This is a genomic window from Alteromonas gracilis (assembly GCF_002993325.1).
GTDB lineage: Bacteria > Pseudomonadota > Gammaproteobacteria > Enterobacterales > Alteromonadaceae > Alteromonas > Alteromonas gracilis.
On the sequence record NZ_PVNO01000028.1, the window covers coordinates 1 to 115,343 of the forward strand.

Here is a 115,343-nt window from a genome sequence, read left to right on the forward strand (position 1 = left end):
AGAAGTCGAAAGACGTACTTTTTACTCTACTTGACTGAATTGCTTGTTATCAATTTATTGATAGCAAGGCAATTCTTCCGATTAGCTTGTCATTCATGCGACATAACTTAGACAGAAGTCAAAAGGCTGTTTGGGGTTGTATGGTTAAGTGACGAAGCGTATACGGTGGATGCCTTGGCAGTTAGAGGCGATGAAGGACGTGTAAGTCTGCGAAAAGCTGTGGTGAGCCGACAAAATGCATTTGAGCCACAGATGTCCGAATGGGGAAACCCACCTGTTTACAGGTATCGTTACGTGAATACATAGCGTAACGAGGCGAACGAGGGGAACTGAAACATCTAAGTACCCTTAGGAAAAGAAATCAATTGAGATTCCCCTAGTAGCGGCGAGCGAACGGGGAACAGCCCTTAAGCTGTATTGAATGTAGTGGAATCCTTTGGGAAGAGGAGCGATACAAGGTGATAGCCCTGTACACGACGCAATCTTTACAGTGAAATCGAGTAGGTCGGGACACGTGTTATCTTGACTGAATATGGGGGGACCATCCTCCAAGGCTAAATACTCCTAACTGACCGATAGTGAACCAGTACCGTGAGGGAAAGGCGAAAAGAACCCCTGTGAGGGGAGTGAAATAGAACCTGAAACCGTATACGTACAAGCAGTGGGAGCACCTTCGTGGTGTGACTGCGTACCTTTTGTATAATGGGTCAGCGACTTATATTTAGTAGCGAGGTTAAGTGAATAACGGAGCCGTAGCGAAAGCGAGTGTTAACTGCGCGTTTAGTTGCTAGGTATAGACCCGAAACCCGGTGATCTAGCCATGGGCAGGTTGAAGGTTGAGTAACATCAACTGGAGGACCGAACCCACTAACGTTGAAAAGTTAGGGGATGACCTGTGGCTGGGGGTGAAAGGCCAATCAAACCGGGAGATAGCTGGTTCTCCCCGAAATCTATTTAGGTAGAGCCTCGGACGAATTCCATTGGGGGTAGAGCACTGTTAAGGCTAGGGGGTCATCCCGACTTACCAACCCTTTGCAAACTCCGAATACCAATGAGAACTATCCGGGAGACACACGGCGGGTGCTAACGTCCGTCGTGGAGAGGGAAACAACCCAGACCGCCAGCTAAGGTCCCAAAATATTGCTAAGTGGGAAACGATGTGGGAAGGCACAGACAGCTAGGAGGTTGGCTTAGAAGCAGCCACCCTTTAAAGAAAGCGTAATAGCTCACTAGTCGAGTCGGCCTGCGCGGAAGATGTAACGGGGCTAAGCAATATACCGAAGCTGCGGCAGCAAGTTTACTTGCTGGGTAGGGGAGCGTTGTGTAAGTGGATGAAGGTGAGTTGTAAAGCTTGCTGGACATATCACAAGTGCGAATGCTGACATGAGTAACGATAATGGGAGTGAAAAACTCCCACGCCGGAAGACCAAGGTTTCCTGTCCCATGCTAATCAGGGCAGGGTAAGTCGGCCCCTAAGGCGAGGCAGAAATGCGTAGTCGATGGGAAACGGATTAATATTTCCGTACTTATATAATCAGTGATGGAGGGACGGAGAAGGCTAGGCAAGCTTGGCGTTGGTTGTCCAAGTGAAAGCGAGTAGGCCGAGAATTTAGGTAAATCCGGATTCTTAAAGCTGAGACGCGAGACGAGCTCCCAAGGGAGTGAAGTTGTTGATGCCCTGCTTCCAGGAAAAGCTTCTAAACTTATGATTATATGAACCGTACCCCAAACCGACACAGGTGGTCAGGTAGAGAATACTAAGGCGCTTGAGAGAACTCGGGTGAAGGAACTCGGCAAAATTGTACCGTAACTTCGGGAGAAGGTACGCCCCTGTTTGTGAACACTTCGCGTGGTAAGCAAATGGGGGCCGCAGTGACCAGGTGGCTGGGACTGTTTATTAAAAACACAGCACTCTGCAAACTCGTAAGAGGACGTATAGGGTGTGACACCTGCCCGGTGCCGGAAGGTTAATTGATGGGGTTAGTTTTCGGACGAAGCTCTTGATCGAAGCCCCGGTAAACGGCGGCCGTAACTATAACGGTCCTAAGGTAGCGAAATTCCTTGTCGGGTAAGTTCCGACCTGCACGAATGGTGTAACCATGGCCACGCTGTCTCCACCCGAGACTCAGTGAAATTGAAATCGCAGTGAAGATGCTGTGTACCCGCACCTAGACGGAAAGACCCCGTGAACCTTTACTACAGCTTGGCACTGAACATTGAACCTACATGTGTAGGATAGGTGGGAGGCTTTGAAGCACAGTCGCTAGATTGTGTGGAGCCGTCCTTGAAATACCACCCTTGTATGTTTGATGTTCTAACATTGGTCCCTTATCGGGATTGTGGACAGTGTCTGGTGGGTAGTTTGACTGGGGCGGTCTCCTCCCAAATAGTAACGGAGGAGCACGAAGGTTAGCTAATCACGGTCGGACATCGTGAGGTTAGTGCAATGGCATAAGCTAGCTTAACTGCGAGACAGACACGTCGAGCAGGTACGAAAGTAGGTCATAGTGATCCGGTGGTTCTGTATGGAAGGGCCATCGCTCAACGGATAAAAGGTACTCCGGGGATAACAGGCTGATACCGCCCAAGAGTTCATATCGACGGCGGTGTTTGGCACCTCGATGTCGGCTCATCACATCCTGGGGCTGAAGTCGGTCCCAAGGGTATGGCTGTTCGCCATTTAAAGTGGTACGCGAGCTGGGTTTAGAACGTCGTGAGACAGTTCGGTCCCTATCTGGTGTGGGCGTTGGATGATTGATGGGAGCTGCTCCTAGTACGAGAGGACCGGAGTGGACGAACCGCTGGTGTTCGGGTTGTCATGCCAATGGCATTGCCCGGTAGCTATGTTCGGAACGGATAACCGCTGAAAGCATCTAAGCGGGAAGCCGGCCCAAAGATGAGTCATCCCTGACCTTTAAGGTCTGGAAGGGTTGTTATAGACGATGACGTTGATAGGCAGGGTGTGGAAGCGTTGTAAGGCGTTAAGCTAACCTGTACTAATTGCCCGAGAGGCTTAACCATACAACGCCCAAGAAGCTTTAGGCTTTTGAAGTGTTGTAGACAAGCTAAAGTAAGCAAGTAAGAGTAAAAAGTAGTTACTCACTGATTGAATTAATATTATCTTTCCCAAATTGTTATCAGTTTTTCCTGGCAGCCATAGCGATACGGTACCACCTGACTCCATTCCGAACTCAGAAGTGAAACGTATTAGCGCCGATGGTAGTGTGGGGTCTCCCCATGTGAGAGTAGGACACTGCCAGGTCCCATTAAAAGAAACCCGCCTAACGGCGGGTTTTTTGCTTTCTGCACCAGAAAAAATAATGGGGTCAGAGTACATTAATTCCCCGGCCATGCTCCAGCGAACATCAAAATGGGGTCAGAGTACTTTATTTCATTAGCTGCCACTTTATTACTCTAGTAAGCGTCGACTGTCTTAGCGTCTTAATGGCAACGCAGAAATGTACTCTGACCCCAATATTTGTTGTGGATTACGTTTCGGATTGTAGGGCTTGCTTCTTCAGTGCTTCTATCATGTATTGGCGCATTTTAAATTTTTGAAGCTTACCTGTTACTGTCATAGGATATTCTTTTACAACACTGATGTATTTGGGCACTTTAAAGTAAGCAAGCTTAGACTTAAGGTAGTGGCGTATTTGCTCTTCATCTATGTGTCGGTTCTCCTTTGATTTAATCCATAGGCAAACCTGCTCTCCATACTTATCATCAGGAATGCCGAATACAGCGGCGTCAGACACATCCGCGTGTTGGTATAAGACTTCTTCTATCTCTCGTGGATAAATGTTTTCACCACCGCGAATAATCATATCTTTTATTCTTCCGACAATAGTCACATAGCCTTCATCGTCCATTTCTCCTAAGTCGCCAGAGTGAAGCCAACCTTCTTGGTCTATTGTTGCTTTTGTTTTAGTCTCGTCCCCCCAATAACCCTTCATCACACAGTAACCTCTGGCACATATTTCACCTGGCTCTCCAATTGCCACGGTATTACCTTGCGTATCAATAATTTTCACTTCTGTATGAGGCATAGCGCGGCCTACGGTTTTAACTTGTTTTTCAAAAGGCGAGTCTATGTCGGTAATGTGATTGATAGGGCTACACTCTGTTTGACCATAACCTATCACTACTTCTGTCATATGAAATTCGCTGTGCACTTTACGCATGAGTTCTTCTGGGCAAGTGCTTCCCGCCATCACACCAGTTCTTAAAGAAGATAAGTCAAAGCTCTTGAACGTAGGAAGTTCAAGCTCCGCGATAAACATGGTTGGAACACCGTGCAATGCCGTGCACTTTTCTTCTTCCACAGTACGGAGGGTTGTCTCGGGGTCGAAAGACTCGCCTGGAAATACAGCACAGGCACCAGATGCGACACAAACCAAGTTTCCTAAAACCATTCCAAAACAATGATAAAGAGGGACAGGAATACACAGTTTGTCTTTGTGGGTGAAGCGCATAGCTTGTGCTACAAGTAAGCCGTTGTTAAGGATATTTCGATGCGTTAAAGTCGCGCCTTTAGGATTACCTGTAGTACCTGAGGTAAATTGAATATTGATGTTATCGTTGGCGCTTAACGTGTTTTCGATTTCAGTTAACTGCCTTTTTAATGTATCTGTAGGCGTGATTTGCAACGTGGAAAAAGGTTTTAATCCGACTACTGGCTCGTTGCCTATTGTATAAACCTGTTTAAGTGAGGGTAGCTTTGAACATACGAAAGCGTTGCCTTCTTCCATATTTCTTAGTTCTGGAGCAAGCTCTTGTAACATAGAGACATAATCGGATTGTTTAAATGATCGTGCCATGATGAGGTACTTAACTTCCACATTGTTCACTGCAAAAGCCAATTCGTCAGGCCGATAGGCAGGGTTTAAGCACACCATAATTGCGCCAATGCGAGCGGTGGCCATTTGAACGAGTGACCACTCTATATTGTTGGGTGACCAAATACCTACGCGATCACCGGGTTTTACACCATCACTGAGTAACCCACAAGCGACGCTTTCTACTTGTTCCCAATATTCTCGATATGACCATCTAACATTTTGGTGTCTCACAACGATAGCTAAATTATTTGAATAATTGTCGACAATACGTTTTAAGTATTGCCCAATGGTCAACGATGTTAGTTCTGTGTTGGTAGGGCCATTGTACTCACTTTTTATTAAAGGAAATGAAGTTTCTAGCAGGGTTGTTGAATCCGTCATAACGTGTCTCCATATGCTTTCGCATCTACTTTTTAATTACATGAATATCGCTAGTTCACGCGATTTGTGTTCAAGGCGTTGGCTACAAATAGATGTTTACCTTGCGTGAAAAATGGTGGTGTAAACAACTATTTCAAACTTTATTAACAATAGGTTTGCAAAGTGATTTTGTCGACAAGATGTTAGTCGTATATGGTGTTATGTACCGATGAATTTCGATGATTCGTCTCAGTCAGTAAAAGATACTGAGAAAGTGGGAAGCATATTTGACAGGATTTTGATACTTATACGAAAAGGCTTCGCAATGTAGCGAAGCCTTGAATAAAACCAGAGTATCGGACTTATATTGACCTATTCCGCATCAAGGTTTTTATAATAAGTTCTATACTCCATACGTGTAATGTACTTATCATCGTTTTCGTCCATAGACTCGAAGTCACCCTCTAGCTTGGCGGCTTCTAGTTCGGTTTTGCTAATTTTACCGTCACTGTCCATGTCTATTTTTGTGAATTTGTCATCTGCGCTTGCTGACATTTCAGTGCGCAATTCCTTATTCTTCTCGGAGATCATTTCGCCGTCATCTTTCGAGAATAGTTCAGGGTTACCTTTTTCTCTTAACATTGCATCATTAGTGCCTTCGGTCTGGACCTGTGTAATTATTTCGTCACTGAACATTGAAGGCTTTTCGTCAACAAATGCATTAAACTCAGCGCGACTTACCATACTGTCGCCGTCTGTATCCATTTTAGACACTAATTCACTATTCATAACACCAGACGACTCTGAGCCGACGATGTAACCATTACTATCCTTGTCTAGGGCATCAAAGCCCATTGAAATTTTTTCTTCGTGATGTCCTGCAAAAGCCGAGGCAGAAAGTGTGGCAGTAATAACTGCACTGGTAATCAAACTAAATTTTGTGATCTTCATAATCAAATTCCTTCTGTTTTTTCATTGCGAACGCGGGCTCTCAATTGCCCTAACCACTAAATGGAACGCATGTTGATGAAGTTGTGACTTCACTCAAACCGATTTAGTTACTCATAGTGTCTTATTCACTTGTTGTGCCAAAGGATTAAGTTTATGAAAAGTAAGGATAAGAAGATTTTATTAGCTTCAGGGAACAACGTGTTTTTGTTAATTTGTCACATCTTCTGAAAGATGTTCATACAAAATATTTACGTTTAAAACAAAGATAACTGGTCGTTAGCGATGTGTTCAAAGCTTGCACCGATGAGCGGTAAGATACTGTCTGCTATAGGTTGAATTTGCTTTTCGATGTAGTGATCATAGTGTAATGGTGCAGACACCGTCTCTATCGTTTGCGGGCCTTGAACCGTAATAACATAGGCGATTGTGGTATTCGATTTATACCGTAAGGGCAAGCCCTGCTCCTTGAATAGCTCATCGGCACGTCTCGCTGCTTTCACATGAGGTGGAAGGGACTTGGTGTAGGATGATAAAGGCTTTCGCAAACGTTTTTTGTAAACCAATTCATCGTCCATTTGCCCTGATTTGACCGCATTTAGCGTGTCGCTAATATACTTTTCTATTGGCTGGCCTGAAAATACTTTCTTATACAACTGATATTGAAAAGACTTTGCTAAGGTAGTCCAGTCAGAACGCACATTTTCTAAGCCTTTAAAAATGAGTTCGTCACCCCTCATTCCCGCGTAGCGTTTTTTACTCCCTTCCGTTGAGCCTCTGATTGTAGGCATAAAAAACGTAGAAAAATGCGATTCAAACTCAATTTCCAAATGACAATCTATATCGAAACGCTCCCTTAGCAATGCCGTCCATTTCTCATTGATAATTTCAGCAAGCTTTATTCCTGTCGTTTCTGGTGAACCTAAAGTGTCATTTCCTTCCACGTGGACAAAGGTTGAGTCGGTATCGCCGTAAATAACTTGGTAACCTAACTCTTCAATCCATCCGGCAGTAGTCTGCATGATCTCATGACCACGAAGGGTAATTGAACTGGCGAGTCGTGGGTCGTAAAAAGGGCAGCCGCCGCTGCCTAACACACCATAAAATGAGTTCATTAATATCTTTATGGCTTGTGAGCGCGGAGAATCCTTTTGTTTTTTTGCCTCGTCACGCTGAAGCCAGAGATTTTCGATAATTGCTGGAAGAAAGTGGGTGGTTCGACTAAATACTGCACCTTTGAAGCCCTCAATTGCGTTCTCCGGTGACTTCAATCCTTCTGCCAGTCCCACAGGATCTATTTTAAATGTTCGTATGATAGACGGGTAAAGGCTCTTAAAATCGAGAACTAAGACATCTTCATAAAGGCCAGGCTGAGAACGCATAACGTATCCCCCTGGGCTCGCCAGCCCTCCATTTTCTGGCCTAACACCAGCGACATAGGCACGGCGATGGAGTTTGGGAAGGTAAACATTGAGAAACGCCGCCACTGATCCGCCCGGCCTGCTCATATCGAGGCCGGTTAACGTGCTTCGTAAAGCGAGGAAGTCGATAAACTGCGTTTTTTCCTGAATACGATTTACCAGTTCGGTGTCTTTGAAGTTATAGTTCGCTAATGCAATAGGATCTTCATAATATAGGCGCTTTATAGCAGCAAGTTTGTCGCTTTCTTGAATAAGCTTGTTTTCACCCAGTAATGCTTCTGAAACGTGATCAAGTGAATAAGACTCGAACTGATAAGTCATGGTTTTCAGTGCTTCAATACCATCGATAACGCAGCGCCCGGGTACATCGACCAGTGTCTGGTCCTCCCATTGTCGCACTGAAGCCTCCCGCGAGCGGCGTCCAATCGCGAATTTTAAGTTATTCGCTACCGTTCTACGAGCAAGCACAGCCATATCAAACTGCTTAACATTCCACCCTAAGATAATGTCAGGGTCGAATGTTGTTATATGCGTGAAAAATACATTAAGAAGCTCTCGTTCAGATTCGACAACGATAAGTTGATAGGGATTTTCCTTCGCCGCGTTGAGCTGGTGTTCAGAAGTACCAGGAGGACGAACAAGTATTACAATATTTAATCCGTCACCGGACAAAGCAATGCTGAACAGTTCTTCGTTTTCGTTACATTCAATATCTATGCTGAGGGATGAAAATGTCGTTCTATACTCGCAAGGTCTTATTTGTACATTTTCGATGGTATCAATAAGCAGTTCATTATTTTCACTCTCAGAATTAAGCGCAGGAGCAACGAATTCAACGGCGCCATAAACAAAGCGCTCCATTAGATAACGGTCGGCCACCCTAATATCAGCTTCATATAACGTAATGTCTTTTTCCCGCGCCAATTGACGCAACTGATGCATTTGCGATTCCGTTTTGGTCTTGACAGTCGCTACTTTGGTTTGTTCTAGGGTGTAAAAACCATCGTCGGAAACGAAGAGTTTAAGCGAGATATGATCTGCTAGCTCTCTTAGTAACGGCTCCTGCTCTTCTGCTACAAAACAAGTGGGGTTTTGGGGGGCCGAGATGAGCTTTACAATTTGCTTTGCAGTTTTTACCCACAGTTCTACATACACTTTGCCCCGTACTGTGAACGTGCTTTTATTGAGTATGAAACCTTGATGTATTGAAGTGCTTGGCATGATTCCGTTTAGAAAAAGCGACATTTTATAAGATGAGATACTGATGACTCTTGTATTCGTCAACAAGCCACCACTCTTGAGTATACCGTTTGTTATCACCAACTCCTATAGTTCTCTATTCGACAGATATGTTTGTCTTTACGTAGGGAGCGAGGTAGAAACGTAGTACTTTGAGCGGTTTTCTCTGGTGATAACATTTAATGTTACTCAGATGAAGAACCGAAACGTTGGCTAAAAACTTCAGTGAGGGCGGTATGGAATATCTATATGACAAGCAGGTAGAGCCTGGCGAGTTTATAGAGATTGCGGAAGGAGTACTATGGCTAACCATGCCTTTACCTTTCGATCTAGACCATATTAACCTTTACTTGTTAAAAGGCGAAGGCGGCTGGGTGGTGCTTGACACTGGCATAGGGACCTCCACAACGAAATCACTGTGGCTGCGTATTTTTGAACAGTTAAGCGCACCCATCGTCGGTGTGATTGTGACGCATCTACATCCTGACCATGTCGGGTTAGCGGGTTGGATTGCTGACACGTACAACGTCCCGTTTTATATGACGCAAACCGAGTACTTCACGGCCAGAGCTTTTTCTGCCGGTAGAAACGGCGCAACAAACGAAAGAGACATAATCTATTATCAGCGTGCAGGTCTCGATGATGCCTTAATTGAAAAACTGACTGCAGGGGATGGGAATGGCTACAGTAGCGTAGTGTCTCCCTTGCCAATCAGCTACATACGACTTAAAGATGGTATGACGTTGTCTCTAGGAAAGGATGAATGGAGAGTAATTATCGGCCGTGGTCACTCTCCAGAGCACGCATGTCTTTTTAACGAAAGGAAGAATATTTTAATTTCAGGCGATCACATCCTACCTATTATTACCCCTAACATTGGTGCCTATTCCACAGAGCCGGATGCAAATACCTTAGATGATTATTTGAGTACCTTGCCTCAATTTAAATTGCTGCCAAAAGACGTTACTGTACTACCAGCTCACAAGTTACCATTTGTCGGTCTACATGAAAGGGTCGATACGCTTATAGAGCATCACCAAGAACATTTAAGGGCATTACTTGAAGCTTGTGAGCGCCCTCAAACGGTGGTAGCACTGCTGCCCGTTATGTTTAAACGAAAGTTATCAAGCCGAAATATGTTCTTTGCGGTAGCAGAATGCCTGTCTCATTTAAATTATTTATATAATAAGGGAATGCTTTCTCGCGATGTTAACGATAAAGGTCACTACGAGTTTACCGCAATAGAAACAAAACTACTTGCCTCTTAATCGGGCTGTTCATACTTCTTCCTGCACAATGTCAGATGGCTCAATGACGCTTTCTGGGCTATTAACCTTCGAGTGAGAAGGTTGTTTAGGAATAGAGATTTCGACCACCGTCCCTTTTGCTTCCTTACTGCTTATTGATATTTTGCCTTGATGTTGTTCTATCGCTGTATAAGCGACAGATAAGCCCAAGCCTTGCCCTTGTCCCTCTGGCTTTGTGGTGAAAAAAGGCTCGAAAACACGCTTCAAATGTTGGGCTGGAATACCACATCCTGAATCAAGTATTTTAATGATAACGCGATCGCCTGACTCTTGAACGCTGAGTTTTATAACGCCTTTGGTGTCTATGGCCTGCGCGGCATTGATCATCACATTCATTAACGCTTGCTTTAACGGGCCGGGGTTACCCATAACTTCAACTTTTTCTAACTCACAGTCGAATTTATATTGAGGTGTGCTGTATTGAGCCGAAATTAGAGTAATGAGCTGATTACATACGGTACAAATATCAACGGTTTGAACACCTTCTGAATTTTCTAATGAAAAGTTCTTTAGGTTCTCCACTATGTCTTTAACTCGCGTTAGCCCGTCCGTAGATTCTTCGATTAATTCGGTAATATCCTCTTTCAATAGCTCGTAGTGGTTCGATTGATAGAGCGCCTCTATTTGCTCGTTTAGCTCGTCGTTGAAGTTTTCAATATGTGAGTAGACACCATCGCATATAGAAATGAGATGAGAGGCGTATTGCCCAAGTGTGTTGAGATTGGCATTCACAAATCCGATAGGGTTATTGATTTCGTGAGCGATACCCGCAGCAAGCTGACCAGTAGACGCCATTTTCTCTGCTTGAATAAGCTGACTTTGTGCGGTGTCGAGTTTTCTGATCAGCTTTCTTTGCGCTTCATGTTCTTTTTTTAGTGCTTCTGATAGTTTTTGTTGTGCTCTGAAATAACTTGCTTGTGCTGTCACATCTTGAAGAAAAATACATGCGTATCTCTGGCCCGTCACTTTATCTTTGACGGGCAGAATTTCCATATTTTGATACATTTGAGTTTCTTCACCCGTTATTGGGCGAGAACTTTTAAATGGAAATATGTGAGGACGCTGTTCCCAATAGCTAAAACTGGGATGCTGTAATACAAAGACCGACTTAAGTCTGCGTTTTAAAAACTTGCCTTGGCCGTGGAATAAGTCAGTAACCGGCGTCTCTTTATAATTTTTGCGCAATTCATGGGGCAGTCTGTCTAAAAAAAAATCATTCAAATAAACAACATTGAAGCTCTCGTCAACAATACCTATCCCGACCGGTAATTTACCTACCAGCTGTTCAAACATTATGCGAGCAACTCATCCAATGTAGCTTTCATTCGCGCAAGAGACTCGTCGTCTAAACAGAAAACTACCCGCATGCTGAACGATGAAATTGCAATGACAAATTGCACTTCCATAACTAGGCTGTGCTGCCATTTAAGGTCATCGAAATTGCTTTTATCTGGCTGAAATAAGGTTGGCATGTTTAGGTTAGTCGTCAGTTCCAGCTGATCGGAGAGGCCTGCCAGACAGGCGCCTGCCAAAATATTACAAAGTTCTAGAATAATCTCTTGAATGTCTTCTTTGCTCAACGGGTCGTCGTAGTCCATTAACGCGGCCACTTCCGTCAAGCCAGCCCTAGAGAGCACAGACATTACTTCGCCATGTACATCTCCTAAAAAAGACTGTCGAGTATAGAAGGAATCTTCTGTTTCAAATAAAAGGCTATAGAGCTGAGTAGGGGTAACTGCTGAAATCTTTGGAATAGAAATATCAATTTTGGTTTCTATCAGTTGCGCAAGAGAATTGGCGGCTTGCCCCATAGAAATATTTAACAATTCCTGAAGCGCATCTCTTTGCTCTTCATCTAGTGGTAGTACGATACTCATAGATACCCCAGCTCAAATAATGCCATTGCTAACTCTTCTTTATCTAGAGGCTTGCGAAGAAAACGCTTAGCTCCTAGAGACATAACAATTTTCTGCTTTTCCGGCTGAAAATCAGCACTTATCACAATAACGTTTGGTGCATCGGGCCTCTCATGCAAGAATTCCAACACGCCCACCCCATCCACTTCCGGCATGGTAAGGTCTAATAGAACAAGTGCAAAACTCCTCTCTGATAGCTCATTAATAGCTTCTTGGCCGTTCGTTGCTTCGGTAATATCGTATTCAAGGTCCTGGGGGAGTGCTCGAATAACACTGCGCCTCGATAACTTTGAATCATCAGCAACTAATACAGAAAGTGACATTTACAGCCTCCTAAAGCGGCATTTAGAGGAATATCTTTTAATAAAGTATGAGCAGTTTTAGCATTACCGCAATAAACTCGTTAAAAAAATTGCTCGAGTGTTTTCGCAATAACGATTTTTATAAAGTATATGGCAGAAGTGACTTTTATGCGTATTAGACTTTTAGTTGAAATGAGAGGATGTTAGCTGATGATGAGTAGGCGTATACGAGTGTTCAGTACACGCCGTTCTGAGCTAGCTATTTTGTAAAGCGTACATCTTTTCTAGCGCCTTAGGCATCGAATCAACGTAACGTTTTACATCTGCAATTCTTCCCATGCTTACGCGAGACCAATTAGTGTAGGTACGATAAATTCCTCGTATCAGCACGTCCTCTTCGGCCATGACTTGACGGAAATATTCAGCGTTGCCGTCACCCAAATTAACAAAGACAAAGTTAGTACTCGACGGCAGAGCTGTCAAACCGTTTGCTTTGACAGCATCCATAACCATTGCTTTACCCTCGTATATTTTCTCTTTCGAGAACGTCAGAAAAGCCTCATCATTGTAGCTAGCAATGGCGGCAGCAAGGCCAGCTTGATTCAAGGTATAGCCACCCATACCATAGCGGTTAATCCAATCCGTATTTTCCTCTGATGCTATGAGGTAGCCAACTCGCATGCCGGCTAAGCCATAAATTTTAGAAAAAGTACGAGCAACAACCACGTTGTGTCCTGCTTTAACAAGCGGGATCATCGTGTGTTTTGGTGGTTCATCAATCAGTTCATTGTAAGCTTCATCAACCAATACAAGTGTTTTTTTAGAGGCCTTAATGCAAAAGTCTCGTAACTTCTCTGGGGCGAGTATTTTACCTGTTGGGTTATTTGGGTTACAGATATGAACCATGCCAGTGGAATCATCAATTGCTGCGTACATGGCGTCAAGGTCAATGTCGAGTTCTGCTGTATTAGGAATTCTTACTATTTCGGGCGCGCCTTGTTTTTCCGGTGCTTTTGATGTGGTATCCCAAAAGAGATCTGGCCCAAGAATTTTTCCTTTTTTACTGGCTGCGAGCGCAGTATAAGAGAGAATAGGGCTAGAGCCTGCGCTTAAAGAAATGTTCTTACGTGAAATACCGTGGCGTTCTGCAATCATATCTAAAAGTGTCATGGCGGCAGGGTACGCATAATAAGCGCCACCTTCAGCGGAGGCCTTAGTAATTGCTTCCAATGCTTTAGCGCTTGGGCCAAATGGGTTTTCATTAGCATTGAGTTTTGCTACACCCGGTGAGGGGCCATATGTCACAGCGGGAATGGGACTGGCAATGGCTCCCGCTGTTTGTGCAGCAGTAAATGTACTAAATCCGCTTACTCCGAATGCTGACGCTGCTACCGAACCTCCGATAAATAAGCGTCTTGAACGGCTATAGCTCATGATTCTCTCCTTTTAGACATGTTATATGGCTTTATAGAACATGGCGCTTGATACAATGACGAGATAAATACCGAAAAGGCGTTTTAGTTTCTTTTCACTGAAGTTATGTGCCATTTTTGCTCCAATAGGCGCAGTGAATATGGCGCCTATACTAATTGCGATAAGTGCAGGTATATTGATGTAGCCAATAGTGCCAACGGGAAGGGAGGCAGTATCAGGGTGTTTCATAAACAAAAATCCGATAGCACCAGGAAGTCCTATTAAAAAGCCTACGCCAGCTGCGGTTGCCACAGCCTGTTGGATAGTGCGCTGACACATTACCATTGTGATAACCGTTGGCGTGCCGCCGCCTATACCAAGAAGTGCTGAGAATCCACCGAGAACAAATGCCAATACTGCTTTACCAATACCTTTAGGCATGTCGAAAACCAGGCCAGGTCTTACGACAAATTCGGGAAATAAAAAATACACCGAATAGAGTAAAACACCTGCCGCGAAAACCACGGTAAGCCCGTTGGCGCTTGTGTTGTTAGCGATAAGCAGACCACCGCCAACCCCTAGAACGAGCCAGATACTCCAAGACCGCAGAATATCGAAATCTACGGCCCCCTTGGCTCGATGAGCCATGACAGAGCGAGCGCTGGAAACCACAATGGAGGCTAATGATGTTCCTATAGCAACTTTTACGAGCGCTTCTGACGGAGGAGTAAAAAAAGGAAAAACGGCGAGCAGGGCTGGAACAACAACAAACCCTCCACCATTGCCAAAAAGGCCTGCGGTGATACCAGCTATGGCACCGGTTATACACAAGGTAACTACAAACCACAGTAGTTCTAGTTCCATTTGCATTCTACTCCACACAATACTGCTTTAAACATTGAAGAACCTTTCTTTAGGATTTACTTATATACAGTTATATAAAACGCAAACACCGGCGTGAGCCGGTGTTTTTTGTACCTCATTAAAAGCGGGCAGCTAGGCGGGTGTAGTAGTACCCACCTTGCCAGTCAACTATTGAGCCTGAGTCGTATAGTTCGCCACAACAAGCGTCGCCATTTGTACTCAAATCTGGATAGTTGTCGAACAGGTTTCTGATACCTACCGATAACGTGAAGTTCTCATTGATAAGATAAGAGCCTTCAATATCAAACATAAACTCGTCACCAAAAGTCTGAATGCTTTCAGCATTGACACTAACGCCGTTATCACTTCCTGCGTTTTCGTACTCGCCGTAGTAGCTTAGGCGAGCAACTGCAGACCATACGTCATAACTGTGAGTGACAGAGAACACCCCACGCATTTCAGGCGTACCATTCTCAAAGTCGAATTGATCTTCAGGGTCGAGATACTCACTAGGGTCCGAATCAAACTCGGTTTTGTTGTAGTTTATTGAGCCGGTTAAAATGGTTGCGCCGTATTTAGATTCCATCTTGTATGTTGCAACAACGTCTAAACCTTCCGTTACCGTATCGAATGCGTTTTGGAAGAAGAAAACGCCACCAATAGACTCTGCGCCAGATACATTTGCTCCAGCAAGCGCCAAGTAGTTTTGGTAAGCATCGTAACCGCTTGCATCTGGGTCGGTTACGACCGTTGTGGATACATCACGTGTAGATACGGAGTAGAGGCGGTCCTCTAACTTGATATTGTAATAATCTACAGTGAGCGTTAAATCACCGTAGTTAGCCGTCATACCTAGAGTGAAGTTAGTAGACTTCTCAGGCGAGAGCTCTTCTGCACCAAGTGCCTGTGCAACTTCACCGCCAGCTGGGAACAAACCAGTCGCAACTGGGAAACCATTAGGCAAGCGAGTGGATACGTTCGTCGTACCTTGCTGACCTGGTGTTGGCGCTCTAAAGCCTGTACCAAATGAAGACCTAAAGCCTACGTCATCATTTAGCTGGTAAAATGCCGCAACTTTGTATACGAGTTCAGAGCCAAAATCTGAATAGTCTTCATAGCGCAATGCGGCTTGTGCGAACAACTCATCAGTAATGTCGCCTGAAATGTCGGTATAAAGCGCATACGAATCACGTTCGTATGAGCCTGAATAGTCAGGTGAATAACCTGGGAAACCGTTAGAGCCAACGCCAACCACGGTATAAACCGCGTCATCAGGGTCTGCACAGTTTAGTGATGAACCGTTTGCGATAACGGCTAAACCTTCGCTGGTGGCTGATGTTCCGTCACAAAAACCATAGGGGTCGGACGTGGCGTAAGGTCCAGCAAAGTATGAGCTTACTTCTCCTTCAGAAATTTCATAAGACTCATCTAGATAACTTGCTCCAAAAGCTAGTATGTACTCACTCATGTCGTAAGTGAAGTCTGCTTGAATTTGGGCTTCTTCGTTAGTGAGATCGCCTGGTTGAAATGACGTGGGTGATTCGTTACCCAGAGAAGGGTTAATAGTATTCGCTAACGTGTAAGAGATTTCGTCATTGCCGTAGCGGCCGCTGATATCATAGGTAAGGTCGCCAGACATACCTTTTATCCCGCCTACGAAAGAGTAGTCGGTAACGTCACCAAAAAATCGAGGGGTGAAGCCTCCAGGGAAAAATTCGGTCGGATTCCAAATAGAACCGTCTTCCAAGCGAATGTCTTCAATAGTGCCGTTACCCGGATAACGATAATAGAAAGAACCGTCACCTTCACTTTCAGAATAGTTACCAAAAGCGTATAGCTCTGCTTCTGCCGATAAGGTATAGCCAGAATTGAAAAATATGCGTTTACCGCTAGTATTAGGTTGCCCCCAAGGCTGGACTACGTCTGAATCATGGACGCTATTTGCCATGGCAGTGGCATCAGCAATATATTGCTCAGATTGCTCATCAACACAGAACCAAGGTTCACAATATTGTTCGCCCCTAAATGTTGCTTCACTGTCTGAGTATTCGGCTGAGATACTGAAAAAGCCGTCGTCGCCTAAAGCGAAGCCCTTGTTACCTGTAACGGTAACCTGATCCCCGTCACCTTCATAATAGGTTCCGTAGTCAATGGTAAAAGACCCGCCTTCCGTATTGTCTTTTAACTGAAAATTGATAACGCCTGCGATGGCGTCTGAGCCGTATTGTGCAGCTGCGCCGTCACGAAGAACTTCTACTGTTTTAATCGCTGCGGTTGGAATGGTAGCGATATCTGGCCCTTGAGTGCCTGAGCCTCCAATTGAAACAAGTGCTGCTCTGTGACGGCGCTTAGAATTTACTAATACCAACGTTTTATCAGTAGGCATGCCGCGAAGTGTCGCAGGTCGAATAAATGTACCGCCATCAGAAATGGGTTGGCGGCCCACTGAGTAAGAGGGGACCAATGTCATTAAAACATTGTTCATGTCAGTAAACGCAACCGCCTCTACATCTTCAGCGGTTAAAACATCAACGGGCACTGGCGAACTTGTTACTGAGCGAGGCGCTCCTCGCGCCCCTACAACGGCAATGCGCTCTAAATCTTTTGCTTCAGTTGTTTCTTCTGCCGCGTCTTGTGCTTGAACAAGCATAGACGTAGTAAAAAAAGTTATTCCAGTAAGTGCGTAACGAACTGCGGTGTGGAGTTTCTTCTGTTTCATCAGCGTTCCCAATCGTGCTTATTGCTACTTAATTTATGAATGTGGATTGTCTTAATCTGCACTCTTTTTAGGCACGCACGAGCACTACATTGATGCAGGTTGCATCTTGTTATTTTTATTCTGTAACTCGTGTACAGGTACTAGGCTAAGAACTCTTCAGCACTGGTGGAAGAAAGAAGAATATTCAAGGGTATAAGAAAAGTATTGAGCATGGACGCAACCCCCATTTTGCGTGGCTTAATACTTAAGTATTACGTTATATGATTTTTTGTCGGGTTCTATTTTCCCTCATAAATTTACAATTTTGCTGCATATAACCTAATGGAATGGCATATAGCTTGCCTTTTATACGTTGTATCCGCTGATATACATCGATAGTTCATCGCTTATCTGTAGGTTAGTTTTTAGGGGAAGTCAGTGCATTCTAAACAGCTGCGTTATTTTATAACTACAGTGCAAAAGGGGAGTATTGCTGGTGCCGCAAGAGCTCTCGATATCGCTCAACCGGCGATAAGTCAACAACTCGCGAGCTTAGAACGGGAGGTAAAAACAACGTTACTTGAAAGGAGCTTTGCTGGGGTTAATTTAACGCCTGCTGGTGAGGTTTTTTATTCACATGCAGAGAAGATATTAAGCGAAATTGAAAATGTGAAAGCAGTAATGGAAGGTTTTACCGTGGGGCAGGGTAAAAAAATTAAAATAGGCATGCTTCCGTCTATTGGTAATGTGCTTTCACTGCCGCTGTTGACTGAAATAACGAAACATCATAAAGATCTTAAGGTCGAGATCAGTACAGGCCCGTCTTACACAATTAACGATTGGCTATCGTCAAAACAAATCGACGTTGCGCTCACCTATCAGCAGGCCATCGACCTGAAGTTCATGAGCGTTACCCCCTTAATCCAAGAAGAGCTACATCTTGTGTTTACAGCATCAGATGCCCATTCTGAATACGCTCACTTGAGGGAAAAATCGATGATTAAATTCTGGGAAATCAGTGAACTACCGCTCTTATCTCCCGGCAACAAAGATGCACTAGGGCAGCTTATTACCGATTATGAAAAGGCGACCGGCGTTAGCCTTAAACACGATTTAGCCTACTCAGGGCAATTAATGACGGGACTTAGGCAAGTCATGCAAGGGGAAGGTGTAATGATTTTGCCTACTTCAGCTATCTTTCATTTAAAAGAGTCAGGGCTTGTGTCTACACTCAAAATTGTCCAACCAGAAATGCACCGTACTGTGCTCGCGGCTACAAATAAGAGAGCAAAATCAGGTAAAGACCTTTTACGGGTTGTAGACATCATCAGGAAAGTCGTTGCAATAGAAAATGCGTTAAACCATTGGAGTGGAACCTTGGAATTTGCAACGTCATCGTTTATTTCTCAGTCAGCTTGAGGAGAACCTTTAGTTGCTAGGTTCTCTTCGAACGCTGCATTACTCCGCGCATTCAGGAAGCTCTATATCAACAAGTACTGGCAAGTGATCGGAAAATACACGGGTCTTTGCATTCTTTAATTTTCGACAGGCTTTTACCCTAATATCATCAGAAACCCATACACGGTCGAGAGAAAATACAGGGAAATGACTGGGAAAAGTAGCTCCTATTTTTTGTTGATTGAGAAGACCGTTTAAAGCATGAAATGCTCTTGAAAAGAACTGCCACTCATTAAAGTCTCCTGCCAAAAAGAGAGGCGTTTTATGTTGCTTTAGCCTTGACGATAAATGCTCATGGAGCAGTGAAAACTGTGAGCGTCGCTCCAGTTTTTTGAGCCCCTTATGGGTATTGACGACAGTCAGCGGCGTTTTCTCCGTTTGTAGCTCAACAATCTGAACATTTCTAGGTTGTCTTCCCATTTGACTCACATCGACAGTATCGTGAGAAATAACATCAAAACGGGTAAGTATGGCATTGCCATACCAACCGTCAGCTTCTCTTATTGCCGGTGAGGGAATGAGTTTGAACGTGTTTTCAGCACATATATCCTTCACATCTTGCGCTGTGTCTCGATGTGGCGGGCGGGTATCCATTTCTTGTAGCAGCACAACGTCCGCCCCACTATTTGCTAGAAATTGCCCTATGCGCTTGTAATCATGCTTTTTATCTCTGCCAACGCCGCTATGAATGTTGTAAGTCACTATGCGGCACATTTATCTGCCTCATTTTTACTACGGCTATCATCATTTATTTCATCAGTGTCAGATTCTTTACGAGCTTGATAATAACGGGCGAATTTTTGTGAACCCCAAATCATAAGCCCCCACAGTACGATGCCGCCCACTAAATAGCTGATGGTCTTAGGAGACGGGTTTTGCCATATCTGAGCAATAGAGTCTCCCACGAGACCTTTCGCAATCATAGGAGGAAACATGCCCAAAAACGTACCGACCAAGAATTGGAAAATACCTATCGATGAAATTCCGGCCACAAGGTTGACTAAACTGAAAGGTGCGATAGGCAGCATACGAATAGCGGCCACACCTACGATGCCACTGCGTTTAAGCTTTTCATCAACCGCCGCTACTTTAGGGCCGCCTAGCTTTTTAAGCCCAGCATTTCCCGAAAGTTTGCCTATACCAAACATGATGGCTGAACTCATGAGCGCGCCCATCATACCGTAGATAGGCCCCCAGATAGGGCCAAAAATTGCAGCTACCGCAAGGGATAAAACCGTGACGGGAAAAAATAAAATACCGCCCACAACATACACCAAAAGAACGGTAGGTAGCGCAAAGTAGGTGCCTCTACTTTTCTCTAAGAAAGCATTAATACTGTCTGAACTTAACCATGGAATTGATTGGCTTGCCCAAAACATTAAACCGCCTAAAACCGCTATGATCACCAAACCCATTAGGATCATGATGCTCCGACGTTTCGGGTTGCGAGCAGGCAAAGCCGCACCATCGAAAGTAGGGACGGAAATTAGAGGTTCTTCAGGATCTGATAGCGCGCGGAACATGTTTGTTCCAGAAAGCTCAGTAAAAATCTCATCGCGTACTTCTGTAAGAACATATCCATGGGCTATTTGGCCATGCATCAATGCTTCAACAGGCAAGTCTTCATTAAATATTGCCGGCATTGCTTCAATGTTTCTGCCCGTGTGCTCAGCAAGCAAATCGTTTCTTACTTGCTCTATACAGGCTTGATTTTCCTTGTTGTTGCCAAACAGTACTGTGTCAATTTCAGTATCTAACGTCATTGAGCGGTTACTGATGTTTGAAGAGCCGATAACAAGGTATTTATTATCGATCGTCATAACCTTTGAATGAATGCGTTTGTAAGCGCGACGCCCCTGCATATCTTCGATAGAAGAGTAGGTAAGCTTCACGCGCTTCGGGTCAATTCCCTTTTCTAAAATTGCTTTAAATTCAATTCGGCTCGCCCAGAAGGCTTCACATTCAAACTTACCTTTAGGCTCATAAGAACTCACTATAATTACCGAAAGGTTAGGCTTTAATTTCAGCTGTCGATTTAACGCTTCAGCAATTTCTTGTCTGGTTGTAAATTGATTTTCTATGTAAATGACAGATTCAGCTTCACCTATCAGGTCAAGCAGCATATGCCGAACTTCTTGGGCAGGCTCCACCTCATCCATGAAGGGAATGGTTCTCGCTAGCGCACACTCAACGTTTTCAAAGAGCGGCGGATAATCGTCGGGCCACGTTTCAGGCACAGGTGCGTCTTCATCGATAAGTGCATCTTCCCTAATGTCGATAGGCGTATTTTCTGCAACGCGCTGCCATCTCCATCTTACCAGTTTTGCGAAGTCAGCTACGACTGGGCCGCTTGATACCATTTGAACATCGTGTAGTGGACCGTACTCTCCGTCAGGACCGTTACGTTCCTCTGACACCACCGGGTGGTCACGAGTGTCCCAGCGATTGGTGGAAACATCCATTCCACCGGAAAACACTAGCTCATCGTCAATAACAACAATCTTTTGGTGCTGACTACCTCCCATTGGGATCGTGTCATCTAACTCTGTTTGCACGTTGTCCGGCGTTTTTTCTTCCCAGACCTCTTTTGCCCACATCTCGCGCTGGGCGAAGAAGGCAAGTGAGGAATCCCATCGCAGTAAGTAAATATTAATTTCAGGGTTTTGCTCAGCTTTCCATTTCAAAAGGTCGCTTATTACGCTTGGGGCTTCACTGTTGGCTTCATCATCGCCTCTGAGCAACCGAATTCGACTATCAATGTCCCATCCCACAATAAATATGCTGTGCTTGGCTTTTACTATGGAGCTATGTAACGCTTTGTAGTAATTACCGCAATCAATGAGTGGCGTCGAGAAGCGGGCTTTACTTTTTACCCAACAGTTTTGACCTGGTTGAAATACACTCTTACCTGATTGCATGTCTCTATACCTGTTTTTCACTTTTATTAATTAGTGAATGAAATTGCAGAATTCGTACCTGATATAAGCTTCTCAGTGAATTTTGTAAGTTACTGATATTTAATATTAAGAGTTTTCTGCTATCTGCTGACGCAAAAAATGAGGGCGGGGTTTGTGTAATATTTTCACGTTTTATCCGTTTTAGTCTCCATAAGTGGAAAAAACATAGGAACTCATCTATATACTTTGCAGTTGTGTGAACTAAAGGCAAAGCAATGAATTTCTTTTCGCGCGAAAATGCGGCAGAACAGGCACTTTCCCAGTCTATCCTCGCGGTTGTGACGATAGATGAAAAAAATAATATCACGTTTTACAACAATGCTGCCCAGCGCTTATGGGGGTATGCGCCAAGTGAGGTGCTTGGTAAAAATATCAGAATGCTCGTCCCTCAAGAGCATCAAGCTAATCATGACAGCTATGTAAATACCCATAGAGAGACCAACGTAAACAAAATAGTTGGAAGCGCCCGAGAAGTAGAGCTAGAAACTAAAAGCGGAGAGCGAATTTGGGTTCAGCTTGCGCTGTCTCAGGTTGTTGTCGGCGGTAAAAAGCACTACACCGCGTTTGTTCGAGATGTAACCGAAGAAAGAGAGGCTCGGGAAATTGTTGAGCAAACGCTTGAACAGGCGTTAGATGCGGTAGTTTGTATTGATGAAAACAATAATGTAACCCTGTTTAATGCTTCTGCGGAAAAGCTTTGGGGGTACCGGAGAGAGGAAGTGATTGGGTGCAACGTTAAGATGTTGGTACCTCAAGAAATACAATCAAACCACGACAATTATGTTAATGCCAACCGAGAAACAGGTCAGGATAAAATTGTAGGGACAAGTCGCGAAGTAAAAGTCGAGCGAAAAGACGGTAAAAGCTTGTGGGGAAGGCTTTCGCTATCGAAAGTACGGCTGGCAGACAGAACACTTTATACGGCGTTTATAAGGGATGTTACTCAAGAAGTGGAGCAACGGGAGCTACAGCGCATGCTGTCTCTTGTCGCTAATGAGACCGACAATGCGGTTATTATTTCTGACGCAGATGGGCTTATTGAATATGTAAACAATGGATTTTATCGACTGACTGGTTGGCAACTCGACGAAGTAAAAGGTAAAAAACCAGGGTCTTTCCTACAAGGTGAAGAAACAGACCAGCGAACAGTAAGCGTTATTCGACAGAAATTAAAAAATAGAGAAGCCTTTTACGATGAGGTGCTTAACTATAGAAAAGATGGTGCGCCTTATTGGACGTCACTTTCCATTAACCCTGTTTTTAAAGATGGCAATCTAGTCAATTTCATCGCAGTTCAAGCAGACATAACTCGCGTAAAACAAATGGCGTTAGACTTTACCAATAAACTCAAGGCAATTGGCAGTGCTTTGGCTCTCCTTGAAATGGAACCAAATGGTGAAGTTATAGAAGCGAACAAGCTACTTCGCGACAATTTAAATGGCGTGATTGGTACTAAGGAGTTTGCTAATGAAGTGATGGGCAAGCTATCGCCAGAAGACAAATCGGCGTTAGAGACCTCCGGCTTTGTTTCTAAAATTATAGAACTTGAGAAAGACGGAAACTATTTGGCATTTGACGCACGGATTAGTGCCCTTAAAAACTTTAACGGGCAAATCACCCGGTTTGTCTTTTTTGCGATCAATATCACGACTCGAAAACAAGCGGTTAACGATACTCAAGATGCGATGAAGGATCTTCTTGTTACCAGTCAAACAATTAGCAATATTGTCGGCACAATTAACTCCATTTCAGAACAAACGAATCTATTAGCGTTAAACGCGGCAATTGAGGCAGCAAGAGCCGGTGAAATGGGAAGAGGCTTCGCAGTCGTAGCGGATGAAGTAAGGACGCTAGCAGGTAATTCTCAGTCATCTTCAAATGAAATTGACAACCTTGTTAAGGCGACGGTTTCAAAAATTGAGGAGTTGGCACAACTTATTCAGCGCATTGACGGTTAGTTGCTTAGATGTACTAGCTTAGAAAAAGCCTTCGCCACTGGGCGAAGGCCTTCTATTCAAATTTGACTATGTTTTAATATAGCTTCGGCTAGCAATTAAAAGCGATACTCAACACCAATGCTGGCTTGTTTTAGATCGGTTTCAAAATCGGTATCGTCGATATCGTCAAATGCTTCGTCTGCGTCCAATTCTGTATCATATACAGTATATTCAGCATTAATCAGGAAGTTACTTGTAATCGCATAGCTTAGACCTGCGCCAACGAAAAGGCTCTCATCGTCGTTATCTCGCGATATACCTGCAAAATTATATTCAGTTTCAGACCAAAGCTGACCCGCCTTAGCATAAAGTGAGAAGCGTTCGGTTAATGGCAAAATACCTTTAATTGCCGCGGTATAGCCATCAGTTTCAGCGCCTGCAATATCATTACCATAATCGCCAAAGTCAATGTAGCCACCTTCAATCGCTACCCACTCATTGAATTTGTAACCCACTAGGCCTTGCCATACGTCTTTGTCATCATCAAAGTCATCTTCACCTTCAACGCGAAGGTAGCCGTAATTACCACCTACGTAAAAACCGCTGTCTTTCGCTTCAATTTGATTAGATTGAGCGTTTGCGCCAAACGAAGCCATTGCACTAATTGATGCAACCGCAGCTAGTCCAGTAAGTGTTTTAAGTGTGTTTTTCATAAGTTCGTCCTCATTACTTCTATAACATTCCATCGACTTCTTATTGAAGTTAATGTGTGATTGATTCCTACAACATCCCTTCAACAGTTGTGCCATGGTAGAAATTTCAAATTATCGTTCAAAGCAAAGAAATTTTTTCAAAGATGACTCTTTTTTCGTACGATTATTAAACACTTATCAGTTTTAGGAGGCGTCACACAAAATAGAGCGAGCAAAATTTTCCTACTCTCGTGAAATAGATTCTCAAACCATGATTAGTCTTTTAAATATTTCATGTAGTTATTTGCAAGAGGTGCAGTAATTAGAACCGATGACGTTTTAATCTTTTGAATTTTAAGGATAATTCATTTGATTGGTTTTTCTAATCGTGTAAATCCATTTTATCGACTGTAAAAAGTTGGCAACACTGTCTATCTTCTATCAGGCAAACAAGTAAATAAGATGTTAATGATAACCGGCGTCTTACGCATCGGTACCAGTAGCAAAATTTAATCGAGACGGGAAAAACCATGACTATCAATAGGTTTAAAAGAACCACACTGTCAGCATTAGTTGCACTTTCACTTAGCGCGACATGTGCAGTTGCTAATGATCAAATCAGCAAGCCTGCCGGTGCAAAAGGCACAGGCATGGCAAAAGCTTTCCAAGCTAAAACCAATCAATTTTGGTGGCCAGATCAACTAGACTTAGCGCCACTTAGAGATCATGACAATCGTTCTAATCCTTTGGGGAACGACTTTAGTTATGCTAAGGCATTTTCCAAGCTTGACCTTGACCAAGTTAAAAGTGATATCAATGAATTGCTAACGACATCGCAAGATTGGTGGCCAGCAGATTTCGGTAACTATGGTCCTTTCTTTATTCGTCTCTCGTGGCACAGTGCAGGGACGTACCGCACGCTAGATGGCCGTGGAGGCGGTGATGGTGGTCAAATGCGCTTTGATCCACTTAATAGTTGGCCAGATAACGGAAACCTAGATAAAGCGCGACGTCTATTGTGGCCGATTAAGCAAAAGTACGGTGAGAGCCTTTCATGGGGCGACTTAATGATTCTTGCAGGCACCGTAGGTATGGAAAACATGGGCTTTGATACCTATGGCTTCGCGGGCGGTCGTACCGACGACTGGGAGCCTGATATGGTGTATTGGGGTCCAGAGGTTGAAATGCTAGCGAGCGACCGTGAAGAGCGCGATGGCAAGCTTCAGCGCCCACTTGGCGCTACGCATATGGGCCTTATTTACGTGAACCCAGAGGGACCTAAAGGTGTGCCTGATCCGATGGGCTCAGCAAAAAATATTCGTACAGCCTTTGGCCGTATGGCAATGAACGATGAAGAGACGGTAGCGCTAATTGCTGGTGGTCACACTTTCGGTAAAATGCATGGTGCACACAAACCTGCGGATTGTTTAGAAGCAGAGCCAGGTGGTGCTGGTCTTGAAGAGCAGGGCTTAGGATGGAAAAATAATTGTGGTAAAGGTAATGCAGAAGACACAGTAACCAGTGGTCTTGAAGGGGCTTGGACACAACTACCTACCAAATGGACAAGCTTGTACCTGCAGAACTTGCTAGGTTTTGAGTGGAAGCAAACCCGCAGTCCGGCTGGTGCTATTCAGTGGATCCCTACCGATGAGTCACTGCATACGTCAGTACCAGATGCACACGTTGAAGGTAAGAAAAACCCACCGGTGATGACGACGGCTGACCTTGCGCTTAAATATGATCCTGAATATCGCAAAATTGCTGAACGCTTTTTGGCTGATCCAAAAGAGTATCAAACAGCGTTCGCAAAAGCGTGGTTTAAGCTTACACACCGTGACATGGGACCTAAGTCTCGCTATCTAGGTAACGATATCCCAGAAGAAAACTTCATCTGGCAAGATCCGGTACCAAAGGCAGACTATAAAACCATTTCTGATAAAGACGTTAAGAAGTTAAAAGCGGATATTTTGGAGAGCGGTCTAACCGTTCAGCAGTTAGTAAAAACTGCATGGGCAGCGGCTTCTAGTTTCCGTGCTTCTGACTTGCGTGGTGGTGCAAATGGCGCACGAATAGCGTTAGAGCCTCAAATGAGTTGGGAAGCAAACGAGCCTGAAACAGTTAAAGCAGTAGTAGCGAAACTTAAGGAACTACAGGAAGAGTACAACTCTCGTATGTTCTCTAAGAAAAAGGTATCGCTAGCTGACTTGATAGTCATTGGCGGCGCTGCTGCTATCGAAAAAGCGGCTAAAGATGCTGGTGTTGATATCACGGTTCCGGTCGTTCTAGGGCGTACAGATGCGACACAAGAGCAAACAGATGTTAACTCTTTTGCGCTTCTTGAGCCGACGGCTGATGCATTTAGAAATTATTACAACGCCGAAGCAAGCTACCGTTCGCCAACAGATATGCTGGTAGATAAAGCTGATCAGCTAAATCTGACAGTGCCTGAAATGACCGTGCTATTAGGTGGTCTACGTTCATTGGGCGCAAATGTAGGCGGCTCTACACACGGTGTATTTACCGACAATGTGGGCACGCTTAACAATGATTTCTTCGTAACGCTGCTTGATATGGGCGTTAAATGGAGAAAAACTGACGATCCATCTGTTTACGAAGGGTTTAACAGAAAAACTGGCGAAGTAATGTATACAGGAACGCCAGTAGACTTGGTATTTGGTTCAAACAGTGAGTTACGCGCTGTTGCCGAAGTGTACGCTTACGACAATGCAAAAACTCGCTTTGTTGAAGACTTTGTCGATGCGTGGACAAAGGTTATGACGCTTGACCGTTTTGACTTACGTCACGACTTAAATGCTAAGTTGGAAAAATAAGCGAGAACTCGGAATTCGTTAAAGTACTACAAAAAAGTACCACAAATAACAAGGGCGCTTCGGCGCCCTTTTTCTTGAAATTTCATATCTTAGAAGTCTTATCTATGCGGACTGGCATAATCCAAAGAGTGGAATGAAATCGACTAGTAGTAGGATAAACTAATCATTTGTTGATTAAGTATGTGTTATCTCGCTTTGAATCCGATAGTTTGCTTCGCAAACTTGGCTCGATTTCGATACACTAAATGTTATTTTTCGCTTCTACGAACACCATCGAAATGGCAAGCATCCAACGTTCTTTAGTTAATTTAGAAATGCTAAGTGACGATATTACTTCGCTCTCTTTTGAGGCACGCAATACTGCGGCTCACATTCGTCTTCTAAACGAAGTATTGAAAGAACTGAAAGGTTTGAACGCGTTAGTGCCTAATGAAACAGAATCAAGTTTTCATAACGCAATAACAGGCTCAATATTTGAGAATATTTTCGAGCGAAAACGGATGGTGGCAGTTTATATTAAGCTCATAGGGTATGTATTGACTGCTTGGGAGGCGACCAGTAAAGCCAACGCAATTCTTCTGGATAACTTCGACGCTAGTGCAGATAAGCGACTTGAGCTGCTTCAGGTGAAAGCAATCAAGGCTAAATCTCAGCTTAAAACAGTCGCAACTGCGATGGGGCAAAGCGATTACGAAAAGTTTACCCGTACACTTGGGCTTGAAACGCAAGAGTGGCAATGGGATACCCTTCGCGCACGGTTTTAGCCAAGCGCGAAGGTGAAGTAAGGCTGTTTAGGGGGTTGTGTTTCTAATTCCAATGCCTTGTTCGTTGATCACGCGAACTTCGCGCTGAGGGAATGGAATTTCAATATCATGTTCGCGTAACGTTTCAAAAACAGTGAGTAAAAGATCTCCGCCGACACGATTTTTTCCGTCGTCTATTCCTTCCATCCAAAACTCTACAAACATATTTACCCCTGAATCGCCAAAGCTATCAATCTCGCAGTCAGGCAATTCTTCAAAAGGAATATCGTCACCGCTTATTACTTGTGGATGCTCTGAGACTGCTTCCTTGATAATTTCTACCATAGCGCGGATGTCAGTCTTATAGGCAACAGAAAAATCGATACGATAGCGCTGCTTTTGATTCTTATGAGTCCAATTAATGAGTAAAGAGCTGATGAATTTTTCGTTAGGTACGAGTACATCTTTGCCATCATAAGTTTCTAGCACGGCATAGCGCATTTTAAACTCTCTAACGATGCCTTTTTGGCCATCTTCAAGCTCAACATAGTCACCTACGGTGAGGGACTTATCCAGTAAGATAATAATACCTGAGATAAAGTTTGAAGCTATAGACTGAAGTCCTAAACCAAGACCTACGCCCAAAGCGCCGCCGAAAACAGCAAGTGCAGTTAAATTGATGCCCATAACATTAAGCAACAGTAAAAAAACTACACAGAAAAGCGCTACCTCGAAGAGCTTTGCAAAAACTTCCTTTGTCGATACATCGAGAGACTTGTGGTTTCTAATAATATCTTGGCCAATTGCATTTGAGCTGCGACCCAACCAAAACAATAGGCCGCCAAACAGCAACACTCGAGTCACGCCATAAGCTGAAATTTGGACATTGCCAACAGAGATAGCCATAGACTCTAAAGCTGACGTAATAAGCGGAAGTACACCTACTAGGTGTAAGAACAAAATGGGTAAACCGACCCAACGCATGCAAGCCGCGATCATTTTGTTTTCGACAAAACCTGTTATTAGCGAATTAACAAACAGCATTAGCGCAACAACAACAGCGATTTCCAACAGCCAAGCATCGAACTGGAATTGTGCGCCGAGCACAGTGGTCAGCTTTAACATGCTTATCGTAATAAGCGGAAAAAGCGCTTCACCGAGATTGTATAAAAAACCGTGCATTGTATGTGCACCTTTCTCTGGCTTCTCCCGCGTGAACCTAAAGGGCTTTTTCACTTGTCTGGCGAGTAAGAAGGCAACACAATAAATGACGGCGATGGTAACTAGCTGTATAAAAAAACTATCAGACGTAACTGATGTTTTTATTAGCGCCATTTTTTCTTCAAATTGCTGGGTTAAGCTTTCAACATTCATACTTTTTTTCACTTGTTCACCTCATCATTAAATTTAGATGTGGTTAGTGCGTGGATTAATTGCGCGTTTTTTAACTGTTATATCAAATCTGGTAAAGCTTTTTTTATCGTTGTTTCAGTAAATCATCGCTTCTGGTATCTCAACTATGCCCCAAAAAAGGCTATTAGTCTTTATATCTACTACCTCTGCATGTCTATGACGTAGCAAATAGAGGATGCACGAGTTGTGATACGGTACATGTGGTTTGTGGTCATTTATCTGGGCCTTTTAAGTTAACTTGCAATAAATAACACGTTTGCCGGTGGGGCCTTTGAGTTTTGAAGCCGAAGTGGATTGCAGGTAAACAATGAAATCTGATAGCAGAAGCGCGCTCGAAAGCGTAGTGTTCAATGAAGGCGCATTAAGAAACGCTTAAATAGGCCGGCAAATATGCCGGTTTTTCTGACTAAAGTAGGTATTGGTGATTTTGCGAACGCGAACTATCATATAGGTGAGGTGAACTGTTCAATCTCGTTGAGGTTGAAATTTCACTAATTCGCAACCTAAAAGTTGATGCAATGACCAATTTTAAATTACTGATAGCCTTAACGGCCGCAGCGGCTATGGTTTTGTCCTCCCAAGCCGCTGGGGAGACAGACAAGCTTGAGCTTTCGGGCTTCGCAAGAGTAGTTGGTGGCTTTGTCGATACAGACAAGGCAACGTATGAAGGCTACGATGATAACGTTAGCTTTTCTGAAAAATCTCTGATTGCTGTTCAAGCGGATTATAACTTTTCTTCGACGCTATCTGCTTCCGTCCAGCTTTTACTTCACACCGATGAAGATCGTGAGTCGGGCGTAGAATGGTTATATCTTACTTACACCCCTACTGAAGAAATTCAATTTAACGTGGGCCGTTTGCGTACGCCATTTCTTAAATATTCTGACGTTATCGATGTCGGCTTTGCTTATCCTTGGGTAAATGCTCCGCAACAGCTTTACAGTAGCTATATGTTTTCTCAGTACGAAGGTGCAAATGCACGCTACAGAGCAAACATTGGTGATTTTATTGTCGATTTTGAGGCTTATTATGGCCGATATGAAGACAGCCTTGTTTCAAGCGGTATTGACGTTGAGGTTGAGCTAGACCAGCTATTCGGCGGTGTTATAGAAGTGAATTACGGTGGCCTTCAGCTAAGAACCGCTACTATTAATGGCCCCAAAGTTGAGACGACAATCGACGAAATTGCGCCTTTTTTGCAAGGTTTAAGGGCTGCCGGGTTTGAGCAACTTGCAGAAAAGTTCGAAATTAACGACAGCGCCAGAGCGTTTTTGCTTGGGGCAAGTTACGACACGTTAAATTGGTATATGAGCGGCGAATGGATGAAGGTATCGTCCGATATCGACGTGCTGGCAAACCTCGAGAGCTTTTATATCTCTTATGGCTATTACTACGACAGCGTGCTCTTTCATCTAACTTATGCATCTTCAAATCAGTCGCTGAATACTATTGAAAACACAATTCCCCCAGGCATTTCTCCAGAACTTGATGAACTTCGTTTTGGTGTTGATATACTTAACAGCTTCTTCCCAACAGATGACCTAGACACGTGGACACTTGGTGCTAGGTGGGACGTAAAGACAAACGTTGCGCTAAAAGCAGAGGTTTCACTTTTAGATGGAAAGCAAGGTAAAACGTCTTTCTTTGATATCCAAGACGAGACTTTTGATAGAAACGCGATGCTTTACCAACTAGCGTTAGAGTGGGTATTTTGATGCTGAAGTACACGCTAATATTGTTGTCTTTGCTAAGTTTTTCTCCTGCGTTTGGGCAAGATAATATTTGGGTAGTGGCCAATGTTTCCGATAGTAACATTGCGCTTTCAAAAGCCGAGGTTAGGACGTTGTTTATGAACAACAGCACCTCGAGCTCGTCGGTGCTTGAGCCAGTATCTATGATGCCCGGTCACAGGGCCCGGTCTATTTTCAACGCAAAAGTCATTGCGCTGCCTGAGTCAAGAATTCAGTCCTACTGGGCGCAAATGCGTTTCAGTGGTCGAATGACAGCGCCAAAAGAAATGGACTCACTGCAGGCCATGCTGCAATATTTAGACGAAAATGAAGGCGCTGTAGGCTACGTGCCAGCAGGAACAGAACTACCTTCTCATTTAACCGTGGTCTACGCCAGCCTATAATTAATGGAGATGTGAGGCCTTCGTTCGGCCTCATACTCTCTGAAAACCGTTTATCTCGCCAAACTGCTAGCTATGATGTTTTTAAGTGGAGCTGGCCTACTGTACAGGAAGCCTTGAAGAACATGACAGCCGTTCTGCTTTAAAAAACGTGCTTGTTCATGGGTTTCCACACCTTCAGCACAGACGGAAAAGTTTAAGCTTTTTGCCATTTCAATTATTGTCTTAGTGATTAATTCTGATTGCTTTGAACTTCCAATATCATTTACAAAGCTGCGATCGATTTTCAACGTATCAATATCGAATTTTGTTAAGTAGCCTAACGAAGAATAACCCGTTCCGAAATCATCTAACGCCAACCGACAGCCATGCTTTTTGATAGCGGTAAAAAAGCTATTAGCGACGTTGAAATTGTTCATGTATGCGGTTTCAGTGATTTCAAATTCAAGGTTTTTTGATGGTAGCCTGTCAGTATCCATTTCGCTGATTATAAATTGAGTAAGCTTGTTGCTATTTAAATCCATCGGGCTAAGGTTTATTGAAATGACAATATGTTGACCGAATGACTCAATTAACTGAGGGGCTTCGATACCAACACGTTTTATAACCCACATACTGATTAGCGACACCTTTTCCGTTTGTTCTGCTATAGGAATAAACTCCGCTGGCGATACTTCTCCTAATACATCATCATGCCAGCGAAGCAAGGCTTCAAAGCCGATTACGTTTTCGTCCGAATCAACTTTTGCTTGATAACTAAGGTAAAAAGCGTCGCCTTCTAGCGCTTGTGAGAGCCTCGTTGATATAAGAACCTTGCGCTGAGTATTAGCAAGCATCGCTTCGCTAAACCATGTATACCTAGCCTTACCGTCGTCTTTCGCTTTATACATGGCTACATCGGCATTAGTGACAAGGTTGGACAACTCGTATCCACATTCACTTGCAAGAGCAAGCCCCACACTCGCGCTAGAATCAAAACGAAATGAGCTAAAAATATGTGTACGATTCACCGCGTCTACAAGCTTATTGGCAGTATCCTCTAGTGCCTGTTTACTTGGCAAATTGGGTACTATCACAATAAATTCATCTCCACCTAGACGCCCTAAAGTATGGTCTTTACTAAGAATGTTCGTCATAGCCGCACTAATATGGATCAAAAACTTATCGCCGATATCATGCCCAAAAGAGTCATTAATTGATTTAAAACCGTCGATATCAACAAAAAGCAAACCAAGCTCGCTATGATTCATGCGAGATTTGGCAAGCTCTCTTGTGAGAAGGTGCATTAAAAACTGTCTGTTGGGCAAACCAGTTAACGCATCAAAATTAGCAAGCTTTTCCATCTGCGATTGCTGTTTTTGTAAAAGCGCATTTTTTTCTGCATTTGCTTCAGATTGCGCTTTAATATTGGACATCATGTTATTAAAGGCGCGAGACAGAGAAAGGGTCTCCTCTCTATCGATTTCCTCTACTTTTACGTCGTAGTTTTTGTCGTCAACCACGCTATCCATCGTTTTTATTAGCGTATTAAGAGGCTGAAATACCTTTCGTTGTGCTCTTACTGAAATTAGAAGTGCAAGTATTATAAGAAAGGCGACTGATGGTGTTACAAGCGTAATGTATCGCTTGCGACTATCTCTTAATGCGTCTTGAAGGTTGAAGACTAAAATGAACTTACCAAGTGGAAATGTTGACTCACCGATGGTTTTTACCACCACAACTTTATTTTGGATTTGATGAAGGCCAAGTGCAAGTGAAGCAATAGATTTGTCAACATGTGAAAAAGAAGAAAGGTTTTCAGGCAAAACGCCGTTAGAGACTTTGCCATCCCGCTCTTCTTTAGAAGGGCCTAGTGGGGTTTTCTCTCCGTTTATTCCAGCTGGGCCAATATACATATTTAACACGTTTCCATCGTTATTTAATATGTAGGCGGTTTCTGCGTAGTCATATTCACCGAGTCTGAGTAATACTTCGGTTTGGTAAAAGCTACCGGCTGGGTCGTCAATAAAATCTATCAAATCAACCGCGATATTCTCACCTATCGCGTTCACTTCTGCTGAAACAAACTCAACATAGAGTTTTTCATAAACATAAATGGATAAACCAATGATAAGCGTACTTATCACTGCGATTGAGGTGACGGTATTAAAAGAGATTTGTGAACGTAGACTTTTCAAGGTAACACTCTAATTATTTTTAACAGTGAAATGAGTGAACATAGAGAGTGGAAACACCTAGTAAAATTGCGATAGCTTCAGCGCTATTTGAGTATAGACGTTTTATCTTTTTTTGAATTGAATTACATCAGCAATTAGTAGTAGGGAAACCTAAATACGTAAGGTTTTATATATCGAATTCAAATAACGCCTTAAAGAACATTATGAATAGCTGGATTGACAATCACTTAACAAAATTCGTAAGGCAGCATTCAGTCAAGATATGAGTGCGAGCCTTGTTGGACAAAAAATGCGCTGGTGACCGCGTTCGATTAATGGTAAACTCCGCCCGCACTTTGTAAGAGTAAATACATCCGTTCTTTTCTTGATTTCAAACACCAATAAGCCAAGTCGGCAATGGCGTATCTCTTTAGGTTTTCCCAGTAATCTATAACCCCCATGGTTAGCAATTAAGCACTAGCGCTTATACCTTTGCGGTATGCACCTTTTTTAAAATACCTATGACAGGAGTTTATTAATGTCATTTACCCATTTAGGGCTCGCTGAACCTTTATTGAAAGCTATCGAAAAACGTGGGTTTAGCACACCATCACCTATTCAAGAGAAAGCCATTCCTGAAATATTACAAGGCAGAGATGTATTGGCCGCTGCACAAACGGGAACCGGAAAAACGGCGGGCTTTGGTCTTCCTATCTTACAAAGGCTAATGTCGGGACAGCCGGTATCGGGCAACAATATTAGAGCGCTTATTTTGACGCCTACCCGCGAGTTGGCCGCCCAGGTCGAAGAAAGTATTCAGGCATTTAGCGAATTTTTACCGCTTAAAACGGCCGTCGTTTTCGGTGGCGTCGGTATCAATCCTCAAATGATGAAGCTTCGTAAAGGGGTTGACGTATTAATTGCAACACCTGGCAGATTACTCGATCTTTATCAGCAAAACGCAGTGAAATTTTCTGAGCTAGAGGTCTTGGTTCTTGACGAAGCTGACAGAATGCTAGACATGGGCTTTATTCACGATATTAAAAGAGTGCTCAAACTATTACCTAAAGATCGTCAAAGTTTACTTTTCTCTGCAACCTTCTCAGAAGAGATAACGGCACTAGCGAGAACAATTACCCGTGATCCGGTAAGCATTTCTACTGCACCTGCAAATACGACAGTGGATGCCGTAGAACAGCATTTGGTTACTATCGATAAGTCTAAAAAAACCACCGCACTTATCTGCTTGATAAAACAGCAGAAGTGGGAGCAAGTATTGGTGTTTAGTCGCACTAAACATGGCGCAAACCGAATTGCCGAAAAGCTCACTCGTTCAAAAATTCCAAGCGCTGCAATTCACGGAAACAAGAGCCAAGGCGCCAGAACGAAAGCGCTCGCTGACTTCAAAAGTGGTGAAATTAAGGTTTTGGTTGCTACTGATATTGCTGCCCGTGGTATCGACATCAGTGAGTTACCGATAGTGGTAAACTTAGACTTACCGAATACAGCCGCTGACTATGTGCATAGAATTGGACGTACAGGACGTGCAGGAGCAAGCGGTCAGGCATGGTCGTTTGTGAGTGTCGATGAACTGCAGAACCTTAAAGATATTGAAACGCTGATTCAAAAGCTGCTTCCTAGAGAAACCTTAGAAGGTTTTGAGCCTCAGCAAGCCGTTCCACCAACCACGTTGTCTAAGCCAAAGAAGCCTAAGAAACCAAAGGCTGCTAAGACGTTGATGGACGATGAGAATAACCAAGGTGAAAAAAAATCTCGAAGCAGAAGAAGTGGGCAAAGCCAGAACAATAAGGCAGGGAATAGCAGTAATCGCTCGGGTAATTCGAGTGGAAGGTCAAGTGCGGGTGATAAACCTGCGAGACGCAGAAGCGCTGGAGCTGAAGGTAGTGGCGCGCATCGCTCGGCAAATCGTCGAAATAATTATTCTTCAAGCCAGAGCAGTGCTTCAAGCACTAACTAGCCAACAGCTCGTTTAGCTCATTTGTAATTAGATACTTTAAAGTAAGGGACGTTAGGTCTGTTTGAACGTCCCTTCTGCTCCTAATATCATATATGGTATTAGCTATTTGAAGAGCAGTAAAAATCAGTTCTGCTCCCAAGAAAAAGGGTTATAGTGTCTAAGCGCCGGTTTCGTGTTGACGCCATTATCACCCTTTTCACCCAACGTTAGCTCTGCGCGTTTAACCAAGGTTTTTTGAAGCTCTGTACGATAGGTTTTAGCTTCTTTCCAAAGTGCATTTAAACCTTCTGGTGTATTTCCATTGAGATCCTCAACAAGCAATGGACCTAACTTATCGTAGGCACGTTGAAGCCTTGCCGCTTGCTCTTTGTTGTAAGCGACTTCCTCGTTTGTTGGTTTCCAACTAATTAACTGCGCCTTTTGCATTTCTGTCATTGCTGGATAGCGAGAGAAGTAAGCAAGGTAATCGTCTAAATGAATGCTGTCAGCATTCCCCCAGATATCCATAGATGTTCTGTTCAATAGCGCGCCTGAACTAGGTTCAACAACCATTACCGTTGGCGTCGCGTAATAGTTGGGATAGGCGAACCGCTCTGTAATTTTTCTTCTGTCTTCAAGGGTTCCAACGTCAACAAATACGGTTTCATAGTGAGCCCGTAAAATAAGGTCCATTTCCTGAGTTGAAAAACGCTCTGCGAGGCCAGTGCTGTCATGACACCATTGTGCACCGAGCACAACGAGCAACAGTTTTCCTTGTTCTAAGGCCCTTTCCTGAGCACGCACAACATCTTGAAAAGGGTTAGGGGAGGGAGTGTAAGCGTAAGGGCTAGGTTCTTTGGTACTCACACAACCCCCAAGTAACGCAATTAAGGTGATAGTCCACATCATTAACAATCGAGGCTTAATATAGCGAACAAGGCGGGTGTAAAACGAAGCGTTAATCTGAAAAATATACATACGGTTGTCAAAAAGTCTGTGAAATCAATGACAATGTAGCACAAGTAACCAAGAAAAAGTCGGTTATTAAGCGTGACAAATTACCGCTCTATCCAAGACCCGTTTGAAGAGCGATGGGAATTAGCTTCATGTGGTGGTACTGCTCAATTCAATCCAACTCATTGTCTTGGGATGGATAGGCAGATATTGGTCCCTGAAGATGAACTGCTTTCGATATAAATGCTACCGTTTATTAGCTTGGCTCGCTCCTTCATTGATAATAAGCCGAGGGAAGCAGCATTGTCCGGGCGGTCGGTAGGGAAGGCAAAATGTGATGAAGATACGCCTGTTATGTGAGCGGGAATACCTTTCCCGTTATCGCTCACGCAAAACGTTGTGTTCGCTTCTGTATAGCTAATATTAATACCAAGACGTGATGCATTAGCGTACTTAACACTGTTCGATACCGCTTCTTGTATAATTCTGTAAATATGAATTTTTTGTTCTGCGGTAAAAGCAAAAGGTGAGCCTTTCACTTCAAATGTATACTCAATATTTGATTTTTTTAGCGTGGACACAATAGCAGAGCCTTGAATGACCGCCTCAATAGGAAGTGTGTCGATGCCCGAGGGACGCAGGCTTCCCAAACTTTTTTTCATAGCTTGGTACAATGCATCTATCTTGTTGAGAAGTGTCTCTTTGTCGGCAAGGGCTTTATTGAGTGTTAGCTGTAATTTAAGGTCGACAATGCGATGGCCAAAATCGTCATGAAGATCTCGAGATAGTCGTTTTCTCTCATCTTCTTGTAGGCTTACTAATTTCGACGAAAGGGCTTGGGCTCTATTCACGGCCCTTTCCAGTGCCTCATTTTTATGACTCAGTACCCTGTTCATTTCTAGAGACTGACTAATTGATGCGCCTAGAATTAAGCAGCTAACGCATAGAGCAATAATATAAAACTGATGTTCCAGTGGAGGAAGATTGCTTTGGCTCGCTACTACAAAAGCCGTTAGGCCTATTAATAGACAAGACAGTGCGCTGCCAAGTACAGCATAGCGAAAGGATAAAAATAGTGCGGGGAACACCGCGAGGTATTTAACCTGATAGCTAATATTTGTACCACTGTTATACACATAAACACTTAACAACAGAAAGAGAAGCCATGCACCGACAATGGCGAACAGCATGTTTTTCTCCCTGTACTTGGTCTCTTTTGATAGCAATGCAAATAATATAGGGCAGAGCACAATGATACCGACAAAATCGCCCAACAAAAAATCAAACAGAATGGGTAAAAAAACTGAAATGTCGGTTTGGAGTTCGAGTGCCCTTCTACCGAGAAAGGTGGCACCGAGTAGTGCACTAATTAGTATGCAAAAAGCCAGTGTGGCAAGTGTGCTATTCACACTATCGATATATGGCGCTCTTACCTTCCGTCTAAATAGGTAAACGCTTATACATAGTAAGGCGGGTGAAATGACTAAATGAACTAAATACCATCCAAAGCTACCGCTTAAAAATGCGGTATTGTCGAGAATTCCGCCAGGGTGAAACAAAGCTAAGTGGGTGAGTTTTTCTGCCAAAACCAGCATCGGCCAGCTTCGTAACGGAAGCATTAAAAAAGCAGCTAACCGAACGCCAGCTGGCAAATACCAGCTAACCGTACCGGAAATAATTTCAAACTGCGTACTGAAAAGCCAGACACTATGAAATAGAGTGGTATACGCCAATCCGATAGCTAAAAATTTAACGCTGATAAAGTCCTTTAATTTCATTAGTTTTCTTTGATCAGCACATCATCATTAATCACATCAGAGACGTCAAGAAAGCCTGTTTCAAGTGCAATTCTTAGCAGGCCAAACTGAGAAGTTACGTTGAGTTTTTTATAGATATTGGTTCTATGAACCATCACAGTTTTAGGGGCAGTATCAATATGATAGGCAATTTGTTTAGGTTGAAATCCCTTCGCGAGAAGTAAGAAAACTTCTTTTTCTCGTTCCGTAAGAATTGAGGTTAAACACTTATCGCCGAAAGCTAACTTTTTACTTAAATCAGAACTTAGATAGTTTTCGTCTTTCTCTAGTGATTCCAATGCGTCGATTAACTCTTTGGTTGCCGCATTCTTTGTAACGTAACCGTCAGCACCGAGTTCAAGTGCTTTACTGATATAGCCTACGTGCTCATACATACTCAACATCAGGCATTTTACGTAGGGAGCCTGCTGTTTAATTTTTACCAGAGTATCAAAGCCGCTTCCATTTACTAAGGATATATCCAAGATGGCAACATCAATTTCTTCGAACGTAGCGTAAGAAGGTAGCTCTTCTAAAGAGCTAACTGCATAAGATACATGCCACCCGTACTCTTGCTCAATGAGTGTTTTAATTCCGTCTCTAACAATTTCATGGTCATCAATGATAAGCAGGTGCATAAAAATATGGCGTTGTACTAAATACCTTGAGTGTACGTCGAATTTGGCTTACTGGGAATAAGCCAATGGATTAGAGGGTGCTTTGTATAACGGCCATAAAAAAGCCGGCCTATCCTTGGCCGGCAATTGCTTAACTTTTAAAATTAACTCTGTATAGAGTTAAACTCTGATAAAACGTTAATTTTATAGGGTCTGCTACAGGTTAACTGTTACAGGCGCTGAGCAAGCTGATGTCTCATCACATACCATATAGGTATATTCACCAGGTTGAACACCACGGCTTCTGTCGCGGTAACGTCCAGTGTTGCTCACTTCTTCAAGCAGTTCACCGTTGCGATAAATCATAACAGTATCGGCCATAGAGCCGCTGTACGAGAGATCAACGCGAAGCGAACCGAAGCGAGAGAGCATGGCGCGGTCAATTTCTGCAACAATATTGCTATCTGAAACGGATACTGTTTCTGTTGAAACGTCAGTCTGGCCTTCCGAGTCAGTAACCGTAAGGGTCACATCATAAGCTCCAGTGCTTGCGTAAATATGAGTTGGGTTTACTTCCGTTGATGTCGAACCATCGCCAAAGTCCCAGCTATAGCTGACAATGTCGTCATTTACATCGTTACTATTGTTGGTGAAGCTAACTGATAAACCAGAAGCGTCATAGGTAAACGCAGAGTTAGGCGGTGTTGGGCCTACTTCGCCAATACCTGTGACTACGATACTCCAAGTGTTCACAGTACCGTTGTCACCGTTAAAAGTGTCAAGTACGTTCAAAGTCCAATCGCCAGTAGCTACTTCACCGTTAAAGGCATCTGTGTTATAGCTTTCAACAATATCATCTGTGCTGCCACCTTGATTCTGGCGCAGAACGGTAGTGGTACCCTGAGGAGAGGTAAGTGATAACACTAGGTCACCGCTGTAGGTATGAGTAATGTCTACTGATGCCTGCATGCCAAAGACCGTCAAATCATCTGGCACATTGATGACAAGGTTTACACCTACGTCATCTGGGTCTTCTTCGTTAGGCAGTGTTGGAACTGCATCGCCGGTATATGCGTATGGGAAGTCATTCAAGCCCTGCGGGTAGACATAAAGATTTGCCGACTTGGATTTTTCAATCTCACCGCTCACCCCATTAACGGTAAAGCTATAAGCACCCCATGGCGTATCTTCAGATGTCTCTACTGTCAATGTCACCGTATCTCCGGGCATTGCCGAGCTTGCACTTAAAGAAGCTAAATCACTTGGCTCAGCAAGTGACAACTGAACTTCCTCTTCATAGCCAGCAATTGAACCAACTTCAATAGTGAAGGTATAGGTCTCACCAGCTTCAATTTCAGCTGAACCTGGTGTAATACCTAGTTTGAAGCCAGGTGTTGGGTCGGCCTCTTCAAGTGCATTTAACACATTTAATCGATTGCCAGATACAGTGCGGCCGTCAGCCCATAGACTGGTTTCACCAGTAGACATCAACAGCTCTTTCATTTCAGATGGCGTAAGCTCAGGGTTTAGCGACCATACTAGTGCTGCAGCTCCTGCAACATGCGGCGTTGCCATTGATGTACCTGAATACGCCGCATAGCTGTTGCCCGGTATTGTAGATAAAATTGCGGTGCCTGGCGCGGCAATATCCACCGTTTCTATACCGTAAGAGTAGCCGCTGTCTCCGTCAGTTCGGGTATGACTGGCGACGGCCATAACGCTATTAGTGGTGGTGACGTAGTTAGATGGATAATTATCTACATTGTCGTTATTAGAGCCGGAGTTCCCCGCTGCTGCAACAAATAAGATACCTGCTTGGCCAGCAACTTCGATAGCGGTTTCTAACGCTTCACTGTAGCCGCCGCCACCCCAACTATTATTGGTCGCTTTAATATTAATGCCGCGGTTTTCTTTAAGATCAGTAAAGTAGTCAATACATTCGATAGCGCCTGCAGTTGAACCTGTACCGTCCGCACCTAAGAATTTACATGCAGCGATAGACACATCGTGATTTACACCAACCACACCAATACCGTTGCCACCTACAGCGCCAATCGTGCCCGCTACGTGGGTACCGTGAGAGTCGTCGTCCATCGGATCGGTATCGCCATTCGCGGTATCAATACCGTAAACGTCATCAATATAACCGTTGCCATCATCATCAACACCGTTACCGGCAATTTCGCCTGGGTTAACCCATGCATTATCCGCAAGGTCTTCATGATTGTAATCAACACCGGTATCAATGACACCGATCACTACATCACTGTCACCGGTTGTGATATCCCAAGCTTCTGGCGCATCAATGTCGACGTCAGCGACACCGCCAGCTTGGCCGGTGTTGTTCAAGCCCCATAGGTCACCGTAAGATGGGTCGTTTACTACCAATGCTTTACGATATAAAAAATTTGGCTCTGCAATCTTGACTGACGGATTCTTTTTCAAAATCTCAATGGCATCTTTGACAGACTTACCGCGAAGTTGAAGTTTGGCTATGCGACCATCTAAAAGATTGGCAAAACGGTCATCCACTTCATCGCGGTTTGCATCGCTTATGCGTGCGCCCACTGACGAACGTGCACGCATTTTTTCTGTTTTACTTACGTTTTCTTTGTACACAACGATAACGCTGTCGTCGAAAATTTCGGCTTTTGCTGCGTGTGCGTGGCTAGATGCCATTAGCGGTAATAGGGCTAATGACAATGCTGAAAGGCCTGTTTTAAAAGGCTTTGTTTTCATAATTAGATTCCATAATTAGCAATTGTGCTTCAATCACGAAATCTTCTCATTCGGTCTGATATAACTAACGGTTAAAACTTATAACGCAAATTTCAAAACCTGCCACTCCAAAAATGCAAATAGCTTTAAAAATACTACTTAACCACTAGAGAAAAACGGTTAATGCTTGTCAAACTAGTACTTAATTATTAGGGCCTGCTTACTTGTCAACGACTTCTTATGTCGACGTTCGTGTAATTTGAATACTTAAGATATTTATTCTGTTGAGGCGTGGTCTTACCATCTCCAACTTTGATGTTTATTTTCTGAGAAAACTAGTACTAAGGTATTACCTTAAAACGTTGGATTGCGAGCTGAAGCGGTGATGCCGATATTTAATCTGTAATAAATACAACTTAAAGGTGATGGATTCTCAAAGCCTAAAGGCGTTTTATAGAGAGGTCACCTTTGTTGTTATTCAAGGAAGCCGTCGTTCTCATGGACAAGATGTTAAAGGTTAAAAAGCACCAACTCGTTAGAAACCTAAAAGCTATAAAAGCGGCTGGGTTGTTAGCTAAAACGGTATGCACTCTCCTAACCGTAAATACTCCTGTCTTTGCGCAACAGTCCGACTTATCAACAAGCTCCGACATGGTGGAATCTTCTCTTTCAATGAGTCTGAATGCTCAAGCTATTACGATAGACGATGAAACGGTCTTCATTGCTGTCAGTCAGTTTGGGCTTAATAACATAACTAACATTATCCAAAGCGGCAACGGCGCCAACCTATCTAATGTTGTTCAAAACGGCAGCAATAACGAAGCAATCATCACGCAATTAGGTGAAGGCAACGTTGTAAATTTGCTGCAGCAAAACAACAACAATTATTTCGAAATTATCCAAGATGGGTTCGACAATGTTGCCAATGTCAATCAATTAGGTGAACAGTCTTTTACTGTTTATCAGATAGGGAACGAAATGGTGATTAACATCACACAATATCAAGAATGATGTGATTGCCATAGGGAGACAAATGTGAAAATGAAAAGAACAAAAATAGCGAGTGCATTACTTTTAGTCGCAGCGACAGGATGGGCATCCGCGCAAGAAATTCCAGCGAGTAAATCAGTAGATTTCAACGCTTCTGCAGATTTTGTTTCAGCAGCAGAGGGTAATGAAATTACGCTAACCCAAACGGCACCAGAGGGAAATGAAGTAGGCAATGAATCTGTTTTGAGTCAAGAAGGTGATTTAAACGCAATAGTCGTAGAGGTAACGGGTGATGCTAACGAAGTACTCGCATCGCAAATGCAGTCGGGCAATACGTTCTTCGCGAGTGTTACGGGTGACGGCAACTTTCTAGAGTCTGAGCAAGACAGTATAGACAGTGTTGCGGACGTTCTTGTTGAGGGAGACGATAATACGGTTTCGCTTGTTCAGCTAGGTGACGGCGGTCCGTTCGGATTTATCTTCAATCGTTCGATAAACAGTATTTCGGGCAGCGGCAATACGCTGTCAGTGTATCAAGGAGACGGTGGAAACTGGGCTAACAATGCTATTTCTGGTAACGACAACACAATCTTTGTTGATCAAAGCGGTGACTGGCACGAATCCTATGTTCGCGAACTAAGCGGCGATGCTAACGTAATTGACGTTATTCAAGATGGTTACTACAACATTTCAGATTTAACTGTAATTGGTTCTGATAATGAAGTTGAAATTGATCAGGATGGCGATCAGAACGTTATCGGTTGGACTATGATTGGCGACGGTAACGTGCTTGAATTTGAACAAGACGGTGACGGCAATGAAGTCGCCACAGGTGTGTTCGAAGGCTCGGGTAACGAAGTGAATATAGACCAAATTGGTGACGTTAATTTAGCTACGGTTGAAACAATTGGCGGACAGGCGAATACGTTCGAAATTAACCAAGTTGGCGAAGGAAACATTGCTTATGCTGGCGTTATTGGTTTATTTAACGAGTTCGATTTAACTCAGGTGGGGGATGCCAACGAAATCAGTGCTGTAAACTTTGATGGCTTTTTCAACACAATTGAAATTGAGCAAGACGGTGACGCGAACTTAGCATTAGCCCAAGCCGGTATTGGAGAGGCAACTTATTTTGCAGATGCAAACGTAATTGAAATGTCTCAAGAAGGTAATGAAAATATAGCGTCAGTAGAATTAGCACGTGACATTGCATCAAACGGTAATGAAATCATGGTTGCTCAAACAGGTGATCTTAACTTGCTAGATTTGCTTGTTAATGGCAACGATAACGTCATCAGCGTTATGCAAGAAGGCGTTGGAAACTGGGTAACGGACGAAACCGGTGGCCAGTTTGTTATTTCAGGTGACATGAACACTTTTGAAGTCACGCAAATGGGTAACGACAACTTAGTTACAGGCAGTATAACCGGCAATGGCGGCACAGTGAGTGTTACGCAAGTTGGCGACTACAACGTAGCTACTGTTGTTCAGATGTAAACTTATAGATGTAAAAGTGAATAGCCGGGCGTTTGCCCGGCTGTATTCCGCATAATGAAGTATTCATATTGTTTCTTTCTTACCGCACTGTTTTTCAGTGTGTTTATTTCTCCGGTTCACGCAGAAGAAATTCGGTTAGGGGGGCTGTTGCTCGATAACAGTATAAGCCGCCAAGGCCATGAATTTGCCTCGCGAATTAGTCAGTACTGGCGGGAGGTTCCCGACAGTTCGGGCAAAAACCTGGTAGTTAAAGAAATCATAGTGCCTCAAGCAGGTACGCTACTTTCTGTAATTTATGACAATAAAGTGGTTTACCAAACATACATGGGACGTAGGCAAGTTCCGATTGATGAGAAAGTACAGCAAGCTATCATGTTGGTTTTAGATGCGGTGGCAAATGCGAGTATAGACAGTAGAAGCCCAGATTTAGCAGGGGACGAATGGTAATGTCAAAAAGGATAACAATTACTTTGTTAGCAGCGACCGCGCTGTTAACGTCGGTCACAACACTAGCCACTGAGTTAGTTTATGAGCCAATAAACCCGTCTTTTGGTGGCAACCCGCTCAATGGCTCGTTTTTATTAAGTAAGGCAAACTCACAGAATGCGCATAGTGCACCACTTAGTGAGCGTTCTTACGATGAGCGACTACAAGAGTCATTAGAAAGGGCCTATATAAACCGTATTGTTCGTGAAATTACAGATATAGCTTTTGGTGAACAGGAGTATGATGAAGACGGGAATCCAATAGACAGTATTTTTAACCAAGACAGTATATTTGTAAGTGGAGACTTTCAGGTAGAGCTTATCACGAGCAACCCTGACAGCATCATCGTTAACATTACAAACCTTTTGACAGGGGAAGTCACTGTCGTAGAAATTCCACGGTTTGGGTAGGGAAACACATGAGAAGTACCGTTTTTATTTTCCTCGCATTAGCCCTTACGGGTTGTCAGTCCATCACTAATACTCTGCCGCCTGACACCACAGCTGCCGATGTTATTAGAGACAGCGCCACGCTGTCAGAAGTGAAAAGTTTACCAGCGCCCATGGGGCAAATTCCGGTATCGGTGTATGCGTTCAGAGATCAAACTGGACAATACAAGCCGAGTTCAGGTGCCAGTTCGTTTTCTACTGCGGTCACCCAAGGTGCCACATCTATTCTTGTTCAAACCCTAAGCGAAACATCGTGGTTTTTGCCAGTAGAGCGTGAAGGGCTTCAAAACATTCTTACTGAACGCAAGATAATTCGTGCTGACGAAAATAGCGGTGGGGATTTGCCACCATTGACCACCGCCAGAATTATTATTGAAGGCGGTATTATTAGCTACGATACAAACATTCGTACCGGAGGAGCTGGTGTAGAGTATTTTGGCATCGGTGCTAGTGAACTGTTTAGAGAAGATCAAATTTCTATCTATATGCGTGCTGTTGATGTGAGAACAGGGCAAGTACTAGTGTCGGTTTCAACCTCTAAAAAGGTGTTAAGCCAAGAAGTTAGAGCTGGGCTATTTAGATATGTGTCACTAAAGCGTCTGCTTGAAGCAGAAACAGGGTACACAACAAATGAACCTATGTTTGAGTGTGTAAAGCAAAGCATAGAAAAAGCGGTCACTGAATTAGTGCTACAAGGAATGGAAAAAGGAGTATGGCGCGCTAAAGAATAGGCGCCATAATCCTGCCGATGCGCTAGTGATTTACTTGCTGGGGCTGGCTGCACTGATAATCAAACCACTTAATTAACTCGACACGATTTCTACATTCTGTCTTTCTAAATATACTGTATACGTGAGTTTTCACGGTATTAACGCTTATATGAAAGCAGTCTGCAATTTCTTGATTCTGTGCGCCGTCAGCAATTTTGCGTGTGATTGCCAGTTCTCTCTTTGTTAATACGGTCGTCGATGACTGAAGCGTGGCAATGGTTTTTGTCTTAGGTACGAGATTAGCATCGATGTAACGACTCATAACCTCACGGCTAAACCACTTATTACCTGCCTGTACTTGCTGCACACCGCGAACCAACAATTCAAGATTATCTTCAATGTGGAAAATACCGTTTATACCATGCTGAATAGCGGCATAGTGAAAATCGAGGTCAGATTCAGATACGTTGAAGATTACCTTATTTAAATCTGGATAATTGTTGATAACGGGGAGGCTCAGCATAGACTTTTGGTCGCAATATCTCGCGTCAACAAAGAACGTGCAAGTGTCATTTAATATACTTTTGGGCGGTGCGACTGCTCCGCTGGTTACCTGAAATCCGCATGAGGGTAAAATACTGAGAAATCGTTCGTAAGCCTCATCCTTTATTTTACTCTCACCAAAATTATTTCTTGTAAGTACGAATGCTTGATGTGACATGAAAACTCCTTTTCGCGTTATTCAACCTTACGAACTATATAGAGGCTTTACAATACTGCTCTGGTCTTATGTGAAGTAACAAAGCGTAACAAAATGTAACGATAAGATGTTTTTGGTGAAATCAACCTGAAAACAATGGTTTAGTTTATTTTTTTCGAAAGGGTCTTACCTTGTTTTTTTGAGCAAAAGCTACGCTGGCTGAATTTGTAAAAGCAGTTGCTAAATGAAAACGTTAACCTCAATCAAGGCTAATGTTGAATGTTGGAAGCAAGACTAAAGAGACTATTAAAAAACGTTACAAAGGCAATTTAAACCAATAATTACCGAATTAAATATAAGTAAATTTTCTCTAGAAAAAACGTTTGCCCCCTTTGTTAAAAATGGCGTTAGTGTATAGTTCATCACCAAGTCAATTCTTCCATCCTTTAACACAGAGAGAGCCATGACCGTAAACGTTGACACACAGTCTTTGATCACATCTATGCGAGATGTAGTGGGGCAAGCCTATTTGTTAACTGATAAAGCTAAAAAGCAGCCTTATACCAAAGGGTTTCGATTTGGCGCTGGTGAAGCACTTGCAGTAGTGCGTCCCGGAACATTGGTTGAAATTTGGCGAGTGCTCAAATTATGTGTTGAGGCTGATGTTGCGGTAATTATGCAAGCTGCAAACACTGGTCTTACAGGTGGTTCCACACCAGATGGTAAAGATTACGATAGACCATTAGTTATTATCAGCACTATGCGGATTGATGATATCCAACTCGTAGACAGTGGTAAGCAGATAGTTGGTCTAGCGGGTAGCACCCTTTTCGGGTTGGAAGAGACCTTGGCGCCGTACGGAAGGGAGCCTCATTCAGTAATTGGTTCATCGTGTATTGGCGCCTCGATTGTTGGCGGAATTTGTAATAACTCAGGTGGTGCTTTGGTTAAACGAGGCCCTGCTTATACAGAGCTGGCGCTTTTTGCGCAAATCGATGCGAACGGCAATTTGTCGCTAGTAAATAACTTAGGCATAAATTTAGGCAGCGAACCTGAAGAAATCCTAAGTAACCTTGAAAATAAACGTTACAAAGATACCGATGTAATGCACCCTGATGCCCGGGCGTCTGATAATGAATATGACGAGCGAGTACGGGATGTAGATTCTGATACTCCGTCCCGTTTTAACAATGACGGAAGAAGACTACACGATGCCTCTGGGTGTGCCGGTAAACTTGCTGTGTTTGCAGTAAGGCTAGACACGTTCCCTATTCCTGAAAAGAAACAAGTATTCTATGTTGGCTCTAACGATGCCGCCGTATTTACAAAAGTACGTCGCGACATTCTTTCAACATTTAAGAACTTGCCAGACTCTGGTGAATATCTTCACCGCGATTGCTACGACGTATCAAAGAAGTACGGTAAAGATATGTTTATCGTCATTAGCAAACTTGGCGCAAAGTTCATTCCTAGGCTTTTTGCGTTTAAGCGCAAGTTCGATGCATTTACCGATAAGTTAGGTTTTTTACCCAACAAGATGTCAGACCGCGTTATGCAGTACATGAGCTATGTATTCCCTAACCACTTGCCAAAGCGCATGGAAGAGTACAGAGATAAGTACCAGCACCACTGGATTTTGGAAATGAGTAACGATGGGGTGGACGAAGCCAAAGCCTACCTCGATGAGTTCTTCAAAACTAACGAAGGTGGATATTTTGAGTGTACAGAGGAAGAGGCAGACAAAGCCATTTTACACCGATTTGTTGCTGGTGGTGCAATAGGTCGCTACCACGTAATGCACAGTAAAGAAGTGGGAGCCATGATGACGATTGACGTTGCGCTGCGCCGCAACGATCCAGATTGGTTTGAGGTGCTTCCCAAAGAAATTGACGATCAAATCGATACTAAACTGTACTACGGTCACCTTTTTTGCCACGTCATGCACCAGAACTACGTCCTGAAAAAAGGCGCTGATGCCAAGCAACTGAAAGGCAAAATATTAGAAACCTTTGATGCAAGAAGCGCTGAGTATCCTGCAGAACATAATGTGGGACATGAATACTTTGCCAAAGATGCACTTAAGAACTTCTATCGTGAGCTTGACCCAACCAATAGCTTTAACCCGGGCATAGGTAAAACTACCAAGCTTAAAAATTGGGCTGAGCATGAAGGTGGTTGCTGCAACGGTCACTAGGTAAGCTTTTCAAATACTACCTCGTTTACGTGTCGAAATTGAAGGCCATAAAATTAGAGCAAGGTTTTATGGCTCTTTGTTTGTTGTTAGTTTTCAAGGCTGTGAGTCAAGCGAGCCGAGACTAAGATCACGGATTGACTTTGCTCCACACAAAGTCATTGCAACATGCATCTCCTGTTTATACAGGTCTAGCAAATTTTCTACCCCACGCTGGCCGTCTGCTGCAAGAGCATAAATAAACGAACGCCCCAGCAGTGTACAATCTGCGCCAAGTGCAATCATTCTTACCACGTCTAAGCCATTACGTATCCCTGAATCAACAAAAATGCTTAACTTATCTTTTACCGCGTTGGCTATAGCGGGAAGTGCTCTAGCCGTTGATAATACCCCGTCTAGCTGCCTACCGCCGTGGTTTGATACCACAATGCCTTCAGCGCCGAAGCTTAATGCGTCTCTAGCATCTTGTTCATTTAATATGCCCTTGATAATCATTGGGCCGTCCCAAAACTCTCTAATCCATTCTAAGTCTTTCCAGCTGATAGATGGGTCGAAGTTTGCTCCTAACCAGCCAATGTAGTCTTCTAACTTAGTCGGTTCGCCGCGATAGGCTGAAATATTACCAAGGTCATGTGGCTTACCAAAAACGCCCACATCAAATGCCCAGCGAGGATGAGTCATGGCTTGCAATACCCGTCGACTTGCCGCAAAGGGGCCGCTCATACCAGAGTGTTTATCGCGGTAGCGTGCACCTGGTACAGGCATATCAACGGTAAACACCAAGGTTTTTACACCCGATGCTTTGGCACGCTCCAGAACATTTTTCATAAAGCCTCGATCGCGAAGTACATACAGTTGAAACCACATGGGGCGCTTAATTTCTGGCGCAACCTCTTCAATTGGGCATACCGACACCGTCGACATTGTAAACGGGATGCCCTTATTTTCTGCTGCTTTAGCGGCTTGCACTTCCCCTCGTCGTGCGTACATACCCGTTAAACCTACGGGAGCAAGGGCGATAGGTAACGCTAGCTTTTCACCAAACACCCTTGTTGAAAGGTCAAGAGACGACATGTTTCTAAGCACACATTGCTTTAATGCGATATCAGCTAGGTCTGCTTCATTACGTTTGAGCGTTTGCTCGCGATAAGCGCCGCCATCTATATAGTGGAATAAGAACGGAGGAAGCCGTTTCTGCGCTGCGCGTCGATAGTCAGTTGGTGATGAAATAATCATGCTGATAAATTAAAGAAACAAAGTGGGTAAAAATATAGCGTTTCTCTCTACTGACATATATGGCAAATAGAAAATTTATTTTCCGTATTGATGTGTTAATCGCAAAATCAGAGCGCGTAAATCATCATAAACAAGCAAACCTGAACCGAACCAATTTATCTAGAGTAACTAAATTAATCTTAATATTTATTAGCGCTAAACGTACTTATTAGTGAAAAGGGATTTGCTATGAAAGGCCAAGTAAATAACTCAACCATTCTTCTTCCTGTGTTTATTCCCGCCGTTGCTATTATTCTGCTACTGGTTATCGGAACGATTAGTAACCCCGAACTTGCCGGAAAGGCCTTCGACAGTACGTTGGCATGGATAACGGAAAGTTTTGGCTGGTTCTATATGTTATCGGTAGCGATCTTCTTGGTTTTCATCGTGTCGGTGGCGTCTTCAAGTTGGGGTAATATAAAGTTAGGGCCAGACCATGCAGAGCCTCAATATAGCTTTCCCGAGTGGTTTTCCATGTTATTTTCGGCAGGATACGGTGTGGCACTGCTCTATTTCGGCGTGGCTGAACCCGTGCTCCACTATTCATCGCCGCCTGCTGGGGCTGCTGAAACTGTTGATGCGGCAAAGCAGGCAATGCAAATTGCGTTTTTTCACTGGGGTTTTCATATTTGGGCCATCTATGGCTTAGTGGGCTTAGTCCTTGCCTATTTCGCATTCCGACACGGTCTTCCGTTATCCATTCGCTCAGCTCTATATCCGCTCATCGGAGATAAAATATATGGTCCCATTGGTCACGCTGTAGATGTTTTCGCGATTTTAGGTACCTTATTTGGCATCGCCACCACGCTTGGCCTGTCTGTTACCCAAATTAATGCTGGGCTTAACTATCTTTCCGGTGACATCCCCATCGACATTATGGTGCAGGTAGGCACTATCGCTATTGTAACCTTAGCGGCAACCATATCGGTGATTGCAGGTATGGACAAAGGCATCAAGCGCCTTTCTATTCTGAACATGCTTTTAGCGGTATCGCTGATGGGCACAGTCTTTATCATGGGAGAAACCGTACATATCTTGGAGACCTTCCTGCAGAACACGGGAAGCTATGTTAACGGTATTATCGAGCGCACGTTCAACCTTCAGGCGTACAGTCGTAGTGACTGGATTGGTAACTGGACGCTATTTATTTTTGGTTGGACTATCGCATGGGCACCGTTTGTGGGCATGTTTATCGCCAAGATAAGTCGGGGCAGAACTATCAGACAATTCGTGTTTGGTGTGATGCTGGTGCCGACAATGTTCACTTTCCTTTGGTTCTCAGTATTTGGTGATACAGCCTTAAATGCCATTATGAACCAAGGCGTTTCGACGCTTATCAATGATGTTCAGGAAAACGAAGCCGTTGCGTTATTTAAGCTTTACGACCTTCTACCGGGCGCATCAATCATGTCAGGCTTGACTGTGTTACTGATCATAACGTTCTTTGTGACCTCATCAGATTCGGGGTCGCTGGTTATCGATTCTCTTGCTTCCGGTGGTAAAGAAGAAAGCCCAGTGTGGCAGCGCATATTTTGGGCATGTTTAGAAGGCACGGTTGCCGCGGTACTTCTAATCGCGGGTGGACTCAATGCCCTTCAAACCATGACGATTGCCAGCGCCTTACCTTTCGCCTTCATTATGCTAGCGTCTGCAGTGGGCCTATGGCGCGCGCTCGTCATTGAAGGCTATCGAAATAATAGTTTGACGGCGAATACACTGAATCGAAACCACGGTCGCTCTGCAAGCCTAAAAGGGCGACTTGCTGCAATGGTCGATTATCCGAGTCGCAGCGAGGTGCATGAGTTTATTGATAAAACAGTGATTACAGCGATGGAAGACGTGCAGGCTGCACTGAAAGCACGAGAGTGGGAAGCGTTCGTTAAGCTGGATGAGGAAACGGGAAGGGCCACCTTTACCGTAGAGCGTCATGATCATATGGACTTTATCTACGATATTCGCATGACTGAGTACCTTGTACCTGGCTTTAGTTACGCAGAATTACGTTCAGAAGATGATGAATCGGAAAAGTACTTTCGCGCCGAAGTGTTTCTTCGCCGCGGCGGTCAGGCCTACGATATTTATGGGTACGACAAGGAGAGTATTGCCAAAGATATCTTAGATCAGTTCGAAAGTTACTTGCACTTCCTTGATACCAGTCCAGGGGAACTTCCTTGGGAGATGGATGCTTACGATGACATGCTAACGCAGCCTAAGAAATAATTGGTGGAGTTTGTAAGCGTACAGATTGAAGGGGGAGTAAAAGCTCTTCCCCCATTATAAATAAAAAAAGAGCGAGTAAAAAATTTTACTCGCTCAGTAAACGGGCCACCTCTTCTGAGGGAAAGTGGCCCTTGGAGAAATGGTGGGTGGTTATCTTATGCCAGTCGATTAATAATCGAAGAAAAGTCCATCCCGGCGTGACCATCTTCACAGTGCATTTCAAACCATTTTGCAGCAAGTTCACCCATAGGTACTTGCGCATTCACGCCTTTCGCGCCCTGCATCGCAAGACCTAAGTCTTTCAGCATAAGCGCAGAGGCGAAACCGCCTGCAAAATCGTTATCAGCTGGGCTTTGAGGCCCTACACCTTTCACAGGACAGTAAGTGGTCATTGACCATGTCTGGCCTGACGCATTCGACGCTATATCGAAGAATACTTGTGGATCTAGGCCTAGCTTTTGGGCCAGCTGAAAGCTTTCGCAGGTGGCTATCATGGTTGCTCCGAGCAGCATGTTATTGCAGATTTTTGCGGCTTGTCCTGCACCATGACCGCCCGCATGAACAATTTTTTTGCCCATAGCGCCAAGTACGCCTTGGGCCTTTTCGAACGCGTCAGCGTCGCCACCCACCATAAAGGTAAGTGTGCCGCCTGCAGCAGCTGCAACACCACCAGAGACTGGTGCATCGAGCATTTTAAGGCCTTTTTTCTCAGCCAGTTCCGATACATTTTTCGCTGTTTCAACGTCAATAGTAGAGCAGTCAATAAGCAAGGTGCCTTCGCGTACAGAAGCCAGGATCTGATTTGAATAGATATCCTGAACGTGCTTGCCTGCTGGCAGCATAGTAATAACGATGTCAGCTTCAGCGGCAGCTTGCTCAGTACTTTGTACAATAGTGCAGCCTGCTTCTTTGGCTTTGGCCAGCGCCGCTTCGCTTAAGTCAAAAGCCAATACGTTGTAATCGTTCTTAACCAGGTTATCTGCCATTCCTGAACCCATATTACCCAGGCCGATAAATGCAACAGTGGTCATAATAATCTCCTCGCTTAGCCCATGGTTGGAATAACAAAAGCGTTGTCGTTGGTATCTGAACCATCAGGCCAGCGCTGAGTAATCGTTTTAACCTTGGTCCAAAATTTCACCCCTTCCATACCGTGCTGGTTGGTATCACCAAATGCAGAGCGCTTCCAGCCCCCAAAAGTGTGGTAGGCAACAGGTACAGGAATAGGCACGTTAATTCCTACCATACCCACGTTTACACGCTGGGCAAATTCGCGCGCTGCATGGCCGTTACGGGTGTACATAGCCACACCATTACCGTATTGATGGTCACTTGCTAAGCTAACGGCTTCGTTGAAATCTTTGGCGCGAACCATTTGCAGTACTGGGCCGAAAATCTCTTCTTGGTACGAGCGCATGTCTTTGGTCACGTGATCGAAGAATGTTGGGCCGATAAAGAAACCCTGGCTGTCGCTCGGAATTTGGTTGGTTCTACCGTCGTAAACAAGCTCAGCACCTTCTTCTATGCAAAGGTCGATATAGCCCTCAACGCGCTCTTTGTGAGCCGAGGTAACCACAGGGCCGTAATGGGCGTTAGGGTCTTCACTATGACTTACCATAATGTCTTTGATAGCCGGAATAAGTTTGGCTTTCAGTTTTTCAGCAGTATCATCGCCCACAGGAACGACAACCGGTAGCGCCATACAGCGTTCTCCGGCACTGCCATACGCAGCACCTACTAGGTCGGTTACCACCTGGTCTAAATCTGCATCAGGCATCACGATGCCGTGGTTTTTCGCGCCACCCATGGCTTGAACGCGCTTACCAGCACGCGCGCCACGCTCATATACATAGTTGGCTATATCAGAAGAGCCTACAAAGCTCACCGCCTTGATAGTTTGATGATCTAAAATACCATCAACCACTTCTTTATTGCCGTGTACAACGTTAAGTACGCCAGCAGGAAGGCCCGCTTCAATCATAAGCTTTGCTAATTCAACAGGTACAGACGGATCGCGCTCCGATGGTTTCAGAATAAACGCGTTACCACAGGCAATTGCCACACCGAACATCCACATAGGGATCATGGCCGGGAAGTTAAACGGCGTAATACCTGCCACTACACCGAGTGCTTGGCGCATGGAATATACATCGATACCTGGGCCTGCGCCTTCGGTATACTCACCTTTTTGCGCATGAGGAATGCCGCAGGCAAATTCGATTACTTCAAGACCACGCTGAATGTCGCCCTGTGCATCAACCAACACTTTTCCGTGCTCGCTAGATAGCAGTGCGGCTAGTCGGTCGCGGTTTGCTTCAACTAGCTCTTTAAACTTGAACATAACACGAGCGCGTCGTTGAGGGTTTGTCGCTGCCCACTCAACCTGTGCAGCTTGGGCTGTTTCAATCGCATAGGCTAACGTTGAAGTGTTAGCTAAGCTTACTTCAGCCTGCACTTCGCCAGTGTTAGGCGCAAATACCGACGCGGTATTTTCGCTGCTATCCTCAAAATCTTTACCTGCAATAAAGTGAACAATCTTTCTCATGACATAGCTCCTGTAATTTTTAACAATATTGAAACCTTGTGTTTGCAAAGGCAATACATATACTTGCAGTATGGTGCTGTAAAAATGCAGGTGTTTAAGTGAATTGGGATGACATGCGTTTATTTCTTGGTTTGGCAAGAAATGGTCGTGTAGCTATTGCAGCTAAAGGTTTAAAGGTAGACCCTACGACGTTAATTCGTCGTGTAAAAAAACTGGAAGACTCATTAAATTGTAAATTGTTCGAGCTAACAAAAAAGGGATACGTGCTTACCACTCATGGCAGTGAGCTAGTCACGTATATTGAAAAGGCAGAGCATTACTTTCTAGAGGCCCAAAACGAATTAGGTGATGAACGTTCGCATTTGGCAGGTACGATAAGGGTGAGTGTTTCGGAAGGTTTCGGTAGCTGGTTTTTGGCGCCATTGCTTCCCAATTTTAAAAAGCAGTATCCGGGAATAAGTATTGAGTTAGTTGCAACTAGTGGCTTTTTAAATCTGAATAAACGAGAAGCCGATATGGCTATCTTGCTAGAAAAGCCCAGTAGAGGCCTACTGGTTACACAGAAACTGACGGACTATAACCTTTATCTTTACACCCATCGGTCTCTTATTGATGAGAATAAACCAGAAACACTGCACGATCTCACTGCATTCAATTTAGTGAGCTATGTGCCGGATTTGGTGTACGCTCCGCAGTTAAAGTTTATAGAAGAAACCGCACTGTCACAGTTAAGTGCCCTTCGCAGCACTAGTATAAATGCGCAGTATCAAATGCTTATCAATGGCGCTGGGGTAGGTATTTTGCCTAAGTTCATGGCTGAGAAACAACCTGGCTTAGTTCGCCTCATTGAAAATGAGATCCACATTAAGCGCACGTTTTGGTTGGCGACGCATAAAGAAACCCATTCTCAAGCTCGCTTCCAAGTGTTCACGCAATGGCTCCAAGAAAATGTCGAGCGGTACCAGTCTCGATTTATCGATTAACCCATCGTAGCGATAACATTACGTGGGGCCTTTATCTTACCCGTTCTCTTAAGAAAACTATGTTCTCGCCCCTAGAACTTGTTTAAATTCGTTTACGAAGCAGCCCTAGCGGGGGGGGAGAGAAAGGGGGGCGCTGTTGTAGCCGATGATTTCCGCCAGATAGCATCACGCACCTTTAAATCGACCACATTTACTAACACTTAGCCAGTACCCGTCCAGTCGTGAAACGGCGTTGACTTTATCCTACCTTGGTAGGATGAATTCGCCCCTATTGCAGGATGTGCTTTTGAGCGCATGCTGTATAGCATAAACCTGTAATAAAAGGCTTGCAGGGGCGCATATGTCGGGTTTTACAAAAATATCTACAGCTATAGTAGCCGTATTCATTGGCTGCTTTTTGATGTTTAGCTATCTGGTTTACTTCCACATTCAAGATAATATTGAGGAAGAGATGACGGGCGCGCTCAATCAAGTGCGAGAAATGGTAAACCTCAATATCCCTGTCGCTGATATCGAAGCAATTGTAGAGCCTAGCCCTCACTTATCTGCCCACTATTTCACGGGCCGTCTTCAGGCAGAACAGCCTTCAGCAATGTCTACGACTGAACGCAATGCACTGGCACCCGTTATCATCCCAATTCAGGAAAATCAGTATCTTATCGTTACGCCTTTCGATACTACTGAACTCACCCAGAATCTTACTTTTTTTGCCTTAGTAGCGGGGCTGTTTTTTGCGACCTTTGTTCTGCTTCTATTCACATTAAATGTAGCGGTTAAACAAAGGTTAGTGCCACTTAATCAGCTTGCAGAAGCATTGTCTGAGTTAAGAGAGGGAAAAGACTCTCAGCCCTTGCCACACTCTGATATCACCGAAATGAATAGGGTGATAGACCAATTTAAGCACCTGCAAAATGCGCTTAAATCAAAAGAGAAGCAGCTCATTAAAATAGATAAGCAGTTAGCGCTTCTTCAAGAGCAAGAGCGTAATTATCTTGCCAGAGAACTTCACGATAACGTTGGGCAGTTGCTGACAACGATAAAAGCCCACGCTTATATACTGGTCAACGCAAAAGAGCGCGCTGTGGTAGAACTTTCTGCACAAAAAGTTCAGGTGATGTCACATCAAATAAGCGATGCTATTAGAAAGCTCACAGCGCACCTTCACCCCCTGATATTGGACAAAGTACCTTTACAGTCGTCGCTAGAACGTCTGGTTTACGAACAAGAAATAGCACAGCCTGATACGCAATGGGACGTGTCAATTAACCTAAAGCGCTATGAAGAAGACCGTGAACGAGATATTCACCTTTATCGTTTTGCACAAGAAGCCATTAATAATGTGATTAAGCATGCAAAAGCTACGAAAGTTAGTATTCAAATTTATGGTGATACTCATTGTGTTTCAATAGAAGTGAAGGACAACGGCAGGGGGCTGGGCAACCACATTGTAGAAAACATTGGAATGTCTTCAATGCGCAGCCGCGCGCGATGCATAGGCGCATCCTGTAGCGTGGTATCGACAACGGGCGGCGGTGTTACTGTATCATTGCAGCTACCGCTTACGCAGCCATCGCCAGAGTTAGGAATAAATGCAGCATGAATATTCTTATCGTTGACGACCACGCTGTGGTGCGTGAAGGTTACAAAGCATTACTCAATGCTATGATGCCTGACTGCCGTATTTTTGATGCTGAAAACGGTGCGCAAACCCATCGCTTACTGGCAAACAGTGACATTAATATCCTAATCCTCGACATAAATCTCTCAAATGAAAGTGGCCTCGTTCTGGCTAAGATATTTTTAAAGCACTATCCAGATTTAAAAATTATCTTTTTTAGTATGTTTGAAGACAGTGTCATTCTGCATCGTGCTATGCAAACCGGTGCCATGGGGTATATCAGTAAAAGCAGTTCGCCTGAAATACTTATATCAGCCATTAAGGTAGTCTCAAAAGGGCAGAAGTATATCGAACGTGGTTTGGCGGTAAATTTAGCCAACCAGCTTCTTGATACTAACGTTGATATTGCTATGAAATTAACAAAACGGGAGTTTGAAATATTTATTGCGATAGCGATGAATAAATCTCGTTTCGACATCGCTGAAGAGCTAGGGGTATCGGCAAAAACTGTGTCTAACGCGCTTACCGTCATTAAGCGAAAGCTTGATGCCGTGCCTTCCCAGTTTACAGCCATTGCGGCTAAACACGGTTACATCGGTGAGACAGATCTTTCAGCGTCTCAATCGGTGTCTTTTGTCGAGAAAAGTGGCAAATAGCCATAGGTTTCCCCTCCTAAAGTAGGAGTCAAATCGGTCTATCGCATCATGGTAGGTAAAGCATAAAAGTACCATTATCAAATAACACAACAAAGCAAGTTACAGCGCGTGGTACGCGCAACGTTATCAAAGGGTATTTCTTATGATTTATGCAAAGCCAGGTAGTGAAGGTTCGGTCGTAAGCTTCAAAGAAAGCTACGGTAATTTTATCAACGGCGAATGGGTTGCACCGGTTAAAGGTGAGTACTTCACCGCAACATCTCCGGTTGACGGCAGCGACATCGCACAAATCCCACGTTCAACATCTGAAGACATAGAGCTTGCGCTGGATGCCGCTCACGCTGCGAAAAAAGGCTGGGCAGATACGTCAGTTGCGGAACGCTCTAATATTCTTCTTAAAATTGCTGACCGCATTGAAGAAAACCTAGAGCTACTTGCTGTTGCAGAAACATGGGATAACGGAAAAGCCGTTCGCGAAACGCTTAATGCAGACATCCCGCTTTGCGCTGACCACTTTCGCTACTACGCTGGTTGTATTCGCAGCCAAGAAGGTACAATTGGTGAAATTGACAAAAACACGGTGGCGTATCACTTCCACGAACCTTATGGCGTAGTTGGGCAAATCATCCCTTGGAACTTCCCGCTACTTATGGCGGCATGGAAACTGGCGCCAGCACTTGTTACCGGTAACGTAGTGGTGCTGAAGCCTGCAGAACAAACACCAGTATCAATCTTGTTGTTCGCAGAGCTAATCCAAGATTTACTGCCACCAGGCGTTCTTAATATTGTTAATGGATTTGGTGCAGAAGCAGGACAAGCCCTGGCAACGAGCACTCGAATTGCAAAAATCGCGTTTACTGGCTCTACTCCTGTTGGCGGACATATCCTTCGCTGTGCGGCTGAAAATCTGATCCCATCAACGGTAGAACTTGGCGGTAAATCGCCAAACTTATTCTTCGCAGACATTATGGATCACGAGCCAGAGTTTATTGATAAGTGTGCCGAAGGTTTAGTTCTTGGTTACTTCAATCAAGGCGAAGTATGTACATGTCCCTCACGTGCGATCATCCAAGAAGACATTTACGATGCCTTCATGGAAAAGGTCTTGGAGAAAATTCAGAAGATCAAACGCGGTAACCCACTAGACACAGACACCATGGTAGGTGCACAGGCATCTAACGAGCAGTTCGAAAAGATCCTTAAATATATCGATATTGGTAAGTCAGAAGGTGCTCAGGTCGTCACTGGTGGTGAGAAAGAGCAGCTGCCTGGCTTTGATGGAGGCTACTACATTCAGCCGACTATCTTGAAGGGTGAAAACCACATGCGTGTGTTCCAGGAAGAGATTTTTGGTCCGGTAATCGCTGTCCAAACCTTCAAAACCGAAGAAGAGGCGATTGAGATTGCCAATAACACAAGCTTCGGGCTAGGCGCAGGAGTATGGAGCCGCGATGCGAATGTAGCATTCCGCGTAGGTCGAGCGATTGAAGCAGGTCGCGTATGGACGAACTGTTATCACTTGTATCCAGCTCACGCTGCGTTTGGCGGCTACAAGAAATCGGGCATTGGCCGCGAAACCCACAAGATGATGCTAGATCACTACCAGCAGACAAAAAATCTATTGGTAAGCTACGACATCAACCCACTTGGTTTCTTCTAAGTAAACCTGAGGGCGGCGCCTACCGCCGCCCGCTACTTTTATGCGCATCGCATTTTCCTTAATCATTTTCTTGCTGTTTCTCAGCACCAATGTGTTGGCGCAGTCTGACGCGACAGACATTCCAGAAGACATTTACAAAATATTTCCCAATGCTACACGCGTGGGGGAAATGCACACTGACATCAAGGTAACCCCGGTCTATCAGCTTCAGCAACTACTCGGATATGTTTTTGAGTCGAATGACTTTGTCGACTTCATTGGCTTTTCAGGTAAACCCGTTAACGTAGTGATAGGGTTAGACCCCCAAGGTAACTTCATTGATCTTTTCGTCAAGCAGCACAGCGAACCCATTTTTCTGCACGGGCTTGGCGAGAAATCCATGTTCGATTTCGTTGCCCAATATCAAGGGCACAGTATCAAAGAGCGTTTTATCATTGGTGGAAAAAGCAAAGTAGGTAAAGACGCTACCTACTTTGACGGGGTTACGAAAGCCACCGTATCAGTGCTGGTCATCAACGACACTATCGTGACATCTGCATTAGCGGTTGCCAGAGCCAAGCTCGATGGGTTTGTTGCGCCTAGCAACAATATTATCAATCCAGATTTTTACGAGCCTCTCTCTTTTAGCGAGCTGGTGGATAAGGGCTACATTCAAAAGCACCAGATTACTCGACAAAATACCGAAGGCCTCTCAAAAGAAGTGGTTCGGGCGGTTGACGATATTCAAAGCGAGTTTACTCTTGACGATGACATCATCGCTGAACACTACTATGCGTTTTTAAGTCTTCCTATTGTGGGGAAAAACCTGCTAGATGAAGAGGAATTTGCTCGGTTACAGGAAAATCTAAATCCGGGTGAAATGGCACTGATGGTGCTGAATACGAAAGGTTTCAGTTTTATCAGTGATGAGTTTATTCCCCAAACCACACCGGAGCATTTACGGGTATCACAAGGCGGCTTTCCCACAGCTATCCGCGATATCGATTTTTATAGCTTCTATGACCCCGCATTTTCACAAGCATTGCCCGACTACAACGAGGTCAAAGTACTTCGAGTAAAATCGAAAGGTGGGCTGTCACTTGATCAAGAAATGGAAGTAGCGATTAGTGTGCCGTTTAAGCCAAGTTTCTTTGAGCAAGATGAGCATTTGTTCTCTATGAAAGTGACACTGCCTAGCGAGTTATTTATGGAAAACCCAGAGGCTCAGTTAGCGAAGCCCATTCCGTTGTGGCAGAAAATTTGGAGTGACAGAACCTTAGTGATAAGCATAACGGCTGCTTATCTTGTGGCGCTGTCGTTGTTTTTTGCATTTCAGCAAAGGCTCACGCCTTACACGAAGTTTGTGCACACAGTACGAGCATTATCCCTTGTGTTCGTGCTGTTTTTTATTGGTTTTTACGCCCAAGGGCAACTGTCGGTTGTCAACATATACACGCTGCTACTGGATATTGTCGATGGGTTCTCGTTAGAAGTATATCTTCTCGATCCGGTTATTTTTATTTTGTGGAGCTTTGTATTTGTCTCGTTATTTATCGTAGGTCGGGGACTCTTTTGTGGCTGGCTTTGCCCCTTCGGAGCACTCCAGGAAATGATGGGAATACTGGCTGAAAAGCTCAGGATAAAACAAATCAGAATTAAGCCTCAGCACCACAAATGGGCGCAAAAAATTAAATATGTGTTGCTTATAGGACTAGTCGCGTGCTCATTCTATTCACTCAACCTTGCGGAGAAGCTCGCTGAGATAGAGCCGTTTAAAACGTCCATAACCCTACACTTTGTTCGATATTGGCCTTTTGTGCTGTATTCGGTTTTATTGCTGCTACTTAGCTTAAAAATTCATAAAGTGTACTGCCGCTATTTATGCCCTTTGGGAGCGGGGCTTGCCATTCTGGGTCGTTTCCCTTTAGTTAAGTTGCTCACACGTAAAGACGCCTGTGGTAATCCGTGTCAGCTGTGCAAACAAAAGAAATGTGGTATTGATGCTATAGAACAAGACGGCAGCATTGACTATGCTGAGTGTATTCAGTGCCTTGAGTGTGTGGTTACGTTAGATAACCCTAACTTGTGCAAAATCGATAAATATAAAAAGAAAAAGGTACCAACGCGTGTCAAAAACCTCAATCCTGTCCGCACTTAGTCAACCTGCAAATAGCAAGGTTATCAATGACAACCAAGCTTGTTTATACGGTGCAAAAGAAGCCTGCCGCGATGTGGCCAATGAGATTTTAGCTAACGTTAAGTGCGATGAAATAGAGCTATTACTCTTTCATACCAGCACGCTGTTTGACTTAGATACCGTAGCACAGGAAATCACCGCACGTTTTCCACACGTGAACATTGTTGGCTGCACCAGTGCTGGAGAATTTAATAAAAATGGCTACGGAACAGAAAAACTTTTGGCCGTCGCGTTTTTGAAAAACGAGTTTTCCATCGCCACTGCGATGGTGCCTAATTTGGGTGAGGTGAATTTCGATGAAGCCCATGATATTGCCAGCGGTTTGCGCAGAGCGTTGAAAGGACGAGAACGCCGTTACGATAATGAACAGCACTTCGTTATTTCTGTGCTAGATGGACTTACCCGCCATGAAGAACATTTTCTAGAAACCTTTGCTACTGCATTTGGCAACATTCCGCACTTAGGCGGGAGTGCCGGCGACGACTTAAAACTTGAAGCTACTTATGTGTTTTACAACGGCGCATTTCACCGAGACGCTGCAGTAATGCTGCTCGTTGGCACAGGAAAACCTTTTACCGTTTTTTCTATTGATCACATAAATTCTCCGGTATCGAAGCTAGTGGTCACCCACGCCGATCCTGAGTCGAGAACCGTTTATGAAATCAACGGTGAACCTGCGGCCCAATATTACGCAAGCTTGTTGGGAATGAAAGCTGAAGACTTAACGCCAGACGTGTTTTCGCTTTTCCCTTTAGCAGTATTGGTGGGAGGAAAATACTTTATTCGCTCAATTCAAAAAGTAGATTTGGCGACTAACGCCATTACGTTTTATTGCGCGGTTGATATTGGCATTATTCTTACGTTTATTCAGCTAGGCGATTGTATTGAAGCACTAGAAAACAAGTTGGATAAATTGCGAACCGAGCTTGGCGAGCCCGAGTTTGTTTATGCTTGTGACTGTTTCTTACGAAGGCTCGAGATTCAGCAAGGTAAAAATGACCACGAGATAAAACGCTTACAGCAAAAATACAAGGTTGCAGGCTTTAATGCGTATGGTGAGCATATTCACTCAATCCATTTAAATCAAACGTTTACGGGGGTGTACTTTGCAGCCCAGTAATCGCTTTACCGATGTAGAGGCGCTCCAAAAAGCCCTGCATGAACAAAAACGTGAAAACGAAAAGCTTGAGAAGATAAACGCTGCGCTGATGTATCGCATGGAAGAGGGCGGTTTTAATCATCATAGCTACCGCGCCTTCGAGCACTCGGTTCAACTTTCTGAAAAAGTGAGCCAGAAAACAGAAGAACTTCAATCTGTACTGCAAAAGCTCGAGCAGTCAAACGCTGAGCTGGTGCGTGCTCACGAAGAAACCCATCAGTTTAAGCAGCGTTTGCACGATGCCATTGAAAGTACCAATCAGGCGATGGTGTTGCTAGATAGACTTGGCGGGATCATTTTCTTTAATCGGCACTTTGAAACCGTTTGGGATGACCTTTCCATTACCCCTAAAATTGGCGATAACTATTACGATATTACCCAAGCTGCTAAGCATTCCGGGGTTATTCGCCGTGCTCTGCCCGCTGATATTGAGGGCAGGATGATTTACCAGTTGTCGAACAAACGATGGTATCAGCTGACTAATCGACCCACGCAAGAAGGCGGGAACGTTATTCTGTTTAACGACATCACGGAAGTAAAACTGCTTGAGTCGAATCGCTACGAGCAAGTCATTAAAGAGAAAAACAAGCTGTTGCAAAGCCTAATCGATAATATTGATGTGGGAATATTGCTTATTGATAAAGAAGGTGGCATTGCGTTTTGGAATAACACGTTTTTGACTCAATCAAACGTGCCCCAGCACGTACTGGTAAACAGTAAGAATATTTATGCCCTTCAAAATAACCGTCACTGGAGCGGGCTCAACTTAAACCCGGTGGGGCCAAGTACCCAGATTATCCATGAGCAACTGGTGGTTGAACGCAACATCACTACACTGCCCGATGGCAATACGCTGTGCACGTTTACCAATGTTACATCTCAGCATCACTACGCGGAAACGCTGAAGCAAAACGAAAGCTGGATCCGCATGATAACCGATAATGTACCGGCGCTTATTGCTTATATTGGTACCGATAAAAAGTTTCAATACACCAATAAAGGTTATCGCGATTGGTATGGCGTTAGTGAGCAAGACATTAATGATATGCCTATGGATCGAAGCCATCTGAAAGAGGTTTACCCCAATCTTATTCAGTACTTGCGCCGTGTTAGCCAAGGCGAAGTGGTGAGCTTTCAAAGCAAAGAAAAAAATGCTCATGGAGACGTTGGTTTTTTACAAAAAGTCTATTTGCCTCATTTTAATGAGTCTGGCGATATTGCAGGGCATTTTGTGTTGGCCACAGACGTGTCGCAACAGGTAAAAAGCCAGCTGCAGCTTAAAGCGGCTAAAGATCAGTTAGAATCGAACGTAGAAAAGCGTACACGTGAGCTCAATCACGCCAACATCGCCCTTCAAGAAGCCATTGATTCAAAAAGCAAATTTTTGGCTGCTATTAGTCATGATCTGATGCAGCCTCTCAGCGCGGCTATCTTGTTTAACGAAACGTTGAAAGATCAGGTAGACAGTTCATCCAGCCCTATTGTTAATGCCCTCGATAATTCTCTGTCTGATTTACACGGTCTCATTCGCACGTTAATTGAAACGTCCAAACTAGACGCTGGGGTATTACAGCCTGACAAACAGCAAGAAAATATATTGCCTTTACTTATGCAGCTTGCTGAGGAATTTACGCATATCAGTAAAGACTATAACGTTGATTTTCGCTACCGCTTGAAGGAAGCTTTCGTGGAAACAGATGTGAATTTACTTTCACGAATATTGCGAAATTTACTGATAAACGCAATGAAGTACGGTGCCAACGGTAAGGTACTGCTGACCGCAAGAATGGTGAATCAAACTCTGGAAATTAGTATCTATGATCAAGGAGTAGGAATAAGCGAAGACGATCAGAAAGTTATTTTTAAAGAGTTTTCTAGGTTAGAAAACGATTTTAACTATTCCTACAGTTTGGGGCTTGGCTTATATATTGTTGATAAAATGAGTAAGCTGCTAGAGCACGATATTCGGGTTCGCTCGAAAGAGGGGGTAGGTGCGTGCTTCACCATTACCATTCCTGTTGCAGAAGTGTGTGATACCCACCAAGAACAAGATTATCTTTATAACTTAGCGCCTTCATTACCAGACTACGTTTTAGATAAGCACATATGGCATATTGATAACGATGCCAATATGCGTATAGCCATGCAAACCTTGTTCGCAAACTGGGATATGGAGGTAGACACTTTTTCTGGTTTCGATCAGTGCAGTGCCGTTAACAATGGCAGCTTTGATGAGTGCGATATGCTTATTGTCGATTACCACTTGGATGAAGAAGAAACTGGTTTAGACATTGCGAAACGCGTAAGAAAAATCGCGCCTTCAATGCCCATTATGATTTGCACCGCTAATCATTCAAAAGCGTTGGCAAATGAACTGGAAGGCACTGACATTCAGCTGTTGCACAAACCCGTTAATTCAGCGGTGCTCAAGGCGGCACTCGTCTCGAGCTTGAATGGCTAAAACTAACAGTTCTTAATTAAATACGTATTGATTGAAATCGATATTCGCGGCACTGGCCACCACTTTCACTCGGTTGCTCGCGCCCAACTTTTTAAGAATAGACGAGACATGAGATTTTACCGTGGTTTCAGAAATATTAAGCTCGTAGGCAATCACTTTATTAGCTAACCCTTGCGTTAAATATTTCAATACGGTCAGCTCTTTTCGCGTTAATGAACGAATTTGTTCTGGTGAAATACCGTTGTCGTTGGTCACGCGGGTTCTGGTAGATGGCGTTCTCAATATCTCTGATGGTAAACACACGTTCCCTTCAAAAATACTTTCGATAGATGTGGCAATTTCTTCAATCTTGCTGCTTTTTGAAATAAAGCCAACGGCACCATAAGAAATGGTTTGCAGAATGTTTTGCTTTTCTGTCTCTGCGGAAATGATAACCACAGGAATGTTGGGATGTTGGTTTCGAACTTCTAACAGCCCGTTAAGTCCGCAGGTTTCCGGCATATTTAAATCGAGCATAATCAAGTCGAATTTGTCATCTTGCTCAAGTAGCGTTAATGCTTCAGAAATTGAATTGGCTTCTAGGGTTTCCGACTCGGGAAACTTTTTCCCTAAAATAGTAATCATTGCGTGACGAAAAATAGGGTGATCGTCAATTATCAGGATACGGTGCATGGTCTTTCCCTAAGCTAAAAAAGCGAGATGATTCGCTAGCTCTCTACCAAATAAAGGCTATTGGAGTATAAACATAACTGCCGAATACAAAGCCTTCTTTTAGCGTAATAGAGGCGGTTTGACGCGCCTTTGTCATAGAAGCTATTCAGTAACTTCATGTTGCGTTAATGTTAACATTAAAATAACATTAAATCAGGCCTAATAAGACCAATGGCTTATAATAAAAAAGCACGTAAGACCAGTGCTGGCGGGACTTTCGTTCTATAACTCGTTTAGTAACTGCCTTCTTTTTTCGGCATATTCTGTTTCGCTAATTAGGTTCGCCTTTTTTAGTGCGTCTAACCGTTTAAAACGGGCTACGATATCGATTTCTGCTGGTAAGGGGGCTGAGCCAGCTACGTTTTTCTTACTGGGTGTGTTTTCCCTATTCGACGGGGAAAGTGTTTCCTCTTCTACCGATGCCTCAAGCGTGAGTTGTGTAGGCGCAACTACCCAGTCGAAGCGATTTTTCGCTTTCAATTTTAAACCATGAGCGGAAAAGGAAAGGGGAGTGTTAAATGAAAATTTTGCTTGTTCTCGTTGCCCAAAATTAAAGTCGTACTTTACCAAGCCTTGAGAGGTGGGGTCATAAGCCATTTCATAGGCCTTATTGGCGACTTTGTCGAATTCGCCAATAAGAATATTGAGCTTGCTGTCTGCAACGAAAAAACTGCCTGCAACGTAATAAGTTTGGGTTTTAAGACCTGCCAAATAGCGCTTCTCTTTACTAAGCGCAAAAACGATGTCTTGTTGAGCCGTTGCTTTACGTAATGCCTGCGGCAAGTAAGCTGCAAGTAAAGCAACCTGTTCGCTTGTAAAAAGCGGTGTTGATGTATTTCTATTTTTAACTACCTGTATTGCGCTGAGTATGGCGGTAATATCCTGCTCGTGCAGCGTAAACGGGTGTTGATTGGCACGCTTGCCACTGCCTGTTTCATCTGACTTTTCAACAAGGGCAATGAAATTGTTTTTGTCCTCTTGAAATATCGTTTGTGCGTCAGCGTTTCGTACTGATGGTATTAAAACCATGAATAAAAAAAACAGTCGACTTAGATTTAAAAAAAATAGAGACGTGCTTTTCATGGGCTTTCTCCTTCAAGAGAAAAAGCGAGAACGTATCCCGCTTTTTCATTTTAAATTTAAAAATTCACTTTAATTCCAACCTTTACAATTAAATTAATTCAATATTTATTGAATTTAAAACATCACGATTGGATAGGTATAAAATCTCAGCGAAATTAAATGTATGTTCATATATTATAAATATGCGTTGTTTTTAAAATCACGCTTAAAAGAATACCGTGCCGCCTAGCTGAATTAGGGTTAAATCTTCTGCGCTGTTATAGATGCCCTGTGCAGCCTGTGAACCTTCGATATCCAAACTAAGGTTTTCGTATTTTGCGTATAACAAGAAGCGAGAACCAAAGTATTGTTCCGCCGCAACACCCCACTGACTAAGTTCTGAGCCGGTAACGCCATCTAAATGCGCCATGCCATATTGGTCGTTGTAGCTTGCATACTCTGCATAAAAGGCAGAGTCACCAAAGCGATTGAACTGTTTTCTAATACCCGCTTTAAAATAGTAAGCATCTGTATCATCACCCGAGCCAACAATCGCGTCGTCAGCTTCTTCCATCTGATAAGTGGCTACCCCAAATACTCCTGATTCAAGATGCATGACGCCAGCTTGCAGTTGCAGCGTAGTTGAACTGTTGCCTCCAACATTACTGCCGCCATCTTTGTTCACCGAGTAACCTGCGTGAAGATTGGTTTTGAATCCTTCGTGTTCAGCTGCATATTTCACCGCAATATCGTAAATTTCGTCGTTTGCATAACCAACTGCAATACTCACATTGCCCATTTGGGGAAGATCGTAGCGTACGCCATTACGGTAAATCCCATTACAATCTAGCCCTATACCCAAACCAGGTGTTGCCAGACACTGAGCAAATTGACCCCACGCGACATTGGTTGAACCTTCTTCTACGCCTCGAATAAAGAAACCATTAGCTCTAAATAATGGAGAAATTCCCGACCAGATTGTGCCAGAAGGATCGGCTAGAACGGCAATGTTATCGGTGGGAAGGCTTTGTAAACCGATGGTGATTTTACCCCAGTCGCCGCCAAAGTAGAGGCTACTGCCCAACAGGCCTATGTCGCCGCCATTGAAGGTGTCTAAGTTGTCCTGGTTTGCAAATAAAAGTGGCGTTTGATGGCCTCCTCCGGCGAAGTTTGGTGCGCCTGAAAGAGGTTCAATGATGACCTCAAAGCCCACGTCCATGCCTTGTTCTTCCAGTTTATAGTTTCCTGAAAGCGTAATACGGCTGCCTAGCGTTGTACCGTTGTCTGAAAGTTGTGCCACATCACTACCCACACCGTCGTCGTAATAGGTTAAGCCTTCATTTATCCATCCAGAGATATTCCATGAATAGGGCTCGTCTTGTGCAAAGCTATGGCAACTGACTGTGCTTAAAATGGCAATAGATAAACAGGTTTTTGTAAATGCGTTCTTTTTCATTTTACTGTCCCATTATTGGTAGTGTTGATTAATTACAGTGGCTTTTTGTTTTTATTTTCGACTGGTTTTAATGCTTTCGGTGTCCAGTAAATTGATAATAGGTTTTATTGAATTTTGAACCATTGGCCGTAAGGCGTGTTAATCTCCTTCTTTAGTAGCGGGAAAATTAAATGTATAAATGATAAAAAACGCGACTACTGTGAAAAAGTAAGTCGCGTTTTTTGATTTTTATTCAGCTTTTATGTCGATAAAAGTGCGTGTGGTAACAACTGCTATCTGATTAAAATCTCGCTTTTAGATTCACACTGACCATTCGCGGTTGTGCGGGACCTACGAACTCTGCGCCTTCTACGTCGGGATAAATGTCTTCTAACACCTCATCCGCCTCGCCATAAGTGCCGAAGGTTTCATAGTCTTTGTCAAACAGGTTGTTCAATCGTAGTGATGCGGTAAATGTGTCGTTGAAACGATACGATGCAAAAATGTTTGCAATAACGTATCCGTCAATCTTTTCATTTTCGTTCGCCTCATCGCCTCTAAAGTACTGACTCGATGCTGAAATAACTTCTGCCCCTAAACGCGCTTTATCCGTTAAGGCGTAATCTGCGTATAGCTTGACTAAATGTTCTGGCTGGCCAGGAATCTTGTCACCTGGCGTTACGACCCGGTCCGGACCCTGAGGGTTAAAGGGGCTAAATGAGGTGAATGATGATTCATAGGTTGCGTTAAGATAGTTGTAGTTTAACCGGTAGGTTAGTTTTTCCCACGTTGAGCCTACGCTGAACTCAACGCCCTGACGCTTGGTTTCATCAACATTAATAAAGTATCCGCGAGAGGCAACAGAGCCAGCTTGTTGGAAGATAATGTCGTCCTTACTTCTACTGTGAAAAACATTTAGCATCAGGTCGATGTTATCAATGCGTGTGGTGTAGTTCGCTTCAATAGTTTGGGTGACCACCTGATCAAGAGGAGGATCGGCCACAAAACCGTTCGGTAAGCGGCACGGGTCGTCTTCATCTGCACAGCTTAACTCTGCTGGGCTTGGCGTTCTTGAAGACTGGCTGATTGCAAGATTCAACTGGCTTTGCTCATCAATAGTAATGTCTACACCTACCGCTGGGTTAAATTGGGTAAAACGGTGATCGCCATCTAATGAACCTTCACCGTCATCAATAGGGTCTTCCATAACAATATGGTCTCGGTTAAAACGTCCACCAAGATTAAGTGATACGGCTGAAGAAAGCTGTGTGCTATTCATGAAAAATAGCGACCAAGCAGTGGTGTCTACATCTAATCTTACTCTTGCTTCTTGTGCCATAAGCCCGTCTATGGGTAAAACGGTGCGTGAGTCTTGTGCAGATTCGTTTTCCAAAATACCAAATGTAGTATCAGCGGCGTAGTTAACATCTCCTTTGGTGTAGCTGGCACCAACAATTAACTCTGAACTAAAGCCACTTAAGGCATATTGTTTCGCTAGCTGAAAAGATAAACCAGTCGCTTTTGCGTCTGTGCGGCCCGTATTGTAAGTGCCATCAAGTTCATCTGCGTCCACATCTGAAATTTCGGCAAGCGCGGTGTCGTCATCAAAGCCAATAAATTCAACCGCCTCTACATCATCGCTTTCGCCCACTACAGGCAAATCGTCATTGTCGTCGTCATCATCATCGTCATCTTCAAATTCGCATAGTGTTACGCGCCCATCTGCGAACTGGCAGGCACCAAAATCACTGTCATCGCCGTTGATTGATTGAGTTTGTGTGTCGCGATAAAACATATTGGCGGTTAAAGATAGGGTATCAGTTAGAACAAAATCACCAGTGATATTAACGTGCGTAAGTTCGTTGTTGGTCTTATCGGGGTGGGTGTAGACTGCCTCTCTTCCTTCAATATCGAGTAATTCAATAGGTGATGCACCGTTGCCAAGTAATTCGTTATCGGCCATAAACAGGTTCATGTCGAGATGCATCTTGTCACTTTTATAAGCAAGGGACGTAAATAATTGCTGCACTTCAGATGGCGAATAGTCACGCCAGCCATCTTCCTCATAGTGATTCAGGTTCACGTAATATGCCCAGTGATCGTTGTGACCACCTGATTCCACAGACGCGGCCTTCTGACCGAATTGTCCAGCTTGTAAATCGATTTCATTGGCGTTGAAGCTAAACCCTGTTTTCGTTGTTAGCGCAAGGGCGCCACCTAGTGTGTTCTGGCCAAACATCGGGTTTGAACCCGAGTATAAAGAAACAGTATCGATAGCATCTAGCGGCATTAGGTCCCAATGCACGGTATCGCCAAACGCTTCATTAACCCGACCGCCGTTTAGGTACACCGAAATGCCCTGAGGTAGGCCAAGCAGCGGAGAGGCAGTAAACCCGCGATATTGCAGGTCGGGTTGGAACGGATTGTTTTGAACATCGTTTAGGTTCACGCTTGCCAGCTGAGTTTTGAGTAGCTCCGGTAGTGAACGGTTAACGCTCCCTTCAATGTCATCTTGAGTGAGTGTTTGAACGTTGCCAAATACTGCAGAGTTATTGCTGTTGGCGCTAAGCGGCGTCGCTCCCTGCACCTCTATAACCTCGTAGCGATCTAATGCAATGGTAGCGCCCGCAGTGGAACTAAACGCATAGGTTATTGCGCTTGCAATAATCGCAAGAGCAAATGGTGAACGGGCAAGTTGATGTGTTGGGAATTGTGAAACGTTTTGGCTAGAGCTTTTTGTAGAAATTCGCGTAGGCATGCTATTGACTGCTTCGTTATTAATTATAGCTTTAGTATTGCCCTTAGCATTCCCTAAAAATATCCTCCTTAAGAGGGAGGAAGTATCATAAATTGGTAGCAGTGTTTTTTCCCGAATTTCCCTATATGGGCATCGACAAAATCGTATTGCACCAGCTTTTACGCTCTTTGATATTTGTATCGCTTGCACCAAACAAATACAGGTTATTTTCATAAATCGCAGCGCCCAGTGCATAGCATTCCCCCGAAGTTCTTGGTTGCCAAAAAAGCTGGTCAGCCAATACCTTGTGTAGTCTTGCCTGTTGATAGAAAGCAATGCGATACACCCAGTGCGAGGCTGAATAACTAGAGGCTGAATTAAGAGGAACTGACTCTACTGTTGTGGAGGGGGACGGGTTTAAAAATGGTGCTAAGTCTGAAGCAATTTGCTCCGCGTTAAATTGCGCTAAAGCAGTAGTGTTTCTAGCGAGGGGGTGTAACAACCGTGGGAGCGAAGGCAAGTTCTCTAAAGTAATAACATGTTGGTACTTGGAGATAAGACGCGGTATGAAAAGCGCTTGGTCGCTATTGGAAGCGCTGGCTCGCGCGGCTAAGCCTTTACGTGCCTTTGTAATACGCTCGCGTGCCACTGATTTTTTAGGTAAAGCTAGTGCTCCCAGACGAAAATGCCATACTCTATTGGCACTCGCTAGATAAGCTTTTTGGGTGGTACTATCTTTGACAGTACAATCTTTGGCGGCACGCTCGTTCAAAGACAACCCATTCGTTAATTGCGCAAAATAACGAATGGCTACACCTACACCTTCTGCGTGTTTACCAGTGTTTGCCATCGGGTTTGAAGGCGCGATATCTAATGAGGCGAGACACGTGGATACGACATCTTTTAGTCGTTCCAACTCTTGATTATTACTACCCTTTATCTGCTTGTGTGTCAGTTTTTGTGAAAGCTTTGGAAGTGCTTCTATCGAAAGCTCGCTTGCTTCTTCTTTAATCGCTTCTTTTGTGACGAGGCGAATTGCGAATTTACCTTGTTGATTAATTTCGGGGTCAATAAATAAGGTGTTTTCAGGGCCTGCTACAGTGTTAAGCGTTGTTTCTTGCTTCTGTAAACCCTTTAGAAAGCACTGAGGAAACCACCAGGTTAAGACATGGCTTATTGATTCGTTTTTGCCATTTATTGTTTGTGAATCAAGAGAGGCTTCTTTGTCTGAATGTGAGTGTTCGTATTGAGATGGGGGCTGATTAAGAGGGGCGTCTCTGTTTAGGGTTGGACCTTCGCTTAAAGCCGCTATCTCGTTCAAGGCTGTTTCCGCGCTCAGGGCTGTTTCCGCGCTCAAGGCTGTGACCACCTCTTTGCACTGTTCAAAAAATAGGGGGGAATCGCTGTAAACCAGCGTAGTAATATTGCTTGGCTGATACCACTGGCGTTTGTAGTCTTGAAGCGCTTGAATACTGTTGCTGCCTATGGTTTGTGTAAAACCACCTGCGTGTTGATAGGCATTTTTATTGGTATCGGCTAATCGAATAGCGGCGTTTAATGCATAGTCGCTGTTTGCCTCTAGCATGGCGAGCTCGTTAAAGATAACCCCGTCACGCTCTAAGATAACCTCATCGGTACCGTAATCCCGGTTAAGCAGGCCACAGTACAGGTAATTTACAGCATCAAGCAGCACGTTCGCTTTTTCAGACGAAGCGAAAAAGAACGTGTACTCGGCGAGTGTGGTAGCGTTTATAGTGACAGGCAGAAGCGCATTAGCTGCAAAAAGCTCGTGGGCAGCGGGGTATTGGTGAGAGCGTCGAAAGCTCATGTGCTCAGCTAAATGAGATAGCCCAGATTGGCCTGCTGCAGGGGTTTTTAGCGCAAAAACAATGCTATGTACTTTTGATCCAGAGCTGGCATCAATGAAATGAAATTCAGACATACACTTTTATCATAACGGGTTAACAGTCTCTCTTACCACTTGGCGCTCACCATTTCGTACTCGCCACATAGTATTTATCCCAAACACTTAGCTTGATGTATTTACTTCTAGGATGGGAATCGGCTTTTCCACCTTCCGATACTGTAGTGCCTTCGACGGTGCAGTACCTGCTTTATCGGTAATGCCTTTCATCAAATGGTGATCGGGCGACTTGCTGCAAACCGGATCCGTCTTATACATATCACCTGTTAGCAGGTAGGCCTGACATCGGCAGCCGCCAAAGTCTTTATCTTTTTCATCGCAGTCCCTACAGGGCGACGGCATCCAACTATCGCCACGAAAATGATTAAAGCTAAAGTCTTGGTGCCAAATATCGTGCAATGAACGTTCTTTCACATTAGGAAAACGAAGGGGCAATATCTTTGCACTGTGACACGGAAGGGCACTGCCATCTGGCGTTACGGTTAAAAACGTAGTGCCCCAGCCATTCATGCACGCCTTAGGGCGAGATTCATAGTAGTCGGGCGACACAAATATGAAGGTTGGCCCTTTACCGTTTTGCTGCGCGCGGTAGCGGTTCACTGCGGCCTCAGCTTCCTGTAGCTGCTGTGAGGTAGGTAACAGATGGTCTCTGTTTTCATAGGCCCAGCCGTAATACTGCACGGTAGCTAGCTCGACAAAATCAGCGTTCAGCTGCTCGCTGAGCGCCATCACGTCTTGTATTTCGTGAATGTTCTGCGCGGTAATACAGAAGTTGAGCACCATAGGGTAGTTGTATTGTTTTACCAGCTTCGCAATTTTAAGTTTTTGTTCAAATGAGTGACGCTTGTTGCCTATTAAGTCGTTGACTTCGGCATTGGCTGCCTGAAAGCTCAGCTGAATGTGGTCAAGGCCGGCTTCTTTGAGTTTGGCAATCCGTTTTTCTGTCATGCCAATGCCAGAGGTGATCAAGTTGGTGTAAAAACCCAAAGCCCGCGCATAAGCGACTAAGTGCTCTAAGTCTTTTCGAAGCAATGGCTCTCCGCCAGAAAAGCCCAATTGCACGGCGCCCATTTCCCGCGCTTCACGCAGTACACGCTCCCAATGCTCAGTAGAGAGCTCATTAAATGTTTCTTCCATGTTTACTGGGTTTGAGCAATAGGGGCAATGCAATGGGCACTGATAGGTAATTTCGGCTAGGAGCCATAGCGGAGGCGTTATGCTATTTGGTTCGTCGGTTTGTAAATCAACGTCTGTATCATTCGTCATAGCGGATCCACTTCTTTTGCTCGGCATGAAGTAGAAATGCATGAACATCTTCTTCTAAGTCATCAGGTGCATCAGGGAACGCTTGGCGAAGTTCAGCACAAATGGCATTTTCCGTATTGTTGCCATCTACACGCTTAAGAATTTCTGCCGCAGAAGGGTTAAGTTTGATCATTCCTTCGGGGAACAACAAAACATAACAACCCTGAGCTTTCTCGTACTGCATGCGAAAAAGCGGATTTAAAGAAGCTATTTTGTCTCTTGTGCGGCCGCCCTCGTTGTTGTGACTGCTGCTATTTTCAATGTTACTTTCCACGTTATCAGCACCGGTGCTATCAGCATCTAAGTGGTGTTCGGTTTGCGATTGTAAATTCGACATCATTAAAACCTCCCTATATGGCACACCCGCTGGTCGGCAATACCATCAAACGGCTTTCTCTTATATTCATAGGCAAAGCAGATGGCATCAGCAATGCTCCACAAAATATCAATTTTGAACTGCAGTATATTGAGCGCATGTTCTTGCTGTTGTCGGGTAACAAAGTGGTCAAGGGTAATCTGCAGGCCATGCTTTACATCACGGCGCGCCTGACTTAACCGCATTTGAAAGTAGGTAAAGCCTTCACTATCAATCCATGTATAGTGCCTAGGCCAGGTATCTAGTCGGCTTTGATGTATTTCAGGGGCGAACATTTCAGTTAACGATGAGCAGGCAGCCTCTTCCCACGACGCACGGCGGGCAAAATTCACATAGGCATTTACTGCAAACTTAACCGCTGGCAACAGGTGGGTCTCATCAAGTAATTCACTGCGGTTCAAGCCTACTGCTTCGCCTAACCGCAACCAGGCTTCTATGCCGCCCACTCCGTCTTCACCTTCCCGTCCATCGTGATCAATAATTCGTTGGATCCAGGTTCTGCGTACCGATTGGTCTTCGCAATTCGCTAAAATTGCCGCGTCTTTAACCGGTATCGCCATTTGATAATACAGTCGGTTGGCCACCCAGCCCTGAATTTCATCAACGCTGCAGTGTCCTTCATTCATACGTTTATGAAAGGGGTGATGAATATGATAGTAAGCGCCTTTTTCTCTCAGTTTTTGTTCGAATTCTTGTCTAGACCATGCGTGTTCTGTCATTACTACACCTCAATTTCCATACCGTCGTAAGCCAATTCAATACCCTGCTCACACAGGCTGTGGTAAGCACTGGAGTCTTCGTCAAGCACGCGATTTGTGTTGTTGATATGAATAAGCACTTTACGCTTAACGTTAAATTCATTTAAAAGCGCTATGGCTCCGCCTTTTCCATTAACCGGCATGTGGCCCATATCCGTGCCCAGTTTGTTGCTGAAACCGTGATCTATCATTTCTTCATTGGCCCACAGCGTACCGTCAAATAGCACGCAGTGAGATTCACGCATCACCTGTTTTACTGTGTCGTTTGCCTGCATACATCCCGGCGCGTAAAAAAGCACGTTGCCCGTGGTGTCGTCAGTTATCTTCAGGCCGATATTGTTGCCCGGCACAATGTTGTCGCGATACGTCGAGTAAGGGGGCGCATTAGACTCTAATACCACGGGTTGGAAAGTCAGGCCTTCTGCCCCCTTTGGTACAAAGCGTTGATGATAATCGGTATTAATTGAATGCTGCTGTAGTCCGCCGTGCCAGTGCTTTAATACGGTAAAAAGCGGAAAGCTGGTGGTTAGGTCTTCGGCCACAACATCGGTACAATAAACGGGAAGGGGTAAACCTTCGCGCAAAGTTAGCAGGCCTGTAGTATGGTCTATTTGACTGTCGGTAAGCACAATTGCGCTTATGCGAGTGCCGCGAGAAACATGGGCATCGGGCCACAGCTGCGGATGGCTATTTATCTGCTCCCTTAAATCGGGGGAGGCATTAATGAGAACCCAGTTGTTGCCGTCGCTACTGACAGCAATGCTCGACTGTGTTCTGCTTTTAGCCTTTATTTTTCCTTCCCGTAATCCCTTACAATTTGGGCAGTGACAGTTCCATTGCGGAAATCCACCCCCGGCGGCAGCACCAAGAATCAATACGTGCATAATAACTCCATACTACAAGTAAAAAAAGGCTGCATAGGCAGCCTTTTTGTTCATCATCCCAGAGGGCGTTGCCTAGCGGTTATTGATGTAAAGAGTTACTTCAAAACCAAGGCGCATTTCTGTGTATTGGGGTTTAGTCCACATAATTGTTCCTCTTCTTTATGATTAAACGCATGACTGAGTATATGTTGAATATGTGTTAACAGATATCCTCCTAAGGGAGGAGAACTGTCATGAATTTTGATGATTTATCGCTTATTTTTGATAGCGCAGCGGCTTAAGTAAGATAACAGCAAAGGAATAGGGCGACCGGTCGCCGATAACGATTTGGTGTAGGTAAAAGCGGTTCCTGCCACATCGAGGTGAGCCCACGGCGTGCCGTCAGCAAAACGAGAGAGAAAGCAGCCTGCCGAAATAGCACCGGGAGAGTTTATGCCCGTATTCATCATATCCGCGTGCTGAGAGGTAATGGCGTCTTGATATTCTGGCCAAAATGGGAAAGGCCAGCACCTGTCGTTAGCCAGTTCACCCGCTTCAACTAACGCACTTTCAAGCGCTGATGAGTTGCTAAAAAGCGCAGTGGCTTTGTGCCCCAGTGCGCTAATAGCCGCGCCGGTTAGCGTTGCTATATCAATAATAACCGAAGGGGAAAACTGTTTCGCGTAGCTGATTGCATCGGCCATAAGCATACGCCCCTCTGCATCGGTGCTCATGACTTCCACGGTTTTTCCTGAGTGCATAGTAATGATGTCACCCGGGCGATAGGCTTTGCCATCAATGGCATTGTCGGCGCTTGCCACAATACCAATAATATTTATATTTAACCCCAGCGTGGCAACCGCCTGAATGACGCCCAATACGCAGCCGGCACCCGCCATATCGTAAATCATATGTCGCATATCGGGGCTACGTTTTAACGTGAAGCCGCCGCTGTCAAAGGTTACGCCTTTGCCGATTAACACTACTGGCGGTGAATTCTCTAAACCTTTGGCTGTATAGCGAAGAATAGGCATGGTGGCAGCAAACTGTGAACCTGCATTTACTGCCAAATAACCGTTCATGCCTAACTGCTTTAGTGTACTTTCACTGAGGATATCGCAAGACACCGTATTAAAGGTTTGCGCCAGATTCTGAGCTTGTTCGGCCAGATAATCTGGCGTACATAAGTTGGCTGGCATGTGGGCGAGATCTTTAGCCCAGGTCATCGCGGCATTAAGGGCTGTTTCATAGCGGATAGTATGTGAAACGAGACGCTTTTGCGCGTTATTAAAATGCTTGGCATCTAATGCAAGAAACAGCGTGCCCCTAATATCAAGTGCTTGGTTAATTGCTTCATTATTTGATGCATTGTTTGCGCCGTTGTTGCCATCGCGGACTCGACTGCTAGAAACCGAACGATTATTCGTCTTATAGCCCTTAAAGTGATAGCCATGCTTGAAATAGCTTCTAAGTAGCGCACCCAGAAACTGTGAGTGGCTCGCAATGGTGTTAACAGGGTCGCTGCTTGCTGTTTCATTGCTAGAAAGCGCCATTAACGACAGTTTTTCCAAGGTTACTGACACGCTTTTAAGCTTTTTAAATAATGCATCGAACTGCTGTTCTAGGTAGCGAAATGCTGGCGCGTCATTTTGGCTCAAGTCACTTCTGCGTTTTAAATTAAATGCAGAATTTGAATCGCTAGCGTAGCTTGAGTAGTTTACCTTCGAAGGATTATTAATATCAGATACAGCCTGTACACAGCTAGAGTAATTTAAGGCATCTGACGTTTCAAAAAGCGCAAAATCGACACCATAAAACAGCACCCGTTTCACATCAGCTAATTGTTGGCTTATTTCGTTCTGTCTGTTGTTTTCACTGTCCGAGCTATAACTTGTTTTAAACGCCTTAAGGCCTTGTACGAATATACATTCGCCTTTATTTCCAGCAAAACCTTCATCGTCAAAAACCTGCTCAATGTATGCCTTAGCGGGTGTTGAAAAGTGAAAGAGTTGGCTTGCCAATAACGTGGGTGTAGTTAAAATAAGTAAGCAGTCACTATCGTCTAACGTTTCAAATTTATTGCTTTCATCAGTCCAAATTAGGTTTGCTTTTATCACGAGAAGCGCCCTTTTGAGGCTTTGGGGCGAAAGCTTCTAACAGCGAAAATAAACGTGATAGCAGAAAGGCAAAGTACAACGGCAAGCGCGTTGTGTTCGAGTTTTTCGTAGAGCGCAAATCGAAGTAATTCTACGCCGCTACTAAAGGGGTTAAAAGCACAAATCTGATACAGCCATTCGCTGGCCTCACGCATTTTCCAAAGCGGGTATAGGGCGCTTGATAGAAAGAACAATGGGAAAATGACGAAGTTCATGACCCCGGCAAAGTTCTCTAGCTGCTTAATATAGTTTGCCAGTAATAATCCTAACGAACCTAAAAACAATGACAGTAGCGCAATAACAGGCAACGCATAAACGTATCCCAACGCAGATAGGCGTACATCTAGTAAAAGCGCAAAGGCAAAGAAGATGTACACCTGAATAGCGCTTACCAAGGTGTTGGCAATAAGCTTACTGCCTAGCAGAAAAGGGCGGGGAACCGGGCTTAACAGTAAAACTTTCATGCTGCCCATTTCTCTGTCGTACACCATGGACAATGAACTTTGCATACTATTAAAAAGCACAATCATGGCGGCAAGCCCAGGTACAATGTACTCCTCGTACAAAATGTAACTCTCGTAAGGCTCGGTCATTGAAAGACCTAGGGACGAACGAAACCCCGCGGCAAAAACAAATAACCAAAGCAGGGGGCGCACCAATGCACTTAACAGGCGTGTGCGTTGCTGCCAGAACTTCAGCATCTCTCGGGTAAGTACGCCCACAAAACAGCGCCAATACATCAGGAGCCTTCCTGCATTAAATGCTGCCAAAGGTGCTCAATATCTTGTTGATGATACTTGGCTAACAATGCTTCACATTTATCGTGGGCTAACACTCGCCCCTTTGATAAGACTATCAAGTTGTTGTTGTGCTTCACTTCTTCAAATAAATGGGTGGCCCATAGTACGCTTACGTTTTGGGAATGAGCGAGTGCTTGTACTACCCGCAAAATAAGATGACGGGATTCTATATCTAAGCCAACGGTAGGCTCGTCTAGTAGCAGCAAGGATGGCTTGTGAATAAGGCAGCGAGCTAACTCAACCCGCCGTCTGTGCCCGCCATTTAAGTTTCGAATTTTTGTGTTGAGCTTGGTCGTAAGGTCGAGCTCGTCGAGCAGACCTTGAATATGAGATAGCGCGCTAGTGGTACTTATGCCGTGGAGCGAAGCAAAGTAGGACAAATTTTGTTTTACTGATAAGTCGATATCTAAGGTACTTTGCTGAAATACCACGCCCATTTTCGCCATAATACTTGTGCGAGATTGAGACAGGCTAGCACCATCAAAGGTAATGCTGCCTTGCGTGAGTTTTTGAAGGCCCGTAATAAGCGCAAATAAGGTACTTTTGCCTGCGCCATTTGGCCCAAGCAGCATGGTTAAGCCTGGTTTTAGGCAAAGGCTTATATTGTCCAGCGCGTGATGGCTGCCGTACTGATGTGAAACCGCCTGAACCGTTATTTCCATTTAATCGCCACGCCCCAAGGGTAACGCCCCACTTTTACCGTATGCTCTACGTTTAACGTGTGGGTATTGATGACAGAAACATCACCGCTTACACCGTTAGTGGTCAGCAATAAAGACTGATCTTGATTAAACGCTAATTGCCACACTCGTCGCCCAACCAAAATGTAGTCTTCCACTTCGAAGGTATCGGTATTGATGACCGCTATGCGATTTGCTGGGCCAAGCGCCACGAAGGCGTAGGGCTTATCTTTCATAAGCACAATACCCACTGGCTGCACCTTATCGCGATAGACGCCTTTAATGGCAAAGGAAAGGGTCTTCACTTTTTGCTTGGTAGCAGTATCGAAAATACTGACAGTGCCACCTATTTCCGAGCTTACCCAGAGGTACTTGTCATCTCTGGTAAAGTGAGCATCTCTGGGTCTTGCATCAACCAAGCTATTCGCAATATTTTCGTGCGTTTTGGTATCTATCCAGTGCACCATGTTAGTGGTTTCTGAGGTGACGACCATCATGCTGCCGTCGTGACTCACAGCCAGCCCCTCAGGCTCTACGCCTACATCTATCTGAGAAATGACCTGAGCCGTTGGAATGTCGATAACAGTAAGAAGGGCATCGTCTTCATTAGCTGTGTAAATAGTGGTGCCGTTAGGATGTAATGCTATGGTTTCAGGATCTGCACCTGAGGGAAGATCGCCCACTATGGAATGGGTAGACAAATCCATAATTTGAATGCGATCAGCATCAGAGGCACAGATATACGCGTGGGACTGGTCTGCACTTAAAATAAACCCTCGGGGTCGCTCTCCAACCTCGATAGTTTCAACCACACCAAATGTCGTCATATCAATGACAGATAGCGTGTTGTCTTTTTCGTTAGTGACATACGCTTGAGGAAGTGCAAAGGCAAAGCTTGCCATTAAACTGCCAAGCAAGAGTGCAAAGCGATAGCTCATAACTTGTCCTTACAGGTAGTGTGTGTTGCGCCTAATGTGTCCAGTTCGTTGGTTTGGTGCAGAAAGCCTTCAAGGGGCGCATGAGTCACCAGTGCGTCTTCGTGGGCCAGCGCAATAGGCTGACGAAATTGGTGGGTGTAGGGGCGAATAGAAAGAGGGCGACCTTTATAAGCCCCCAGCGTGTAGTGGTCGCTAAGCAAGGTGCTAAGAATTCCCTGCTGCGTTAAGTCGCTTCCTTGCTGCGCAGCATTTGCCACCGCCGTTACCGCAAGATACGCGGCGAAGTCGACTTCATTCATGTGTCTGATGAACCCGTCGTTAAAGCGGCTTTGAAGCTGACGTGCGCCCCATTGTTCGTGAGTAAAATGCCAACCCAGTGCTTTTAGGCCGGCAGCACCTACTACAGGTACGGGATAATAGGTGTTAAACGGTAGGCTATACGCGAATTGCGCCGCGCTATCGGCGGTAAAAACGGCCTGATAGGTTTCTGTTGTTCGCGTAAATTGAGGAATTTCAGCAAATGCAGCCCTGCGCAAATCGAAGCTATCCTGCCATTGTTTAGTTTCAACAAGTGAAAGTTTGAATTTCTTGGCGCTGCGTTTAAATGCGGCTAGGTATGCAGTATCGTCAGCGGTTTTTCCGTAAACTGCAAATATCTCGTCAATACGCTTAGTGCGAAACCACTGGGCTAGCGCGTCGGCTTTCATCTGATAGCTGGGGATTGTATGAAACAAGGGCAGGCGACATGAATTTTGTCTCAGCAAATCATCGCTATTAGCTACGTTAAAAAATACGGCATTAGGAAGCGTGCTTTGAATCGTTGTAATCAACGGCTTAATTGAGGCAGCCTTTACCTCATTACTGCTTTGCATATCCAGTAGTACAACCGGTGCAATGTTGCCTTGCTGATTGCTGCTTATTTCTTTGTGATTTGTGTTAGCACTTGAACCACGGTGCTTACGTGTTTTAGCTAAAGAAGCTTGCAGTTCGCCGATAGAAGGCACACTGATTTCAGTTAGTTCAAACTGATAACCAAGAAATTTTCCCGTGATATTAGCATCCTTTATCGCCACACTTGCGCCAGCTGTCCCCTCATTGCTGGGGGACTTTAAATAGTCTGGTGTGCCTGGTGGAGATGTGCCCGCAACCTTTATGTAAATCACCGGAATAGTGGCAAAAGAGGCCTGTGGTGCAGCTTGTTGAACCTTTGTAGGTTGCGCTTCATTAAACGCAAGCGCGCTGTTTAAAAACGGTAACAGAACGCAGCAAAAAAGTGACGCTACATACTTTTGATAGCGCTTACCGGTTAATCGTGTTTCAACCGTGCTTTTTAAACCCTTTGCCATATATCACCCCGAGCTCAGCTGCATGCTTTTGCTGATATCTGTTTGTCTGACATAAGGGTATATGGCAATTTTCCCGAAGAACATCCTCCTAAAGGAGGAATGCTATGGCGCTAAAGTAGCATTAGTAAAATCACGCTAACCCCTTAGTATGCTTAAGAAGTTCGATTAAATAAGTGGGCAAGCTGTGCAGTTAGTTAAACCTTTTCGAGTTATTTTCACTTTACTCTGCCTGATAACGGGTTCTGCGCTTTCTGCGTTCGGGGAAGCAAGATCGTTAGACGATATTAAAGACAGCGGTTTGATAAGAATTGCGGTGTACACCGACTATCCCCCATTTTCTTTTATTGAAAACGACAGCCCCACAGGTATTGATATTGATATCGCCCGTGAAATCGCAAGCGCCCTTGATGTTGAGCTAGAACTGATATGGATGACACCAGGTGAAACGACAGAGGACGATTTCAGGAATTACCTATGGAAGGGTCATATTATCCACCGCATTAAGGCTGATGTGATGATGCGCGCGCCTTACGACCCCAGTTTTTCTCAAAAACGTGACGACGTGGGCTTGTTAGTTAATGAGCTTGTTCATATGTTTGCCCCTTATCACCGTGAAAGCTGGCAAATCATTCACAATACGCAAACCTTGCCCGAAGTGGAAACCATGGGCATGTTTCAGTATCACACGATTGGTGCGGAAATAGACAGTATTCCCCACTTTTACTTAACGTCAGCGTTTGGTGGCCGCTTGCGAGAAAAAACGTCGCACTATGGCTCAAACGCAGAAGCGATTGACGCGATGAAAGCAGGAACCGTCGAAGCGGTAATGGGATTGCGCTCGCAAATATCTTACCTCAGTCAGTTTGTTGATAATGAGCAATATCGCCTTGCAAGCAACGCGTTTCCGCTAATCGGAAAGCAAAAGTGGGATATCGGACTTGCCGTTCATACTAATTATCGCGCGCTTGGCTATGAAATTGGTGATGTAATTACGCGAATGGTGGTAGAGGGCGATATGCAAAGCTTATTTGCAAAATACAACACCGTTTATGAGATGCCGCCTTATTTCTCGGAGCTAGAGCATTCTGGCCAATAGCATGTTAAGCAGTTTGGCTAACAACGCTACGGATAACGGCCTTTCAACAATAGCCTATTAACCGGTAACACTATGGCCAACTGCCTTTTTACCTTTAGCACTGTTATTAATAACGCATCACTTTAAAAAGGCGTAAAGACGTTAAGCACAAAGGAAAATAGCCCTTCATTCCTCCTCCTAAAGGAGGAGTCAAATCACTCCGCTGTTGCATAGGCATCGACATCACCCCTAGCTATGCTAATCCTAACGAATAGTCTGAAACAGACCATTTATGGCCTACATGCAACTAGGAACCGTTATGAATAATAATATGCCAATTAAAAAACTTGCCCTATCAATGCTGATTTGTGCAAGTGCGTTAACTCCTGTCCATGCTGTTGTCACCGACAAAGATATTCAAAATGACCACAATACTACTGACGATATAGTGACGTATGGAATGGGCTTAAAAGCACAGCGTTATAGCCCGCTAACCGCCATTAACCGCGATACAGTAGAAGAAGTACGTCCTGTATGGGCGTTCTCATTAGGCGGTGAAAAGCAGAGGGGGCAAGAATCGCAGCCACTGGTAAAAGATGGCGTGATGTATGTAACCGGATCTTACTCTCGTGTGTGGGCCATCGATGCGAGAACGGGTGAAGAACTATGGCAATATGAAGCGCGTTTGCCAGACGGCATTATGCCTTGCTGTGACGTTATAAACCGTGGTGTTGCGCTTTACGATAATCTGGTCATATTCGGCACCTTGGATGCTAAGTTAGTCGCACTAGACAAAGACACGGGTAAAACCGTTTGGAAGAAGAAAGTTGAAGACTACCGAGCGGGCTACGCCATTACCGCTGCCCCTATTGTTGTTGACGGAAAAGTTATTACAGGGATTTCCGGTGGTGAGTTCGGTATCGTCGGTAAAGTGTATGCTTACGACGCGAAGTCTGGCAAACAGCTATGGGTTAGACCTACCGTTGAAGGGCACATGGGGTACTTATGGAAAGACGGTAAGAAAACTGAAAATGGAATTTCAGGCGGCGCGCCAGGTAAAACATGGCCTGCTGATTTATGGAAAACCGGTGGTGCAGCAACGTGGCTAGGCGGTACTTACGACTCAGATACAGGCTTGCTATTCTTCGGTACGGGTAACCCTGCACCGTGGAACTCTCACCTACGTCCGGGCGATAACTACTTCTCGTCGTCGCGCTTAGCTATCGACCCTAATACAGGCAAAATTGTGTGGCACTTCCAAACCACGCCGCACGATGGCTGGGACTTCGATGGCGTAAACGAGCTTATCTCGTTTGATTACCAGGAAAACGGCAAAACAGTGAAAGCGGCGGCAACCGCCGACAGAAACGGCTTTTTCTATGTCCTTAACCGCGAAAACGGTGACTTTATCCGCGGCTTCCCGTTCGTTGACAAATTGAACTGGGCAAAGGGGCTAGATGAAAAGGGTCGACCTATCTACATTGAAGAAAATCGTCCAGGAAGCCCAGCGCAATCAGCTGATGGTAAACAAGGTGCACAGGTCGTAGCGCGTCCTGCGTTCTTAGGTGGTAAAAACTGGATGCCAATGGCCTATTCAAAGGATACTGAACTCTTTTATGTGCCTTCAAACGAATGGGAAATGGATATCTGGAACGAGCCTACCTCTTACAAGAAAGGTGCAGCGTACCTAGGTGCTGGTTTCACCATCAAATCAGTGAATGAAGACTTTATTGGCGTGCTTAAAGCAATTGACCCTAAAACAGGTAAAACCGTTTGGCGCTATAACAACTTCTCTCCACTATGGGGCGGCGTGTTAACCACAGGTGGTGGTTTGGTTTGGACTGGTAACCCTGAAGGTTATCTTATGGCCTTTGACGACAAAACCGGCGAAATGGTTTACAAGTTCCAAACTGGCTCAGGTATTGTTGGCTCTCCAGTGACATGGGAAATGGATGGTGAGCAGTACATCTCCGTACTATCTGGATGGGGTGGCGCAGTGCCATTATGGGGAGGTGAAGTTGCTAAACGCGTGAAGCATTTTAACCAAGGCGGCACCGTGTGGACGTTTAAATTGCCGAAGCGCTATCAGCAGGTGGCAAAAAACTAACCTTAGCTGAGCAGTAAATTGTGATTAATACGTGGCCAGCGCCTACGTGCGCTGGCCTTTTTTATCATCTATTCATTTACCTGTTAGCAAGGTAAGTCTTCATCATTTTTATGAGCGTTATTTCGACTCTAAATTTAGCACTAACGTTGAAGCAGCAACGGTAAAGTTTGCGCTTTCAGTGGCTATCATTGTGGCCTCCTACCAAAGGAGGAGCCTTTCAAAACCAAAGTAGAGTTACCCCTTATTTCCTCGTACGTATACTTAATTCATAGTCTTTTGAGGATGTATGAATTATGAAAACAAAAATATCGATGTTGTTTGCTGCACTCGTGGTAACGGGCTTTTCTAGCCACGTGCTTGCACACGGAAATGTTATCCCTCAAGGAGCAGATAGCTCAGCTATGCCGCCAATTACCGATGGCGATGAGTCTGAAAATGGCTGGGTGTTTGAAAACCCCTACCGAAGTCTAGACGACGACACCAAAACGAAAGTTATCAAATTTGGTGAATCAGCTTATGCAAATAATTGTGCTGGCTGTCACGGCTTGCACGCGCAGTCTGGCGGAATAAACCCTGACCTTCGTGAACTCGACCCAGAAAGCATTGAAGACGACGAATGGTTCGTTGAGCGCTTGCGTTTTGGTTCGGCGAAAGGGATGCCTGCACTTGGCGGCATTCCTGAAGGTCAAACCGATCCTATCTTAGATCAAGAGACACTTTGGGCTATTAAAACCTACGTTGAAGCGCGTCGCGTTGTAGCCATTGAAGAGGGTGAGATAGAAGCTGATTAAGGTGACTGCTACACCTTGTTCGCCGGGTTAACGTCGAGTTGCCCGGCGCTTTTCGTTTCTAAGCTATGTGGAAACGGGTCCAACGCTTCTGTCTGTTAACCTTTTAACTTTGCATTACTCAGCAGTACCTTTAGCGAAGATGTGTCTTCTTTAAACTAACTGTAATTTACTCAGTATCCCAAAGGCGAGGGCGGTAATCGGTAAAGACGCCAATGTGCTGACTGCGATAATACTTGCCGCTAAGCGGTAATCACCACCTAAATTTCTCACCATGACATAGCTTGCTGCAGCGGTTGGAGAGATGGCTAATAAAAGAACAATACCCAGCTCCATCCCTTTAAAACCAAAAGCATAGGCAAGGGCAACCAATACAAAGGGGTAAACCACACATTTGCAGGTTGTGCTAAGCACGATATTAAACCAGTCACTGGAGAAAGAGCGGAACTGTAAGGATGCTCCGGTGCATATAAGTGCAAGTGGCAAGGTAAGTTGAGCGAAATACTCCCCTGTTTTCACCACGGTATCTGGAAGCTGCCATTCGAAGTATGAAAAAGGCAGTGCTGCGGCAATCGATAAGATCAACGGGTTTTTCGCCATGCCGGTAACTTGGCCCATTAATGAGCGTGACGTACCTTGGTAAAAGTTAAGAACAAATACAGACAGCACGTTAAATAATATGGTGATACAGCCCATATAGACCGAGGCTACAGCAAGCCCTTCTTGCCCATAGGTATTGGCACAGTAAGCTAAGCCGATAATGCCCATGTTGGCTCTAAAGCCGCCTTGAACTACCACTCCTCTGGCTTTATATGGCTGAACGGTAAAGTGAGCGCAAATCATTAAGGCGAGGAATACCGCAAGGGTTCCTGTAATTCCTACCATGACAAGGGTGGGGTTAGCGGCTTTAGAAAAATCTGCTCGCGCTATCGATAAAAATAACAAGGCAGGGAGTGCCACGTTAAACACCAGTTTTGAGCCTGCTTCAATAAAGCCTTCATTCAGCCATTTAATTCGGAAAAATAGCCACCCCATTAATAAAAGAATAAGAACGGGAATGAGCGTGCTGGTAATAAAGCTAAGCATAAAAAGAAAGAGACCTTTATATCCATTAAGAAGAGCGAGCGAAGCTGAGCTGACTGCAAGTGCTTAAGGCATAGTATGCCAAGGTTTTTCATGTGCGCATAAGACAAATTCTAATCTGCTATAAGAAAAAGGATTAGATGCGGCTATTAGTGACTTAAATCTGTTCACAAACCATTTGAATAAGCGTAACTTAATATCTTACTGGCTGGCGTTTGTTGTTATTGAGATTGAGGTACGGCCTGCATTTAAATTTTTAGAACAAATAAAAGAGAATAAAGAATAGAAATATGAATGGTTTTCTTTTCTTCGTCAGTTTAATTCTCATCGTTAGCTTGTCGATAGGGCCCGCTTTTGGTGTCTCTAAAAATACAGCGCCTGCACCAACAATGTTACTGGTTAACAAGCATTTACAAATTTTTGAGGAAGACGGGAGTATCCTTACTGCAGAGGATATCGTCGATAAATATCAACAAAACACACTGAGCGCTAACGGTAGCGGCAAAGTAAGCTGGGGTTTTACTGATAAAACAATATGGGCTGTACTCCCTACCGAGCCCTATGCCTATATACCTAACCTTTCAAATAATGAAGTAGAAAATGCACCAGATAGTGCATCTATCCCCCTAAAAATCAAAATTGATAATGCATGGCTTGATCAGATTGACGTGTTCTTTTTCGAAGGTGGTCAAAGAAAGCGTCACATAAGTCTTGGTGATGACAACGTCCATAGCAGTCGAGCTGAAAACACCAGAATGCCCTCTACGTTTTTCCGTGTCACAACGCCCGAAACTTTAGTTGTGTTCCGGTTTGCGTCTGAAGACCCCATGACAATTCCTATTTACATGGGGACGCCAAGGGATGCACAAAGCCAATCTACCGAAAATGCCTATTTTTATGGCGCGTTATACGGTTCACTTATTATTTTACTCGTTTATAACCTGGTTCTATATTCCTACCTAAAAGAACGCAGATACCTGCTTTATTCATTATATCTACTGTCGTTTTTGGTATTTAATTTCACATACACAGGGCATGGCTTTTGGTTGTTATGGTCAGAATCTGTGTTCCTTCAGCAATGGTTAATGCCCACACTGATGTTTTTCTATCTATTTAGTGCGGTAAGGTTCACCATCGAATTTTTAGATACTCAGCTTTACTTACCAAAGCTCTATCGTTTTAGAAAGTATATCTACGGCGTTTTGCTCATGTTAGCCGTGATAATTATCGCCGTTGGCAGTCGCTCATTTGCGGTGATGTCGCAGCTTGTTGTATTGACAACGATAGCGTTTTGGATGCTGTGCATCGGCATTTTTGCCTATAGAAATGGTGATGCGTTAGCCAAGTTTTTCTTGCCCGCTATTTTGTGCGGAACGGGGGGGGCGACCGTTTCAAGCCTAGCGACATGGGGGCTTATTCCCTACTCGAAATGGGCGTTTAGAGGCATTGAGATAGGCATGGTGCTGGAAATGTCACTGTTATCTATTTCGTTAGCATTCAATTACAAGCAAGTGCAAGAAGCTCGAAAAAATGCAGAGCGGGATGCGCGACTGGACCCGTTGACGTTACTTTATAATCGCCGTGCATTTGGAGACCTCGTTTATCCAATTTGGGAACTGGGAAAGCGCAGCAATAAATTTATGTCAGTAATGCTTATCGACCTGGACTGGTTCAAGAAAGTTAACGATACTTTCGGGCACGACGTGGGAGATAAAGTACTCCAAAAGGTAGCAGAAGAGATTAAGGGGCAAGTGCGCGGCTCAGATATTACCTTTCGCTGGGGGGGCGAAGAGTTTTTGGTATTTTTGCCCTACACTCGTACCGAATACGCCAAACAAATTGCTGAAAACTTGCGTGTTCACCTATCAATGCATGATATTAACAAGCTGGTTAGGATCACGGTGAGTATTGGCGTAGCGGGCTCCTCTCCAGGTGATACAGACGTTATGGTGCTCATTAAAGAGGCCGACCAAGCGCTCTATTTAGCCAAATCTAGGGGAAGAAATAGGGTGGTGTTGTGGAATGAGGCTGAAATCGAACGCTAATTTGTAAATCCACGTTTCTCACGTATTATTCTGTTTTCGTTTCTTCAGAGTATCCTTTTCATGTACCAAGATTTTCAAGCAGAGCTGGCGTGGGCCAGCCTGCATATGCCGCGCACTCGCAAGGCCATTGCATCACTTCCTGACCTGTCTAATGTTAAGCTTGCTTGCAACATGCATTTAGATTTAAAAATGGCACCTTTGGTAGAGGGGCTGCTTTCACGTGGCTGCAATATCTTTTTAACTACGTGCAACCCTACTACGGTACAAGATGACGTGGTGTCTTACCTTGTTGATAAAGGCGCAACAGCCCATGCGTGGCGAGATATGAGCGACGCTGACTGGTCTGAGTCATTCGATAAAGCGCTAGCATGGCAGCCTACACATTTGTGTGAAATGGGCGCGGACCTCACCACTCGACTGCATGAAAATATTAAAGCCAATAAACCAGTACCAGGCATCGTTTCGGGCTTGGAGGCAACGGGCTCTGGTATTAATCGCTTAAACGGAATGGCGCCAAACTATCCTATTTTTAACTGGGATGACTTGCCAGTAAAAGAAGGGCTTCACAACAGGCACATGGTGGGCCTAAGTGCATGGCAAACCTTCTTCCAAACCACCCATCTAACCCTGCACGAAAAAGTTGTGGTTGTTATTGGTTATGGTTTAGTGGGGCAGGGCGTGGCCGCGTCGGCAAAAGCGTTTGGCGCACAGGTTCAAGTGGCTGAGCTTGACCCAGCAAGAGCCCTGCAAGCGAAATACGACGGTTGGCCAGTGGTCGATTTAAACGAAGCCGCTAGCCAAGCCGATGTTATTGCCACTGCAACTGGCGCCTATGGCGTAGTGAGTTCAAAACATCTAGACAGCATGAAAGACGGCGCATTTATTCTAAACGTAGGTCACGTAGCGCAAGAAATTGATGTGCCATACCTCAAAAACAACGCTACCCACAGTGAGCCAATGCCTTATGTAAATGCTTATAAACTGGGCGATAAAACACTGTATCTTTTGGCTGATGGTTCTATGTTTAATTTAACCGCGGGCTACGGAGACAGCATTAATGCGTTTGACGTGACGTTAGCGGTTATGGCTGCTGGTATAGGCTTTATCGTCAATGAAGGTGCGAAGAGTGAAAAGGGCCTTTATTTGCTGCCTGAAAAGGCATGGAAAGGCGCGCTCTAAAGTTCAAGCTGAAGGCGTGTAATGTAATTGATACGCAAGAACTAAACGAATTGTCGGGGGAGCGACTGCTATCTCGACATTATTTTTGAGTGTTGTAAAGTGAGCCCGTTTTAAAATTTCAGACCTAAGGCGGGCTTTGATGAACACAGTTATCGGCACAAAGACAGCACAACAAGCACTAGATAGTCTTGTCGACATGACAAGCGACCTAACCCCCATCCCTCTTTCTGAGTATCAGGCACGAATTGCCAAAGCGCAGCATTATATGCAGCAGCATGGCATTGGCGCGCTTTACTTAAACGCGGGTACTAACTTAGCGTATTTCACAGGCATGCAATGGTACGCCAGTGAGCGTTTAGTGGGAGCGCTTTTACCCGCAGAGGGGAACGTTGTATACCTAGCTCCTACGTTTGAAATTGACTCTTTGAACGAACGCAAAGTAGTGGAAGGGGATATTATCGGTTGGCAGGAACATGAAAGCCCTTACGCACTTGCCATGTCTATTCTAAATACCGTCAATACGGCGGGTGGCATAAAACTAGGCGTTGATGAATCTACGCAATTTTTTATTGTTGATGGGTTTACCAAGGTGCTGAATGAACCTTGGCAAATTGTGAATGGTTCAGAGGTTACCGCGCATTGCCGCATGCACAAGTCAGAAAATGAGCTTGCGCTAATTCAGCGGGCCATGGACATGACCCTTTCTGTGCACAAAGCCACTGCCAGTATGCTTTATGAAGGTATTACCACCACAGAAGTTGAAGCATTTATTAACGATGCGCATAAGAAAGTGGGGGCCAGCGGTAACTATTTTTGCATTGTGCTGTTTGGTAAAGCAACCTCGTTTCCCCACGGCGTTAAAGACCCGCAAGTATTAAAGAAAAACGACTTAGTATTGATTGATACTGGCTGTAAAGTACATGGCTACCTCTCTGATATCACTCGAACCTATTGTTTCGGTGAGCCGACCGATAAACAGCGTGCACTATGGGAAAGCGAAAAGCGCGCGCAGCTTGCGGCATTTAACGCTGCAAAAGTCGGTGTTCCTTGTGGCGATGTGGATAAAGCCGCCCGAGACAGCTTAGCAAAAGACGGTTTAGGACCAGACTATAACTTACCAGGCTTGCCCCATCGAACAGGGCATGGCATTGGTATGGATATTCACGAATGGCCGTATTTGGTTAAAGACAATCCTCATCCGTTAGCACCTGGCATGTGCTTTAGTAACGAGCCTATGATAGTGGTGCCAAACGAGTTCGGTATTCGCTTGGAAGATCACTTCTATATGACCGACGAGGGCCCAGTGTGGTTTACTGAACCCAGTTCGGCCATCGATTCGCTGTAAGTAGACTGAGATGCAGCTGCTCTTCGTTACGAAGAGCAGCTGTAATGCGCAACACCGCCTGCACTGAAAAATTCAAGTGGGCGCAGTTGGTAATACTTATTCTCTATCTCTTCTGATTGCTCATCATAAGGCGCGGTAAGGATGTTCTGAAGTTCGTGTATTTGAGTAAAGTCACCTTTCTCTGCGGCTTTATAGGCAGGCACAATAAGCCATTCGCGCCATGTGAATTTAGGGTTTGCTTTGCGCATGTTTTCTACGGTTGTAGCAATAGCACTCGCTACATCATCTTGTGTTTCAGTGTCCTTTTCAATCCGCTTACGCCAGCTTTGTAGCCAGGCTTCCCATTCTGTCATCACCTCTGCTTTAGGCGGGTAGTAAAAGCTTTTCGTCAAACCCGTCATATCTTCAGGTATCGACGATAACTCTCGGAAAAACAGATTGTAGTCGACGCCAGTGCGCAGCATTAATTGCAGAAGCTTAATAAGCAATTCGTGGTCGTAGTTGGCAAAGCCAAGCTTAGTTGCCCACATGCTTTCCATAGCCCGCTCCATAACGCCAGAAAAGCCGTCGTTGACCTCGTTAAGCTTAGCGAGCTGTTCACTGTTGCCGTCAAGTAGCGGCATCAGTGAGCGGCAGAACATATCAAAGTTCTTTTGGGCGGCAATGGGCTGGTTTAAAAACGAGAAGTGACGACCGCCCCCTGTCCAAGGTTGGTAGTCCGCTTCAAAAAACTCACAAAAGCCGAATGGCCCATAATCCAGAGTAAAGCCGCCAGCGGCGCAGTTATCGCTATTAAAATTGCCCTGGCAGTAACCTACGCGAACCCAATTAGAAACGAGACGAGTTAACCGGCCTCTAAAAAGCTCAGCCAGCGTTATCACTTGCTCTTCAAACGGCGCTGTTGTGTCTATTTCGCTTGCGTACTCTCGCTCAATAAGGTGCTTAACAATGGCTTCTAGCTCGTTTAATGCTTCGTTGTGCTCATTACACCGTGCGCGCCTAGCAAAAAGCTCTATTTGCCCTACGCGCAAAAAGGAAGGGGCAACGCGGGTGGATATGGCAGTGATATTTTCAACCATTACTTCAGGCTCATAGGAGTGAGACCCTTCGCGGTACCAAGGTCTGTCTACGGTGTCAGATTCAGACATAAACAAGCTAAGTGAGCGTGAGGTCGGAATGCCAAGGGCGTGCATGTGCTCTTGCACTAAAAATTCGCGCACGCTAGAGCGCAATACGGCTCGACCATCGGCGCCGCGACAATAAGGCGTGCGACCCGCGCCTTTTAACTGCATTTCCCAACGTTTACCGTTAAACACCCCTTCAACGATAGATATTGCTCTGCCGTCACCGTAGCCGTTTCCGGTTCTGAACGGGCACTGCTGTGTGTACTCCGTACCATATATAGAAAGTGCGTAGCCGGTCGCCCAGCCGTAGGGTTTCATTGAGGCTGGTACTTCAGACATGTCCCCTGCAAACAGCTGGGTGAAGGCTTTAGAAATTGCCAAGCTGTCGTCTAAGCCTAATTCGGCAAACAGAGCTTCGCTGTGCGCAATGTATATCGGAGCAGTTAATGGGGTCGGAGTAACCGGCACATAGTGGCCAGAGAACACTTGGCGTGGATCGTGATCATCGCCGTCGCTCGTTGACTGAGGGTCTGCTGAGAGCGTATTGAGCAAAGAGTAATCTACATGCTTTGCGAATTCATCTAGCGTTTTGATTCGTTCTGTCACTTCCATCACCTTTTTTTGTATAGCTTTGCTCTGTAACGCATTTGCCAAGTCCTCAATTATTACGTTGAGTATCTGAACTGCTATACATTGTGTTTATATTTCTGGTTATTGTTTGACCAAGAACAAACAATGAGATTTACGCACATTGTACTCTTATCTGTACTTTTATGAAGGCATGTAGCGCCAACCGCAGCTTTTATTCATTGGTGAAATGCTCAGAAAGAACCAACGGTCGGCAATGAATAAAGGAAAGAGGGGAGGCAGATGGAAAGTGTTTTACTAGTGGGAAGCATAATTGGTGGGTTAGGTCTGTTTTTACTTGCCATTGGTATGATGACCGACGGGCTTAAGCTGGCAGCAGGTAATTCACTGCGCACCTTGCTCGCCAAATGGAGTCGTACGCCATTTAGAGGCGTTGTGTCGGGTGCGGCAATGACCGCTTTGGTGCAGTCCTCAAGTGCAGTCACCGTGGCATCTTTAGGCTTTGTTAACGCCGGTTTACTGAGTATGCGCCATGCCTTAGGTATAGTTTACGGCGCCAACATCGGCACCACCATGACAGGCTGGCTTGTCGCAATGGTAGGCTTTAAATTAAATATTCAGGCCGTTGCTTTGCCTATGATAGGCGTCGGCATGATCCTGAAGTTATTAAAACCCAATAGCCGTTTAGCGTCATTTGGTATCGCCATCGCCGGCTTTGGTCTTTTCTTTGTGGGGATAGACAGTTTAAAAACAGCCTTTGAAGGAATAGTGAGTACCTTTGATCTCAGTCAGTTTAAAGCTGAAGGCGTTGAAGGTTTTCTTATGTACCTTGTTATTGGCTTTGTAATGACGGTACTAACCCAGTCATCTAGTGCATCTATCGCGCTTACAATTACTGCGGCAACCTCAGGCATGGTGGGTATTTATGCCGCCGGCGCAATGGTTATTGGTGCAAATATAGGTACGACTTCTACCGCAATGTTTGCGTCAATTGGCGCTACCTCTAGCGCGAAACGCGTTGCCGCTGCACAAGTTGTGTTTAACGTGGCGACCGCCGTTGTGGCTGCGCTTATTTTACCGCTGTTGTTTGGGCTAATCCATTGGATAACGGAGGTTGCAGAAATAGACGCTAACCCGGGAATCACCTTAGCTATTTTCCATACGCTGTTTAATTTATTGGGCGTGGCACTTATCTTTCCATTGAATGACGGGCTTGCAAGCTTTCTTGAGCAGCGCTTTGTGTCGCTTGAAGAAGAGGCCTCAAAACCTAAGCATTTGGACAAAAATATTGCTCAAACCCCTGACTTGGCAGTAAACGCGCTCATCTTAGAATTGTTGTCAGTATCTGACCGCTTTCTACACGTTTATCCCAAACTATTTTCTCAACAAAGCAATGAAATAACTGCTGTAGAGAAAGGCATTCATGGTGTTGAGGCCCTATGCCAACGCATATCCCAATTTATAGTAGAAGTAGAGCGTGCAGCTTTGAGTGAAGATACCACAAAAGCATTAGCCTCACTCATGCGAGTAGAGCACTACATGCTTTCTAGCGCGCAAAAGACACTCGCTATTTCTGCAGTAATCAAGCGTCGAGATATCCTGAGTAAGCCTGAGCTAGAAGGTCAACTGCTTAACTATTTATCGGTAATCAATGAGTTCATGCGTATGGTGCGCTGGAGGCAATTTGATAGCAGTGATGCATTAAGCCTTCAGTTTGATTTACTCGACAAAGAGCACCACAAACTTAAATCAGCACTCGTGATGGGGGCAACACGAGGTGACATTGCTGTTGCCCAAATGGCCGATGCCGCTGAATGCATGGAGTACCTACTGCAAATTGCACAAATGTGGATCAAAGTCTTTGTGCGTATTCAACAAGTTGAAGACAGTATAACAACAGCAAATCTAATACACGGCGACAGTCAGAATAACTCGAAAACAATTGAAGGAGCCTGATATGGCATCACTTACTTTTTTAGGCGCAGTGGAAGGTGTAACCGGGTCTATGCATTTACTGAAAACTGAACATAGTACCTTGTTGTTAGATTGCGGCTTATACCAAGGCAGACGTGATGAAGAGGCGAAGAATCATAAACCCTTGCCAGTGGATGTCAGTCAACTTGATGCGGTTATTCTGTCACACGCCCACTTAGACCATTCTGGACGATTACCTATATTGTTGAGAGAGGGCTATGGCGGGCCTATTTATATGACACGACCAACAGCTGACCTAATTGAAGTGTTGCTAAAAGATGCTGCTTCTTTGCAGGAACGGGATGCTGAGTGGGAAAACAAGCGGCGGCAACGTTCGGGCAAACCGCTCATTGAGCCTTTGTATCGGCAAGAGGAAGTGGACGGTGTGATGAAACTATGCATACCAACACGCTACCACACCAAACGTAAAATCACGCAAGACGTGGAAATTAACTTCGCTGATGCTGGACACATTCTTGGATCAGCAATAGTGGAAATATTCATTACTGAAAATGGTCAGACTAAAAAGCTGGTTTTTTCTGGCGATCTTGGTAATTCACAGGCTGCGTTACTCCGCGACCCAGACATAGTTACCGATGCTGATATCGTGCTTTTAGAGTCGACCTATGGCGATCGCAACCACCGTTCAATGAAGGAAACGCTGGATGAGTTTGAAAGCGTAATTTTACAGGCCAGCGAGAACGGCGGAAACATTCTCATCCCGTCATTTGCGGTAGGACGAACCCAAGAAATCATTTTTCGCTTAGGTGAGCTTTACCAACAGGGTAAATTGCGTCATCAAAAAGTATTTCTAGATAGCCCGATGGCAATCGCGGTCACCGAAATTTATCACCGTTACCAAGGTGTTTATAACGAAGAGGATTTAGACGCTATTGAAGACAGTGCTGAGCGCGCTCACAGCCACAGCCAAAGCTTACACTCCTTACTGCCCATTCTGAGTTACACCACATCAACCGAAGAGTCTATCTCGCTTAACAAAGTCGTTAGTGGTGCCATTATTATTGCTGGTAGTGGCATGTGTAACGGAGGAAGAATTCGACATCACCTAAAGCAGAATTTATGGCGCAAACAATCTCACGTGGTATTCGTGGGCTTTCAAGCAATGGGGACGCCGGGACGAAAAATTATCGACGGGGCTACGCATATCAAAATGGCTGGCGAGGACATTATAGTTCGCGCCCAAATTCATACGCTAGGCGGGTTCTCAGCACACGCAAGTCAAGAGCAGCTTATCGGCTGGCTATCGCATTTTACAAAGCCACCTAAGGTTTACTTAGTTCACGGTGAGGACGGCGCTAAACATGTGTTGCAAAGCGCCATAAGAGAAAAAGGATGGAATGTTACTATTCCACAACTAAACGACACAATAAGCTTTTAACCGGTTTGAAAATAACAGCCATCGTGTTTATTGCTTCGGTCGAAGTGCAAGTTGGCCTTGTTCAACGGTTAGCTGTAAAGGCACGGTTGAAAGCATGCTTACCGCTTTGTTTGTAGGGTCTAAGCGATAAACCGGGTTCGATGCTAAATAGCCATTGATTAGCTGCATAAATTCGCCGCTTACCGGTGTCAAGTTACCCTTAAAGCCGCCTGCATCAATGGCGCTATCAAGGAGTGATAATGAGCGCACAAATATCGCTTTTTCTTCGCTATCATAGTAAGGCGTGCCTTCTAATGAAAGACTCACCTTGGCGGGATAGTTCAACCCAAATGCGCTAACACGGGCCGTGGCGATAGCGCCTAGCTGCACCACGTCTCTGCCATCAGGGCCTATGGTTGCTGTCATATCTTCCACGTCTAAATAAAGCGGAATACCAGCAAGTGAGGTCTTCTTTTGTAGCTTACTCACTTGGCTATCAAGTACTTGCTCTAATTCGGCGTTAGAAACGGTATAAACCGCCAGTTGAGATAGCGTCGCGCAGCCTGCAAGAAGGGTGGCGAAGGCAACAGAAAGTAGAATTCTCATAAAAGGTCTCTTTTAGCGATAAATTGTTGAATTACACAGCTAGAGCCTTGAATACTCATGCTGCAACAACGAAGTGCTTGTATTGTACGGGCTCAGGTAAGGAATAAACAATGAAATTGTTAAACCGCTAAGATAGCGGCTTATTCGGGGAATCCATGAGTAGGAGAGAGGAACAAAACTTAACGCTTAAAAAATACTGGGTTGCCAACACTTAATAAAATTGAGTTTATGACCACTGGTGGAATATGTGTAATCGAGAGAGGGTGAGCATGCCGTCATTTATATCTCAAGTTGGGCAGTTTGTCGCAATCAACTTGATTAGTTTTTAGCGACTGTAATACCGTGGCGACCTCGGTTGGGGAGTAGCCTGTTTCCGTTTCAAATGGAAAAGTTTGTATCAACATAATTGGTCACATTACCATGGTACAAACACCTCTTGGTTGGCGAGACCATCGATAAGTCCACGCTTAAAGGTCAGGCGTGTGGATTTGTCGTGGACTCAATTAGCCTGGCCGGAGTTCTAAAACTATGAGTATCTTCGCTCTTATCTTGCTAGCCTTTGCTATGTCAACAGATGCGTTTGCCGCCGCGATTGGCAAAGGTGTCAAAATCAACCGCCCTCATTTAAGTTTTGCCATTAAAATTGGCCTTTTGTTCGGACTCATAGAGGCAACAACCCCGTTTATAGGCTGGTTCATTGGTCGCGCAGCGTCTTCATACGTTGAAGCATGGGATCATTGGATTGCGCTAATCATTCTTTCTGGTTTAGGTATTCATATGGTACTCGAGAGCCTGAAACCTGCCGAAGAAGAGTCAACGTCTCAAAAACAATCCTTTATTTTGTTGTGTATTACGGCGTTAGGCACAAGCATCGACGCAATGGCAGTAGGTGCAAGTCTTGCGCTAATTGAGGTAAATATTGCTATTGCTGCGACGTTAATTGGAATAGCCACTTTTTCGATGGTAACTATTGGCATTATGTTGGGCAGTGTTATGGGAACATTGATAGGTAAACGAGCAGAGACATTTGGTGGCATTATGCTTGTTTCGGTTGGTATTTGGATCTTCGCGAGTCACACACTCTAGGGCGTGTTGATCTTTGTTGTCCACTTTTTCAGCAGTTTGTGTGTCATTAAAGACAGTCGCTTATCTTCAAGTTGTGATTGTAGAAATTTCTTGTGCGGTATTTAATCGCTAATGCGTAATTACTGAAGTGTTAAATTTCATAGGCTTGTTGAGAACGTTATGTTCAGGGGTAATCGGCGCTCTCGTTTTGAGACAGCCTGTTGCCCCGTTCCATCAACGGTGATTATTTTCTAACTGCGCCATCATAAAGAAAACTGCATTGAATATTTCGTCGATATCGTCAGCGCTTTAAACGATTGACGAACACGTCCTACAAAAACTTTTGCCATAACGCTTCTAACAAAGCAGTATAAGAAGCTCTTCTTATTAAAAATAAAAACACGACAAGGCACTTTCTATGGTTTCACAGAGACTGGTTTCTGGGAAAATAGTGGCTGCGCTAGCTCTTTGCATGAGCGCACTTTCTAGTTTCTCGTATTCTGCATTCGCACTTGAAGACACGGTTAACCCTGAGCTTTTCGATAAAATGGAGTATCGCTTTATTGGGCCTTATCGCGGTGGGCGCTCGGTGGCGGTTACTGGGGTTGAAGGTAATACCAACCTTTACTTTATGGGTACTGCAGGTGGCGGTGTTTGGAAAACCGAAAACGCGGGTTTATCCTGGGAAGCCATATCCGATAAAACATTTAAGGTAGGCAGCATAGGTTCTATCGCCGTTGCGCCTTCAGACCCTAACGTTATTTACGTAGGTACGGGTGAAGGCCCTATTCGAGGTGTAACGACCAGTCACGGTAAAGGTGTTTATAAATCTACAGACGGCGGTGAAACCTGGAAACTGATGGGTTTAGACAAACGTGGTCAAATTCCTAAAATTCGCATACATCCCACTAACCCTGATATAGCTTGGGCAGCGGTACAAGGTAATATTTGGGGGCCGAATGAAGAGCGGGGCATTTTTAAAACGACGGATGGCGGTGAAACATGGCAGCATGTGTTGAAAGTGAATGCCGATACTGGCGCTGCCGACTTAGCTATCGACCCCACTAACCCAAGAATTCTTTATGCCAGCATGTGGCATCACGGCAGAACGCCCTGGTTTATTAAGTCAGGCGGTGAGGGTGGCGGCCTTTATAAGTCAACTGATGGAGGCGAAAGCTGGGACAAGCTAGAAAAAGGGTTACCCAAGCTTATTGGAAAGGTGGGTGTTGATATCGCCCCGTCTAACCCAAAGCGTCTTTACGCCATTATCGAGGCTGATGAGGGTGGCCTATATCGCAGTGATGACGCAGGTAAGTCGTGGTCGTTAATGAACGGCGATAATATTCTTAAAGCCCGCGCGTGGTACTACAACCACATCAAGGTAGACCCTAACGACGAAAATACCCTTTATGTGATGAATGTGCAGCTGCATAAATCCATTGATGGCGGCAAAACCTTCGAAATTAAATCACTGCCCCACGGCGATACCCACGATATGTGGATAAACCCGGAAAACAGCTTAAATATGATCAACGCTAACGACGGTGGCGCAACCGTTACCTTCGATGGTGGTGAATCGTGGTCAAGCATTTACAACCAGCCGACGGCGCAGTTTTACCGCGTTATTACCGACAATTTAACCCCTTACTATGTTTATGGCGGGCAGCAAGATAACTCGACCATGGCTACACCCTCTGAGACGTGGGGCGACGGTATGGGAATAGAAGATCAGTTTTCTGTTGGCGGCGGCGAGAGTGCGCATATTGCGTTTAACCCAGACGATCCAACCCTTATTTACGCCACTACCATCAATGGCACGCTAACAGAGTATAACCGCGACACTGGGCTTACGCGCCCCATCATGCCATACCCTGAGTACGTGTTTGGCAGAAACGCACGGGATCAAAAGTACCGTACCAACTGGAATGCTCCAGTGATAGTGTCAAAGCATGATCCTGACACCGTGTACTATGGCACGCAGATGATCTTAAAAACCACCGACCGGGGTGTGAATTGGCAAGAAATCAGCCCAGACTTAACCCGTAACGAGCCTGAAAAGCAGGGGCTAAACGGCGGGCCGATCACCAACGAGCAAGCTGGAGCTGAATACTACAATACGGTTTTCTATATAGCAGAATCAGCGGTTAACAAAGGTGAACTCTGGGTGGGGGCCGATGACGGCAAGCTACATATTACCCGCGATGAGGGTAAAAACTGGAAAGATATTACCCCTCACAAAAAAGAAGCGCAGGTAAATGCCATTGAACTTAGCCCTCATGCAGAAGGCAGAGCTTACGTTGCGGTAGCAGGCTATAAGTTAAATGACTACACACCTTACATCTACAAAACCGACAACTTTGGCAAGCGCTGGAAGCGTATTGATGAAGGGCTACCAGAGGACGCCTTTGTCCGCGTAGTACGCGAAGATACAGAGCGCGAAGGTATGTTGTTCGCGGGTACAGAGAGCGGTATGTTTATCAGCTTCGACGACGGTAAACACTGGCAAGAGCTGGACTTAAACCTTCCGCCTGTGGCGATTACCGATATGCAGGTGAAAGGCGATGACTTAGTTGTTGCAACCCAAGGCCGAGGCTTTTGGATTTTGGATGACATTAGCCCGCTACGTGAAGTACATGAGTCGCTAGATAATGAAGCGCTGTTCCAGTTTGAACCTATTGATGGCATTCGCTTGCTATCTGGCGGCGGCATGACCGACCAGCCTCAAGCGAAGAATCCACCACGGGGCGCGACCTTCCGGTACTATTTGAAGGATGAATTAGAAGAAGAGCAAACGCTTCGCATTGATATATTTAATGAAGACAATGAGTTGGTTCGTACATTATCCTCAGCTCCGAGTGCATTTGAGAAGTGCGCTAAAGGTAATGAGGATGTTCGCAGCCCTATCAAATTTAAACATCCGGCAACAAAGGCGGGTTATAACGAATTTGTATGGGACCTTCGACGTGAGCCGTTGAACTGCATCGAGAATGTAAAACTGTTTGGCGGCTGGAATGGCGCCCGTGTTATGCCTGGAGACTACAAAGCGAAAATTACAGTAGGTGAACAGGCGCAAACCCGCGCGTTTAAAGTGCTTCCAGACCCAAGGGAAGAAGCAGATAAAGCGCAGCTACAAGTGGTTGAAAAGAGCATTCAGGCTACAGAAACCTTACTGAATGATTTGTTTGCTCACCTGCAAAAAGCCCGTGATGTGCGCGCGCAGTTAAGTGATGTTTCTGAAGATAACGTCATGCTGGCAAGCGATGTGTCGGCTTCAATCGAGCGCATTGTTAGTGCCATCGACGACTGGGAAGCTTTGGTTATTCAGCCTAAACATCAAACCTTTGAAGACGACATCAACTGGCCGAATATGCTAGACAGACAAGTGCGTTTCTTGATGGATAACTTCGACAGAACCGGCGCGCCTGCACAAGCTGGTGCACTAAAACGGTTAGAAGACTTAGAGGAAAAGTGGCAGCAATATAAAGTGCAGCTAGAAACCTTGTTTGGTGAAGAAGTGAAACCCTTGAACGAAAAGCTCTCGAAGCAACGCGCGTTTGATTTAGAGAGTTTATAACAAGGCAAACAACCCTTACACTTGCTGGAGTTATAAAATTAAAAAGCCGGAAGCGATGAAAACGCTTCCGGCTTTTATTTTTGGTATTAAACGCGCTTCTAGCGCACTTGGAAAAACTTACCGAAACAGAGGTTTTCGAAACTAAATACTAAAACTGATACTTGACGCTTACAGTATAGTTAGTCGGAGACCCTGGCATCGTCCAAAGCTGGTGGTATGAGTTTTCAAAGTAGTCTCTGTCGAACAGATTGTTCACGTCAAATCTCAAATAAAGCTTATCGCTAATATTCACAGACCCTGCTAAGTTCACAAGCGTGTAAGACGGCAAAATGAATGTTGGATCGGTGGTTTGCCCTAAGCGATCCCCCACGTAACGCATGGTCACACCAAAGAACGCTTCTTTTTCAAATATGCTGGTGAAATGGTTAAGCGAGATATACCCCGAATGCTTGGCAATATTGATTAATCGCGACCCTTTAGGAATAGGCACGCCCCAATCCAAGTTATTCACTTCGTTCGCGGTTTTAGCATCTACGTACGCGTACGCCATATCAAGGCGAATGTCTGAAGTAAGGTCAGTCGTTAACTGAAATTCTACCCCTTGGCTTTCAACTTCACCGAGCGTAGCTGAAAAGCCAGTGTTAGGTTCAGCGGTAAGCATGTTGGTCTTTTCAGCATCAAAAATAGCGACGCTACCAGAAAACATATCAGCAATGTTTTCCCACTTAGCACCTACCTCAAAAGAGGTGGTTTCTTCTGGGTCAAAAGCGTTGCGGTCTGAATCAAGTCCGGGATTAGGTCTGAAACCTTCTGCATAGCTCGTGTATAGACTCACAGCGTCATTGATTTCATACACAAAACCGAAACGTGGCGTCACTTCCGTTTGGTCTTGTTTTTGCCCTTCATTGCTTAACTTATTGAAAATGTCTTGCTCGAACTTGTCCACACGAAAGCCAACTAAAAGTTTGGTGGCGTCGGTAAGTTCAATAACATCTTGTGCGTAAAAACCTAACCCTTTTTGCTTTTCAGCCGTGAGTGTAGTGGGCGTAACATCAGGTCTGAAAATGGTGTAGTCTGGATTTTCAGGGTCGATGCTATACGTGGTATCACCTGCACCCCACGCAGTGCGCCAACGACCATAGTCTGTATCAATATGGTAATTGTAATAGTCCAAACCAAATAAGACGTTGTTTACGAAGCCTGCCACGTCTACTACGCCACTTAATTCAAAGCGTAGCGATAAGTCTTGCGCTTGATAGTCGCGGGTTCTACGTTGCCTTGAAAGTATAGATGGGTCGGTATACAAAAGCTGACGGCCTTCCGATAGCTCGGTATCTGAAGACTGCCCTTCAAACGAGGAGTCTCTATAGGCGAAGCCACTGAGTAAATGCCAGTTGTGATTCAACTCGTGATTTAACACTAGCTGATGTCCAAAGGCTTTAACTTCATGGGCACCGTCTCTGATATCACCGTAAAAGTCTTCCGCGTTTGCTGCGTCAAAGTCGTTATTCAATATGAACACACCGCGATCAAGTGGTTTCTCTTGGTCTAAGATTTCCATCTGATAGCTTAAGCTAGTGTGATCAGAAATATTCCAGATAAATGAAGGGTTAAGGTTCAAATTCTTGAAAAATACGTTATCGCGATAAGTATCGGAGTCCTCGTATGAACCGTTAACACGATACGCCATGTCTGAATTAATGCCGTTGGTGTAATCGAACTCTACCTGCTTTTTATCAAAATTATCTACCGTGCCTTGAATGTAGCCTTGCTCTTCAAACTGAGGTTTTTTGGTAATCACATTAATGGTACCGCCAGGCTCTCCCTGACCATATAAGGCCGAGCCTGGACCCTTCATTACTTCAATAGTTTGAACGTTAACGGTACTTCTATTACCGCTGTAGCCACGCACATTAAAGCCGTTTATTAAATACCCCGTCGGATTGTTTTCATCGCCAGAAAAGCCACGAATAGCAAAGCTATCGAACATACCGCCTGAGTTGTTTTGTCTAACAATAGTTGGCGCAAAGTCCAGAGCATCGATGAAGCGCGTGATCCCCTCATTCGCTAACGTATCAGCAGTAATGCGGTCGATTGCTTGGGGCGTGTCGATAAGCGGTACGTTCCCGCGATAGGGCTGAAAGTGTCTTTTGACTTCAATGTGCTCTAGATCATCGTGAGCATCTTGAAGGGAACTTTTATTACTTTGCGCAGCGGCACTTACCGATATTGCAATTAAGGAAAATATAAACGGTGTTTTAATGTTAAGCATAAGAAAGTTTGACGAGTTTTCAACAGGTTTTGTAGAGGGTTTAAATGTTATGTTATCTCATTTCTCTTGGCAAGGTAATTTACCGTTGGAGACTGGTCTAAACTCAGTGAAGTAACATTTTCCTAGGCTCACATATGCTATACACTTCGCGTCCTTATTTAGGCGATAAGCCAACACTTAACAATAAATTACAATACGCTATATAAATCGACTTAAGAAAAGTCAGTTTCGGTGATAGCACCTGTGAGACATCTGTACATATCAGGTGTTTGGAAAAGGTTCAGCTTTACCGAATAGGAGCTAGGACACTTAATGTTTCATAAAACACTTTCTTTATTTTTATCTGCGCTTCCTTTATCAGTTTTAGCAGCGGAAAACGCAGACGTTATTTCGACAGTAACCGCGGAAGCAAACGTTGAAAAAATTACGATTGAAGGGGCGGCGACTGCTAACGATAAGCCAGTAGGTACGTTTAACTCGCCAATTTCAAATTTGGAGTACGATCCGCGGGTCGATTTGCAGTCAAGGAATATGGCAGAGGCCCAAGCTGACGTCACCATTCGTGGCGGTATATTTGAAAATACGGGCTTTCGAGTGGGAAGCGCGACGCTTATCGACCCACAAACGGGGCACTATTTCGCTGAAATTCCTATTGCACCAGAAATGTTGACGAAGCCGAGTATTTTCACTGGTGTTGATAACGCGCTTTACGGCGTTAATAGTTCTGTTGGTACGGTCTCCTTCGGTTGGAAACCTATTCAAAAAGGTGGCAGCGTATCAATAGGTGCAGGTAATAATTATTTTAATTTGCAGCGTGTTCATGGCGCTTCAACTATGCTCCTTGAAAGCTATCCTGCTTGGTCTGTGGGGATTGAAGGGGAATATTCACGCTCAGAAAGTGATGGCACCATCGCCAATGGCGATCACCAGTTTGAGCGTATGTCTGGTCGTGTTCAGTTAGCAAGCGAGCGCTCGCAAACCGACTTATTTTATGGCTTCCAACAAAAGTTCTTTGGTTGGCCCAATTTGTATACGCCATTCAACGTAAATGAAACGGAAGACATTGAAACCCGTTTGGTCATGCTAAATCATAGACAGGGATATGGTGAAAAGGGCATGGAAAATACCGTCGAGGTTTCTGCCTACTACAGAGAAAACGACGACCATTATGTATTTTCTCGAGAAAACCCGGAAGCGTTTCAGGCGTTTCACGAAACCGAAGTGAAGTCGCTCGCTCTTTCTGGTACTCACAATCTATCGCAAGATTTTGGTATCAACTACTCAGCTCAATTTACTGCAGACGACATTAAATCAACCACGTTAGAAAACAATTTCACCTCTCGAGATTACTATAAAGTGAGTGTGGTGCCCGAGTATCGAGCTAAGCTGAACAGCAATGAATCGCTCACCATTCGTTTAGGTGGGGCGTTTGACGATACCAACCGCGACGACGACCGACTGTCTGTTGTGGGCGATATTAGTTGGCTAACCCAACTTGATCGTCATGCATCTCGAACCTTCTATGTTTCATATGCGGAAGCGACGCAAGTGGCGGGTTATACGGCAATTGGCGGAAGCACCACAAGCGGCTTGTTCAGAAGCAATAATCAGCTTAAGCGAGAAGTGAGTAAAAACTTAGAAATTGGCGCCTCGTTTGATGATCAATCGTGGAAATTCGATACTGCGCTTTTTTATCGCTGGGATAATGAACTTACCGATTGGACTTATAGTTTTGATTCAACATCAGCACGTAGCGCCAACCCCGTTGATATAGAGACGCTAGGTGTTGAGTTTATTGCGATTAAGCGCTTTGATAATGCTGATGTGGTTGCCAGTTATACTTATTTAGATAAGTCGGAAGACTATGGAATTGATGGTGTGGATGCGAGTTTTTACGCGCTCAACTATCCGCCACATCGCGCAACCCTCGGGTTGGTGTGGTTTGCAACTGACACGGTTGAAGTTCGCATTGACAACGAATGGAGAAAACAGGAAACCAATGCGCTTAGAAACGGCAGTGACTCTGCGTTCTTTTCGCATGCCACCCTTACCTATTCACCGGCTCAGATTGAAGGGTTAAACCTAGTATTGGCCGTGGATAATTTATGGAATGAGCGCTTTGAAGAAATTCCCGGTACGCCAGGTCGTGGAGAACAGTATTCTGCGACCTTGACCTATTTTTGGTAGTTTGAGGTGAAGTGCTTCGCGTTAGCGATTAGCTATCGCTAGGCGCTTCACGCTTTATTTAAACAAGGTATGTGTGATGCCCGACTTTCACGAATCGCCCGAAACTGAAGTGCCTATTGAATCAACCTCTTCAGGCGGCCCTTTTGACCTTAAATATTTCGCTGGAGAATGGCGTTTGCACCGAAAGATTATCCAGCAAAACGGCGATACTTTCTCCTTTATTGGAAAGGCTGCTTTGCGTTGGGATTCAGAATGGGAGAAACCCACGCTGAATTATCACGAGCAAGGTGAAGTAACCTCGCCAAATGGAAACATTATGTCTGCCGAGCGCCGCTACTTTTGGCAACAGTCCCAGCGTGGAGCCTTTGATGTTTTGTTTGATGATAAGCGGTATTTTCATAGCTTCAGCATAAGTAATCCTAACGCACATCACCTTTGTGGTGACGACCATTATGTAGTGCACTATCGCTTTGAAACGTGGCCATTATGGTGCGTTACGTGGCAGGTCAAAGGACCAAGAAAAGACTACACTATGGTTAGCGAATATAGTCCTCTATAATCTGCGCTGTGCCGTGATTTATGACTGCTGCTTCTTGCTGTACTGGTGAGACATCCAAAGAGCAAAGGCGATGATAGCACCGCCAAGAAACAGACGGGAAAAATCAGTATCTTTTTGCCAAAGCAGCAAATTAACCACAAGCCCTGCCGGAATAAGGGCGTTATTCATGATAGCTAACGTGCCCCCAGACACTTTCAGGGCGCCTTGATTCCAAAAATAATAGCCAAGCCCTGATGCCACCACACCTAACCACAACAATACACCCCATTGTTCGCCGTTTTGTGGCAATTTGTCATTATTACCGAAGAAAAAGAAAGCGGGCAGTGCGACAGCTAGTGCACCTAAGTAAAACCAGGCAAACACATTGTGGTTAGAAACCGATGCTTGAAACGTTGAGGTCAACTTTTTATAACCCACCTGGCCCAAAGCGAAACATAGGTTAGCACCCTGTACGATGGCAAAACCTAACCAAAAGTTGTCGCTAATGCCGTTAAACCGAATAATAGCAGCACCTGCAGTGGCAATAAGGGCACATAGCAAATAAAACGGGTTGAAACGCTTAAACATGGCGTCGTTTAAAATAGCGACATAAAGGGGTGTGAATATAGTAAAAAGCAACACTTCTGGAACAGATAAATGCAAAAAGGAATGATAGAAAAAGATATACATCAGCCCTAGTTGCACGGCCCCTAACATTGCCAGTATCGCTTTTTGCTTAGTACTTAAAAGTGACGGCTTTAGAAAAGGAAGAAAAACGGCAAAGGCAAGCGCGACGCGAGTTAATACTGCGAAGTAGCTATCAACTGCACCTGCTAAAAACTCACCAATGAGTGAAAATGAAAATGCCCATAAGACTGTAACTGCGACAAGATATAGCACGCGTTTCTCTTTTTCTAACTAAGACGCGCGCTAAGGTATTGCAATGGGCACTGTTAATCAACTAAAGGTTGTTTTAACGCTCACAGAAAATCATTAGTGAACCGCGCTAGATATAGTAGGAGCGGGTGGTGATTTTACTTTTTTCTCTTCTTTAAATTCACCGGCTTCTTCAACAAGCGCTGTCATTGCGTCAATGATATCTAGGAAGCTTGCTAATTGATCTGGCGTAAGACCGTGAGATAAGTTCTCGATTTTATTAATAAGTTGCTTAGTAGGTAGGCGCATAGTGTCAAAATTTTGTTGTTTCACTGAATGTTGACCATAGCTGTTTCAAATTTCTTGCCACAATAAACGTCACATTGAAACTTCCTTTAACTACTACCCTCAACGAGCGCTTTTTTAGCCATTAAAGCCTCGGTTAAAAACTGCATCAGTAACTTCACTTTGGGTTGCTCATACAAGTCAGGGTGAGTGAGCAACCAAATATCGTATTGCAATACGGGAGTACTTCCCGGTAATCGCACCAAGTCGGGGTGTGGATCGCCCATGAAACAGGCCGTTCTTCCCATGCCAACGCCGTTCAAAATAGCGTGGTAACGAGAAATAATGTCGTCTATCGCTATTCCAATAGACACTTCTGGATAGGGCGACTGCGCTAGCCATTGTGGCCAAACTTCATTCTCTAACGGCGCAATCCAACGCCAGTCTTTACGAGGTGTGTTTCTGCAGTAATCTTTGTGTGCATAAAAGCACAAGCCCAACTGGTACAGTCGCCTTCCAATTAAGTGTTCGGGTAACTTAGGTGCTCCGCGTATTACGACATCCGCTTCGCCTTTGTCCAAGTCGGCGAATTGTGTTGAGCTTTTTACTTTTAAATTAATAGACGGGTAAAGTCGAGTGAACTCGCCGAGTTCTCTAGCTAATAAAAACTGCGACATCGGCTCTCCCAGTGAGAGCGTTATTGAGCCTGCGAGCTTTTCATTACTTGCGCAGTAAAGTCGTTCTGACTCGCGAATAACACTTTCAACCTGCATAGCGGTGGCGACAAGCTGCTCGCCAAAAGGGGTAGCGCGGTACCCGCCTGGAATACGCTCGAAAATACTGGCGCTATATTGTTTTTCCAGTAAAGCCAGGCGTCTTGCCACTGTAGTATGGGTAGTACCCATCGCAACAGCAGTGGCTCTTAGGGTACTTGACCTATGTAGTGCAAGAATTAATGCGTAGTCGTTCCAATCTTTCATGGAACGATAATGCACCATTGTGAGCAAAAAACAAACCGTGTTTTGAGTAGCATCAATTGCTAATGTAACGGTAAAGCTACAAAGTCAATTATTAACGAGAGAGTCTGTATGTTGCATAAATCCATTTTATTCAGAGTGTTAAGGTTTTTTATGTTGGGCGTTTTAGTTACTTCCCTTTTTACATTGCCCGCTCTCGCAAATGCGAAAGATGAAATGTTGTCGGTGCATTTTAATCCAGGTGCTGTGATGCAGCTTATTGCACCGGTAACTGAAGCTGAAAAGCGTCCGCTGCGTGACAAATATTTTGAATTAGGGGCTAAAACTGCCCGAGAGCACGGGTATACGCAAAATGGTGTACTTGTTGTCGAAAAAACGCTGATGGGACGGTTCAGTCCTAATGTTTTTGTTGTGAGCCAGTGGTCTTCGCTAAAAGCCCAAAAGTCGTTTCAAGCGTTACCACTATTTAACGATGTGAAGTCGCTAAGAAGGGAAGCTTGGGAAGCACTGAAGTTGTTCGATTATGAGGTTTTAAAGCCAACTACACTTTCATTTTCAACTAACAAGATATATTCAGTTTCATTGGCTTGGGTGAACCCTAAAGCACCCAACGACTATTATAATTTTATCGACAGCTTTTCGGAAAAAGCGCAAGCGTTAGGCGGTAAAGTAGTATCTACAACTCAAGATATATCACTAAGTGATCATAATCCCTATGCTGTAGCGCCACAGCAGATTGTGATTTTAGAGTGGAATAGCGCGAATGATATTGAGGCAGTTCTTGCGTCATCAGAATATATAGCGCAGCTCGAAAAGCTTAAAAACGGCACAGTAGAATTTGAGCTGCATACAGTGCGCCCAAGAATTTAGCGTCAAAGGCGTGAGAATGTTTCAAAACCTTGAACGAGTAGAAATTAAGCGACTATTTTGATTCAATAAGCCTTATCCAATGGTTAAAAACACCTAGATTTTCCAAAATAATTTTTACACACATTAGAATAGGTACAGCAAGCAAGACACCGATCACGCCCCATAGCCAGCCTGTTATGGCTATCCAAATTATAATAATCAGTGGATTCAACTGCATACTTCTACCCAAAACGGCGGGTGTGATTAATTGCGACTCAACAATATTCAACGCCAGAAAAATGCCGGACGGCAAGAAAGCACTACTCGTAAGACCAAATTGGACAAGGCCTACTACTAACAACACAAGGCAGCTAGCGATGCCGCCTAAATAAGGTACAAAGTTCATGAGCGCGACTAATGCTCCCCACAGCAACGCATCTTCGATACCAATGTAGAAAAATACTGCTGCTGTAGCTAAACCCAAGCAGGTGTTAATAATACTGATGGTAACAATATAAGAGGAAAGCTCGTGTTGAATTTGACCAACTAGAACTAACGCGCGCCTTTTATCGGTGACAATAGGAAAGTCTCTAATAAAAACGTGAAATAGACTGGGCCCGAACACTAATAAGAAAAATATGAGCACAAAGCACGCGAGAATTTGTGCGACCATCAATGGTGCATTGCTAAAAAGCGTTAGGCCCATATCTATGCCATTTTGCTTAATTTTATCGGTTACCGAGTTTGCATTATCAGCTTTTGGTGGGGGCTCGGGTGGTTGTTCATCCTCGCTAAACCAGCTAAAGAATGACCCTTTTTTATCTTCAGGTTCAGTCTCGACTGGGGGCTCAGTGGTATAGCCATCTATATGGTTACTAATTTCTTCAATTTCTTCAGTTATTTCCGTTGCTATCTTGGGGAGAGATTGCATCCAACGTTCGGCAGGCTCGGCTAGCTCCAGAGCTAAAAAGGTAAAAGGGGCGACGAGTATTGCAATGAGAATAGCTGCTGAAATGGTTGGGGGCACAAAGAATTTCTTAGCAAAAGCCACGAGAGGACTGAGTAATAATGCTACAAATGCAGAGAAACAAAGAGGAATAAGTAAGGACTTGGCAAGATAAAGTGTGTAGATGATAGCAAAAATAACAAGGGTATTGAGCAACCTTGTTTGTTGGGCTATTTTGGGAAAAGAGCCAGAGTACTTCTTGTTCCGTTTAGTTTGCGTAGAGCCAGCGTTATCCATGTCTTAGCCTCTGCAGAGAAATATTATTGCGTGTATTTCTTTGAAATTAGGGTGTTAATATTACGAAAATTTCATCATTAAAGTTCATAAACAATACGGTTTCTCATTTAGTTCAACCATCCCTTCACGCACTTACCTTTCCCTCGCCGACTTTTCCCGTTTTTTGCGTGTAAATAGCAACGCATACATTAGCGTTTAAAACACTGTCTTTATTAGAGTTCGTAAATCTGTCGGCCTTTGTCACAATAGTAAAGTGACAGTGGTCAAAATGTTAGCCATGAGGGGTTTTATACTTTAGTATAGTTTTTTCCTTATAATTTGAGAGCGCTATGCCAGAGCCAACGTCAGAGGCTGTATCTTCTTTCACCAATGACACTCCATTCCAAGCTCTCGTAGAGAACATCACTGATGCTGTTATCCTAACTGATACTAAAGGGCACATCATTTACGTGAACGATAAAGCACGTGCTATCTGTGGCCTTCATGAGTCAAATAATGTCGATGATTCAGTATTCAGTTTGTTTCCCGATGAAAAATCGGCACACATTATTCAGCAGTTCGAACAAGTTCTTAAATATGAAAAAAGCACGCCATTAGAAATTCGTTTGGGTGTAGAGCACTCCTGGTTCAAACTCACAATGTTTCCTGTTATGGAGAATTTTGTAGGGTTTTCGTTTCATGATTTTTCGATGAAACGAAGACTACAAATTATTTCCAACTCTCAGCGAGATGCTATGAGGCTGGCGTTATCAGGCGCGAATTTAGAGAATATATTGGCTGTATTGGTGAGCGCCGTGGAAAAGACCATCGACTTTCAGGGCGTTTGTGGTATCTCATTAGTTTCAGAGGATGAGTTGTCGCTTGTTTGTGCTGCCGCGCCTTCAATGCCAAGCAAAACACGGCAGTATTTTGATAAATTAGCCATTGATGAATTATCGCCCTTGGGTAAATGCTGTCAAACTCGTGATGTGGTCTGTGTCGATGTCACCGAACAATCTGAATTTCATGATTTTTGTCGTTCTACTCAAGAGTTAGGGCTGCAATGGTTTTGGTGTCGGCCCATTTTATCTGCTGAAAGTCGCACTGTTTTAGGGACTTTTTGTTTATTCCATCATGAGCGTTTTACGCCCTTGCCTGATGATATCGATATGATTAACGCGCTCTCTAAAACCGCCGCAATTATTATTGAGCGTAACAACGAAAACCGTGCTCGACGTGAGGCGGAATCGGCGTTATTGAAAAATGTCGAATCATTCAATAAACAGCGAAGGCTGTATGAAACGGCCTTGTCTAACACACCAGATTTGCTCTATATCTTCGATCTTGAAGGGCGCTTTACGTACGCAAACAACGCCTTGCTGCAAATGTGGGGCATGACGTGGGATGAAGCTATTGGAAAAAACTGCTTGGAATTAGGCTATGAACCTTGGCATGCCGACATGCACATGCGAGAGATTCGACAGGTCATTGAAACTAAACAATCTATTCGTAGCGACGTTCCATTTGACGGTACCAATGGTCGACGTATATACGATTACATTTTCGTTCCTGTTATTGGTGAAGACGGAAATGTTGAAGCCATCGCAGGTTCAACAAGAGATATAACAGAGCGTAAGCAAGCCGAAGAAATGGTAAAGCGTGCTGAATCTCGAAGGCGCTTGGCGCTAGAGGCTTCGCATAGCTTCGGTATTTGGGATTGGGACATTAAGCAAAATATCTTCACAGCAGATGAACGTTTGGGGGAGTTATTTAATCTTACCAGCGATGAGGCAGAGCACGGTGTAGCGATTGAAGTACCCAGTCAGTACATCCACCCAGATGATTTAGACGCGAATAAAGCGGCCATTCAAGAAAGCATCGACAATGGCACGCCCTATAACCAGGAATACCGTATTTTACAAAAAGACGGCACTATTCGGTGGGCTTCTTTTAGAGGTCAGGTAATTTATGACAGTGCTGGGGAACCCGAGCGCTTTCCAGGTGTGGGGGTCGACACGACACGCGAACGCAATGCGATAGAAGCGCTTCAAGAAGCTGACCGCAGAAAAGATGAATTCCTTGCTACGCTAGCCCACGAGCTGCGTAATCCATTGGCGCCCATCCGAAATGCGCTAGAGATTTTACAGTCTCAAGATTATAGCCAGGCGCAAAAATGTGAGGCTTTCGGGAGGGTTGAGCGCCAAGTAACCCAGATGACAAGGTTAGTTGATGATCTCATGGACGTGTCGCGTATTACCCGAGGCAAAATTAGAATTCATCGCGAGCCCGTGAATTTATGTGAAATATTGGGCACGGCGATAGAAACGATTCAACCTTTAATTGATGAAAAGCGGCATACGTTATCAGTGGAGAAAGTCACCGTTCCTATTTGGGTTAACGGTGATCTCATCCGGTTGTCGCAGATTTTTTCAAATATAATCAATAATGCTGCTAAGTACACGCCATCCGGTGGAAAAATTGATGTTCAAATTAATTCGTCGAACAACAGGGTAAATATCGTTGTTAATGATAATGGTGAAGGTATCCCCACCGATAAATTAGACTCAGTTTTTGATATGTTTACTCAAATTGACGGTGCTCTTGAACGCTCTCAGGGCGGCCTAGGCATAGGTCTTACCTTGGTTAAAAAGCTTACCGAAATGCACAGTGGAAGTGTGCGCGTGCACAGTGATGGTGTGGGGAAAGGCACGTCGCTCTCGGTCACATTACCTGTGCTAGAAGATGTGCCGAAAACGGCAAGTAAACCGGAAAAGAGCAACAATGTTGTGGGTATTACCTCTGAAAAGCTTAAGATTTTAATTGCAGATGACAACCAAGATGCGGCTATTACTATGGGTTGGATCTTGGAGGCAAAAGGCTGTCTTGTACAGGTTGTGGAGGACGGACCATCAGCACTAGAGGCGGTGCAGACATTCATACCTGATTTAGTCATGTTAGATATTGGCATGCCTGGAATGAATGGCTACGATTTATGTAAATTGCTTCGTGAAAATAGCGCGTTAGCCAACGCCATCTTCGTTGCGCAAACAGGGTGGGGACAGCCATCGCACATTCAGCGCTCGAAAGAAGTTGGATTTAATCATCATCTGGTAAAACCTTTAGATTTAAACGACCTTGAACCAATTATTGCGCAAGCATGGCAGGTGAAAATATCCTCAAAGCATTAACGCCTTAAGTTTTTAGTAATGGTGCTGCGCCAAATTCGTCTGTGTAGCCATTGGTTCTCTAAGTCCATTTTTTTAGTTGATGGGGGTGATCTTTGAACACCAGAATGACACTACTAACACTAAACATGGATTAATGTCTTAAAGGAGAGTGCTGATGTCTTACATCACTCGTCGTCGTTTTCTTCAAATAGCTGGCTCAGGTTTACTCGTTGCGAACAGCGCGCATTTACTAGCTCAGCCATCAAAAAAGAAACTAGGCGTGGCGTTATTAGGCTTAGGCAATTACAGCACGAATTTACTTGCACCGGCATTACAACATACCAAGCATTGCGAGTTACGGGGCATCATCACCGGGACCGAGAGTAAAATTCCTCAGTGGCAAAAAAATCACAGCATTAAAGGCCGTAACGTATACACCTATAGCAATATGGATGATATTGCTAACAACGACGATATTGATGTTATTTATGTAGTTACGCCCACCG

General features: G+C 44.5%; 82 protein-coding genes, 2 rRNA genes and 1 riboswitch (1 of these 85 running past the window's edge). Of the genes, 39 read left to right on the top strand and 45 right to left on the bottom strand.

Annotation, left to right across the window (positions count from 1 at the left end):
* Positions 1–142: 142 nt before the first annotated feature.
* Both C6Y39_RS15000 and rrf read left to right on the top strand, forming a co-directional pair.
* A 23S ribosomal RNA gene (locus tag C6Y39_RS15000) occupies positions 143–3,021 on the top strand.
* 125 nt (positions 3,022–3,146) lie between these two features.
* A 5S ribosomal RNA gene (rrf, locus tag C6Y39_RS15005) occupies positions 3,147–3,262 on the top strand.
* A 226-nt stretch (positions 3,263–3,488) separates the two neighbouring features.
* On the opposite strand, the gene C6Y39_RS15010 is transcribed toward rrf, so the two are convergent.
* The 3 genes from C6Y39_RS15010 to C6Y39_RS15020 form a co-directional block, all read right to left on the bottom strand.
* Positions 3,489–5,219, bottom strand: coding sequence for an AMP-binding protein (locus C6Y39_RS15010; RefSeq protein WP_105932061.1), 1,731 nt, complete (start codon positions 5,217–5,219; stop codon positions 3,489–3,491).
* A 351-nt stretch (positions 5,220–5,570) separates the two neighbouring features.
* Positions 5,571–6,149, bottom strand: a complete 579-nt coding sequence (locus C6Y39_RS15015; RefSeq protein ID WP_105932062.1) for an EF-hand domain-containing protein — start codon at positions 6,147–6,149, stop codon at positions 5,571–5,573.
* Positions 6,150–6,403: 254 nt separating this feature from the next.
* The gene (locus tag C6Y39_RS15020) at positions 6,404–8,788 is read right to left on the bottom strand and encodes a DNA polymerase II (protein ID WP_105932144.1); all 2,385 of its coding nucleotides are present in this window, start codon (positions 8,786–8,788) and stop codon (positions 6,404–6,406) included.
* 254 nt (positions 8,789–9,042) lie between these two features.
* On the opposite strand from C6Y39_RS15020, the gene C6Y39_RS15025 reads away from it, so the two are divergent.
* Positions 9,043–10,074 (top strand): MBL fold metallo-hydrolase, encoded by a 1,032-nt coding sequence (locus tag C6Y39_RS15025; protein ID WP_105932145.1) that lies wholly within the window; start codon positions 9,043–9,045, stop codon positions 10,072–10,074.
* Between the two features lie 9 nt (positions 10,075–10,083).
* Here the strand turns inward: C6Y39_RS15025 and C6Y39_RS15030 are convergent, their stop codons facing one another.
* The 6 genes from C6Y39_RS15030 to C6Y39_RS15055 all read right to left on the bottom strand — a co-directional run bounded on the left by C6Y39_RS15030 (position 10,084) and on the right by C6Y39_RS15055 (position 17,327).
* Positions 10,084–11,406, bottom strand: a complete 1,323-nt coding sequence (locus tag C6Y39_RS15030; protein WP_105932063.1) for a sensor histidine kinase — start codon at positions 11,404–11,406, stop codon at positions 10,084–10,086.
* A complete protein-coding gene (locus tag C6Y39_RS15035) occupies positions 11,406–11,990 on the bottom strand; it encodes a chemotaxis protein CheX (RefSeq protein WP_105932064.1) in 585 nt (194 codons plus the stop codon). The genes C6Y39_RS15030 and C6Y39_RS15035 overlap by 1 nt, the downstream gene beginning before the upstream one ends.
* Positions 11,987–12,352 (bottom strand): response regulator, encoded by a 366-nt coding sequence (locus tag C6Y39_RS15040; protein WP_105932065.1) that lies wholly within the window; start codon positions 12,350–12,352, stop codon positions 11,987–11,989. The genes C6Y39_RS15035 and C6Y39_RS15040 overlap by 4 nt, the downstream gene beginning before the upstream one ends.
* A gap of 234 nt (positions 12,353–12,586) precedes the next feature.
* Entirely contained in the window at positions 12,587–13,765 is a 1,179-nt protein-coding gene (locus C6Y39_RS15045; protein WP_105932066.1) for a pyridoxal phosphate-dependent aminotransferase, read from the bottom strand.
* Between the two features lie 21 nt (positions 13,766–13,786).
* Positions 13,787–14,608, bottom strand: coding sequence for a sulfite exporter TauE/SafE family protein (locus C6Y39_RS15050; RefSeq protein WP_105932146.1), 822 nt, complete (start codon positions 14,606–14,608; stop codon positions 13,787–13,789).
* Between the two features lie 118 nt (positions 14,609–14,726).
* On the bottom strand, positions 14,727–17,327 hold the full coding sequence (locus C6Y39_RS15055) for a TonB-dependent receptor plug domain-containing protein (RefSeq protein WP_105932067.1): 2,601 nt from the start codon (positions 17,325–17,327) through the stop codon (positions 14,727–14,729).
* 417 nt (positions 17,328–17,744) lie between these two features.
* Between C6Y39_RS15055 and C6Y39_RS15060 the strand changes: the two genes are divergently transcribed.
* Positions 17,745–18,725 (top strand): LysR family transcriptional regulator, encoded by a 981-nt coding sequence (locus C6Y39_RS15060; RefSeq protein ID WP_105932068.1) that lies wholly within the window; start codon positions 17,745–17,747, stop codon positions 18,723–18,725.
* Between the two features lie 39 nt (positions 18,726–18,764).
* Here C6Y39_RS15060 and C6Y39_RS15065 read toward each other — a convergent pair whose 3' ends face one another.
* Positions 18,765–19,478, bottom strand: coding sequence for an endonuclease/exonuclease/phosphatase family protein (locus tag C6Y39_RS15065; protein ID WP_167390670.1), 714 nt, complete (start codon positions 19,476–19,478; stop codon positions 18,765–18,767).
* Positions 19,466–21,682: a VTT domain-containing protein gene (locus tag C6Y39_RS15070; protein WP_105932069.1), complete on the bottom strand. Its 2,217-nt coding sequence runs from the start codon at positions 21,680–21,682 to the stop codon at positions 19,466–19,468. The genes C6Y39_RS15065 and C6Y39_RS15070 overlap by 13 nt, the downstream gene beginning before the upstream one ends.
* 254 nt (positions 21,683–21,936) lie before the next feature.
* Between C6Y39_RS15070 and C6Y39_RS15075 the strand changes: the two genes are divergently transcribed.
* Entirely contained in the window at positions 21,937–23,679 is a 1,743-nt protein-coding gene (locus C6Y39_RS15075) for a PAS domain S-box protein (RefSeq protein WP_105932070.1), read from the top strand.
* Positions 23,680–23,774: 95 nt separating this feature from the next.
* Here the strand turns inward: C6Y39_RS15075 and C6Y39_RS15080 are convergent, their stop codons facing one another.
* Positions 23,775–24,371 carry a porin family protein gene (locus C6Y39_RS15080; RefSeq protein ID WP_105932148.1) on the bottom strand — a complete coding sequence of 199 codons (597 nt, stop codon included), beginning with the start codon at positions 24,369–24,371 and terminating at the stop codon, positions 23,775–23,777.
* A 509-nt stretch (positions 24,372–24,880) separates the two neighbouring features.
* Here C6Y39_RS15080 and katG point away from each other — a divergent pair.
* Together katG and C6Y39_RS15090 are read left to right on the top strand one after the other, a co-directional pair.
* Complete coding sequence (katG, locus tag C6Y39_RS15085) at positions 24,881–27,181, top strand: catalase/peroxidase HPI (protein WP_105932071.1); 2,301 nt, start codon at positions 24,881–24,883, stop codon at positions 27,179–27,181.
* A 278-nt stretch (positions 27,182–27,459) separates the two neighbouring features.
* The gene (locus C6Y39_RS15090; protein WP_105932072.1) at positions 27,460–27,945 is read left to right on the top strand and encodes a hypothetical protein; all 486 of its coding nucleotides are present in this window, start codon (positions 27,460–27,462) and stop codon (positions 27,943–27,945) included.
* Between the two features lie 27 nt (positions 27,946–27,972).
* Here the strand turns inward: C6Y39_RS15090 and C6Y39_RS15095 are convergent, their stop codons facing one another.
* Complete coding sequence (locus C6Y39_RS15095) at positions 27,973–29,298, bottom strand: mechanosensitive ion channel family protein (protein WP_105932073.1); 1,326 nt, start codon at positions 29,296–29,298, stop codon at positions 27,973–27,975.
* Between the two features lie 557 nt (positions 29,299–29,855).
* Here C6Y39_RS15095 and C6Y39_RS15100 point away from each other — a divergent pair.
* Both C6Y39_RS15100 and C6Y39_RS15105 read left to right on the top strand, forming a co-directional pair.
* Positions 29,856–31,052, top strand: coding sequence for a hypothetical protein (locus tag C6Y39_RS15100; protein ID WP_105932074.1), 1,197 nt, complete (start codon positions 29,856–29,858; stop codon positions 31,050–31,052).
* The gene (locus C6Y39_RS15105) at positions 31,052–31,471 is read left to right on the top strand and encodes a hypothetical protein (protein WP_105932149.1); all 420 of its coding nucleotides are present in this window, start codon (positions 31,052–31,054) and stop codon (positions 31,469–31,471) included. The genes C6Y39_RS15100 and C6Y39_RS15105 overlap by 1 nt, the downstream gene beginning before the upstream one ends.
* A gap of 50 nt (positions 31,472–31,521) precedes the next feature.
* Here C6Y39_RS15105 and C6Y39_RS15110 read toward each other — a convergent pair whose 3' ends face one another.
* Positions 31,522–33,645, bottom strand: a complete 2,124-nt coding sequence (locus C6Y39_RS15110) for an EAL domain-containing protein (RefSeq protein WP_105932075.1) — start codon at positions 33,643–33,645, stop codon at positions 31,522–31,524.
* Between the two features lie 517 nt (positions 33,646–34,162).
* Here C6Y39_RS15110 and C6Y39_RS15115 point away from each other — a divergent pair.
* Positions 34,163–35,602 carry a DEAD/DEAH box helicase gene (locus C6Y39_RS15115; protein ID WP_105932076.1) on the top strand — a complete coding sequence of 480 codons (1,440 nt, stop codon included), beginning with the start codon at positions 34,163–34,165 and terminating at the stop codon, positions 35,600–35,602.
* A 123-nt stretch (positions 35,603–35,725) separates the two neighbouring features.
* Here the strand turns inward: C6Y39_RS15115 and C6Y39_RS15120 are convergent, their stop codons facing one another.
* The 4 genes from C6Y39_RS15120 to C6Y39_RS15135 all read right to left on the bottom strand — a co-directional run bounded on the left by C6Y39_RS15120 (position 35,726) and on the right by C6Y39_RS15135 (position 41,687).
* Positions 35,726–36,448 carry a thioredoxin family protein gene (locus C6Y39_RS15120; protein ID WP_240618912.1) on the bottom strand — a complete coding sequence of 241 codons (723 nt, stop codon included), beginning with the start codon at positions 36,446–36,448 and terminating at the stop codon, positions 35,726–35,728.
* A gap of 269 nt (positions 36,449–36,717) precedes the next feature.
* Positions 36,718–38,313: an ATP-binding protein gene (locus C6Y39_RS15125; RefSeq protein WP_105932078.1), complete on the bottom strand. Its 1,596-nt coding sequence runs from the start codon at positions 38,311–38,313 to the stop codon at positions 36,718–36,720.
* A complete protein-coding gene (locus C6Y39_RS15130) occupies positions 38,313–38,969 on the bottom strand; it encodes a response regulator (RefSeq protein ID WP_105932079.1) in 657 nt (218 codons plus the stop codon). Before C6Y39_RS15130 ends, C6Y39_RS15125 begins: the two co-directional genes overlap by 1 nt.
* A gap of 195 nt (positions 38,970–39,164) precedes the next feature.
* Positions 39,165–41,687: a S8 family serine peptidase gene (locus tag C6Y39_RS15135; protein WP_105932080.1), complete on the bottom strand. Its 2,523-nt coding sequence runs from the start codon at positions 41,685–41,687 to the stop codon at positions 39,165–39,167.
* 477 nt (positions 41,688–42,164) lie between these two features.
* Between C6Y39_RS15135 and C6Y39_RS15140 the strand changes: the two genes are divergently transcribed.
* From C6Y39_RS15140 to C6Y39_RS15160, 5 genes are read left to right on the top strand one after another with little or no spacing between them, the layout of a single operon-like run.
* Positions 42,165–42,677 (top strand): curlin subunit CsgB, encoded by a 513-nt coding sequence (locus C6Y39_RS15140; RefSeq protein WP_105932081.1) that lies wholly within the window; start codon positions 42,165–42,167, stop codon positions 42,675–42,677.
* Between the two features lie 30 nt (positions 42,678–42,707).
* Complete coding sequence (locus C6Y39_RS15145) at positions 42,708–44,153, top strand: curlin (protein ID WP_105932082.1); 1,446 nt, start codon at positions 42,708–42,710, stop codon at positions 44,151–44,153.
* A 54-nt stretch (positions 44,154–44,207) separates the two neighbouring features.
* The gene (locus C6Y39_RS15150; RefSeq protein WP_105932083.1) at positions 44,208–44,600 is read left to right on the top strand and encodes a CsgE family curli-type amyloid fiber assembly protein; all 393 of its coding nucleotides are present in this window, start codon (positions 44,208–44,210) and stop codon (positions 44,598–44,600) included.
* Positions 44,594–45,049 carry a curli assembly protein CsgF gene (locus C6Y39_RS15155; RefSeq protein ID WP_167390671.1) on the top strand — a complete coding sequence of 152 codons (456 nt, stop codon included), beginning with the start codon at positions 44,594–44,596 and terminating at the stop codon, positions 45,047–45,049. The genes C6Y39_RS15150 and C6Y39_RS15155 overlap by 7 nt, the downstream gene beginning before the upstream one ends.
* 8 nt (positions 45,050–45,057) lie before the next feature.
* On the top strand, positions 45,058–45,819 hold the full coding sequence (locus C6Y39_RS15160; protein WP_105932084.1) for a CsgG/HfaB family protein: 762 nt from the start codon (positions 45,058–45,060) through the stop codon (positions 45,817–45,819).
* 22 nt (positions 45,820–45,841) lie between these two features.
* Here the strand turns inward: C6Y39_RS15160 and C6Y39_RS15165 are convergent, their stop codons facing one another.
* The gene (locus C6Y39_RS15165) at positions 45,842–46,519 is read right to left on the bottom strand and encodes a helix-turn-helix transcriptional regulator (RefSeq protein WP_105932085.1); all 678 of its coding nucleotides are present in this window, start codon (positions 46,517–46,519) and stop codon (positions 45,842–45,844) included.
* Positions 46,520–46,961: 442 nt separating this feature from the next.
* Between C6Y39_RS15165 and dld the strand changes: the two genes are divergently transcribed.
* The gene (gene dld, locus C6Y39_RS15170) at positions 46,962–48,692 is read left to right on the top strand and encodes a D-lactate dehydrogenase (RefSeq protein WP_105932086.1); all 1,731 of its coding nucleotides are present in this window, start codon (positions 46,962–46,964) and stop codon (positions 48,690–48,692) included.
* 93 nt (positions 48,693–48,785) lie between these two features.
* Here dld and lldD read toward each other — a convergent pair whose 3' ends face one another.
* Entirely contained in the window at positions 48,786–49,925 is a 1,140-nt protein-coding gene (gene lldD, locus C6Y39_RS15175) for an FMN-dependent L-lactate dehydrogenase LldD (RefSeq protein ID WP_105932087.1), read from the bottom strand.
* Between the two features lie 228 nt (positions 49,926–50,153).
* Here lldD and C6Y39_RS15180 point away from each other — a divergent pair, with 228 nt between their 5' ends.
* Complete coding sequence (locus C6Y39_RS15180) at positions 50,154–52,184, top strand: BCCT family transporter (RefSeq protein WP_105932088.1); 2,031 nt, start codon at positions 50,154–50,156, stop codon at positions 52,182–52,184.
* Between the two features lie 155 nt (positions 52,185–52,339).
* Here C6Y39_RS15180 and mmsB read toward each other — a convergent pair whose 3' ends face one another.
* Positions 52,340–53,215, bottom strand: a complete 876-nt coding sequence (mmsB, locus tag C6Y39_RS15185; protein ID WP_240618913.1) for a 3-hydroxyisobutyrate dehydrogenase — start codon at positions 53,213–53,215, stop codon at positions 52,340–52,342.
* 14 nt (positions 53,216–53,229) lie between these two features.
* Positions 53,230–54,729, bottom strand: coding sequence for a CoA-acylating methylmalonate-semialdehyde dehydrogenase (locus C6Y39_RS15190; RefSeq protein WP_105932090.1), 1,500 nt, complete (start codon positions 54,727–54,729; stop codon positions 53,230–53,232).
* A 98-nt stretch (positions 54,730–54,827) separates the two neighbouring features.
* Here C6Y39_RS15190 and C6Y39_RS15195 point away from each other — a divergent pair, with 98 nt between their 5' ends.
* The 7 genes from C6Y39_RS15195 (at position 54,828) to C6Y39_RS15225 (ending at position 65,442) form a co-directional block, all read left to right on the top strand.
* Entirely contained in the window at positions 54,828–55,712 is an 885-nt protein-coding gene (locus C6Y39_RS15195) for a LysR family transcriptional regulator (protein WP_105932091.1), read from the top strand.
* Positions 55,713–56,052: 340 nt separating this feature from the next.
* A complete protein-coding gene (locus C6Y39_RS15200) occupies positions 56,053–57,312 on the top strand; it encodes a sensor histidine kinase (protein WP_105932092.1) in 1,260 nt (419 codons plus the stop codon).
* Positions 57,309–57,986, top strand: a complete 678-nt coding sequence (locus C6Y39_RS15205; protein ID WP_105932093.1) for a response regulator transcription factor — start codon at positions 57,309–57,311, stop codon at positions 57,984–57,986. The genes C6Y39_RS15200 and C6Y39_RS15205 overlap by 4 nt, the downstream gene beginning before the upstream one ends.
* A 142-nt stretch (positions 57,987–58,128) precedes the next feature.
* Positions 58,129–59,646 (top strand): acetaldehyde dehydrogenase ExaC, encoded by a 1,518-nt coding sequence (exaC, locus tag C6Y39_RS15210; RefSeq protein ID WP_105932094.1) that lies wholly within the window; start codon positions 58,129–58,131, stop codon positions 59,644–59,646.
* 40 nt (positions 59,647–59,686) lie between these two features.
* Positions 59,687–61,783, top strand: a complete 2,097-nt coding sequence (locus tag C6Y39_RS15215) for a 4Fe-4S binding protein (RefSeq protein WP_105932095.1) — start codon at positions 59,687–59,689, stop codon at positions 61,781–61,783.
* On the top strand, positions 61,752–62,942 hold the full coding sequence (nosP, locus tag C6Y39_RS15220) for a nitric oxide-sensing protein NosP (RefSeq protein WP_105932096.1): 1,191 nt from the start codon (positions 61,752–61,754) through the stop codon (positions 62,940–62,942). The genes C6Y39_RS15215 and nosP overlap by 32 nt, the downstream gene beginning before the upstream one ends.
* Positions 62,929–65,442, top strand: coding sequence for an ATP-binding protein (locus tag C6Y39_RS15225; protein ID WP_105932097.1), 2,514 nt, complete (start codon positions 62,929–62,931; stop codon positions 65,440–65,442). The genes nosP and C6Y39_RS15225 overlap by 14 nt, the downstream gene beginning before the upstream one ends.
* Positions 65,443–65,454: 12 nt before the next feature.
* Here the strand turns inward: C6Y39_RS15225 and C6Y39_RS15230 are convergent, their stop codons facing one another.
* The 15 genes from C6Y39_RS15230 to C6Y39_RS15300 form a co-directional block, all read right to left on the bottom strand.
* The gene (locus C6Y39_RS15230) at positions 65,455–66,114 is read right to left on the bottom strand and encodes a response regulator (RefSeq protein WP_105932098.1); all 660 of its coding nucleotides are present in this window, start codon (positions 66,112–66,114) and stop codon (positions 65,455–65,457) included.
* A gap of 261 nt (positions 66,115–66,375) precedes the next feature.
* Positions 66,376–67,236, bottom strand: coding sequence for a hypothetical protein (locus tag C6Y39_RS15235; RefSeq protein WP_105932099.1), 861 nt, complete (start codon positions 67,234–67,236; stop codon positions 66,376–66,378).
* Positions 67,237–67,441: 205 nt separating this feature from the next.
* Positions 67,442–68,671 carry a porin family protein gene (locus tag C6Y39_RS15240; RefSeq protein ID WP_105932100.1) on the bottom strand — a complete coding sequence of 410 codons (1,230 nt, stop codon included), beginning with the start codon at positions 68,669–68,671 and terminating at the stop codon, positions 67,442–67,444.
* Between the two features lie 280 nt (positions 68,672–68,951).
* Entirely contained in the window at positions 68,952–71,408 is a 2,457-nt protein-coding gene (locus tag C6Y39_RS15245; RefSeq protein WP_105932101.1) for a TonB-dependent receptor, read from the bottom strand.
* 121 nt (positions 71,409–71,529) lie between these two features.
* Positions 71,530–73,329, bottom strand: coding sequence for an insulinase family protein (locus C6Y39_RS15250; RefSeq protein ID WP_105932102.1), 1,800 nt, complete (start codon positions 73,327–73,329; stop codon positions 71,530–71,532).
* A gap of 87 nt (positions 73,330–73,416) precedes the next feature.
* Positions 73,417–74,577 (bottom strand): pyrroloquinoline quinone biosynthesis protein PqqE, encoded by a 1,161-nt coding sequence (gene pqqE, locus C6Y39_RS15255; RefSeq protein WP_105932103.1) that lies wholly within the window; start codon positions 74,575–74,577, stop codon positions 73,417–73,419.
* Positions 74,567–74,956 carry a pyrroloquinoline quinone biosynthesis peptide chaperone PqqD gene (pqqD, locus tag C6Y39_RS15260; RefSeq protein WP_105932104.1) on the bottom strand — a complete coding sequence of 130 codons (390 nt, stop codon included), beginning with the start codon at positions 74,954–74,956 and terminating at the stop codon, positions 74,567–74,569. Before pqqD ends, pqqE begins: the two co-directional genes overlap by 11 nt.
* Positions 74,956–75,711 carry a pyrroloquinoline-quinone synthase PqqC gene (pqqC, locus tag C6Y39_RS15265; protein ID WP_105932105.1) on the bottom strand — a complete coding sequence of 252 codons (756 nt, stop codon included), beginning with the start codon at positions 75,709–75,711 and terminating at the stop codon, positions 74,956–74,958. Before pqqC ends, pqqD begins: the two co-directional genes overlap by 1 nt.
* Positions 75,712–75,713: 2 nt before the next feature.
* A complete protein-coding gene (gene pqqB, locus C6Y39_RS15270) occupies positions 75,714–76,634 on the bottom strand; it encodes a pyrroloquinoline quinone biosynthesis protein PqqB (RefSeq protein ID WP_105932106.1) in 921 nt (306 codons plus the stop codon).
* Between the two features lie 72 nt (positions 76,635–76,706).
* Positions 76,707–76,778 carry a pyrroloquinoline quinone precursor peptide PqqA gene (gene pqqA, locus C6Y39_RS19060; protein ID WP_071953288.1) on the bottom strand — a complete coding sequence of 24 codons (72 nt, stop codon included), beginning with the start codon at positions 76,776–76,778 and terminating at the stop codon, positions 76,707–76,709.
* Positions 76,779–76,882: 104 nt separating this feature from the next.
* Positions 76,883–78,730: a leucyl aminopeptidase gene (locus C6Y39_RS15280; protein WP_105932107.1), complete on the bottom strand. Its 1,848-nt coding sequence runs from the start codon at positions 78,728–78,730 to the stop codon at positions 76,883–76,885.
* Entirely contained in the window at positions 78,727–79,509 is a 783-nt protein-coding gene (locus C6Y39_RS15285) for an ABC transporter permease (protein WP_105932108.1), read from the bottom strand. Before C6Y39_RS15285 ends, C6Y39_RS15280 begins: the two co-directional genes overlap by 4 nt.
* A complete protein-coding gene (locus tag C6Y39_RS15290; protein WP_105932109.1) occupies positions 79,509–80,231 on the bottom strand; it encodes an ATP-binding cassette domain-containing protein in 723 nt (240 codons plus the stop codon). Before C6Y39_RS15290 ends, C6Y39_RS15285 begins: the two co-directional genes overlap by 1 nt.
* The gene (locus C6Y39_RS15295; protein ID WP_105932110.1) at positions 80,222–81,187 is read right to left on the bottom strand and encodes a PQQ-dependent catabolism-associated beta-propeller protein; all 966 of its coding nucleotides are present in this window, start codon (positions 81,185–81,187) and stop codon (positions 80,222–80,224) included. Before C6Y39_RS15295 ends, C6Y39_RS15290 begins: the two co-directional genes overlap by 10 nt.
* Positions 81,184–82,533, bottom strand: coding sequence for a type 1 periplasmic-binding domain-containing protein (locus tag C6Y39_RS15300; protein ID WP_240618914.1), 1,350 nt, complete (start codon positions 82,531–82,533; stop codon positions 81,184–81,186). The genes C6Y39_RS15295 and C6Y39_RS15300 overlap by 4 nt, the downstream gene beginning before the upstream one ends.
* A 184-nt stretch (positions 82,534–82,717) precedes the next feature.
* Here C6Y39_RS15300 and C6Y39_RS15305 point away from each other — a divergent pair, with 184 nt between their 5' ends.
* The 3 genes from C6Y39_RS15305 (at position 82,718) to pedF (ending at position 86,506) form a co-directional block, all read left to right on the top strand.
* Positions 82,718–83,629, top strand: coding sequence for a substrate-binding periplasmic protein (locus C6Y39_RS15305; protein ID WP_105932111.1), 912 nt, complete (start codon positions 82,718–82,720; stop codon positions 83,627–83,629).
* 298 nt (positions 83,630–83,927) lie between these two features.
* Positions 83,928–85,715 carry a PQQ-dependent methanol/ethanol family dehydrogenase gene (locus tag C6Y39_RS15310; protein ID WP_205664210.1) on the top strand — a complete coding sequence of 596 codons (1,788 nt, stop codon included), beginning with the start codon at positions 83,928–83,930 and terminating at the stop codon, positions 85,713–85,715.
* A gap of 293 nt (positions 85,716–86,008) precedes the next feature.
* Complete coding sequence (gene pedF, locus C6Y39_RS15315) at positions 86,009–86,506, top strand: cytochrome c-550 PedF (protein WP_105932112.1); 498 nt, start codon at positions 86,009–86,011, stop codon at positions 86,504–86,506.
* A gap of 150 nt (positions 86,507–86,656) precedes the next feature.
* Here the strand turns inward: pedF and C6Y39_RS15320 are convergent, their stop codons facing one another.
* A complete protein-coding gene (locus C6Y39_RS15320; protein ID WP_105932113.1) occupies positions 86,657–87,589 on the bottom strand; it encodes an AEC family transporter in 933 nt (310 codons plus the stop codon).
* A gap of 287 nt (positions 87,590–87,876) precedes the next feature.
* On the opposite strand from C6Y39_RS15320, the gene C6Y39_RS15325 reads away from it, so the two are divergent.
* The 3 genes from C6Y39_RS15325 to C6Y39_RS15335 all read left to right on the top strand — a co-directional run bounded on the left by C6Y39_RS15325 (position 87,877) and on the right by C6Y39_RS15335 (position 92,155).
* Positions 87,877–89,631, top strand: coding sequence for a sensor domain-containing diguanylate cyclase (locus C6Y39_RS15325; RefSeq protein WP_105932114.1), 1,755 nt, complete (start codon positions 87,877–87,879; stop codon positions 89,629–89,631).
* A 60-nt stretch (positions 89,632–89,691) separates the two neighbouring features.
* Positions 89,692–90,810 (top strand): adenosylhomocysteinase, encoded by a 1,119-nt coding sequence (locus tag C6Y39_RS15330; protein WP_105932115.1) that lies wholly within the window; start codon positions 89,692–89,694, stop codon positions 90,808–90,810.
* Positions 90,811–90,949: 139 nt separating this feature from the next.
* The gene (locus C6Y39_RS15335; protein WP_105932116.1) at positions 90,950–92,155 is read left to right on the top strand and encodes a M24 family metallopeptidase; all 1,206 of its coding nucleotides are present in this window, start codon (positions 90,950–90,952) and stop codon (positions 92,153–92,155) included.
* Positions 92,156–92,181: 26 nt separating this feature from the next.
* On the opposite strand, the gene C6Y39_RS15340 is transcribed toward C6Y39_RS15335, so the two are convergent.
* Positions 92,182–93,891: a protein adenylyltransferase SelO family protein gene (locus C6Y39_RS15340; RefSeq protein WP_167390672.1), complete on the bottom strand. Its 1,710-nt coding sequence runs from the start codon at positions 93,889–93,891 to the stop codon at positions 92,182–92,184.
* Positions 93,892–94,149: 258 nt separating this feature from the next.
* On the opposite strand from C6Y39_RS15340, the gene C6Y39_RS15345 reads away from it, so the two are divergent.
* Together C6Y39_RS15345 and C6Y39_RS15350 are read left to right on the top strand one after the other, a co-directional pair.
* Complete coding sequence (locus tag C6Y39_RS15345; RefSeq protein ID WP_105932117.1) at positions 94,150–95,823, top strand: Na/Pi cotransporter family protein; 1,674 nt, start codon at positions 94,150–94,152, stop codon at positions 95,821–95,823.
* 1 nt (position 95,824) lies between these two features.
* Complete coding sequence (locus tag C6Y39_RS15350; RefSeq protein WP_105932118.1) at positions 95,825–97,240, top strand: MBL fold metallo-hydrolase RNA specificity domain-containing protein; 1,416 nt, start codon at positions 95,825–95,827, stop codon at positions 97,238–97,240.
* Between the two features lie 27 nt (positions 97,241–97,267).
* Here the strand turns inward: C6Y39_RS15350 and C6Y39_RS15355 are convergent, their stop codons facing one another.
* The gene (locus tag C6Y39_RS15355) at positions 97,268–97,825 is read right to left on the bottom strand and encodes a YceB family lipoprotein (RefSeq protein WP_105932119.1); all 558 of its coding nucleotides are present in this window, start codon (positions 97,823–97,825) and stop codon (positions 97,268–97,270) included.
* Positions 97,826–98,173: 348 nt separating this feature from the next.
* A riboswitch (yybP-ykoY riboswitch) is annotated at positions 98,174–98,344 on the top strand.
* A 9-nt stretch (positions 98,345–98,353) separates the two neighbouring features.
* Between C6Y39_RS15355 and C6Y39_RS15360 the strand changes: the two genes are divergently transcribed.
* Complete coding sequence (locus C6Y39_RS15360) at positions 98,354–98,911, top strand: manganese efflux pump MntP (protein WP_105932120.1); 558 nt, start codon at positions 98,354–98,356, stop codon at positions 98,909–98,911.
* A 397-nt stretch (positions 98,912–99,308) separates the two neighbouring features.
* Positions 99,309–102,464, top strand: a complete 3,156-nt coding sequence (locus C6Y39_RS15365; protein ID WP_105932121.1) for a WD40/YVTN/BNR-like repeat-containing protein — start codon at positions 99,309–99,311, stop codon at positions 102,462–102,464.
* 148 nt (positions 102,465–102,612) lie between these two features.
* Here the strand turns inward: C6Y39_RS15365 and C6Y39_RS15370 are convergent, their stop codons facing one another.
* A complete protein-coding gene (locus C6Y39_RS15370) occupies positions 102,613–104,736 on the bottom strand; it encodes a TonB-dependent siderophore receptor (protein WP_105932122.1) in 2,124 nt (707 codons plus the stop codon).
* Positions 104,737–105,048: 312 nt separating this feature from the next.
* Between C6Y39_RS15370 and C6Y39_RS15375 the strand changes: the two genes are divergently transcribed.
* Together C6Y39_RS15375 and C6Y39_RS15380 are read left to right on the top strand one after the other, a co-directional pair.
* Positions 105,049–106,923, top strand: a complete 1,875-nt coding sequence (locus C6Y39_RS15375; RefSeq protein ID WP_105932123.1) for a TonB-dependent receptor plug domain-containing protein — start codon at positions 105,049–105,051, stop codon at positions 106,921–106,923.
* Between the two features lie 76 nt (positions 106,924–106,999).
* Positions 107,000–107,482 (top strand): DUF6314 family protein, encoded by a 483-nt coding sequence (locus tag C6Y39_RS15380; protein WP_240618915.1) that lies wholly within the window; start codon positions 107,000–107,002, stop codon positions 107,480–107,482.
* 18 nt (positions 107,483–107,500) lie between these two features.
* Here the strand turns inward: C6Y39_RS15380 and C6Y39_RS15385 are convergent, their stop codons facing one another.
* The 3 genes from C6Y39_RS15385 to C6Y39_RS15395 form a co-directional block, all read right to left on the bottom strand.
* Positions 107,501–108,361, bottom strand: coding sequence for a DMT family transporter (locus tag C6Y39_RS15385; RefSeq protein ID WP_105932124.1), 861 nt, complete (start codon positions 108,359–108,361; stop codon positions 107,501–107,503).
* A gap of 93 nt (positions 108,362–108,454) precedes the next feature.
* Positions 108,455–108,670, bottom strand: coding sequence for a hypothetical protein (locus tag C6Y39_RS15390; RefSeq protein WP_240618916.1), 216 nt, complete (start codon positions 108,668–108,670; stop codon positions 108,455–108,457).
* 62 nt (positions 108,671–108,732) lie between these two features.
* A complete protein-coding gene (locus tag C6Y39_RS15395; protein ID WP_167390673.1) occupies positions 108,733–109,602 on the bottom strand; it encodes a LysR family transcriptional regulator in 870 nt (289 codons plus the stop codon).
* A gap of 150 nt (positions 109,603–109,752) precedes the next feature.
* On the opposite strand from C6Y39_RS15395, the gene C6Y39_RS15400 reads away from it, so the two are divergent.
* On the top strand, positions 109,753–110,469 hold the full coding sequence (locus tag C6Y39_RS15400) for a hypothetical protein (RefSeq protein ID WP_146128612.1): 717 nt from the start codon (positions 109,753–109,755) through the stop codon (positions 110,467–110,469).
* Positions 110,470–110,521: 52 nt separating this feature from the next.
* Here C6Y39_RS15400 and C6Y39_RS15405 read toward each other — a convergent pair whose 3' ends face one another.
* Positions 110,522–111,691 carry an AI-2E family transporter gene (locus C6Y39_RS15405; protein ID WP_105932128.1) on the bottom strand — a complete coding sequence of 390 codons (1,170 nt, stop codon included), beginning with the start codon at positions 111,689–111,691 and terminating at the stop codon, positions 110,522–110,524.
* Between the two features lie 329 nt (positions 111,692–112,020).
* On the opposite strand from C6Y39_RS15405, the gene C6Y39_RS15410 reads away from it, so the two are divergent.
* Positions 112,021–114,858 (top strand): PAS domain S-box protein, encoded by a 2,838-nt coding sequence (locus tag C6Y39_RS15410; protein WP_105932129.1) that lies wholly within the window; start codon positions 112,021–112,023, stop codon positions 114,856–114,858.
* A 154-nt stretch (positions 114,859–115,012) separates the two neighbouring features.
* Positions 115,013–115,343, top strand: partial view of a Gfo/Idh/MocA family protein gene (locus C6Y39_RS15415; RefSeq protein WP_105932130.1) — the 5' end (the start) only. 758 nt of this gene lie beyond the right edge of the window; the window shows 331 of its 1,089 coding nt (coding positions 1–331); it begins with the start codon at positions 115,013–115,015; the stop codon falls past the right edge of the window.

Coding starts and splice junctions, on each gene's coding strand:
- C6Y39_RS15010 (WP_105932061.1), bottom strand. CDS start 5,219: ATGACGGATTCAACAACCCTGCTAGAAACTTCATTTCCTTTAATAAAA.
- C6Y39_RS15015 (WP_105932062.1), bottom strand. CDS start 6,149: ATGAAGATCACAAAATTTAGTTTGATTACCAGTGCAGTTATTACTGCC.
- C6Y39_RS15020 (WP_105932144.1), bottom strand. CDS start 8,788: ATGCCAAGCACTTCAATACATCAAGGTTTCATACTCAATAAAAGCACG.
- C6Y39_RS15025 (WP_105932145.1), top strand. CDS start 9,043: ATGGAATATCTATATGACAAGCAGGTAGAGCCTGGCGAGTTTATAGAG.
- C6Y39_RS15030 (WP_105932063.1), bottom strand. CDS start 11,406: ATGTTTGAACAGCTGGTAGGTAAATTACCGGTCGGGATAGGTATTGTT.
- C6Y39_RS15035 (WP_105932064.1), bottom strand. CDS start 11,990: ATGAGTATCGTACTACCACTAGATGAAGAGCAAAGAGATGCGCTTCAG.
- C6Y39_RS15040 (WP_105932065.1), bottom strand. CDS start 12,352: ATGTCACTTTCTGTATTAGTTGCTGATGATTCAAAGTTATCGAGGCGC.
- C6Y39_RS15045 (WP_105932066.1), bottom strand. CDS start 13,765: ATGAGCTATAGCCGTTCAAGACGCTTATTTATCGGAGGTTCGGTAGCA.
- C6Y39_RS15050 (WP_105932146.1), bottom strand. CDS start 14,608: ATGGAACTAGAACTACTGTGGTTTGTAGTTACCTTGTGTATAACCGGT.
- C6Y39_RS15055 (WP_105932067.1), bottom strand. CDS start 17,327: ATGAAACAGAAGAAACTCCACACCGCAGTTCGTTACGCACTTACTGGA.
- C6Y39_RS15065 (WP_167390670.1), bottom strand. CDS start 19,478: ATGTGCCGCATAGTGACTTACAACATTCATAGCGGCGTTGGCAGAGAT.
- C6Y39_RS15070 (WP_105932069.1), bottom strand. CDS start 21,682: ATGCAATCAGGTAAGAGTGTATTTCAACCAGGTCAAAACTGTTGGGTA.
- C6Y39_RS15075 (WP_105932070.1), top strand. CDS start 21,937: ATGAATTTCTTTTCGCGCGAAAATGCGGCAGAACAGGCACTTTCCCAG.
- C6Y39_RS15080 (WP_105932148.1), bottom strand. CDS start 24,371: ATGAAAAACACACTTAAAACACTTACTGGACTAGCTGCGGTTGCATCA.
- katG (WP_105932071.1), top strand. CDS start 24,881: ATGACTATCAATAGGTTTAAAAGAACCACACTGTCAGCATTAGTTGCA.
- C6Y39_RS15090 (WP_105932072.1), top strand. CDS start 27,460: ATGGCAAGCATCCAACGTTCTTTAGTTAATTTAGAAATGCTAAGTGAC.
- C6Y39_RS15095 (WP_105932073.1), bottom strand. CDS start 29,298: ATGAATGTTGAAAGCTTAACCCAGCAATTTGAAGAAAAAATGGCGCTA.
- C6Y39_RS15100 (WP_105932074.1), top strand. CDS start 29,856: ATGACCAATTTTAAATTACTGATAGCCTTAACGGCCGCAGCGGCTATG.
- C6Y39_RS15105 (WP_105932149.1), top strand. CDS start 31,052: ATGCTGAAGTACACGCTAATATTGTTGTCTTTGCTAAGTTTTTCTCCT.
- C6Y39_RS15115 (WP_105932076.1), top strand. CDS start 34,163: ATGTCATTTACCCATTTAGGGCTCGCTGAACCTTTATTGAAAGCTATC.
- C6Y39_RS15125 (WP_105932078.1), bottom strand. CDS start 38,313: ATGAAATTAAAGGACTTTATCAGCGTTAAATTTTTAGCTATCGGATTG.
- C6Y39_RS15130 (WP_105932079.1), bottom strand. CDS start 38,969: ATGCACCTGCTTATCATTGATGACCATGAAATTGTTAGAGACGGAATT.
- C6Y39_RS15135 (WP_105932080.1), bottom strand. CDS start 41,687: ATGAAAACAAAGCCTTTTAAAACAGGCCTTTCAGCATTGTCATTAGCC.
- C6Y39_RS15140 (WP_105932081.1), top strand. CDS start 42,165: ATGGACAAGATGTTAAAGGTTAAAAAGCACCAACTCGTTAGAAACCTA.
- C6Y39_RS15145 (WP_105932082.1), top strand. CDS start 42,708: ATGAAAAGAACAAAAATAGCGAGTGCATTACTTTTAGTCGCAGCGACA.
- C6Y39_RS15150 (WP_105932083.1), top strand. CDS start 44,208: ATGAAGTATTCATATTGTTTCTTTCTTACCGCACTGTTTTTCAGTGTG.
- C6Y39_RS15155 (WP_167390671.1), top strand. CDS start 44,594: ATGGTAATGTCAAAAAGGATAACAATTACTTTGTTAGCAGCGACCGCG.
- C6Y39_RS15160 (WP_105932084.1), top strand. CDS start 45,058: ATGAGAAGTACCGTTTTTATTTTCCTCGCATTAGCCCTTACGGGTTGT.
- C6Y39_RS15165 (WP_105932085.1), bottom strand. CDS start 46,519: ATGTCACATCAAGCATTCGTACTTACAAGAAATAATTTTGGTGAGAGT.
- dld (WP_105932086.1), top strand. CDS start 46,962: ATGACCGTAAACGTTGACACACAGTCTTTGATCACATCTATGCGAGAT.
- lldD (WP_105932087.1), bottom strand. CDS start 49,925: ATGATTATTTCATCACCAACTGACTATCGACGCGCAGCGCAGAAACGG.
- C6Y39_RS15180 (WP_105932088.1), top strand. CDS start 50,154: ATGAAAGGCCAAGTAAATAACTCAACCATTCTTCTTCCTGTGTTTATT.
- mmsB (WP_240618913.1), bottom strand. CDS start 53,215: ATGACCACTGTTGCATTTATCGGCCTGGGTAATATGGGTTCAGGAATG.
- C6Y39_RS15190 (WP_105932090.1), bottom strand. CDS start 54,729: ATGAGAAAGATTGTTCACTTTATTGCAGGTAAAGATTTTGAGGATAGC.
- C6Y39_RS15200 (WP_105932092.1), top strand. CDS start 56,053: ATGTCGGGTTTTACAAAAATATCTACAGCTATAGTAGCCGTATTCATT.
- C6Y39_RS15205 (WP_105932093.1), top strand. CDS start 57,309: ATGAATATTCTTATCGTTGACGACCACGCTGTGGTGCGTGAAGGTTAC.
- exaC (WP_105932094.1), top strand. CDS start 58,129: ATGATTTATGCAAAGCCAGGTAGTGAAGGTTCGGTCGTAAGCTTCAAA.
- C6Y39_RS15215 (WP_105932095.1), top strand. CDS start 59,687: ATGCGCATCGCATTTTCCTTAATCATTTTCTTGCTGTTTCTCAGCACC.
- C6Y39_RS15230 (WP_105932098.1), bottom strand. CDS start 66,114: ATGCACCGTATCCTGATAATTGACGATCACCCTATTTTTCGTCACGCA.
- C6Y39_RS15235 (WP_105932099.1), bottom strand. CDS start 67,236: ATGAAAAGCACGTCTCTATTTTTTTTAAATCTAAGTCGACTGTTTTTT.
- C6Y39_RS15240 (WP_105932100.1), bottom strand. CDS start 68,671: ATGAAAAAGAACGCATTTACAAAAACCTGTTTATCTATTGCCATTTTA.
- C6Y39_RS15245 (WP_105932101.1), bottom strand. CDS start 71,408: ATGCCTACGCGAATTTCTACAAAAAGCTCTAGCCAAAACGTTTCACAA.
- C6Y39_RS15250 (WP_105932102.1), bottom strand. CDS start 73,329: ATGTCTGAATTTCATTTCATTGATGCCAGCTCTGGATCAAAAGTACAT.
- pqqE (WP_105932103.1), bottom strand. CDS start 74,577: ATGACGAATGATACAGACGTTGATTTACAAACCGACGAACCAAATAGC.
- pqqD (WP_105932104.1), bottom strand. CDS start 74,956: ATGATGTCGAATTTACAATCGCAAACCGAACACCACTTAGATGCTGAT.
- pqqC (WP_105932105.1), bottom strand. CDS start 75,711: ATGACAGAACACGCATGGTCTAGACAAGAATTCGAACAAAAACTGAGA.
- pqqB (WP_105932106.1), bottom strand. CDS start 76,634: ATGCACGTATTGATTCTTGGTGCTGCCGCCGGGGGTGGATTTCCGCAA.
- C6Y39_RS15285 (WP_105932108.1), bottom strand. CDS start 79,509: ATGTATTGGCGCTGTTTTGTGGGCGTACTTACCCGAGAGATGCTGAAG.
- C6Y39_RS15290 (WP_105932109.1), bottom strand. CDS start 80,231: ATGGAAATAACGGTTCAGGCGGTTTCACATCAGTACGGCAGCCATCAC.
- C6Y39_RS15295 (WP_105932110.1), bottom strand. CDS start 81,187: ATGAGCTATCGCTTTGCACTCTTGCTTGGCAGTTTAATGGCAAGCTTT.
- C6Y39_RS15300 (WP_240618914.1), bottom strand. CDS start 82,533: ATGGCAAAGGGTTTAAAAAGCACGGTTGAAACACGATTAACCGGTAAG.
- C6Y39_RS15310 (WP_205664210.1), top strand. CDS start 83,928: ATGAATAATAATATGCCAATTAAAAAACTTGCCCTATCAATGCTGATT.
- pedF (WP_105932112.1), top strand. CDS start 86,009: ATGAAAACAAAAATATCGATGTTGTTTGCTGCACTCGTGGTAACGGGC.
- C6Y39_RS15320 (WP_105932113.1), bottom strand. CDS start 87,589: ATGCTTAGCTTTATTACCAGCACGCTCATTCCCGTTCTTATTCTTTTA.
- C6Y39_RS15325 (WP_105932114.1), top strand. CDS start 87,877: ATGAATGGTTTTCTTTTCTTCGTCAGTTTAATTCTCATCGTTAGCTTG.
- C6Y39_RS15330 (WP_105932115.1), top strand. CDS start 89,692: ATGTACCAAGATTTTCAAGCAGAGCTGGCGTGGGCCAGCCTGCATATG.
- C6Y39_RS15335 (WP_105932116.1), top strand. CDS start 90,950: ATGAACACAGTTATCGGCACAAAGACAGCACAACAAGCACTAGATAGT.
- C6Y39_RS15340 (WP_167390672.1), bottom strand. CDS start 93,891: ATGGAAGTGACAGAACGAATCAAAACGCTAGATGAATTCGCAAAGCAT.
- C6Y39_RS15345 (WP_105932117.1), top strand. CDS start 94,150: ATGGAAAGTGTTTTACTAGTGGGAAGCATAATTGGTGGGTTAGGTCTG.
- C6Y39_RS15350 (WP_105932118.1), top strand. CDS start 95,825: ATGGCATCACTTACTTTTTTAGGCGCAGTGGAAGGTGTAACCGGGTCT.
- C6Y39_RS15355 (WP_105932119.1), bottom strand. CDS start 97,825: ATGAGAATTCTACTTTCTGTTGCCTTCGCCACCCTTCTTGCAGGCTGC.
- C6Y39_RS15360 (WP_105932120.1), top strand. CDS start 98,354: ATGAGTATCTTCGCTCTTATCTTGCTAGCCTTTGCTATGTCAACAGAT.
- C6Y39_RS15365 (WP_105932121.1), top strand. CDS start 99,309: ATGGTTTCACAGAGACTGGTTTCTGGGAAAATAGTGGCTGCGCTAGCT.
- C6Y39_RS15370 (WP_105932122.1), bottom strand. CDS start 104,736: ATGCTTAACATTAAAACACCGTTTATATTTTCCTTAATTGCAATATCG.
- C6Y39_RS15375 (WP_105932123.1), top strand. CDS start 105,049: ATGTTTCATAAAACACTTTCTTTATTTTTATCTGCGCTTCCTTTATCA.
- C6Y39_RS15380 (WP_240618915.1), top strand. CDS start 107,000: ATGCCCGACTTTCACGAATCGCCCGAAACTGAAGTGCCTATTGAATCA.
- C6Y39_RS15395 (WP_167390673.1), bottom strand. CDS start 109,602: ATGAAAGATTGGAACGACTACGCATTAATTCTTGCACTACATAGGTCA.
- C6Y39_RS15400 (WP_146128612.1), top strand. CDS start 109,753: ATGTTGGGCGTTTTAGTTACTTCCCTTTTTACATTGCCCGCTCTCGCA.
- C6Y39_RS15405 (WP_105932128.1), bottom strand. CDS start 111,691: ATGGATAACGCTGGCTCTACGCAAACTAAACGGAACAAGAAGTACTCT.
- C6Y39_RS15410 (WP_105932129.1), top strand. CDS start 112,021: ATGCCAGAGCCAACGTCAGAGGCTGTATCTTCTTTCACCAATGACACT.